The sequence below is a fragment of the Bacillus sp. AY3-1 genome (genome assembly GCF_008368785.1).
GTDB lineage: Bacteria > Bacillota > Bacilli > Bacillales > Bacillaceae_G > Bacillus_A > Bacillus_A wiedmannii.
This window is the reverse complement of sequence record NZ_QORZ01000007.1, coordinates 1-115,343: the sequence shown is the minus strand read 5'-3', so window position 1 is coordinate 115,343 and position 115,343 is coordinate 1. Positions and strand designations below refer to the sequence as shown.

The following is a 115,343-nucleotide window of genomic DNA, read 5'->3' as shown; positions in this document are numbered from 1 at the left end:
TCCGTAATTCACCATTTGACGCACATAACCAGGCGTATGAATGTTAGATAAATTTTGTTTCGTCGTTTGTAATCCCATTTGTGCCGCTAACAAACCCGATAACGGCGTATTATAATCAGATAGTCTCATAATGTTTCACTTCCCCTTTACAATAGTTCGTTCATAAAGATTTGTGAATTATTGTTTCGCTCTAAATTATATTCAGAAACGGAATCCACAATACTTTCTGTAGTTTTTAATAGTACGTTTAAGTAATATTGATTTTTCAAAAGAATCATTTTTACATTCTCTTCTAATTCAGCTACATTTTTTTGTAATTCTTCCATTTTTTCAATTTCTTCGTTAGAAAAATGCGAAAATAATGCACTTACACGAAATGATTCCACGCCCTTTTCTTTACAAAACTGAACAACCATTTCTTCAAATGAACTTGATAACTTTTTTAAACCATCAATGTACTGCAATTGCTCTACTTGCAATTTTTGAACTGCATTTACATTTTTATGTTTCAAATTCTCATATATTTGTTCTCCGAGCGTTTGAATATTTTCATACGCTTTTTGAATAATAACAAGCTTTTCATATAATTGTATGTACATATAGCTTCCTTCCTTTTACAAGACTAAATTTACAATTAAACCGTGGATCTCTCCAATTTGATTTAACATTTCTAAATGTCCCGTTTTCGTATTAATTAAATTCATAACATCTTCTAACTCATTTAATCCCATTTCCGCCTGTTTCACAATCGTCATTTTCTGTGAATATCCGTAACGCGGATGACGAGACATGACATCTTTATATTGCAATACATTATCTACGTAAAAATTCAAAAATGATTTTACTGTATTTTTGTATTCCATTACATTATCAAGCGTTAATTCCATTTCAATTTTCTCTTTAATTTCTCCAATGTTATCGACAAATGCTTCCATTTGTTCTAGCAATTTATCTTTTTTCGGATCTGCATGCAAATTATCCGAAAATGCAAGTCCTGTCCTGACATTTGCTTCTTTCGGCATTTGAGTAGCAGGCGGTATATGCGATAAAATTGGATTATGCGAGATCGAACGCAGCATATATATCACCTATTTATTTTTTTATTTCTTCCTAAACTTAATCGTAAAATCCAGTTATTTATAATTATACTCTGAACACTAATATTTTGCAGTTATTTTTTATAAAAGATATGTTACAATTTAGCATGAGGTGGCACAAATCTATGAATATTTTTCTTTGTGGTTCAAATCAATTAACAGCATTAGATCAAGAAGAAATAAAAAAATTTTTAACTGACTATGCTCACAAACATAAAATTTACATATTATGTTATAAATCTATCGAAAATGAGATTCTTCGTTTTTTCATCGAAAACGAAAGACTCGCTCAAAATTTATGCCTTTACACGCTACAGCCGTTACAAGCATTAACAGATGAATTTCAAGAGGTCGTTGATTACTTAAAAAAACACGGAGCCGAGTACGTCGCTTTTGATCATCCTTCCGACTCCATTTACCGATCCGATTATATGTTTTTTGTAAAACAAATAATCGAAGATACCGATTTAGTTCTCTGTTTTTATAATGGGGACAAGCATACATCTGTCATTCCCGTTGACGTTGCAAAAGAAGCAGGAATTGATGCTGTTATTTATGATTTACCAGGTTTACATGAAAAACAGATGAAAAAAAATTTTGAACAAAAAATCCGTATGATGTAAAGGGGGAGGCACAATATCGTTATTGTGCCTATTATAAATATGATAATTGAACAAGATTATGATCATTTTATCGCGAGTTTTAAACAACAATTCAATATGGATATCGCTTCATATAAACAAGATAGAATGCGTCGTAGAATCGATGCTTTTATTTCGAGAAAGGGCTTTGAGAACTACACTAGTTTTCTAAGCAATTTACGTACCGATCAAAATTTATTTTTAAGTTTTATTGACTATATTACAATTAACGTTTCAGAATTTTTCAGAAATAAAGAACGTTGGCAAACGTTAGAGACGAAAGCACTACCAAAATTACTTGAACAAAATAACGGAAAATTAAAAGTATGGAGTGCCGCTTGCGCTGCCGGTGAAGAACCATATACACTCTCTTTGATTTTATCGAAGCATTTAGCTCCATTTCGTTTTGAAATACAAGCAACAGATCTTGATTTTCACATTTTAGAAACTGCAAAACGCGGTCAATATACAGAACGTTCTTTAAAAGAATTACCTATCGATTTGAAAGAGCGTCATTTCACAAAAGAGAATGATATATATTCATTACATCAAAATATTAAGCAAAACGTCACGTTCAAACAACACGACCTGTTAATGCAGTCGTTCGATACAAATTACGATTTAATCATTTGTCGCAACGTAATGATATACTTTACTGAAGATGCAAGGGTAAAACTTTATGAAAAGTTTAGTCGTTCTTTACGAAAAGGCGGCGTACTATTTGTTGGTAGTACCGAACAAATTTTAACACCTGAACGTTATAATCTTCAGAGATTTGATACATTCTTCTACGAAAAAATATAAAAGAGGTCGTCACAATGTAAAGTGACGACCTTTTTATATAACTCGAATTAAAATAATAGCAACAATCCATACAAAGAGAAAAAGAAATGTCATAGACCATTTATGTTCTTGCATCGTGTGTTTCAGGGCCTGTGATAATTGTGTCATATTCATTTCTGCGAGCGCTCTCCATACACTTACATCCCGCTCTTTAGCAGTGCGATCTGTAACACTAATTAAAATAGTTTCGTTAGACAATTTCGTTATGTAAGCAGTAATAACCGTTACCATTAAATTTATATTTCCTTCTGAAGAATCACTTTCCACTCTAGAAATGAGTGCACTTACATCTAATAACGGAATATGTACCTTTCTACCAAATGATAGTTGTACTTCTGCGAAATCATACGTTCCATCTAACAAAGGAAGTTCTTTTATATGCGCCTGCTTAACAAGCCCTTGTAAACTTCTCATTACTTGTTCAAATACTTTTTCTGTTTGCTTCCCTTCTCCAGATAACGTATGCAACTTTTTAAAGAGTTGTAACACTGTATCCATCTCTTTAGAAAGCATTTCCTTCATAACCTTTCCATCACCTAAACTCGCAAGTAAAATTCCTATTTCATTATTTTTCGAAATAATCTTAGACTGTCCAGTAAACACTAGATTACTATGCTTTCGTTCTTTCTGGATTTCATGTTCCGAAATAGCTGCAGGCTGTTTTAATGGTTGTAGCGTCTTATTTTCAATTGTCGTACGTTTAATCTCCATCTAAGCGCCTCCACTACTATGAAATAATTAGCCCCATTCTTTATTACTTTTTAAAACTAAAAACAATACGAATAAACCTGACATGATAGCAAATACATTAGAAGCTTGTATTCCCTGTTCACTTTTAGCTTCTTTCTTATCTTCTGGCTCTTCTTGTTTCTCTTTCTTTTTCAAAATGACTTGATTGTTATTATCTTTATCTTTTTGAGCCTTCGCTTTATTTACTTCCTTGTTGTCTGTGAGAGGCTCTTTTATAATATAAGTAATTTCTTCTTTCTCTTTCAGCGGCTCTTTTATAAAATCGTTTATTTTCTCTTCTTGCTTCGGAATTTGAACAACTGGCGTTTTTTCTTCCAGAAGTGGAATTTCTACTTTCGAGTCTTCCTGCTTCTCAGTTTCTTTCTTGTCTTCTAATTTATCTTCATTCTCTCGTTCTTCTATCTTTTTATCATCTTCTGGTTTTTGCTCCAAAACAGAAACGATATATTCACTTTCTTCAACCAGTTTATTGCCGGCCGCATCTACTATCTCTACAAGTATTTCGTATGTCCCGATTGGCAACGCATCCGTTATTTCAAATACTTTTTGCCAATCCATGTCGCGCTTATTGTAATCTAATAAAAATGTAATCTCTTTATTTTCTTTCCCTTTTAATGTAACACGAACCTCTTTCACAACTGATTCTCCGTCTGTCGCCTTCACTCGCACACGTATAGAATCGCCTTGTTTCCGTTCAATTAGCTTCTCTTTCGCCTCGTCAACAGTAACTTTATGCAACTTCGGCAGTTCTTTATCTATTGTTGGCGTGTCATTATTTATACGAATAAATGGGACTTTCACTTCATTTTCTATAAGCTCTTCTTTCTCAGTTTCTTTAGAACTTTGAATGAGCTGAAGATTCCAATCACCTTGCAAATCAAAAGTTTCGACCTTGTAGTTAGCAATCCATCGCTTCGTTTCCTCTTCATACTTAAACGATAGCATTCTTTCTTGTTCATACTGATCGCCGTTTTTTGGCAAGCGCAAAATACCTTTTATACTTTGAACATTTTGCGCTTTCGGCTCTACAATAACTCGCACTTCTTCGCCAACTTTTAATTCCGACTTATTTACTGTAATAACCCCTTGATCCGTCTCTATCTTTTTTTCGACCTCTTGTTCATTTACTGCTACTTGTTGTTGCTCTTTACCTTGATTCACTTCCACTTGCTGCTCTTGAACTTCTTTGTTTTCTTCTTGTACATTCATTTCATTTAGTTTTTGATCTGGCTCAATTTGTTCTTCCGCCTGACTTTGCAGAGGGAAGAACAGACACACATTTATGAATAACCAGCTCATTAGAAAAAACTTTACGTTTTTCATCTACTAGCTCAAACTCCTATTTCAACGACTTATAGCGATTTCGTCACTTTTACTCCGAAAAATCCATCTACATTTACAAGTTCACCATACGCCACCAATACATCATTTACATAAATACGAATTGGCTCGTCAATATCCTCATCTAGTACAACCGCTTCATTTTCTTGTAAACTTAAAATATCTTGAATTGTTTTCACTGTGCTTCCAAATACAAATTTCACATTCATTTCTACATTTTGTAAGATGGATGTGTCCATGTATACTGGTTCCATTTGTTTTACTTCTTTAAATTCAATAGGTTGCACAACAGGTTCTACAATTTTTTCTTCTTCAATTTCTTCCGTAACAATCTCTTCTTCCTCTTCCACCATTGGATATAGAAGTCTTCTTACCATTTCTTTCGCTTCTGAAATCGGTAAAATTTGATACATTTTCGATTGAAGCAGGTCGCCAATTTCAAGGTTGAACGTAATTTGGACAAGTTCGTCCACTTTCATTGACTCTCCCAAATATTCCATTTCTTCTTTTAACGTTACGAATTTAACATTTGGTGGTGTCATGTCCATTTTTTCTTGAAACATTTCTGACATCGCCGTCGCAGCATGCCCCATCATTTGGTTCATGATTTCTTTAATACCACTCAGTTCTAATTCACTAAGCTCCTTCTCTGGATCAACTTCCCCTGTTCCCATCATCATTAAATCTACCATTGTTAAAGCGACATCTTTCGTAAATACGAATACATTCTCATTCTTTAGCCCTTCAACAAAATCAACATTTAAAATAACAAACGGGACTGGTACTCCGTCATAATGACGAACATTGATTGATTCTACATTGGGCGTACTAATTGTAACTGGCTGATTTAATAGCGTTGACAATACTGTTGAAGCTGAACCAATTGAAATATTTGCAATTTCACCAAGGACATCTTTCTCTTCTTGTGTTAAATGCTCTTTTTCAACTTGTTCTTCTACAATCTCAGTTTCCACTACTTCTGCTGGCTCATCTTTTTCTTCTACTCCACCAGATAATTGCATTAATTTATTTACCATTCGTTTCGCATGTTCAACTGAAACAATTTGCACAAGTTTAGAGTTTACAAGATTATCTATCTTTAAATCAAACGATACTTTAACAATCGTTTGATTCCCATCAATCTCAGAAATTTTCTCCATTTCTTCTGATAACTTTACAACTTTAATTGTCGGCGGAGACATATCTACTGTATCTTGAAAGAATTCTGACATAGATGTAGCTGCGAACCCCATCATTTGATTCATCGCTTCTTGTACAGCACTTAGCTCTAATTCACCAAGTTCTTTTCCGTCTTCCACTTCACCTGTTCCCATCATCATTAAATCAGCAATGGATAATGCAACATCTTGCTTAAGGACAAGAAGGTTTTCCATATCTAATCCTTTTGTAAAATGAATGTTTAATACAACGTGTGGAACTTCGACGTCGCTTGAATCATATAAATCTACCAATTCTATGCGAGGAGCAGTAATACTTACTTGCCTATTTAAGATTGTTGATAATACAGTCGAAGCTGAACCAAATGATATATTTGCAATTTCGCCAAGAATATCGCATTCTTGAGGCGTTAAATGCTCATTTTCTTTTTCTAGCACAATTGTGCTCGTATCCCCTTTTGTGTGTTGCTCAGGCATTTTCTCTGCCTCCTCATTTCTGTTTTTCTATCAAATGATATAAACTCTCATTTTATTTTAACAAACTTATTATATAAAACGTTAATATGTATTTATTCCCATTTTTAGATTAGTAACGATTAACCAAAAAGCTCCCCAATTGTATACAAGTGGGGAGCTTTCCTTCATTCCTATTATAAACCTTCTGGGTTTAAAATGAGGACCACTCGTCCATCACCGAGAATTGTCGCACCAGAGAAATAATTAGAACTCTCTGCAAAGAAGTCACCTAATGACTTTAGGACTATTTCTCTTTGACCGATAATTGTGTTTACAATAAGTCCATAGCTGCGATGTGTATTACGAACAATTAACACAGGAACCATTTGACCATCATATGACGCAAACGCCTCATCTACTGTTTTCTCACCAAATACAGTACTTAAATGCTTCACTTCAATAATTTGATTACGGTAATTTAACACATCTTTTCCTTGTAAGGATTGGATGTCTTCTCTCTTAATCCGAATTGCTTCAACAATATTACCAAGAGGGAAAGCATAACGTTTATCATTCGTTTGAACAAGCATAGATTGAATAATGGACAACGTTAATGGCAGTTCAATTCTAAATGTACTACCTTTTCCTTCTTCAGAATCAATAATTAAATGTCCACCTAAACTATGGATCGTATGTTTCACTACGTCTAATCCAACGCCACGACCAGAAAGGTCTGATACAACTTCAGCTGTACTAAATCCTGGTTGGAAGATCAAATCAAATACTTCACGATCCGTTAATTTATTTGCCTCAGATTCTGTTACAACACCATTTTTAATCGCTTTTTCTAATACTTTCCCTTTATGAATTCCATTTCCATCATCCGTAATTTGAATAACGACATGATTTCCACTATGGAACGCTTCTAATTTAATTGTACCTGTCTCATTTTTACCAGCATCACGACGTTGTTCAACAGTCTCAACACCGTGATCAATTGCATTACGAATTAAATGAACGAGTGGATCACCGATTTCATCAATAACAATTTTATCAACTTCTGTGTCTTCACCTGTAATTTGTAAATCAATTTTCTTCCCTAAATCTTTCGCTAACATACGTACCATACGTGGGAAACGATTAAAGACTGTTTCAATCGGCACCATACGCATATTTAGTAGTACATTTTGAATATCTTTTGAAATATCGCCTAATCGATTTAAATGCTCAATTAATTCCTTGTTTTGAATTGCTTGTGCCAATTCATCTATACGACCACGCTCAATTACACTTTCTTCAAACATGTTCATTAATCTTTCAATTTTTTCTAATTGAACGCGTATGGAACGATTTTCCACTTTACCATTTTTCGTTTTTGCAGCGCTTTTAGCAGGTGTAGCATTAGCTGATTGCTTCGATACTTCTTTAGTTGATTCCACATGCGTAGCCGCTTGTAAATCTTCCTGCACGGCTTCTTGTGTACCCAATTCTTTCGAGACTACTTCTTTTAATGTATGTCCTTGCTTCACTTCTACTTTCTCAATTTCAGAAACATGAAGCACTACTTGTTTTAATTCTTCTTCACTTTGATCAGTATCCATAAATACTGTGAACTCAAACCCGAAAGCATCCGCTTCAATTTCTTCAATACTTGGAACTGTTTTTTGTACATTACCTACATTTTGCAGTGCTTCAATACACATAATTGCACGTACTGCTTTTAAAATAGCATGTTGCTCAACAGTTATATGCACTTCATGCGAAACTGCATTATCATTATTTATAGATTCTTGCTCAATATATTCCGCAGGAGTTTCTACATTGCCATTCAATAATGCTTCTAATTTCTGCTTAGTTGTAATTACATCAATATTGCCCATTCCGCCTTGTTGCACATCTGCAACCATCTTCTCTAAATTATCAATGCACTCAAAAATCACATCAATAATCTCTGCATTTACAACTATATTTCCATGACGAATTTCATCTAAAACGTTTTCCATTTTATGCGTTAAATCCGCCATTTCCGTAAATTCCATACTCGCTGACATACCTTTAAATGTATGGGCTGAGCGGAATATTTCTCCCACAACATCCATATCAGTGGGATTTTGTTCTAAAGTTAGCACATTTTCATTTAGCGATTGTAAATGTTCTTCTGATTCTTCAAAAAATATATTTAATAGATCTGTTTGCATTTTCATCCCCTACCTGTCTAACAAACATTTCATTTATGTATAACAATTTAGTGTTTTATAGCAAGAAAAAAGGGGGCCACACGCATATCCGCTATCAATGTTTAGATTCCTTGTGGCACCCCTTCTATATTAGCTGTTTGCTACTTTTGTTAAAGCTTCAATTACTCGATCCGCTTGGAACGGCTTTACAATAAAGTCTTTTGCTCCACCCTTAATTGCATCTAATACCATACCTTGTTGTCCCATTGCAGAACAAATAACAACTTTTGCACTTGAATCAATTTTAATAATTTCTTTTAACGCTTCAAGTCCGTCCATTTCTGGCATAGTAATATCTAATGTTACAATATCCGGTTGAAGTTCTTTAAACTTCTGAATTGCTTCTACTCCATTCTCTGCTTCACCAATAATTTCAAATTCAGAATTACTTTTTAATAGGTTTTTAATCATCGTTCGCATGAACATCGCATCGTCTACAACTAAAATTTTATGTGCCATTCTTTTTAATTCTCTCCTTCTATGTATAAATATATCTTAATATTTCACCTTATCATTCTCACTCATTATACAAAATAAAATGATAAAATTTAATATTTTTTTAAAAGAATTTTCGTATTTTCATTATTTTATTATTAAAATGATAATATACTATTCTTTTATGTAAATGACAACGCGACGGTTTTTCTCCCAATTTTGCGGTGAATCATTTGGTACAACTGGCTTTGTGTCTGCATATCCTACCGCAGCTAGCCTTTTATCATCCACATTATACACTTCGATTAAGTGGTGAATCATATTTGCTGCTCTTGCTGAAGACAGCTCCCAGTTAGAAGGGAATTTGTCATTATGAATAGGTCTACTATCTGTATGCCCTTCAACAACAATCGGATTTGGTACTGATTGGAAAAACCCAACTAATTGACTTATTATCTCTTTCGCTTCTGGTTTAACGTTCGCGTCACCCGTATCAAATATTAAATTATCTACTATAACGACGCTTACTCCCGTATCCTCTCGATATACATTCACTTGACTAATACCGTTATTATCTACATATGCTTTTAACTTTTTATATAATTCGTCCATTCTCTTTTTAGAGACCATTTTTTCATCATTTTTTTCATGTGAAATATCTGGTATTGTATTTTCCATTACTTTTGCATCTACTTGCTCCACGTCACTAAACTTTTCAAGCATCTGTGACAATTTTACTGCATCCTGCTTTGATGTAGCAACTAGTAATACAAAGAAAGTTAATAATAACATCGTTAAATCTGTAAAAGTCGTCATCCAACGAGGCGATCCCTTTTGCGGTCGTTTCATCATAACCATACCACTCCTTGAAATATTAGGCTGCTCGTTTTACTTTTTTCATCTTTGTTTCGTATACATATGTATCGAGTTTCAACTTTAATTTAGAAGGAATTTGACCGCGATATAATTCTGAAATCGCTTCAATAACAAACTTCTTCTCTGTATATAAATCTTCAATACCACGATACACCTTTTCAGCAAGAGGGATTGCAATCATATTTGCAAGTACTGAACCATACAATGTCGTTAACATCGCAACTGCCATCCCTGTACCAATTTGCGATGTGTCTTGCAAGTTTTGAAGCATAATGATAAGACCGATTAAAGTCCCTATCATGCCCCAAGCTGGAGCGAAATCGCCAATTTTATCTAGTAATACTGCCCCTTTTCTTAACTCATACACTTCCGTTTCAACATCTTTCATTAACACTTCTTTTAATTCATCTTCATCGTAACCACTTAACATTAATCGAATTCCTTTTTGAATAAAAGGATTGTCTACTTGCTCTCCATCAACTTCTAAAGAAAGCAGGCCATGTTTTTTAGACTTTTTCGAAAAATCAACAAATAAATCCGTTAACTGTTCTAAATTTTCTTCTTTTCTATGTAAAACAGTAAAGATGCTTTTCGTATATTTTTTTATTTCTCCAAATCGATATGCCACAACAATTGTCGCAGTTGTTCCCCCTATTACAATTAAAATAGATGAAACATCTAAAAAGTTTTTAAAAGCTTTTACTCCGCCGCCGCCAATCATAATTGCCGCTATTACAATAGCAAAACCTACTATAATGCCAACTGGGCTAGAAATGTCAAACTTCCTTTTTCTTCTTTCTGGTCTTGCAAATCCTTGATTTTCGTCTCCCATATTCCTGCCCTTCCCTTTTCATTTTTATAAAACATTTTTTTATTTTAATAATGCGTTTTCACATATAATAAGTATTATACGCTCATCATCTATTTATCGCAATATACTCATAGAATTGACACATTTCATTTCCATATTAGAATTATAGTATGGAAATATGAGGAGGATCACGATGGAACATAACATTTTACAAGTCATTGCACTAGCAGAAAAACTAAAATATGAAATGCGACATAGTTGGCTTTCTAACGGACGTCAAGAAAGCGTTGCTGAACATACGTGGCGTATGTCTCTAATGGCCATTTTAGTCGAGCCTTATTTAGATCAAAAAGTAAATATTGAAAAATTACTTAAAATGGTTATTATTCACGACCTAGTCGAAGCTGAAGCTGGTGATATTCCTGCTTTTGATACAATGAATAGTCATGAATTACAATTACAAAAACAAAAAAATGAGCAAGAAGCCATTTTAAATATTAAACGAACACTAAAAGGTTCTCTCGGTGAGGAATTATATGATTTATGGATGGAGTTTGAAGCGAAAGAAACGTACGAAGCAAAAGTTGCCAACGCACTTGATAAGCTTGAGGTGAAAATTCAGCATAACGAAGCTGATATTGATACGTGGCTACCAATTGAGCATAAAATGACATTCCAAGTGGCAAAGCATACAAACTTTGATTCTTTCCTATCTAAATTACAAAAAATGATTGAACAAGATGGAGAAAAGAAATTACTAGCTGCCGGCATTGACGTGGAAGCTTGCAAACGATAATGAAAAGACACTCAAATTGAGTGTCTTATTTCATTATCGTTGATACAGCCTGCTTGTAAATCAGTTGTTGTTTTCCATCAACTAACATTAAAACGGTAAATTTGTCTATCGCAACAATTTCTCCTACTATTCTAACGCCACTCTTTAAAAAAACTGTAACAATACCTTTTTCTTCTTTTATTTGTTTATATAACTCTTCTTGTAAATGTTCCAAATAATTTTCTCTCCTTTTTCGCAAAATATCCTAATATAAAAAACTACAAATTATTTATGTAATTTATCTTTTACATTCATAAACTTATTAATAAGTATATCTAAATCTCGGCTAAATAACAAAACTTTATCATGATCCAATCCGTGTCTAGCAACAAGTTGGATTAGCTCTTTCTTTTTGTTTTCTATTTTATTGTGTAATTTTCCCATCTCCATCTCTTTACTAAAACTCCCTTTTCCCATAATATTACTTGTAAAATTATAGTACAAATCCTCTCATAAAAAAATATAAAAATGGTTTTTTTTACAATTTTTATATTTTTTTATGAACAAATCGCAAAATATATAACGATTTCTTCACATACCCCTAGCACAATATACAATCAAAATAACCATACAGGCGTTTGTCTAATTACAAAAGAGACTGGCTCCTTTTCCATACAAAAAACATACTGTATATAGTAGTCCATGAATTATATAGATTAACTTACTCAAAAGGAGGAAAACATATGAGCTATGGTGGAAGTTGCTCTGGTTTCGGCGGTGGATTTGCTTTGCTTATCGTACTATTCATCCTTCTAATCATCATCGGATGTAGCTGCTGGGGTGGCGGCGGATACGGATACTAATATATCCTATCCTTAACAAATGAACGAAAAACTATACGAAAACAGCTCATATTTGAGCTGTTTTTTCATACTTTCGTATGAAGTGATATCCCTCCTTTTTGTGATTTCAACTAATAAAAAAACGTTTACTATGAAATAAGAAATATTTTACTAAGGAGGATTACAATGATTAAAGGTCTTTACGAAGCACATTTACCTGTCAGTAACTTAGAGATATCAATATTTTTTTATGAATCACTTGGACTGAAATTATATAAAAGAGGAGATGATATTGCTTTCTTTTGGATTAAAGAAAACGAAAGTTGGCTCGGTCTTTGGGAAGGCACAGAATACAAAGTTAATTATCATCCCTCTTTACGACACATCGCCTTTCAAGTAAGCTTACATGATTTAGAAAATGCGATTCATTGGCTAAATCAAAAAGGCATTTCAGCACGAAAAGATTTTGGAATGGAACCAATTGAACCGATTGTTTTTCCAGAATTAGCGCATGCCGCCGTATACTTTAACGATCCTGACGGAAATAGTTTAGAATTAATTGCACAATTACCTGTTGGACTTCCTACAGAGGAGAAAGTGTATTTAAGTGAATGGAAGAAACAAGTTCAAGCATCATTATTACATAAGGATTAATCTTTTATGTCAATCTCTTATAGCACACTTTTGAAAACAAATAATACCTTCAAAAAACTATTTTATGGGCAAACATTAAGTGTACTTGGAGATTGGTTTCATACGGTAACTTTATTAACATTTGTCTACAGCATAACGGAATCGCCTTTTATGGTCGCCCTTACTTTGATAAGTAAAGGTTTACCACAGCTTCTTCTTAGCCCATTCATAGGCGGGATTGTAGATCGTTTTCCTAAAAAGAAGATTCTGATTTTTACTGATATTTCACGAGGCATAATCGTCCTCACTTACTTATTTGCACTATATAAAATTGAAATTATTTTCATTTCTAACATATGTTTATCCGTACTTTCTTGTTTATTTGAGCCGGCTAAACAAGCAACCTTAAAAAATATCGTACACCAAAATCATTTCGTAATTGCTAACTCTCTTTCTAGTACAATTAATGGTTTTATGTCTATTATGGGTGCTTCTTTAGGCGGAATCCTTGCACAATCTTTACATATTGAGTTCGCTTTTTTAGTAAATAGCCTATCATACTTTATTTCAGCCTATTTTATTTATAATATGAGTGTTCCTTCTCATGATACTTGTAGCAAGAAAAAAGCATTTTTTACTGATATAAAAGATGGTTATACATACATATTACAAACAAAAATCATTTTAACGTTAATTCTTGTCGGCATTTCATGGGGCATTATTGGAGGCGCTTATCAGCTACTTCTAACGATTTATGCCGAAAAAATTTTCCACACGAACATTGGGATTTTATATACGGTTCAAGGGGCTGGGCTTATGATAGGAAGCCTTCTCGTTAATCTTTATATATCCCATAATAAAGAAAAAATGAAAAAAGCATTTGGTTGGGCCTATTTCCTACAAGGAATTTTCTTCCTCGGATTCATTTTATCCGATCAACTTATTATCGGTATCATTGCATTATTGTGTATGCGCATAGCAGGAGGAATCATCGTTCCACTTGATACGACTTTACTTCAAACTTACACGCACGAAAATATGATTGGTAAAGTTTTTTCCTTTCATTACTCAATTTACGGTTCGCTTATACAGTTATCTATGTTCATTACAGGATGGCTATTAGAAATCCTTTCTCCTCAAATGATTGGTAGTTTACTAGCTATATGTTGTATTTTTGTTAGTTTTATATGGCTGTTTTTATTTTATAGCGGGGAATTAAATGAAGAATCTACCTCCAATTAATAGCATGTTTATGTACATGCTATTTTTATTTATGTCGAAATACAGAGGAAAAAGGCGATTTATTTTCCTTACGTTCTAATTTTTTAGAATGTACAATAAATTTAGATTATAAGAAAGGAGATGTCATAATGTTTGACGATAGACTTACTATTTCAGCTGAGCAGCAAAAGCTCATTTCCAACGCAACTCGCATTCAAATTCTTCACCTTTTAAAAGACGAAGCACTCACTGCAAAACAAGTAGCTACTAAACTAAATAAATCTGCTGGTAGCGTACATTATCACGTTCAAATTTTATATGATGGAGGATTACTTGAATTAGTAGACACGAAGGAAAAACGAGGAATTATCGAAAAATATTATAAAGCAAAAGCTGCTCATTTCTATATTGAAGAAAGCGGCACAGAAGGAACGAATACAGGGAGTCATATTGTATCGCATCTATTTTTAACTCCAGAAGAATTACAACAGCTTACTTGGGAAATTACTCAAGTTTTATTACGCTGGGAAAACAAAACCGCTCGTCAATCAAACTCAGAGGAGGAATACGCTATTTCCTGCAGGATTAAAAAACAATGAAAGAAAGGGCCATTTGTTTATGAAAAATAAATTATTATTATTGTCGGGAACAGGAATTTCTCGTTTAGGTGATTTTATGTATCTTATCGCTTTAAACTTAATGGTGTTAAATAGCACAAACTCCCCTGCTGCTGTAGCAGGATTATGGATTGTAGGTCCAATTGCCACCGTTGTTACAAAAATATGGTCTGGTAGCATAGTAGATCGATTAAATAAACGGTCCATTATGCTTATCACAGATATCATTCGAGCAGCTCTTATTGGCTGTATTCCACTATTTGATTCTATTTGGGCCATTTATATTTTTATCTTTTTAACTCGCATTGCTACATCATTTTTCGATCCAGCTTCATTTTCTTATAAAACAATGCTTATACCTGCCGAAGAACGCGCTCAATTCAACGCTTGGAATAGCTTTTGTACAAGCGGGGCTTTTATTATCGGTCCAGCTCTTGCTGGAATACTTCTCACCACGTACTCAGCAGCCTTTGTTATTTACTGCAACTCACTTTCATTTCTTCTTTCTACCATTCTCATTTACTTCTTGCCAAACATTACACTACAAACAAAGCAAAACGAAGAAGTTACAAATACTTTCGTACAAACATTACGAAGTGATTGGAAACAAGTTTTTTCGTTCGCTCGAACGGAAACTTACATTATTCTCATATTCGTTTTATTTCAAGCGACTATGCTTGTCGCTATGGCACTCGATTCACAAGAAGTTGTTTTCACAAATCAAGTACTGTTTTTATCCGATATAGAGTATAGCATGCTTGTTAGTATAACTGGAGCTGCTTACGTTTCCGGTTCATTTCTTGTTTCTCTCTTTGCCAAACGATTACCAATTCAACATTGTATCGGATTAGGGACAATTTTCACAGCAATAGGCTATGTAATTTTCGCCTTTTCAAATTCATTTATCGTCGCGGCAGGCGGTTTCATTTTACTTGGCATTTCTTCATCATTTGCTGGTACTGGCTTTATAACATTTTATCAAAATAACATCCCTGTACATATGATAGGACGTATCGATAGCGTGTTTGATTCCATAAAAAATTTCATCCAAATCTTTTTCGTTTTAGCTATTGGGGCATCTGCACAATTTCTTTCCGTTCAAATTACTGTAATAAGTAGCTCGTTACTCATTCTTTTCCTTTCCTGTTTATTAGCAATCCGGGTAATGACTCCTTCACGGGAAAAATATTTTAAAGCCACAGGGTCATCATTGGAATATTAATTGCAACATAAAAAGCGGCTATTTTGCCGCTTTTTTTCCGTATTAAAGGACAGTAAGCCCCACTGATTAAAGTATCACTTTATGTTAAAATATGTATTGGATCTAATTATGTAGGAGGGCTATTTTGGAGATTATATTCATTTTCATATGTATTATATTAGTAGCTTCTATTTTACAAACAAGTACAGGTTTTGGCTTTTCTATTATGGCAACGCCTTTCTTACTTATGTTATTTCTACCACAAGAAGCTATACAAATTAATATCATTTTATCATTAATTATTTCTATATCACTCATTTGGAAAATAAGAACGGACATTGATTTTATTCTACTGAAAAGATTAATTTTCGGAAGTATAGTTGGTGTTCCTTTTGGTATTTTCATTTTCATTTCCATTAACATCAACACGTTTAAATTAGCAATTAGCATCCTACTCTTACTATTAACGTTGATGCTAATATGCAACTTTAAGATTCAATCAACAAAATCTAGAGATTTCTTAGTAGGAGGATTATCCGGTCTTTTAACGACAAGTATCGGTATGCCGGGACCACCTCTATTACTGTACTTTACAGGAACTGATACGAAAAAAGAGAAACTGAGAGCAACTACTTTAGCTTTTTATCTATTTATATATTTCATTAGTCTACTAACTCAAATACTCTTTACTGGCACAAACAAAACAATTTGGGAATCAAGTTTTTACGCTATTCCAATCGTATTTCTAGGTTTATATATAGGTCAAATTATTTTCAAATGGCTTAATCAACGGTTTTTTAAAATATTTACGTACATCCTTTTAAGTTGCACGGGTATGTATCTTCTTATTGAAAGTTTACATTTATTATAAGTTAGTTTTTCAAGATAAAACGATTAAAGCTTGCTTCATATTTCTCCTCCAAAAAAAGGCAGACCTGCATGCAGGTCTGCCTTTTTACTCATTTCTTATTAAATCCTTTTTCACTTAAAAACTCTTTCATATGCATTCTTTTTTCTTTAGCCATAAACGAACTCATTGATTCCGTCCATGTTACGTTTTTCTTATCTGATGATCTTTCTTTGTAATAAGAGCTCATCGTTTCATCGTATTCGTTTAATAATTCATCATATTTCTTTTCATCATATCCATTTTCATGAAGGATTGCTGCTACTGGTAAACGTGGTTTCACTCCGTGATCTTCATCTGGTACGCCGACTGTCATTCCGAATACAGGATATACTTTATCAGGTAAATGAAGCAGTTCACTCACTTCTCTCGGATTATTACGAATACCACCAATATAACAAATACCGTATCCTAACGATTCTGCTGCTAACGCTAAGTTTTGCGCGAACAATGAAGCATCTACTGTCGCAACGATAAAGTCTTCTACTCCTTCATGCTTTATTTCTGTACCATGTTGTTCACACGCCATTTCAAGTCGTTTTAAATCTGCACAACAAACAAAGAATGCGGCACAGTCCTTCACGTGACGATTTCCGGATAACTCTGCTAGTTCAGCCTTTAGGTCTCGATCTGTTACATATATAACAGAATACGCCTGTACAAAATGCGAGGAAGCGGCATGCTGCGCAGCTTGCACCATTCTTTCCACTACATCTTTCGGAATTGATTCTTCTTTATATTTACGCACTGAAACGTGTTGCTCCATTTTATGTATGATCTCATTCATGAAAAACACTCCTTTTTTCTCTTCCTAATGAAAAATTAACATATCTTTTCCAATATTCACAACTTATAAGCACAAAAAGAGCAATTCTTTTTGAACTGCTCTTTTTAAAACGTCTATCAATACGGTACATGAAATTATATCGACGATTCCTTGCACTATATCAACGAATTTTCGAATATATCGACGATTCGACAAGCGATATCGACTTACCGACAAATAACGACAAATTCACTCCGAATTATTCCTTATCTTATTACGCTGTTTTCAAAACTTTAACACCTTTTACGATATTCCAAATGAAGTAATAAATCCCTACAAGAATGAACACCGCATATGTGATCATCATTCCAATTCCAGCACCATCAGATTGGTTGAAGCTTAAACCATATATGCCGGATACTGCTAATCCACCAAATAAAATTGCGTACGGGAATATATGTGACCAAAAAGCTTTTTTTGCATGGTATTTCACTTCATCTTCCGCGACGAAGTACACGATAATTGGTAGTAAAAATGGTGCAAAAAAGATGCTAAAGTAACATAACGAAGATAAAATATTATTTCCTTTCATCCGATTCACCTCTAAATAGTTTTTGTTATCTTCATTATGTCAGGAATCGGTTCTAGAAACTATCGCTTTACCTTTCATGAACGTGACATATTTGTAAGATTTTCATCAAAAATAATCCCAACTGGACTTCCAGATGGGATTACTTTTTCTATATTCGATTCATAAACCAATATTGCGTAATAGCTAAATACTCTCGTATATTCGATGGAATGACAATTCTCTTCGGTGTTTCGGCCGGAAGACCTTCTAATTGTAAACCTTGTTTTGCTGCTATTTTTTTCGCTCTAAACATATGGAAATCGTTTGTTACGATCATTCCTTTTTTCATATTGTCTGGAATTAACGGTTTTGAGAATTTAATATTCTCATCTGTACTCGTTGACTTGTCTTCCATTATAATGCGGTCTTCTGCAATTTTCAGTTTCATTAATTCATTTTTCATTGCTAATGCTTCTGAAATATCTTCACCTTTCCCTTGTCCTCCAGACACAATAGCAATTGTTTTCTCATGTGATTGTAAATATTCAGCTGCTTCCTCAATACGATATTGTAATGAGTAAGATGGTTTCGTCCCGTTTACTTTCGATCCTAATACAATTATATAATCAGCATCGTCAATTGCTTTCATATGCCCATGCTTATAAATGTTATATTGTAAAAATCCCGCATAAACGGCGCACATCATTATAATTGCTATAATATATTTAATTATTTTCTTCTTTCTCATATCCGTATACTCCTATGTTCTTTGCTTCTTTCATCATAATATCCGTTTATTTGTTTGTATACAGACAAATTCCAAATTACCCTAATTTATCCTTCAAAAAGTAATATTTATATTCCTTTCGGGAACAGTAAGTACAACTTTGCACGAAGGAGTGTCCCTATTGCTTCTCTTTTTATGTAACGTATCGTTCTTTTTTATCTTATTTTTACTATCACTTAAGATGCTCGGTAAATCTGCTTTAGCACAACTAACTCCTCATGATTTTGGTGCTATTATCTTTTTATCTTATTTAGCTTTTCAAGCCATACCAGTCTCTGGTGCTTTGCAAGCTTTTCTCGGTATGGTCGTTATTACCTGTTTGCATTTAATCCTTACAAAATTAAGCCTATTCAACAAACTAAATCGTTTTATTCTCGGGCACCCTATTATTTTAATTAAACATGGTGACATTATTTTTGAGAACTTACAAAAAAGTAGATATCCCATTGCTGAATTACTTTCTAACCTTCGCGTTGCAGGATACCCTAGCGTTCACGAAATTGAATATGCTATTTTAGAAGCAAATGGAGCCATTAGTATTTTGCCAAAGCGTGAACTTGTACCATTAACTCCAAAAGATTTGAACATAGATGTTAAATATGCTGGATTACCAATTGCCCTTATCGTTGATTCACAAATTCAATACGATAACTTAAAGTTAATTCATAAGGACAAACAGTGGTTATATAAAGAGTTAAAAGAAAAAGGAATTACAAATATTAAAAACGTTGCCTTTGCTTCTGTTCAAGAAATAGATGGATCTTTTGCAATTAGTTTAAAAGAATAGAAAATCCCCTTAATTGCTTAAGGGGATTTTCTTCATTATATTACTTCCTTCTCTCCCGCCATGTTTAATGGAACAGGATGTTTCATACGATTCATCGTAAATAGGATAATCGCTGTCAATACTTCAGCTACTGGCATAACGAGCCAAATCCCGTTTATCCCAAATAATTTTGGCATAATCCATAACAATGGAATAATAAATAGTAACCCTCGGCTCATTATAATAAGCGCGGATTTTTTCGTTTGTCGCACTGATTGGAAGTACTCTCCATACACAATGTTATAGCCTAAAAATACGTATTGGATAAAGAACAAACTAATACCTGTTAATGTTAGCTCCAATAATTCTGGAGATTGGACATCAAATAGATCAATAATATATTTCCCGAAGAATAATCCGACAATTATCGCAACGCCCCCAAGTACAACTGCAATTTTCACAGCAAACTGTAATCCTTCACGCAATCTTTCTGATAAATTTGCACCGTAATGGAAACTAGCAATTGGTTGCAATGCAGCACCTACACCGAAGAATAATAGTAATGTCATCGCATGAATGCTATTGACCATCGCATAGGAAGCTACTCCTACTTCTCCTGCATATTGGACGAATGCTATATTAAAACCAATCGTTACGATTGCCACCGTACTTTCTGTTATAAAGCTCGGAAAACCTATTATCATAATTTGTTTAATCGTATCCCATTCAAAATGGAATTTCGTCCATTTTAAAATACTACTTTTTCTAAAGAAGTGCGTTAATAATACAAGGAAGCCAATCGCTGCTGAAAGAATAGTCGCTGAAGCAGCACCTGTTACGCCCCATCCAAAGATGAAAATAAATATATAGTCAAACACTATATTTAATACAGCCGTTACAACTAGACCTGCCATTGCTAAGTTAGGATTTCCATCATTTCGTATAAATGTACTTAAAATATTTTCTAAAACGTATATCATCCCAAATGTTAATAACACTTGTAAATAGTCTAACGCATACGGTAAAATCACTTCATTCGCACCGAATAAGTATGCTAAATCTTCTATTCTCCATAAACAAATCGCTGCTAAAATACCTACGATAATTACTGCTACCGTCATAGATTGAGTAAAAATAGACCTTGCTCTTTCTATTTTGTTTTCACCTAGTGCAATAGAATATAGCGTTGCCCCACCCATTCCAATCCATAATGAAATAGAGAAAAAAATTGAAAACGCTGGAATAGCGACGTTTACTCCTGCTAAACCGTTTGCTCCAACTCCCCTACTAATCATAACCGCGTCAATTACAATATTAACTGACATTAATACCATCCCGAGAACAGCTGGTATTAAATAAGAAATAAATAAACTTTTAATTGGTTTTTCTCTTAATTTTTCTGTTACTTCCATACTAGTATGCTCCTTTTTTCAACGCTCTGTTCACAGTTTAAACCTTCAAGTAACTTGAAGGTCAAGAGAGAATTAAAAAATAGGTAACTGAATTATACCAATGAATGTAAAATTGTAATTAGTTCAAAGGTTTTCACCTTATTTTTTCACTACAGGAATTTGAATTTCTGTTACTTGCTCATCTGGATTTTCTGTTACAGACCAATCAATTAATGCAATCTCAATCGCATCTCCACTTACTTCATATCCTTCTTGATCAATGTACGCAAGTAATTCCTTGTACGTTGCATCTGTTTCTTCATAAGGTCCATGATGATAAGAACAAGCATATAAACCTTCCTTAATCTCATCTGAATTATGCACTTCATAAGGCATATAATCCAAAAGAATAAACACGCTACTATACGCTTGAAACTCCTTTTGCATTAATCCTTTTTTTGCAACGGTTACACCGATATCTCCAGAAAATAAGCTATCATCCATTTGCCTCATATTTTTTTGCAACGAATGAATATAGTACTCAAACATATCATCTGTCGTATTCGGGGCAACCGCAATTGCTGTAATTTTTCGCTGCGGGATCTCTTTAATTACCATTTGTTCAGCTTTTGCTTTTGTTGCTTCCTTAATTAAATGAATTCTATGCTCCATTTTCGCCAAAGCATACTCAATCTCTCTTTGTTTTTTTAACATCATTTCTTGTTGTTTTTCCAGTAAATTGAGTGCGTATGCTGGGTTTCTTTCATCAATATACTTCTTAATTTCCTTTAATGGAATATTTAATTGACGTAAAAATTTAATCGTATCTAATAGTGAGAACTGATCGATTGTATAATAGCGATAATTCGTTTGCGGGTCCACAATGGACGGATGAAAAATTCCTTTTTCATCATAATAACGTAAAGTAGATTCCGCTATATTATGCATTTTTGCCATTTCTCCAATTGTAAAGCGTTTATTTAATAACATCTTTTATTCCCTTCCAATTTCTATTTATTTCATTATATGTTCATTTTGTCTTCAAAACAAAAAAGAATTCCCCTATGAGAATTCTTTTTATTAACTCTTAAACCTCTATTATTATAGGAAGAATCATCGGCTTTCTTTTCGTATTAGTATATATAAACTTTCCTAAAGCTTCTCTTACTTCTCTTTTCAAAATACCCCAGCTATTCACATTCTCTTTCTTTAAATTATTAATTGTAATAACAGCTAATTTATTTAATTCCTTCAAAAATTCTTCTGAATCACGAACATAGACAAATCCACGAGATATAATATCAGGACCTGAAATAATTTCTCCATCCACTTTATTAAAAGTAATAACTATTACGAGCATTCCATCTTCTGAAAGTTGTTTTCGATCACGTAATAAGACATTTCCAACATCACCAATTCCTAATCCATCTACATATATATTTCCAGCCTGTATTTTTCTAGATTGAGTGGCCACTTCATTACTTATATCTACAACATCCCCATTACGAACGATAAAGATATTTTCTTTTTCAACACCAATTGATTCTGCTAACAAACTATGATGATGTAGCATTCTAAACTCTCCATGAATTGGGATAAAATACTTTGGCTTCATTAAAGTGAGCATCAATTTCAACTCTTCTTGATATGCATGACCGGATACATGGACTCCAGTAGAACTACCTGATCCATAAATTACTTTTGCTCCTAATGCAAATAAATTATCTATAATTCGTGAAACGTTACGCTCATTTCCTGGAATAGGAGTTGCGGCTACAATAACCGTATCTTCTGGTAAAACGTCCACTTGTCTATAGTTTCCACTAGCTAAGCGCGCTAAAGCTGCCATTGGTTCTCCTTGGCTTCCTGTACAAAGTATTGCGACCTGCTTTGGATCCAAACGATTTACCTCACTCGCTTCAATTAACATGCCGTCTGGAATATGTAAATACCCTTTCTCTAGAGCAACTTCTACTACATTTACCATACTTCTCCCGAGCAAAGCCAGTTTTCGATTTGTTTTTATGCAAGCTTCAACTATTTGCTGAACACGATTTACATTAGAAGCAAATGTAGAAATAATTACTTTTCTGCTAGCTTTCAAAAATAATTCTTCTATCCGTTCCCCTACCGATCTCTCTGATGGAGTAAAACCTGGTCGTTCTGCATTTGTACTTTCAGATAGTAAAGCTAGTACACCTTCACTACCTATTTTAGCCATTTTATGAATATCAGGATGTTGGTTATTTACTGGTGTTAAATCAAATTTAAAATCCCCGGTATGTACTACAGTACCTTCTGGTGTATGAAACACAATACCGAGACAATCTGGAATACTATGATTCGTTTTAAAAAATGTCGTCTTAATAGAACCGAGATCGATTTCTGATTCTGCGTGAATAACGATTAATTCTGTACCATTTTGAAGATTATGCTCCTTTAATTTAATTTCAATTAAACCTAACGTTAACTTCGTCGCATAGATTGGTACGTTTAGTTGTTTTAAAAAATATGGTATTCCACCAATATGGTCCTCATGTCCATGTGTCACGACTAACCCGCGAATTTTTTCTTTATTTTCTTGTAAGTATGTGATGTCTGGAATTATTAAATCAATTCCTAATAAACTTTCATCTGGAAATTTAGATCCACAATCAATAACGACAATATCATTTTCATGTTGAATAGCATACATATTTTTCCCTATTTCATTTACTCCACCTAGAGCAACGATAGACAAGTTGTTTTTTAATGACTTCAAATTATAAGTCCTCCCTTTCACAGTTATAATTCGTGAAATAGTATTTAGACTTTATTATTTGTAATGAAAAAAGACTTCATACTATTTTATACATATAAAATCCGCAAGCTTCTCTTATATGTATATCCCTAATAACACAACCTCTCTCTAAAAAAGCTCCTATTTTTTCATTGATTTTTTGTAAAATATATTATATATTAATTACAGGTTCAGATTACGAGTTCAAAAGAACTTGTAATCAGACCCTTTGTTTAATGGGTTTTACATATTTTCATTAGGCAAATTCCGAGAAATCGTATGATAAAAATAAAAATGATGAGGAGAGGATCCGATGGAATTCGAATTTTTCTTTCAAATTGCACTTATTTTATTAAGTACAAAGCTTGCCGGTGATCTTAGTGTTAGATTAGGTCAACCTTCTGTACTAGGTAAATTAATTGTCGGTATCGTTATCGGTCCAGCTTTATTAGGTTGGATTGAAAATTCAGAGCTTCTAACACAATTAAGTAATGTCGGTGTTATTCTTTTAATGTTTATGGCAGGACTTGAAACAGACTTAGAGGAATTAAATGCAAATCGTAATTCTTCTTTAGCTGTTGCACTTGGAGGTATCATTCTACCATTCGTAGGTGGTTACGTTTCTGGTCTTGTTATGGGAATGGAACAAGGAAATGCTGTATTTTTAGGATTACTTCTATGTGCGACAAGTGTTAGTATTTCCGTACAAACACTTCGTGATTTAGGAAAGATGAAAACACGTGAAAGTACAACGATGCTTGGCGCTGCTGTATTTGATGACATTCTTGTTGTTATTTTATTAGCATTTGCAATGAGCTTCTTAGGTACAGACGATGTTAACTTAACAATGGTTATCTTGAAGAAAGTTGTATTCTTCGCTTCTATTATTTTAATCGGATGGAAAGGTGTTCCTGCGATTATGCGCTGGTTATCACCACTACGCGTATCTGAGTCTATCGTGAGCGCGGCTCTTATCATCTGTTTCTCATTCGCATATTTCGGCGAACTATTAGGAATTGCTGGTATTATCGGTGCTTTCGCAGCTGGTATCGCTATTTCTCAAACGAACTACAAACATGAAGTAGAAAAGAAAGTAGAACCAATTGCTTACGCTATGTTCGTTCCCGTGTTCTTCGTAAGTATCGGTATGAATATTACATTTGACGGTATTGGCAATCAAATTTGGTTCATCCTAGCATTAACAATAATCGCTGTATTAACGAAACTAATTGGTTGTGGATTTGGTGCACGAATGACTGGATTTGACGCTAAGTCTTCTGCAATTATCGGTGCTGGAATGGTTTCTCGTGGTGAAGTTGCACTTATCATCGCAGGAACAGGACTTTCTTCAGGCCTATTAGCACAAGATTACTTTACAGCTATCGTTATTGTCGTTATTTTAACTACAATGATTACACCACCAATGTTAAAATACACTTTTGGTGCAAAAGATAAAGCGATGAAAGCAAGTAAATAAGTTTCATATAATAAAAGGAGATTGCTATCTTATAAGATAGCAATCTCCTTTTTCGTTTTATCTTTAAACAATTTTATTCGTTTTTAACCATTTTTCAAAAATAATTCGTGCTTCTTCATCATCAATATCATTACTAAATGAATACACCATAATGCCGTAATCATCTATATATTCACCTAGCTTCATTTTCTCCACTTTCTTGTAAAAATCGTCTACCTCATAGTGCGGAATATAAGCATCCCAAACTGGCTCATTTATTCTTTTGTACGCCGTCACTTCTAAATCGTATCCATCTTCATAATACCCGATGTGATAATGTTGACTAGGCTCATATTTCTTCATAAAAAAACCTCCTACTAAACAAAAGCGAGCTGTAATATACAGCTCGCTTCATTCATTAAATGCGTTCCATCGCTGTCTTCAACGTTCCAACAACAAAAGCAATTTCTTCACTTGAAATAACAAGCGGTGGTGCTAATGTTAAGACGTTATTATATCCTGCTGTTGTCATGCCGTTTCGTCCAATAATTAAACCTTTTTCTTTACAAGCATTTACAACACTTGCAATTTTGTCGTTATCAATTGGCTCTTTCGTCTCTTTATCATTTACTAGTTCGATTCCAACTAGTAAACCTTTCCCTCTAATATTCCCAACAAGTGGATGCTCTCCAATTTCTTCTTTTAATTGCTCTAATAAAAGCGAGCCCATTTGTGCAGATCGCTCAATTAAATTTTCATTTTCCATAATCTCCAAGTTTTTAAGCGCTAATGCACAAGCCGCAGGATTTCCACCAAATGTATTAATATGACGGAAGAATTCATATTCTCCCTTCCCTTTAAATGCTTCATATATTTCTTTTTTCACAGCTGTCGCTGATAACGGTAAATATGCACTCGTAATCCCTTTTGCCATCGTAATAATATCCGGCTGAACGTCATAATTCATAAATCCAAATGCTTTTCCTGTACGTCCGAAACCACAAATCACTTCATCACTAATGAGCAAGGCACCGTGTTTTTGACACGTTTCATGAACAGCTTTCATATAGTCTTGTGGCGGCATTAAAATGCCTCCGCCCGTAATAATTGGTTCCATAATAAAAGCTGCAATCGTTTCACTTAATTCCCATGTCATAACGCGATCTACTTCTTTTACACATTCTACATCATAAATGTTTTCTCTTTCTATTCCAGGCATACGATAACAATCTGGCGGTGTTACATGTAAAAATCCTGAAGCAAATGGCTCATATTGATATCTACGCTGTGCTTGTCCCGTCGCTGCCATCGTTGCCATTGTATTTCCATGATACCCCCGGTAACGCGACATAAATTTATAACGATGCGGTTCACCTTTTTGAGCATAGTATTGTCTTGCTATTTTAAAAGCTGTTTCGTTCGCTTCCGAGCCACTATTAGAGAAGAAAATAACATACTCTCCTCCAAGCCACTCATTTAATTTTTCTGCAAGCTTTATAGCTGGTTCATGCGATTGTGACATCGGAAAGTATGATAATGTTTGTAATTGCTTATATGCCGCCTCTGCGAGCTCTTTTCTGCCATATCCACTATTCACACACCAAAGACCACTCATACCATCTAAATATCTTTTCCCTTCTATATCTTCAACCCAGCACCCTTCTGCTTTTGCCCCTACCATTGTACTATTTGGACTAAAAGGACGCATTCCGTGCCAAACATATTGCTCATCTTTTGCTAATAATTCATCAGTCTGTTTCGTTTTCATCATTTCTTCCACCTTCCATAACAACTTATTTTTCACAAAAGCTGCGCTGGTGCCATGATGATTTAAATTTCTCCCTGCTTATTTTCATTCCACAAAATTAAGACAAAATCCTACTTACAATACAGTAATATTTACAAGAAAAAAAGAGCTTTTCTTATATATCGAAAAGCCCTTCTCTTTTTAATGTGACGATGCATCACTAACACCATGACCTGTATTAGATTTCACAAGAATCTCATCAAATTTCGCAGCATCTTCTTTCTTACTAGATAACACGGTTCCTAAATATGCTGCAAGGAATCCAAGCGGAATTGAAATAATTCCAGGTGTCGTATATGGGAATATCGCTTCCCCAACAAATATAGCTTTTCCAGCTACAGGGTTCCAAACATTTGGGCTTAAGGCTACGAGAACAATTGCTGATACAAGACCAACGACCATACCCGAAATGGCACCTGTTGTATTGAAGCGCTTCCAATATATTGTGAATAATATAACTGGTAGATTTGCACTCGCTGCAACTGCAAATGCTAATGAAACTAAAAATGCTACGTTCAACGTTTGAGCAAATAACGCTAGTATAATGGATAATACCGCTACCCCAATAGACGCATAGCGAGCCATTGACACTTGCTCTTTTTCCGTTGATTTCCCCTTGCGAATAATTTCATTATAAAAATCATGTGCAAATGCTGATGCTGCTGTTAATACAAGGCCTGCCACTACAGCTAAAATAGTTGCAAAGGCAATTGCTGAAACGAAAGCAAATAAGAAATCTCCACCTAACGCTTTAGCTAACAAAGGTGCTGCCATATTACCAGCAGGGTTTGCTTTCATAATTGCCTCATTCCCTACAAATGCTGCTGCCCCAAATCCTAAGAAGATTGTCATAATATAAAATGCGCCAATTAACCACGTAGCGTACACAACAGATTGCCGTGCCGTTTTTGCATCACGTACTGTAAAAAAGCGAACAAGAATATGTGGTAATCCGGCAGTACCAAGAACTAGTCCTAAATTTAAAGACAGTGTATCAAGACCATCCTTATACTTTACTCCTGGATTTAAAAACGAATCTTTTAATGGGGTAGCTGTTTTCATTTGAGCGAACATTTCAGTCACACTAAAATTAAATTTGGAGAAAACGATAACAGAAATAATAAATGTACCAGCCATAAGTAGTACAGCCTTAACAATTTGTACCCAACTCGTCGCAGTCATTCCACCAAAAATAACGTACACTGTCATTAATGTACCAACGATTAAAACTGATGTCGTATATTCGATCCCTAATAATAATTTAATAAGTGCACCAGCCCCAACTAATTGTGCAATCATATAAAAAATCGAAATCGTCATCGTATTAAGCGCTGCAACACCGCGAACTTTTTTCGCATCAAAACGTGCCGCAATCATATCCGCTAACGTGTACTTCCCTAAATTTCTAAGCGGTTCTGCAACAAGGTATAGAACAACTAAATAAGCAACTAAAAAGCCGATACTATAAAAGAACCCATCAAACCCAGTTAATGCGATCGCTCCGGCTATACCAAGAAAAGACGCAGCAGACATATAATCTCCCGCAATGGCCAGACCATTTTGCCAACCAGTTAATCCCCCTCCAGCTGTATAAAACTCACTCGCATTTTTCGTTTTCTTCGACGCAAAATAAGTTATGACGAGTGTACCAAGAACGATGATTAAAAATAATGCAAAAGCGGTTACATTCAAAGTTAGCCCCTCCCTTTTTGCATATCTTGTAGAATTTTTTGCGAGATTTTATCAAAGGATTCTGCTTTTTTGCTATAAATCATACATAATGACCACGTCATAATAAATTGCGCAAATGCAAACACCCATGCCCACGTAACATCCCCAAATGCTGGTGTATTGAGCACCTTTGAATACGATGTTAAAATAGGTAATGCAATAAAAAAGCTTAAAAAGAAAATACTCATCGGAACGATAAACTTCTTTTTCGTATTTAATAGTAATTGAAATTCTTCTGACTGAACAATCTCTGTATAATTCACTTCACTTTGTAACTTACGTGCTGACGTATCATCTCTTTTCATTCCCATTCCCCTCTCTTACTGAAAATACAATTCCCCCTTGTATACCTAAAGACTAAATTTTATAAATATTCAGAAACTTATTTCTATTTTAGACAATCCATACATTCCTGCAAAGATTTTTCGATAGACATTTTTCGCCAATTTCTCCTAAGTTTTTAATATACTTTTTCAACATAAAAATTACGTACTTCAATTCCTCACCAGTCAAGCTTTACAGGAAGTTATCTTCCATCTAACTTCCTCATATTTGCCGCATTTTGAGGCGGGAGTTTTACCGCCCGGCAAATTTCCAGATAAAAAAGTAGTGCTTATCGCACTACTTCTGTCTTTTTTTCTTTTTCTAAATTACGAGCTGTTTCGCTTAATTCAACGTCTTTCCCATCTTTAAGCGTTCCAAATATGAAATCGAATACTGGATTTGAAACACCAAACCAAAACTTTTCATTTTTATAATGATGTAATATGTGCTGTTTTTTTAGCCATCTTCCAAACTTAGTGAACGGACGAATCGGCTTATGTGCAATATAATGTTTCCATTCATAAACGAGAAGCATGATAATCATTCCAGTCCCGAATGAAAGTGTAATAGTAACACTTTTTGTTATACCATATGCTATAAGTAAATATATAGTAAAGCTAGGTATACTAAACCATACAGGCAAAAACAATAGTTTTAAATCATCTGGATATACATGATGATCATAATGTAATCTTCTTAACATTTTTAATAAAAATACGTTTTTAGGTGGCTTTAAATGGAATAAAAATCGATGTGTCATATATTCGTTAAGCGTATAAAAAACAATCCCAAACAAACACGTGAACATACCGATCCATGCGAAAAATTGCATTTTTAAAATAATGATGAAAATAAATAAAATACTATACATAATAACGATATCATGTTGTAAAAAGAACTCTTTCCCCACTCTCTTCATCTTCCTTCCCCCTTTTCCAAAAAAACAGCCGCAACATTTCGTTACGACTATTTCTTTTATTTTTTATTTTATTCTATTCACTTTACAAATTTGCCTGCTGCTCTATTGTCGAGAAAAAATTGTTCGATCCAAATATATTTTGCTTTGGAATAATATGTTCCACTGCAAATACTGTTACTTCTCCTCTTTGTACCTCTCCAATAATGAGCCCAAATATTTCATGATTCACTGCAAACGTTGGTTGCTTTGTTTGTAGTAATCTTGCTGCATTGTGAAATACCGCTTCATATAGTGGATTTCTATCAGTAATTTCTTTTCGGATTTTGGGTGCTAACGTAATAATAATTTCTTTTCCGTCAATAGTGGTTCGATACATAAAAATCTCCCCTTCAATCTTATGTGAACAACTGTAAAGCTTTGTATGCAAAATGGATAGAATATCCTACTAAAATAATACCGGCTCCGGCTGTTATATAGCCAAGTGCTTTTTGCTTTAATAAAGTTCTGCCAAAATGGACAGAAAAAGCAATATTTAAATTCCATAAAATAATGCCAACGATAATACAAAGACTGTACAAAAAGGCTTCTTGTTTCGTTACCTTCGTAAGCAATGAGCTAAGTGTACTTCCGTATATACCAAACCAAAAAACAAGATTTAATGGATTGGATATCGCAATTAAAAAACCTGCCATAAACGATTGTTTAAGACCACCTACCTCTTCCTTTTTATATTCCATATTCGAGTGGGAAATTCCTTGTTTTACACTTTGAAATCCTAAATAAAATAATAAGAAAAACCCTGTGCAATACATAAAAGCTTGTACATATGTATACATAAACACAGAAGATAAACCGAAATAAATGAGAAGCATAAACAAAATATCTGCAGTCATTCCACCAATTCCAACAACCCATGCATGCCAAAAACCTCGTTCAATTCCTCGTTTTAACATTTCAATATTAATCGGACCTACTGGCGCAGCTAATGAAATCCCTAATACAATTTGTTGTATAATCGCTCCAAACATCGCTCTATCCTTTCTACTTCCTTTACTATTAAGTAATGATGTAATGATTAAAAATAGACTAGCTTTCATCAAAATATTCACTACTAAAATACCCTTTTTTATCCAAAATATGCAAAAGAGCCATCTGGATGATGGCTCTTACTTTTCTAACTTATGAAGAAAAGGACATTTTCCTTTTATCGGCTCTACATCGTCTCCTATGAAGTATTGTTTCCATTCGCGATGATCTGGATCACCATAATGACTAATGTTAGGGTGTTTCGGCAGCTGATCCCACTTTTCAACTCGATCTCGGACCGTTTGTCTTGAATATGCTCCTTTAGGGCGATCCCCTTCTAATCCATCAAAGATGGTACGCGGTTGAAATCCAATAACGAGAGAATTTCCTAAATGCCTAGTTTTTCGTTGTTTATAAGCTGGCGCATTTCCAAATGCGAATATCGGTTCCCCGCCAAATGAAAATTCCCATAAGTAATGGTCTGGGTCTTCAGGAATTTGCTTCGGCCATGTTTGGTCATCGTTTTCATGTAAATATTGTAGTACTTTCCAAAAGTAATCACGATAATATTCCAGTGATTGTTCCTCACATTCCGGTTCCACAAAAAGAAAGAATCCTCTTCTTACAATTGGGCGCTCTTTCATTAACTCTAAAAAAGATAACATTGTATGTGGCAAATGACTCCAATCATTATGAGAGAGAAATGAATAACGAAGTTCATTCTTTTTCAAAGCTGTTAAGCCGAAATAACATGGGAAAGTTGGTTCTAGCACGACACTCGAAAAATTTTGAAATTCTTTTGTAACCCAATTTGGTATATCAGTTCTCGTTCTCATTCCTTCATTATCTAATAAATAAGACTCATTCATTCTTTCTTTCACCTCATTATGTATAGCATTCAATTAAGAATATTACATACTCGGCCTGTCCTATACCTATTTAAAAATTCGGCTGAAAAATTATTTAAAAATACAAAAAAATAAAATCGCTTACTTGACTAATTTCTACCAATTCGTGTATATTTAAATTAATCATTTAGCAGAATATTCAAGATTATAGCATTTTTAGTTTATATTATCTTTCAAATGAATTTCACTAAATGAAAAAAGCAAATGTTTTTAGGAGGAATTGTAACATGCAAGGAAAAGTAAAATGGTTTAACAACGAAAAAGGTTTTGGATTTATCGAAATGGAAGGCGCTGACGATGTATTCGTACATTTCTCTGCTATTCAAGGTGACGGCTACAAAGCTTTAGAAGAAGGTCAAGAAGTATCTTTCGATATCACTGAAGGAAACCGCGGACCTCAAGCTGCTAACGTAGTAAAACTTTAATCCAACATATAACAGGAGGTTACCTTACTTGGTAACCTCCTTTGTTATTCCTTTGTATATTTCCGTTTTACAGAGCAAAAACTATGTGAAATGCGCAATATACAAAGGAGGAAGTAATAATGGGATCAGAAGTAAATGATTTTGAAGAAGTGAAATTCCGTGTAGAAACAGCACAAAAAATGGTAGGATCAGCGACAATTTCAATGGATCCAGATACATTAGAGCATGCCACAACTGCTGTAGAAGCAGCTCGCTCTCAGCTTGAAATTATGAAATCTGTTGCGGTAGATTTAGATGAGCCGTTTCTAATGAATGAGGAAAAGAAATTAAGTAAATGCGAGCAGCAATTAAACGAAGCAAAGCACTAAAAAAACATCCAGAGAATGTTCTCTGGATGTTTTTTCATGACAACTGTTCCCCATACTTTTTCAATGTTTCTCCAACTGTACATTGCCTAATACAAAATGAATGAGCATAATATTTACTATTTGTCTTTCGATTATGTTCTCGCAAAAAACACCCTTCACAATACGTTTCTAATAAGTCATTTACCTCTGTAATGAGTTGCTTTTTATCCACGGTTGCACCTCTCTATTCGGTTATTTCTTTATGACTATCAATGACTGTTCCTTCTAATGCTTGCGTTGCTAATTGATGTGCTTCTTTATTTTGTTTTCTAGATATTGGCTCGCATACAAGTTTTAATTTCATTTGCTTCGCTTTTTGTTCAATTTGGTCTAAATAATGATTTAAATGCTCATCATAGCAAGGCCATTCTCCAGCCAATTGTTGCAATACCACTTGAGAATCCCCGCGAAGTGTAACTGCTTCATACTTAATCCCTAATTCCTCGAGTATATTCATACCGTATAATAATGACGCATATTCGGCTTCATTATTATCATATATACCTTCTATATATCCGTTGCGGCGAATTCGGTAGTTTTTGTTTGCTTTTTTATAGTATACACATATACCTACTCCAGCTTCTTTCGTCTGCACATCATAACCGCCATCAAAATAAACGAGTATTTCTTGGGGCTCTTCCTCCACTTGTTTACTCAGCTTTTTCATTTCCTTTAATGACCATTCTGCATCCATTTCATCATAAAATGATAGTTCTTTCACTCTTCCTGTTTTCTCGAAATCCTCTGCAAATTGCAGCACATCTTCTATGTTCATATAATCTGTCGTTAATCCCGTCTGCAAACCGCGCTTCGTTTTATACAACCAATGAATTTTATATTTCATACTAGATTCCCCTTATGTAAGACTTCTTATATGTATCCAGCTAATGAAAGCCTCACTTTATTTTATTATATTTTATCAAGAGTCTCTGAATTATATTCAATATTATCACATGCAAAAAGAGCTATCCCTTTAGGAATAGCTCTTTCATCTATTACATAAATCTTTCAAATTGTACTCGTTTATTAATCCAGTACATTACAGGCATACCAATCGCCATGACAACAAATTCACCGATTGCACATGTTAACCAAGTCAACATAAATGGTAAATCAAATGCAAGATGAAGTTCAATTGCAATCATAAACATTGTAATTGTAAAAATAACTGTATTAAAAATCATACGAGCCCAAACACCTTTAATAAATCGCATAGAAATAATCGTTGCAACTAATGCAAGAATAGATTGCCCTACTCCAAATACTAAATCGTAAGCGATCATAGGTGAGAAAAAGAGATTTGTTAAAAATACACCTAATACAATTCCGTAAATTGCTTTCTTATTAAATACAACAAGATGATTAAACATCTCTGAAATACGAAACTGTACATTCGTAAAGCCAAATGGCTGAATAAGCATAGAAACAGCAATATATAATGCCGCTAAAATACCATTACCGACTAATGTTCTTATATTCATGACAAAATCTCCTTAGTTTTTTTACGTGGGATGGTTTCGAACCACGTTATTCGTTTTTTAAGCAACAAGAATATATTCTACGCAATACACACTCTCTCGTCAATAGATTCCTATCATTAACTACCTTTTTTCTTTTAGACAACGTATAATAAAACATATGAAAGTTTTAGGAGGTTTCACTTCATGACAGCAACAATTCAAAATGAAAAAGTGGTCGTTTCCATTTCTGACAAAGGTGCAGAATTACAAAGCGTTCGCTTAAAAGAAGATAACACTGAATACTTATGGCAAGGCGATTCTACTTATTGGGGGCGCCGCGCACCAATTTTATTCCCAATTGTCGGCCGATTAGTAGATAATACATACTACGTAGATGGTAAACCATATTCTTTAACACAACACGGCTTTGCTCGTGATCTTACATTCTCTGTACAAGAACAAAGTGAAACGAAAATCACTTATATTGTAACTAGTAATGAAGAAACATTAAAAAAATACCCATACGAATTCGAATTACTCGTTTCTTATGAGCTAGACGGACAAATCGTTCATGTAACATATGAAGTAAATAACCCTGCTTCAAAAGAGATGTTCTTCTCAATCGGAGCACATCCTGGTTTCAACTTCCCCTTATTAGAGGGCGAATCATTTACTGATTATCATTTATCATTTAATGGTTCTGAACGCTTAGAAACAAGCGTATTAGAAGGACCTTATCTTTCAAGTAAAAAACAATTAATTGCTGAAAATACGAATGAATTACCACTTACATACGATTTATTCAAAAATGATGCGCTTATTTTTGAAAATATGAATACGGATGAAATCTCTATTCGTTCTCATAAACATAATAAATTTGTAAAAGTAGAATTTGACGGATTCCCATTTGTCGGCGTATGGACACCAGGCGAAAACGCACCTTTCTTATGTATTGAACCTTGGTACGGTATTGCTGATGAAGTAAATCCGGCAAAAGATTTCAAGGAAAAAAAAGGAATTCAATCTTTACAAGCGAATGAAACATTTACATGTCGTTATAGTATTACAATCGGCTAAAGTACTCTATCCCCTACTTCAAAGAAACATATAAGTAGGGGATCACCTTATAATTTGGAGGTTTCTCATTTTGATTGAAGTATATATTGATGGTGCATCAAAAGGAAATCCTGGTCCTTCTGGTGCTGGAGTGTTTATTAAAGGGGTGCAACCAGCTGTACAATTATCATTGCCCCTTGGGACAATGTCCAATCATGAAGCAGAATACCACGCCTTACTTGCGGCATTAAAATATTGCACGGAGCATAATTATAACATTGTCTCTTTTCGTACAGATTCGCAACTTGTCGAGCGAGCTGTCGAAAAAGAATACGCAAAAAATAAAATGTTTGCACCACTATTAGAAGAAGCATTACAGTACATAAAAAGTTTCGATCTCTTTTTTATTAAGTGGATTCCAAGTAGTCAAAATAAAGTTGCTGATGAATTAGCTAGAAAAGCTATCTTACAAAATTAACGGGGGTATGAGTGTGAAAAAAGATTGGGTTGCTCCTCTTGCTTTATTATTTGTCTCTTTTATTTGGGGAGCTACATTTGTTGTCGTTCAAAATGCTATGTCTTTCGTTGGTCCATTTACTTTTAATGGTATTCGCTTTTTATTCGCTGGAATTATTTTATTATTCGTTCAAATGATTTTCTCAAAAAAATCTTCAAAACAAGATATACAACAGAGTAGTCTCGCTGGATTAATCGTTGGATTTTTTTTATGTGTTGGCTATGTATTACAAACATTCGGCTTACTTTATACAACTTCTTCAAAAGCTGGTTTCTTAACAGGGCTTAGTATCGTTATGGTACCCATTTTGTCTTTTATCTTTTTAAAACAAAAAGCTACCATTTTTATCGTAATGGGCATTGCTGTAGCAACGGCTGGTTTATACTTATTAACGGCCGGTGATTCTTTTCAATTGAACATTGGAGATATACTCGTTCTCGGTTGTGCAGTTGCTTTCGCCGCCCATATTCTTGTTAACGGCTTCTTCTCTAAGAAAATATCACCTTTATTGTTAAGCACATCGCAAGTATTAGCTGTCGGTATGTTTTCTTCTATTTGCGCCTTTTTGTTTGAAGATTGGGAAAAATTATTTTCAGTGGCACTATGGACGAATTCTTCCTTTTTATTCGCTCTATTTCTAACTTCCCTATTTGCGACATCCATTGCTTTTTTTATTCAAACATCAGCACAAAAACATACGTCTCCAACGAGAGTAGCAATTATTTTCGCAATGGAGCCTGTTTTTGCTGCATTAACAGGCGTTCTCGTTGCAAACGAACAACTTTCTATTTCTGCTATTATCGGATGCCTATGTATTTTCCTAGGCATGGTTTTTGTTGAATTACCTTCCAAAACAAAAAAAGAAGCGCAGGCTGCGTGAAGTTACGCTTGTAACTTCCGCATAAAAGCCTTAGCGCTTTTTTTATCTGTAATTTCTTCTTCTTTCAAACGTTCTAATAACGCAACAAAATAACTCCCATCAAACTGTAATTGATGTTTAATTGTCGCTTCTATTGCTGCGTTCACAATTCCATCAGATGCACCAGTATATCCTTGTCCGAACATAATAAACCCTTGTGCTTCCTCTGATAGTTTAAATCCTTTCGTATGTAAGAATGAAAGATAATCTTCTACTGTTTGCATGATATTCCCACCTACTCAAAAATTCTCCACTTCTTATCATACATGTTTTTACACGCTATGAGAATGAAATTTATTTGACAACTTTGTAAATCAGTCTCTACTCCGCTTACAATAGAGGATTTCCTTATAATATGGAGGAATATGTACAGTGGAACTTATTTCATATTAAAGGGGAGACACGATGAAACAAGCACTATTAATCATTGATGCTCAGCAAGAATTAATGGATGGAAATGAAAAAGAAAATGAAGTTTTTCGTAAAAAAGATCTATTATCTACACTAAATACAGCCGTACAGAAAGCAATAGATGCAAATGCCCTTGTTGTTTTCGTAAGAGATATCGATGTTGCTTCTGGTAGCGGAGAAGGATTTGAAGTACATAATCAAATTCAAGTACCTCAGTCTGCAATCCTTATTAATAAAGCAGCAACAAACGCATTCTATGGCACTTCTCTACTTGAACTTTTAAAAGAAGAAAAAATTAATCATATCGTTATCGGTGGATGTAAAACAGAACATTGCATCGACACCGCAGTTAGAACAGCTACTGTACAAGGATTTGATGTTACATTAATTAAAAACGGTCATTCCACAACTGATTCTAATGTGTTGTCTGCAGAACAAATTATCGAGCACCATAATAAAGTTCTACACGGTCATTATAATGTGGATCATTTTTCTATGGTGAGAGATATCGAGGAAGACCTCTTCCAACCAACTCACGACCAATATCGTGATTAATAAAAAAGAATCCTTCATTTAGAAGGATTCTTTTTTATCCAAAAATTTGCGCTGCAATACTGTATAGTTCCCCATTTCTTTTCAAAAATTGATCACTATTTCTCATCATAATTGGCGGTGTATTAACCTTTTGAAAACCAGCAATCTCTAACTCTTTCAGAAAATCGTCCTTTCCTTTTGGTACATCCATTCTTAATCTCCCATCATGCCCTCTTGCTAAAGCATGTACTATTCTCATTGCCATTGCATCATTTTTAGCAACGATCGGTCCTATTATTTTATTTTCTGGCGTTTGTACACTTATACCGTATCCTACTACATTTTCTTTTGTATCCTTTATAACGACACACTGATCACTTTGCATAATTCTTTGTTTTAAAAACACGTTTCGACTTGTTCCAAATGCGCCTTCATCTATTTTTATTATTTCTTCTAAATCCCCCTCTTTATAATTCATCACATATTCTTCATTTCCTTGACAGTTATAATTCGTATTGTACGAGTTACATATGTATTTAGAAATATAGCTCACTGCCCTAAATCCTAACTTTTCGTATAAAGGCTTCCCCTCATCTGTAGCAATCAGCATAATTGAAGTTCGAGCTGATACGCTATTCATGCAAGAACTCGTTATCGCCTTTCCAATCCCTCTTTCCTTATAATCCGGATGGACAATTACCATTCCTATTGACGCTAACGCCTCTCCGTATAATATAATTGCAGCGCTTGCAATCAGTTCTTTTCTCTCATTCCATACGCCATATACAATACCTGAATTAAAAATCGTTTCAACTTCTTCTCTGTTATAATCCCAACCAATATAAGAAGATAATGCAACAATATCATTTATATTATCTTTTCTAAGACGCTCCACTCTTATTTTCAATCCAATCATTCTCCAACCCCTTATTTAGACATTTAAATCATTATTACTAAATCAACTTGTACATGTTTCCCTTTATTTGTCACACACATATCCTATTTTGACCAAGACTATATTGTAAATGAGGTGACAACATGCCCATTACGAATCGATTTTCTACCACCACAAACGGCGCACTCGCTATTACAGGAAATACTTTAGGCTTAAGTAAAATTAGTAATCAAAACCGTGCTGGTACAATCGGGGCAATTGGTGCATTCGCAACTACGAATACCGCTTTACAAGTACCTACTTTTCCTGCTGGTACAACGTTAAACTATACACAAAATAGTTCTACCGCTATTTTAAATATCCCTGCTGGTAGTACGATTCTTTACGCAGAACTCATTTGGGGTGGCAACTATTTATCTCGTGATCAAAACATTACGAATGTTTTAGGAAACCCTGTTTCTTTTACAACACCTGTTTCAACATACTCAATTACTCCTTCTGCTGTTACAGCTTCTAATCAAACATTCGTTTCCGGATCCGTCACATTTGGATTCTATACACGTTCTGCAGATGTAACATCTCTCGTTCAAGCTGGAGGATCTGGCTCTTATACAACCGGCTCTGTCCCTGGACTTGTGGACCCTATAGATGCTTCTAACGGAACAATTAATTCGGCTGGATGGACACTTATCGTCGCTTATCAAAACGGAACATTGCCTGCAAGAAACTTGACGATTTATGTAGCAGGTAACCGTGTTTCCGCAGAAACTGGTAGTGCCGATGTATCTGTCTCAGGATTTTTAACACCTTCAGGGGGACCTGTAAGCGGGAGATTATTTTTAAGTTCTACGGAAGGGGATGCTGATTTAACTGGGGATCAAGCTTTATTTGGACCAAATTTCAGTTCATTAAACGCTTTATCTGGGCCAAATAATGCGATAAATAATTTCTTCGGTTCTCAAGTTAATAATGCTGCTGGAAATTTAGATACAACTGGAACATTTGGCACACGAAACCAAAGCGCTTCTACAAGTACAAATATATCTGCAGGAAGACAAGGCTGGGACATTACTTCCATTGATATTTCTCCTTATTTAACAAACTCCCAAGTGTCTGCCGCAATCCGTTTAACAACTAACGGAGATGCATATATGTTAAATACAGTCGGCTTACAAATTAATATAAACTCACCAAATATACAAGCAACGAAAAGCGTAAATAAAAGTGTTGCAGCAATTGGAGATATTCTAACTTATACAGTTACTATCCCTAACACCGGGCTCCTTCCCGCCAATAATGCTATTTTTATAGATAGTCTCCCTAACGGTACTTCTTTTATACCCGGCAGTGTAACAGTAGATAACGTACCACAAACAAATGCAAATCCTACCGCCGGTATATCTCTTGGAACGATTAATAATAGTGCTTCTCGTACAGTAACTTTCCAAGCAACTGTCGTTTCTCTCCCAAATCAAAATCCAATTTCTAACACTGCTAATATTACATTTCAATATACACCAATCGCCGGAGGAACAACTTTTAATGGTCTTGCAACAAGCAACTCTGCTGGAACGCAAGTTAACCTCGCAGATATTAATGGTACAAAATCAGTTAACAAACTTTTTACCGATATTGGTGAAACGTTAACTTACAGTATTGCCTTAGCTAATATAGGAAATATCGCCGCAACTAACGTTATATATACGGATCCGATTCCTAGCGGGACTACTTTCATTCCAGGGAGTGTAACTGTTAACGGAGTTACTCAGGCTGGAGCAAATCCCGCTACTAGTATATCAATTGGATCTATTGCCGCAAATTCCACTACTACTATTTCATTTCAAGTATTCGTTCCGTCTATCCCCCAAACAAATCCAATATTAAATAGTGGAACAACAACATACCAATACATTCCTGTGCCAAATCAACCGGCAGTAAGTGGGACTGATACGACGAATATTGTCTCCACTCAAGTGAACAATGCTACTGTAACAATGACGAAAGCAGTAGATAAAAATTTTGCAGATATTGGTGATACATTAACTTACACCGTTTCCTTTACAGGTACAGGTAATACGAATGCGAACAACGTTATTTTTACAGATATCATTCCTACCGGAACAACTTTTGTCCTTAACAGTTTAACAATAGATGGCACGACACAAGTGGGCGCAAATCCCGCTAGCGGTGTGAACATTGGATCGATCCCAACTGGATCAACAAAAAACGTTTCATTTCAAGTAGTAGTAAACACAATACCCGCGTCAAATGTCGTATCTAATGGTTCAAGTGCTTCTTATCAATATACCGTCAATCCTAGCCAATCACCCGTTATGAAAAACATTTCTTCTAATCTCGTTTCCACCCAGATTAACAATGCGAATTTAACATTAACAAAATCAACAAATAAACAATTTGCTACAATTGGCGAAACAATCAGTTATACAATTCTTATTACAAACAGTGGAAATACAGCCGCAACTAACGTGCAACTAACAGATCCACTTCCAAATGGAACGATATTGACTCCTGGTACTGTAACACTAAATGGAGTTTTGCAAAATGTAAATTCTCTCGTCGCTTTACCTATCGGAACAATTCCTGGCGGAGCTACTTTTACTCTTTCTTTCCAAGTAACAGTCATTAATATTACCGCCCAAAATCCTATCATTAATAATGCTTTCGCTTCTTATCTATATACTGTTAATCCAGGTCTGCCACCAACTTCAAAAACAGCAAATTCTAATTCTGTTACATCAACAATTAGACTAGCAAACCTTCAAGCTACGAAGTCTGTAGATAAAACATTTGCGGAAGTTGGAGATGTATTAACTTATACCTTTGCTCTTACAAACGATGGAAATGTTACGGCGAACAATGTAGTACTATCCGATTCAATTGCGAATGGTACTGCCTTTGTACCAAACAGTGTTACAATTAACAATGTTGCTCAGCCAGGTGTTACACCAGCTAGCATCAATATTGGTAGCATCAATGCAAATACTACAATTACAGCTTCATTCCAAGTATTAATAACTAGTATTCCAAACCCAAATCCTATTTCGAATAGTGCCTCCATTTCCTATAATTTTATCGTTGATCCAAATGCATCTCCTGTAAGTAAGAACACAACTTCAACCACTACATTTACTCAAGTAAATGACGCAAATGTCATTTCAGCAAAAACAGTGGATCGAGCGTTCGCTACCGTTGGGGATGTATTAACTTATTCCATTCTTTTAACGAATGCAGGAAGCGTTACTGCTGATAGTCCAACTTTCGTAGATACAAATCCAGATGGCACTATCTTTATTCCAAACACTTTCCTTATTAATGGTGTGCTACAAAATAATGCAGATCCGAACATTGGTGTTCCGTTACCTCCCATTCCTGCTAACGGTGAAATTACTGTTTCTTATCAAGTAACCGTCACTGCTTTACCTACACAAAATCCAACAACAAATTCATCTAGTACACAGTATAGCTTTATTCTAAATCCAGGCGATCCACCAACTATAGAAACCTCTTTAAGTAACACTGTAAGCACACAAATTAATTTAGCAAATGTAGTTATTGTCAAACAGGTAGATTTAACTATTGCTGATGTTGGGCAACCAATCACATATACAATTGCCTTAGCGAACCCTGGGAATACTCCAGCGAATAATGTAGTTGTTACCGACATACTCCCTCCTGGTACGACTCTTGTACCAAATAGTATTTTTATAGGCGGCGCTTTACAGCTAGGTGCTGATCCAAGTGTTGGTCTTCAAGTTGGAACAATTCCCGCAGGTGGAATTACAACCATTGTTTTTCAAATTAGTGCAAATAGTTTACCTTCACCAAATCCAGTTCAAAATAGTGCTGCACTACAATATAGCTTTATCGCAGATCCAAATTTACCTGCTGTTGTTAGAAATGCCACTAGCAATATCGTAACGACACAAATTAACACCGCAAATCTTGTTGCTACAAAACTAACAAGTACAAATTTCGCTGATGTTGGCGATGTCATAATTTATGCAACAATTTTAACGAATAACGGCAATATCCCTGCCACTAATGTAACGTTTACAGATATCATTCCAGATGGTACCATCTTCCTTCCTAATACTGTAACGATTAACGGTGTCCCTATAGCAAATGCAAATCCTGCTAACGGCATTTTGATTGGTACGATAGGAGCGAATTCATCACGTACTGTTGCATTCCAGGTTTTTGTACCAACTATTCCTAGTGTAAATCCGATTACGAATCAATCGAGCACTACATTCCAATACACGTACGATCCATCTAAACCAGTTGTAATGCAGATGGTGGCCTCTAACACTGTACAGACAACTATTAATAATGCTACGATTACCTCTGTAAAATCTGCAGATAAACAGTTTGCGAACGTAAATGATATTATTACGTACACGACTACTTTAACGAATAACGGAAACACACTTGCATCAAATATAGTATTTACAGATGCTATTCCAAGCGGGACATCTTTTATTCCAAATAGTGTAACAGTAAACGGCACTACACTCTCTAATGCAAATCCAGCAAATGGCATAGCAATTGATCCGATAAATCCTAATACAAATACAATAATTTCATTTCAAGTAATAGTAAATTCAATCCCTAGTCCGAATCCAATATCGAACCAAAGTAACACAACATATCAATATGTCGTAAATCCTAACTTACCTCCAGTATCCTCTAATGTACTAAGTAACGTGATAACAACTCAAATTAATAACGCTACGATTATCGCTACGAAATCAGTGAACACACCGACCGCTGCAATTGGAGATATCGTTACTTATACGATTGCAGTTACGAACACAGGAAATATCCCTGCTAGTGCTACAGTTTTAACAGATGGACTTGGACCAGGCGCATCCTTCATCCCAAATTCCGTTACGATAAATAACGTTTCCCAACCTGGATTAGACCCGTCATTAGGTATTCATTTAAACGATATTTCACCAGGAGGCACTACTTTCATTACATTCCAAGTGAAAATCCTCGCTATTCCACCTAGTGGAACTTTAACGAATAATGCTCTTGTAAACTACGAATATGCAGTGAATCCAACTGAAACACCAGCTGTTGGTAGTACCGTAACAAACACGACAGTTACACCGATTGTTGATGCTACTTTAGTAATAAATAAAAATGCTAGTACAACTTTTGCTACAATCGGAGATACAATTACATTCACTTCATCTGTTATAAACACAGGAAATACTACTGCAAACAACATTATTTTTACAGATACAATTCCAAACGGTACTGCCTTTGTCCCAAATAGTTTTAAAATAAACGGTGTAACCGTCCCGAATGCAAATCCACAAAACGGTATCAATATTGGTAACTTGAATGCAAATGCATCGATTACACTCAGTTTTCAAGTAAACATTACAATACTTCCAAACCCTAATCCAATTCCGAACAAATCATCGCTTCAATATAGCTTTATTGTTGATATAAATGAACCGCCTGTTTCACGAACAGTTCAATCCAATAAAACTTTTACACAAGTAAATACTGCTTCCGTTATCGCAACAAAAACTGCGAGCAGTGCATTTGCTGCTGTTGGAGATACAATTACGTATACAACTACCCTCACTAATAGCGGAAATACTAACGCAAACACACCTGTTTTTATCGATATATTACCACCTGAACTTTCATTCGTTCCTGATAGCTTACAAATTAATACCATCCCACAACTTGGATTTAGACCAGATAGCGGGATTTCTTTAGACCCTATTCCAGTTGGAGGAACAACAACAATTAGCTTTCAAGCTATCGTTGGCTCAATACCAGCTACAAATCCAACATTGAACCAATCTAGCACAACATACTCTATCATTGTTGACCCTACCCAACCACCGGTGACAGAAACAGCTACAAGTAATCCAACTTTAGTTCAAATTAACGAAGCAATCATTCAAGCAACGAAAAGTGTGGACCGTATCTTTTCTGACGTCGCACCTGGAAATTCATTTTTAACGTATACTGTTTTATTAGAAAATATAGGGAACACAACTGCTACGAATATCATTTTTACAGATCCGATTCCAAATAATACAGTATTTATAGAGGATAGCGTTCGAGTAGGTGGGGTTTTATTACCTGGAGTAAATCCAGCGAACGGGATACCAATTGGGGATATTATTGCAGGAGATTTTATAAACGTTACCTTCCGTGTGCAAGTAGTTAGCATCCCAAATCCTATTTTTACAATCGGACCTGGAGGACCAAACTCACCAGTTGTAAACGGCGCTTCCATTGATTATCAATTTATGACAGGAACTAATTTACCACTTGTTTCAAGAAGTACGATATCTAATTCTGTTTCGACACAAATAAATTCTGGGGAAGTTGTGGCAATCAAATCTGTAGATAAAATTTTCGCAACGATTGGCGATACAATTTCCTATACAATTTCATTAAGCAACCCTGGAAATGTCACTTCACAAAATATACTTTTCACGGATATTTTGCCTGATGGAACGCCATTTATATCTGGTACTCTTGTAAATGATTCTGGTGCTCAGCAAATTGGAAACCCCGCTAACGGAATTCAAGTTGGAAATATAAATCCTGGCAGTACGATTGCTATTACGATAAACGTACTTGTAACAAACATTCCAAGTATAAATCCAATTTCAAATTTTAGTTCTGTACAGTATTCACATGTGGTCGATCCTAGCCAACCTGCCGTATCACAAACGAATATATCTAATACTGTTTCGACAACTATTAATAGTGCTATATTAACTACTACAAAAAGTGCTGATAAATCCATTCTTTCTGTCGGAGATACGATTACGTATACAACTACTATTACAAATACAGGAAATACTGCAGCAACGAATATTACTTTCACAAGCGCTATTCCAGCCAACACTACATTTATACCAAATTCGGTCACAATCAATGGTATGCAGCAACTTGGTGCACGGCCAGCACTTGGAGTCAATATACCCAATATCGCTCCTGGCGAAACAGTAACCGTTACTTTCCAAGTAACTGTTATTTCTATTCCCCCTTCAAGTTCAATTATGGATAACGATACAATTTTATACTCTTATACCGTTGATCCAAGCGCAGCTCCTGTTACTACTTCTACTTCAACGAACAGCGTTACAAACCCTGTACTAGATGCTATGATAACGATGATTAAATCAGTTGATCAAACACTTGTAACACTAGGTGATACTATTACCTATACGACACTTTTAACGAATAGTGGGAATACAAATGCTACGAATATTACGTTCACTGACCTTATTCCAGACGGTACAACGTTCGTTTTGGATAGTGTCACAATAAATGGCATCACACAAATTGGTCTTAATCCTAATACAGGTATTACAATTGGATCAATTGCTCCTAACAGCTCAATAGCAATAGCATTTCAAGTTACCGCTACTTCTACTCCTGTTCAAAATCCTATTGCCAATTCGGCTAGTGCTTCTTACACATTTATCACTGACCCTAATGCCCCTATTGTTTCAAGGAATGTTACTTCAAACACAGTGTTCACTACAATTAACACAGCTATCATTCTTTCATTAAAACAAGTCGATAAATCCTTTAGTCGTATTGGAGACACACTCACCTATACTGTTACTTTAACAAACAATGGAAACTCATCTGCACAAAATGTTATTTTCTCAGATACAATGCCGAGCGGAACTACATTTATTGCAAACTCATTTTCTATTAACGGGGTTTCTCAAAGTGGTGCGGACCCATCGAACGGAGTAAATATTGGGCCTATAACAGCTGGGTCTACAGTAACTGTTTCATTCCAAGTAAACGTGGCGTCATTACCAACCGAGAACCAAATTGTAAATTTCTCATCAACATCGTATCAATTAGTCTCACCGCCTGATCCAGAAACTTCAATTAGTAATCCCGTTTCAACGCAAATTAAAGAAGCTATATTATCCATGACGAAAAATGAAAGTGTCTCCTTTGCAGATATCGGGCAAACTGCTTTTTATACTACGTCTATTTCGAATATAGGAAATACGGATGCCACTAATATTGTATTTACAGATGCATTACCAAGTGGACTCACATTTGTTCCTAACACATTAACAGTCGATGGCGTTTTACAACCAAATGCGAATCCAAATACAGGTGTAGTACTTGCAACACTTCCACCAAATGAAATATATAGTATCGTATTTCAAGTTACGGTTAACAGCATCCCACCTATTAATCCTGCACCAAATACAGCAGTAACGACGTATGAGTTTACTGTTGATCCAGGGAATCCGCCAGTATCGAGTGCAGCTACCTCCAACACGACACTTCTTCAAATAAACAACGCAAATATTATTAGCACAAAAACAGCAGATCTTACTTTTGCGGATGTTGGTAATACAATAACATTTACACTTAACCTTCCTAATACTGGAAATGCGACTGCAACTGATGTTACCGTTATCGATATACTTGATAGCAATTTAAGTTTCGTTCCAAACAGTTTCACAGTTAATGGGCAAACCATTCCAAACGCTGATTTATCTACTGGTGTAAATATCGGTTCAATTAATGGTGGAAACACATCAATTGTCACATTCCAAGCCATCGTTTCAACCCTGCCAATCAACAATCCTATTTCTAATTCGGCTCTTACCACTTACCGTTATATTGTTGATTCAGATCAGCCGTTCATTTCGACTTCCAATCAATCTAATACAACGACAACACAAGTTAATAGCGCTATCCTTACTGCACAAAAAAATTCAAATGTGGAAACAGTAGATATTGGGCAAGATATTGTATACTCAGTTACGATTACAAATAGCGGCAATGTTAGTGCGACGAATGTTATTTTTACCGACCTAATTCCAGATGGAACTTCCTTTGAACCGAATAGTTTTACACTTAACGGAACTACCATCCCAAATACAGACATAATGACTGGCGTTCCAGTTGGAGATATCGCACCAAACCAGTTTGTCATCGTAGCATTTCATATTAATGCCAATGAAATTCCACCTATAAATCCAATTACCAATCAAGCTAGCATTAGCTTCCAGCATATCGTTAATCCAGCTAATCCTCCCGTTTCAAAAAATATTACTTCTACTACTGTTTCCACAAAAATCGAAAGTGCAATTTTAAACACAATTAAAATTGCAGATAAAGCTTTTGCAACGATCGGTGATACGATTACGTATACAACTACGATTACAAATACGGGAAATATTTCTGCTAACAATGTTATCTTCTCAGACCCTTTACCGACATGGACACAATTTGTTACAGGATCAGTTATTGTTGATGGCACTCCATTACCATCCGCTTCTATTATTAATGGCGTTGGTATAAATACAATCACTCCAAATCAAACTGTAACAATCATATTCCAAGTTCAAATCGTAAGCAATCCAACAACATTCACAACTGAACTCCAAAACTTAGGATTTGTAAACTTCCAATATAACGTAGGAAATGCATTACAAGCTCAGCCTGGCAATGTGGAAACGAACGTCTTCGTTACTTCTATTAATTCAGCAACACTTTCAGCTGTAAAAACTGCTAATACAGCCTTTGCGAATATCGGAGACACGATCACTTATACAGTTTTACTTCAAAATAGCGGCAATACAAACGCTACAAATGTAAATTTCTCAGATTCTATTCCAGTGGGAACGACTTTTGTTGAAAATAGTTTCACTGTAAATGGAAGTACCATCCCAGGTGCAAATCCAAATAACGGAGTGAATATCGGAACCGTGAATACTGGTAGTTCCTCAACCGTTACGTTCCAAGTCATAGTTACATCTACTCCACCTTCGAACCCAATTACAAACGTTGCATCTATTCAATACGAATTTATAGTTGATCCGACTGCTCCTCCTGTTACCGGCACAATAAATTCTAATAGTGCTTCCACACAAATTAATAACGCGACTGTTACAACTGTTTTAGAAGCAAATCGTACAATCGTATCTACCTTAGATATAATTACGTATACAGCAACATTAACGAATACTGGAAACTTCCCTGCAAATTCTGTATTACTCATTAACGGAGTTCCTGAAGGGGCATTATTTGTTCCAAATAGTGTCACGCTTAACGGGATTTCACTTCCAGATGCAAGTCCAACTCTCGGTATTCCAGTTGGTATTATCGCACCAGGTGATTCTGCTACTATTACGTTCCAATTTCTTGCAAGTTCTATTCCACCACAAGGAGCGATTATAAATCAAGCACTTACAAGTTACACTTATATTGTCGACCCAAGTCAACCTCCAGTTACAGCAACATCTTCATCTAATACGGTAAATACAGCTGTCGTTGATGCATCGCTATCTGTAATTAAAAATACAGATTCTCTCGTACAATCTACTGACGGTACAATCACTTACACGGTAGTCGTTCAAAATAACGGAAATACAACTGCAAATACAGTTACTTTAACAGATTTGGTCCCAGAAGGAACTGCATTTATTCCGAATAGCGTAACCATAAATGGTGTTTCAGCTCCGGGTGCTGATCCAAACGTAGGAATCTCCTTAAACGCCATTGCACCTTCAGAAATCGTCACCGTCACATTCCAAGTTATCGTTCAATCTATTCCAAGCGTGAATCCAATTTCTAATATAGCCCGTATTGACTATACTTTTATCGCCGATCCAACTGCTCCTATCATCTCTCGAACAATTACATCTAATCCAGCTTTCACACAAATTTCGGATGCGAATGTTCTTTCTTTAAAAGCTGTCAATGCACAACAAGCAACAACTGGTGACATTTTAACCTACACGATAACACTAGAAAATACCGGAAATATTCCTGCTAGTAATCTAATATTTTCAGATACGCTTCCAGAAGGGACTACATTCGTAGAAAATAGTTTTACACTTAACGGAACAGCTATACTTGGTGCAAATCCAAATGCAGGTGTTACTTTGCCTAACCTAGTAGCAAACGCTACTCACCTTATTTCGTTTCAAATTCTTATTAACGATTCATTCTCGCAACAATCGATTACAAATCAATCTAATACAACATATACAAGTCAACCAGACCCAGGACAACCGCCTATTACTGAAACATCTACAAGTAATATTGTCATTACAAATTTCGTGCAAGCACAATTGACAGTTACAAAAACGTCCAATCCAATAACTGTAGATATTGGTGGAACTATACTTTATATTTCTGAAGTGAAAAATATCGGTAATGTTGACGCAATAAATATTATTTTTACAGATTCTATTCCAGCTGGGACTACATTCGTTCCAGACAGTGTCACAATTAACGGTGTGCTTCAGCCTGGTGCAAATCCTGAAAATGGAATACCAATTGGAACGATTCCACCAAACAGTTCCAAAACAATACTATTTCAAGTACAAACAAATAATCCACCAACTGAAACCGAAATTGTAAATCAATCATCTGTAAACTACCAATATGTAAGTATCCCTACAGCTCCACCAGTGAATCGATCTGCAAATTCTAATATCGTTACAACATCACTTCAAAATGCAAATATTATTTCTGTTAAACAGGCGGATGTTACTTTCGTATCTATCGGGCAAAATATTACCTACACAAATACACTACAAAATATAGGAACTGTTCCAGCTAACAATACATTGTTCATTGACAACATTCCAGAAGGTACTATATTCATTGAAGATAGCTTATCAATAAACAATGTAATTCAGCCTGGTGCGAACCCTGAAAATGGAGTAACTCTCGGCACGATACAACCAGATGAAACAGTCACTATTTCCTTCCAAGTACAACTTACAAGTGTACCAGAGGGCAACACAGTCATTAACATTTCAGACACTTCGTATGAATACCAAATTGACCCTAGTTCTCCTATTATTCACCGTAGATCGTTATCAAATGCTGTAAATACTGAAGTGCGGACGGCAAATGTTAGTGCAATTAAATCCGCTAACAGGTCTATTACACGCATCGGTCAAATTATCACGTATACAGTCGCCGTTACAAACGCTGGGACAGTACCTATTACAAATACTCTCCTCATTGACGCAATTGCTGCTGGTACAATATTCGTTCCAAATAGCATCCTTGTAGATGGCGTACCAAGACCTAATGAAAATCCAGTTACCGGCATCAATCTTGATATAATTCTTCCAAACAATACGATTATTGTTACGTTCCAAGTAAATGTAGTCTCTATACCTTCTCAAAATAACATTAATAATATCGCTATCATTCACTATGAGTATCAACCAGCCCCAAGCTTACCACCAATTTCAGAAACGACCTCTTCCAATACTACAAATATACAATTTATTGATGTTATTCTTATCGCTACAAAATCCACTAATAAAGTATTAGCTAATATTGATGACACCATTGAATATACAGTATTCATTCAAAATAACGGATCTACTACAACTAACTCTATCTTTTTTACAGATATCATAGAAGATGGAACAGTATTTATTCCGGGAAGTGTAACAGTTAACAACACTGTACTTCCTGCAGCAGATCCAAATATCGGCTTTTCCATTCCTAATATTACGTCAGATCAAGTGACAACAATAACGTTCCAAGTGTCTGTTACGAATTTACCTGCTATAAACCCAACGCCTAATACTGCAAACATCGTCTACGACTTTATTTTCAATCCTGACTTTGCACCAATTCAAAAATCGACTACTTCCAACACTACTTTCGTTCAAATTAATGATGCTGATATCGTTTCACTGAAAACTGTTGATTTGAATTCTGTAACGATTGGTGATATTTTAACTTATACTACAACTTTAACGAATATAGGAAATGCAGATGCTACTGCTGTTGTATTTACAGACAATATTCCTGTTGGAACAACCTTTATAGACGGTAGCGTTTTAGTAAATAATATTCCTCAGCTTAACGCGAATCCAAGTACTGGTATACTTGTAGGAACGATTACTCCTAACGCTTCTATCCCTGTCACGTTTTCCGTTACTGTGGTATCTCTTCCAGCTAGCAGTCGTATCCAAAACCAATCAACTTCTCGTTATACGATAAACGGAGAAGAACAAATATCGACTAGTAACATTACCTTCACTGAAGTTATTTCTGCTAATGTAATTGCAACAAAAACAACACCTATCCAATATGCTGACCTACAAACGATTATCCCTTACACAATTTCCATCACAAACAATGGGAATATACAAGTAGAAAACATTATCGTTACAGATACCATCCCAGCAAATACGAGCTTTATAGAGAATAGTGTTATTGTGAATGGCACCGCTCGTCCAAATGACAATCCACTTAACGGGATACAACTTGATAACATTCCATCTAATACAACAGCAACTATTCTATTCCAAGTACGGGTTATTTCAATTCCGCAAACAAATCCAATCTCTAACACAAGTACAATTGAATACCAATACACGTTACCGAATCGACCACCTATTACTGAAACTATTATTTCATCAGCTGCCATAACAGAAATTCATCACGCAAATTTGAATAGTAATAAAGCTGTTGACCTTGCATTTGCAACAGTCGGTGACACGTTAACGTATACGATTACACTCAATCAAACTGGTAATATTGCGGCAAATGATGTAATCATTCAAGATATTATTCCTCAAGGTACTACGTTTATAGAAAATAGCGTTATTGTAAACGGAGAAACTCTTCCGGGAGTTAATCCAGTAAGTGGCATACCAATTGGCACTATAATTGTTAGTGGAGATGCTATCGCTTCATTCCAAGTTTCTGTAACTTCTATCCCAACATCAAATGAACTCAACAACAACGCAATTACTACCTTTAACTATATAGTCAATCCAAATAACGTACCTGTTACGAATACAACTACAACAAATACCGTCACAACAACTGTCCAAAATGATAATGTCTTTGCTATTAAGTCTGTTGATGTAACGAATGCCTTACCTGGTCAAACTGTAACGTATACAATCACAATTACAAATAGCGGTAATGTAACGATTGAAGATCTTCTTGTCATAGACACGGCACCAGTAGATACAACCTTCGTTACGGGCAGCGTTACGATTAACGGAATCAATCAACCTAATGCAAACCCTGAAAATGGTATTACATTAGGAAACCTTGCTCCTAATGAATCTACTATCATTACTTTCCAAGTAACAATATCTCCTTCGACTCTTCAATCTGCAATTAATAACGATGCTTCTGTTTCCTATACTGTTACCATTGATCCGAATGAACCGCCTATTACAATTACAAAGCAAACAAATACCGTTACAACAACAGTAGTTGACCCGTTAGTTAGCATTGAAAAAACAGCTGATAAATCTATCGTAGCAACAGGAGATACTATAGCTTTCACATTAGAATTAATAAATCATTCACCAATTCCTACAATCAGTACTTCCGCCCTAGATATAATTCCAGCTGGTACAACATTTATAGAAAACAGCGTAACAATTAATGGTACTCCGGTTCCAAATGTTCGTCCAGATACGGGTATTAATATCGGCGCTTTACCTGCAGATGGAGTAGCAACGATAACATTTAAAGTTCTGGTATCTTCTATTCCTTCAAACAGTACAATTATCAATTCCGCTTCCGTCACAGCCGCCTTCCAATTGACACCACAGGACCCAATTATTACTTTTATTGTTCATTCAAATACCGTTCGTATACCAGTTCAATTTATAACTACAACAGTCACGAAAAATGCTTCCGTCAGCTCGGCTTATTTAAAACAGTATTTTGATTATACGGTGCGTATTACAAATACTTCTGATATTTCACTTTCAAATGTTTCATTACAAGATACCATTCCACTAGGTTTACAATTTATGAACGGCACTGTCTTTATTAACGGCGAACGCTCTCCACTAGCGAATCCGAATATCGGTTTCCTAGTCGCTACTAATTTGGAACAAAACGAAACAATTATCGTATTATTCACAGTACAAGTGATAAGTCCACCTGTTAATAATGAATTTAAAAATACGGCGGATATTTCTTTACAACTTCAAGTCTCGCCTACCGATCCACCAATTACAGTAACCGTTACAAGCAACGAAAACATCGTCACTTTTATTCCAAAAAATCCTGATGAAACACTTCCAAATTTCAATTGTTTCTTTGACGGCGAACGTTTTATACGCATTACTCCTCGAAATATACGAAATTACTTTTGGACTTGGATTTGGTGGCGTTAATTTAAACAAAAAGAGATTGTAGTTTGGTTGAAACCAAATTACAATCTCTTTTTTATTCCCTTTATCGTAATACCTAATAACTCGTCCAAGCATTTACAACCAATCATCATCTCAAGTTATTTTAGTCGTAATAAGCTGACCAGCTTCATTAATCGTTACTTTCCATTTCGCTCCACTAGCAGTCTTCATAATGATACCTTTACTTGCTTCTATTTCAATATCTCCAAACATTCTTCCACCAGTTGTCGCTAACCAAGCATTCCCATTTTCCATCGAAGACCTTGCAAACATACGATTAATCCGAAAACGTTTATGGTCTTGAGAATAACCACTCAATGTAATTCTTACTTTATATAGTTGACTCGCCTTCATATTCGATATAATTGTATCGCCTACATTTAATGGAACATCCGATGCAACAACCCAATTTCCAGTTGCACTTAATGCATATTCAATTTTAATTTTCTTCGGGCTCTCTCCCCATCCAAAATACATTCCAAAACAATTTAACATTTTGATTGGATTTTTCGTAAAATCTAGCTCAATCACAACTGGATTACTATCTGGAACATCGATATAGTTTACACTTTGTTCATCTATTAAATTGAAGCAATTTGCAAGATTCCCCCCATAAGGTAATTTCCCACTAACTTGCTTAACAGTATACTTTTGCTGAGCGTTTACTAAAATATCATCTTGGTTCCCTATTAAATGTGGTTTATTTAACGTAATCGGTAACTGAATTCGAAGAGATTCTTCATAGGTAGACGTACAAACATTGTATTGCCCTTTATCTACAATAGTTGTGGAAAGTAAATTTGAAAAAAGGTAGTTACGATGTGAATTAGAAGAAAATTCAATGACAATCTGTTCACTACTCATCCGGTACGTATCCCAAATCATACAATCAAATGTATTATAGGCACCCGTACAACGAATGACTTTTTTCGTTTGCTGTCTACATTGCACTTGAATATCCTTAAACGTATTTCCTGAACTTTCATTTGGTAAATCACTGTTTCCATCAACTTCTATCCCATACTGACATCCATCAATAAATATAGATTGAAATACATTTGCGTTAATCCAGCAAGGTGTATTTATATCATCTATATATTCTGTCTTCAAATGTATTGCAGTTTGAAAGTTTTTAATTTGAATAAAGTTAACTTGAAAGAAACTAATATAATCCCATGCTTTTTGACAATAAAAGTGTATAGCCTTACCTTTATATGACGACGTTGCATTTATTATATTAATATTTGATATAAGAGAGTGATTAGGAACTTCTATTTGTTGTGAACCGGAAACATAAATGACAGCAGATTGAAACACTGGGTTTATAACTTGAACTGTACCACCTGTAATAGACGCATTTTGTTGCAGTTCAAACGCATTAAAATCTCCATCAATTTGCAACGTAACAGTAGGATCTAGCTCTAATCTTACATTTGATTTAATAACAATCGGTTTTACAATTTTGTACGTATTTATCCCTGTAATTCTAACCGTCGAAATTCGGTTCGCTACACAATAATTTATAGCTTGTTGAATTGCTAATGAGCTATCATTCCCTGAGTTCGGAACTGCACCAAAACAATCAATATGGACACTATTTTCTGGTGCACAATCTTCTTGGGAAGAAATATATTCTGACAAAATAAATTCACTCCTCATATTACCTTTTTCATATAATATGTGAGTTTTCTCTTAAAAGTTTCTCTAATAAAAAAAACAAACGACTTGCACGGTCATTTGTTTAATTCATATATACTTTTCGTTTCTTCTATCATTTTAGTTAATGAGAAATATCTCTCTGCTTTCTCTCGTGCTTTCAGTCTAATACCATTCACCTTTTCCTCATTTCCTTGTAGTTCCTCAAGCGCACTTGCAAACCCTAATTCACAATATTCAGATACCAAAACACCTGATTCTCCATCTATTACCGCTTCATTTATTCCGCCAACATCTATTGAAACAATCGGTGTTCCTGTAGCCATTGCTTCAATTACCACCATTGGAAACACTTCACGAAAAGATAATAAAAGTAGGGCATCCATATTTCCTATAAACCTATGCGGCTCTGAAATATTCCCTAACATCTTTACACTTTGCTGCAATCCATACTTTTCTATTTCTTTCATAATAGATTCTTTTTCTGGTCCATCACCAGCAATATAAAACAAAAAGTCATCTCTTTTTTTTAACACATTTGCAATTTTTACAAATAATTGATGGTTTTTCTCCTTGGATAGTCTTGCTAATATCCCTATTTTATAAATAGATTCTGTCTTTTTCTGCTGGAATAAAAACTTTTCAATATCCACACCGTTATAAATTGTCTTTATTTTCTCTTCTGCTACATGCATTGAAATTAAATTATTTTTTTCAAACTCACTTACTGTAATAATATTATTCACATATTTATTTATAAAATAACGAAAAAGAGTTGGTATTTTCTTTTCTAATATCGTTACATTATGTTTCGTATACACGACTTTTATCTTTTTTTTCATGAACTTTTGAATTGAAAAGGCATATAATACCATTCGCAAACTATTTGCATGAATAAGTTCTATCTTTCGTTTACAAATCTCACTTCGTAAGTAATGAATATTTCTCAAATGATTCCATCGACTAAGTAACATGAAATTTTCTTTTCTAGTAAGAGACTCATATAGTTCTCCATCACCTGCAGCTGTATAAACCGTAAATTTCTCATCACGCAAATTGCTTTCCAATTTACAGAAATAACTCTCGGCTCCTCCAGTTATCAATTTATCTGTCATCAACAATATATTCATAATTGCGTCTTCCCAACTACATTGATTTTATTTTTTCTATAGGCATGATAAGCATACTTACTAAAATAGTAAAGGATTTGCACAGCATTAAGTCGCTTTTGTTCCCTTAATAATTTCCAATAACGAAAAGCGGCTCTAATTTTATTTCTCGAAACAGAATTTGCTACAATTCTATACTTCGCTAACACTTGCTGTATCCCTTTCGCTTCATGTCCTTCATGTAATAAGTTCAGCCATAACGCTGTATCTTCCGGCTGTACACTAGGCATTTCAATATGCGGAATTTTTTCACGATCAATCATTACTGTTAAACAACCGATAATTGTATTTCCTGCCAAACAATGATAGTCAACAAATTTTGGTACATCCACTTCACGATTTAGTTCATTACTGTTTTCATCGATTAAACTATACGATGCATATGAAAAGGCCGCATTCATTTCTTCCATAAATAACAATTGCGTCTTCAATTTATGAGGCAACCATATATCATCGCTATCTAAAAAGGCAATATACCTTCCTCTCGCCTCTTCAATCGCTATATTCCGAGCTTTAGCAGCACCAACATTTTCTTTTAATGATAATAATCTAATACGTGAGTCTCCTTCTATTATCTCTTTAATTTTTGCAAGAGATTGGTCAGTTGAAGCGTCATCAACGATAATCATTTCCCAATCTTCATATGATTGATTCTGTACAGATAAAATCGTCTCACCTATAAATCGTATACTATTATAAGAAGGTGTTATTACAGAAACATGAGGCGCCTTATTATGTGCTGATAGACATTTTACCATCTACCTTTCCCCTTCCTTCATATATTGAAATGTACTTCACAACCATTGCTAAAAATAAAAAGAACGCTTCGTTAATAATAAGTGACAATGACATCATCTGAAATAAAAATGCAATTATAGTCAATAAAAGGTACGGTTTTTCACGAAACAAAGTATACTGCGTTAACTTGAACATTAATATGAATAAAAAAGCGCTATATAAAAGAAAACCAATTGTACCTGATTCAGATAAAATTTCTAAAAATGTATTGTGTACATATAACTTTTCATTGAATTGAAACTCATAATAATTCGAAAAATTAAACGCACCGATTCCGATATATGGATTGGATAAATAATATTTAAAAGCAGCTTCCCATAATGTAAATCTACCACTACCATTATCGTGCGAAAAATCAGAAATTCGTTTATTCAATATGTCATCCAATTGGCCACCCATTACACTATTTGATAAACTAAAAATCACTACACCAAATAATAGTAAACTTATCATTATTTTTATTTTTTTTGCAAAACTAGATGTACATATATATACAAAAACGACAAGCATAAGTGCTAATATCCCTCCTCTTGAAAAAGTTAATAAACTTGTCGTAACACATAAAATCAATCCTATAATGTTCGTCATATTATGTAGATTTGTCATATAATACATAAAAAATATTGTATTATAAAAAATAAAAATGTTAGGATCATCTAGCAAACCAATTAATCTTGGATACCCTCTATCAACTAATAGTCCAGCAAAAATTTCTCTCTCTTCTCCACCGTATAATCCAAAGTGCTGTAAACCGACTATATAAAGTATTAGGCTTACAACATTAAATACGAATCCTACATAGACGATAGATGATTCGAGTGTTGCTATTTCAACATTTCCTAATAAATTTCTCATTATAAAATAACACCCTAAAACAAGTAGCACACCAAGAATCATACGAATACTAGCGTTTAAATATATAGAAAGAATTCCACTCAAACAATAGATGAAATAAAATAGTAAAAATACAACTTCATGAAAATATAGCTTTTGAATATGAAAGTTTTTAATTGTTAAACAAAAATATATAACTAAAAAAATCATATATATCTTCAGCGAAAATCCAATATATATGTTGTATTTACTTAACATGACAAATAATATTAAGAGCATAATCCATTTCATCGATATCTTTATATTATTTTCCATAGGCTATATCCCCTGTTTCGTAATATAATCCTTTTTGCGTGTTTTTCTTATAAACGAAAGAAGAAGTTTTTTCAGCTCGTAATCATATAGGAATATACCAACTAATACGATTAACGTATTCAGAATGAGCGCAATGAAATGATATGTGTGCAATATATATTGCACTCCAATAAAAGTTACGCCAAAATAAATTGTATACGGTATTACAATTTGGAATACAATTTTTTTCTTCACTACACTTACCGCTATATACCCAACTAAAGCCACAATTTCAAATAAAACCATAGCGTAAGCCGCTCCTATCACTCCACCAATACTACTAAAGCTATAAAGCATAATCCCACCTATCACTAATGCTATACATTGCACCACCGTTCTTTTATTTTGACATCCACTCGTTGTTAAGCCGTCAGCTATAGCAATATTTAAACTTTGCAGCACAATGAGAAATGATAATATTTGGAGTGGCTCTACTGCATTTCTCCATTCCTCCTGAAAAAATATAGAAATAAAGTATGGCGCTAAATGATATAAACCTATCGTCATACATATTCCCACAATCGCCATTGATTTTATTTGAAGTAAGTTTAATTTCGTATGCTCTTCTAAATTATTCTGATTATAATGCTTAAAGAGTACTGGATAAAATGCACCTGCAATCACCCCTGGCACTTGATATAAAGCTGCTGGCATCCGATACGCCACTGCGAAAACACCTACCATACTTAATGGCAATGTATAGTTAAGTAAGATAGGTGCTAATTGTGGCGTACTCATTATTAAAAAACCACTAATAATAAAAGGTGTCAATTGCCAAAATAACGCTTTATGAATTACGACCTTCATATTCATACTCGTCTTTCTTTTCATTACATATATGCTGAATACACCACCAATCATATAACCAAATCCATATAAACGAGCAGTTATATAAACTGGTAACTCTCCGAAAATACAAAAACATGTAATGATAATGACAACTGCCGCTGATACAACTTTAATAAGCGCTATATACTTCATACGCTCCGTCAGCTGAAAGTAGGCAATCCCTATATTTTGCCAAGTTAATCCTATTAACATGAAAAACATTACGTTTATCATCATATAAATCAAATTTCTATCCGCATACATATAATGAATAGCAATATAGCCGATTATAGAAATAAAAATAAGTAGAATCATCCTTACTTTTATATACGACGATAAAATTGTCTCTAAGTCTACTCCATCTTTTGCCCCTTCTCGAAGAAATGTATTCGTAAGTCCTAAATCTGTAAAAAATAACATAACAAACGTCACTGCTATAGCAACACTAAACATCCCATAATTTTGTGCATTAAAAAAATTTGCTAAAGCAATTAAACTCACAGCTTGAAGAAGATTAGCTAAAATTGTGCTATAAAATAGATGGATAATATTATTTAAAATAGATCTACCCATACCGGCTCTCCTTTGCAAGCAACCTACTTACATATATTTATCTTGCACCATTACCGTTCAATACTATTAAAACGGTTTTACATAAAATCCGAATGTCCATCTTAATCGTTTTCATTTCAATATACTCCATATCCAATTTCAACTTTTCTTTCGGATCAAGATTATATCCTCCATTTATTTGTGCCCATCCTGTTAACCCTGGCTTCACTATTAAACGATCCTTGAATTCTGGAATATACGTATCAAATTGTTTATAAAAATACTCTCTCTCTGGTCTTGGTCCGACAAAAGACATATCACCTTTTAAAATATTTAAAAGTTGCGGTAACTCATCAATTCTCGTTTTCCTTATAAACGATCCAACTTTAGTAATTCTTGGATCATTTTCATTTGCCCATTGTGGTCCATTTATTTCAGCATCTTTTACCATCGATCTTAATTTAAATACATTAAACTTCCTTCCATTAATCCCTAAACGTTCTTGAAAATAAATTGGAGCTCCTGCTGTTTCGAAAGCAATCATAATACAAAAGAACAACATAATTGGTAGCGTTAATAGTAACAATATGAGTGAAAATATAATATCAAACAAGCGCTTTATACTTCGATTCAAAATACTGGTCTTTTCTTGAGCCGGAATCGTATACAACTTGGCTTGGTTTGTTTCACGAATCATAGATCGTTACCCCCACATTCAAGAATATAAAACTATACCTATTAATTCACATTCTTTCCTCTTTATATTTGCTATCACTTTTTGCACCTTACGTAGGGAATCGTTTCGCTTTTTGACTGCTAAGACCACTCCATCGCATTTCCCTGCAATCATGTGCGTAGCAGGAAGCTCAAATACTTCAGAAGAATACAAGAAAATATAATCAAAATCTTCTTTCCACTTCGCCATTACATGATCAAATTCATCCGTAGCAACTAAAGGCGTTCCGGTGTGTACTGTTTTTTGGGCAGGAATACAATATAAGTATTTAGATAAATTACTAGAAAAAGATTCATAACTACAAGGGGAATCGTTTATTATATCGTTCACTGTTTTCGTATAATTGCTTTGTAATAGTAGATGTAGTTTAGGATCAGAAAAATTCACGTCGATAAGTAACACCTTTTTTTTCATCTCTGCAAACACTACCCCTAGATTTACTATAAGCGACGCGATAACACCTCTATCCTTCGTTGAAGTAACTGTGAACACTTGTTTCCCCGATTTTTTCAACTCGTGATACACCGTATAAAACTGCTCTTTCATAAAAGCATCATGCGGATTAAATGGCAGCTTTTTCTTTGTTTTAAACATCGACATGTTCACCTCGATATATAGATGATTGCGCATCAACTTCTGTAGATTTCTTTTTTCTATTCGGTTTCATATTTATGTGACCAATAACAGATACTGTTGTTATTTTCTCTAAATCTTGTTCCACGTATATACGCTCATCAAAATAATCTCGAAATACAGCTAAACCTATCCCAACAAAAAAACTAACAATTAAAGAGATAGGAATGATAAGTTGAAATTTCGGAAACAACTTTTCAGCTTTTTCCTGTAACTCAGGGTCAGTTAATATTTTTATCCCCTGTACATTCGTATACTGTTGAAAGCTTTTTTGAGATTGTTCTGCCAATGACTTTACAATTTCTTTGACGATTGTAGGATCCGAATCTTTTACTGTGACAGTAACGATTTGTGAGTTGTCCATATTCACCACTGAAATTTTTTGTGCTAATTCATAAGTTGATTGCTCTAATTTCAAATTTTTTTTAACCGTTGAAATAATGAGTGGACTTTTTAATATATCAACATACGACGTTACAAGTTGCTTATTTTCCTGTGTTTTATTCACTGCATTTTCCTTATTAAACCCATCTAAATTCCCAACGAGAATTTGCGTTGAATATTGATACGAAGGCTTTAATATATACATAGAAATAAGAATTAAAGAAACTGTTACACAACACATCGTCAAAATAATTGTTACTACTCTTCTTTTCAATAGCTGCTGAAAATCCTTCATACTAATTTCTTGCTTCAATTATTTCACCGCCTTTGTTTGAATGACATCCTGCAACTCACTTTCTGCAGATAGTCTTTTCTTTTCTAAATTCGATTGCTTTGTTATATACTTTCCGATCCTGAATGCAAATTTTTCTACAAACAAATAAGAAATTATTGCTAGTATAAACGAAAGAATGAACGATAACATTAAAACAATAGGTAACGGAAATATTTCATGAAGCATATACACTAGGGAAAATAAAGATATGATGTGGTATAAATAAAGACTGTAAGAAATCTTCCCCAAATATAACAAGTATTTATTACGTAGCAAGGATGACAAAGTTGATACTGACAAACTTAATATGACAAATAAACATGCACTTATCGCTACTACGTAGTCTCGAAATATAAAATTATTAAGCAAATTAATTTCTCCAACAAGCCCTTCATACATATAAAGTAAAACCGCAAATAAAAACCATGCAATTTTCTCATTTTTAGTACGATTACTATAAAAAACTATTAAATTATTTTTATATTTCGCAACTAGTGCTCCTAGTAAAAACAGCACTGTGTAATGCAGAGTTAATGCATAACTAGTTAATGTTAAACTTGAGTGAAATAAAAATAAAATCACGACAGAACATATACTAAAACTAAACAATGACAATAATGAATACCTCAACGTTTTTCGTAAACAAACCATCAAAACTAACGGAAAAATTATCGATATTCGCATTTCATGAACAAGTGACCAAATTACGCCGTTATATGCATCTGTATTATATTTCCCAATTAATAAAATATGTTGCGCTATTAAGCTTAAAGAACTTTCAATCGTCCATGAGCGATTAAACCATTCACTTAAATTAGAAATACCATATTTACTCATTGTAGTCTGGCATAAAATAGCTATAATTATTGCTACGATATATGGAATATAGATTCTACATATACGCTTTAAAAGGAATGATCCATAGCTATCGTAGTTTTTTTGAATGGATCTATACAAAACAAATCCACTCAAAACAAAAAAGATAATAACAGATTCGTTACCACTACTAAAAATTAGACGAGCAGGTGTTTCTTTTAATAGATAAATAACAAATGGTTTATTATCTTCATAACTGTAATTTTGAAATACTGAAAAAATCATTAAATGATGGCCAATCATTACTATCAATGAAGAAATTCCTCGTATAGAATCCAGTTCTTCATACCTATCCATCGTTTTACATCAACTCCTACTGAAATGATAATAATCATTTCAAAGCGACACCATTATTCATATTCCTCTCCTTTCTTTTCATTCCAATTTTTCATATTAAAATGATTTTCTAGCGTAATTTTGAATGTATTGTAACATTTTTTGTAATATTATGAATAGTGAATCTCCAAAATTGATATATACCAATTACAACCTCGAAAAATGAATAATATTGACAGAAAAACACTATAAAAACATCTTGCATAGTTACAAAATTAAAGAGAGGAATAGAGTTTTTTCAATATAAAATAAAAAAGATAGCCTTTAAAGGCTATCTTTTTTATTTTATTTAATTATTGGCACCACTATATGCTACATGTCGTTTCTCAATTCTCTCTTCAATTTCTTTCATATTTTCTTTATTATTTAATAGTGATTGTTTATTTTCAATTAATAATTGTTTAAAAGATTTTCTCACTTTTTTTCTCATTTTCATTGTCCTCCTTGGGGGATGGTTTATATAAAAGATAAGGAATTATCTGTGTGCCCTTATAATAATTGATTGTTGTGAATTCCATTTGAACTTCATATGAAAATTTCATTTATTTTCTGACAACTTTGTGAACATACAAAAATGTGATCATCCTAAAACCATTTTGAAATTGCTTCATTTCATTATAAAAGTTGCTATTGTCATCAACTTCTATCAATATATTTTGTCGAAACATTTATATATTTAAAATTGAGTTCGATATAATTTTATTTACTACGATACTGTTCGTAAAAACTAAAAGAGGGGTGTTATATAAGTCAAAGTTTGACTTATATAACACCCCTTTTTTTACTACGATACTGTTCGTAAAAACTAAAAGAGGGGTGTTATATAAGTCAACTTATATAACACCCCTCTTTCAAAACTATTTATAGCATATTGATTAACATTTCAGGTCTTCCCCAATTCATTTCTTCACAAACGAATCTAAGTTTTTCTTCATCCATTGTGTGTAATCCTTCTTCTAGTAAACATGAAATTGGAACTTCACAATGAATTTGTGCCAATTGTAATGAAATATTTAAGTTCTCTAAATCACTTTCAATCTTTGTGCGCTGCGCTTTCGTTAATGATGCTACATTTTCTAGTACAGTTGCTACTGTTCCGTGCTCTTGAATCAATTTATACGCTGTTTTTTCCCCGATACCTTTTACACCTGGGTAATTATCGCTCGTATCTCCCATGAATGCTTTCGCATGCACGATTTGCCACGGCTCTACGCCTTTTTCTTCCATGATTTTCTCTGGTGTGTAATATTCGTAATTTCCAATTCCTTTGCGCAAGAGCATTACTGTAACGTTCTTATCAACAAGCTGAAGTAAATCCGTATCACCTGTTAAAATATACACTTCCGCTTCATTACAGTATTGTTTTGCAAGCGTGCCGATACAATCATCCGCTTCATACCCTTTCATACCGATAACTGGAATAGACAATTTCGCAGTCATTTCTTGAACTAAATCAAATTGCGGAATTAATTCTTCAGGCGGCGCTACACGATTCGCTTTATAATTCGAGAACGATTCTGTTCTAAATGTCGTACTACCCATATCCCAGCATGTTACGATATGTGTCGGTTCAATTGCTTGCATAGCTGTTAATAAATGTTTCATATAACCATGAATCCCATTTGTAGGGGTACCATCTTGTCGTTTCATAAATTGTCCGTAGACACTTGTTGCGTAAAAAGCACGAAATAATAGTGCCATACCATCAACTAATAATACTTTTTTCATAATCCCTCTCCTACCAAAAAAATAATAACCCCACGTCATCACGTAAGGTTATATAAATAGATTACCATTCTACGTTTTTTCAACTTTGTCTATTATACATTGTTTTTGTATATTTAGCATCATTTACACATTAAGACGTTCTACTACAACAAGTATGAAGAATTCCTGTATACGTATTTTTCCCAGTCGAAACAACTACAGCCTTTGCATTTCCGCCAACAATATGAGTCCCTTTGAAACATACGTTTTCAAGTTCAAGTGGATTATAGTCTTTCATTCGTTTTAAAGGAATAAATCGTTTACGCTCAAGGTGATAGCAACTTTCAAATTTCTCAATACTTGCATCTTTTCCTGTTAGCACGGATTCATTTACTAATAAATCATTCGCGTAAATGATACGTACATCTGCTGGTACTGTATCACCTTCTGAAAGAAAAATCATATCCCCAGGAACAAGCTCTTGTACTGGCACATTCATCATTTTTAATTCACCGTTTAAACCTGTTACACTAGAACATTCTACTCGAGACACAGTAATTTTCTCACATTGTAATCCATCACGCACATGTTGTTTTGAAAAACCTGGAATCATTCCACTTAGCTTCATCATTACTTCCGCAATACGCGCTCTTTTTGAAATTAATTCGTTTCGGCCGTATACTTGAATGCGTTTTTGTGCCTCTTTCATAGATAATCCGTCTCTTGTTGTTTTAAAATACGCAAATACAGATTTTACATCTCTCGTTGCGATTTCAATTAATAAATCTTTATTTTTTTGAAGCATTGTTTGTTCTTTCATTGATTTTTTACTTAATTTATATGACGTGTTACCCACAGTTTTGTTTGCATATAACATATTATCGTCTCCTCCTGTACAACATAGGAAGAAACGCTTTGTTTCTCAATTTATCCACTTTACCGTAACAGTGTTTAGCGCTTGAACATGCATATAAACGCTACATTATGATAAATATAGAGGGAGGAACAAGTCGTTTCCTGCCTACATCATATATTTTTGATTTGAAGTATATGGGTAACGGAACCGAGTCAGAATTTGACATGCTCCTCACCTCCTCGTTTAATTTTATAGTTTATACTATGAAGTTACTCATAGATTTGTAACAAAAAGACCCTTACTCCGAAAAGAGTAAAGGTCATGGCATACACAAATAAACGATTCCTAAACAATTAGAAATCTACGGACCTCTCCCTCGCCGAGTTTTAGCACTGTATAGCATAGGTACATTACCAGCTACGTTAAGAAAAACCTTAATTCGATCATTCCTGTTGACCCATTGGCGTCTCTCGACATTTTTGGGCAGTAGCATTTCTCTATACAGGAGCCTCACCTAACAGAGACTTATTTTTATTACATAGAAAATGTTACTCTTATTTAAAATAGATGTCAACAGTAGCCTACAATTTTTTCGAAAAGTATGGCGAACTAACATATATAAAATAAAAACCTTTACGTCTAAACGTAAAGGTTTTAATAAGTTATACAACCAGCAATTACAATCCCAATGGAAAGCGATAAAAACATAAGAAAAAGACCGACTGCTTGATTATCTTCTTCAAGACTTTTGTTTATATTAAAGCGTGGTGTAAGCCACTCAGCTAAATAAAAGACGATAATTTGAGCCAAAATCCCAACGGCTCCCCACGAAACCATATCAAGAAGTGAAATGGAATTAGCTGCTGTCGAATATAAAACAATAGCTAACCCAAGTAATCGTCCTCCAAGTACATAGCTTACCGCCTTATTTCCTTGGGCCATTAACTTAAATTCTTTTACTTTCGTTGTCACTTCCATGAGGAACAGACCAATGCATAAAAGGCCCAGTGTTACTGCTAAATATAATAAAAAATTAATCATATACTTTCCTCCTTTTTTATACCTACCGGTAAATAGTACGATTCATTCCCCGTAATTTTTTCCCCAGCGCGAATACCGATACTACTCGCTTTTCCAGCAATTAAAAACGAACCAAACACATACGACAGTTTCTCCATCCCTTTCTCTGTTTCCAAAGATACGACTGGAAGTTCTGTATACTTTTGAAATATCGGCAGTGACGCTTTATACGTTTGGTGTGCATTTTGAATCATAATATTTTCGTCCTTATCGCGAACGGTAATTGTGTCTCCTTCTCTACCAAATGAAGGTTTTTGAACGAAAGAGCCTTTTCCTAAAAATAAATCTGGTTCTAAATATGTAGGTAACATATATTCTTTAATCCACTGTTGTTCCTCATTTGTATAAAAGGCCTTTTCTTCTGCTAACCCCCAAATAAGACACTGAATTGATTTTGGCTGAAGCAAAAATGCTGACAAAGGATTTATTATAAAAAGCTTTCCGGCTTTTACAAGTTGCAGCAGTTCCACACCTACGAAGTCTCCTGTTTCAGGATCTTGATCCTCGATTAAATCTTCTATCGGATATGTTTGGCGATATAAAATATCAATCTGTACTCCATCCCTATCCACTAAAGCATCTTTTGTAATTCTAAGTTCTGACATTGGCACTACTTTATTTTCAACATGGCATAACTGACTCAAATACATAGTCGTATTCCAATCCTCAATATGTTCATGATGTGCTGTAAAAACAACATTTGGGTTATCTATTCCCTTTGTCGCTTCCATTACGGCCTTTGTAACACCAGAAGATAGTAATCGTTCTTGACCCAAGTTTGGATCATCATAGCCTAGTTTCCCACAAATTTTTCCATTCATTTGAAAGCATTCCATAATAAAAGTTGGTGTATCACTATTAAACTCAAGCATTTTAATTTGGTTATCACTTGTTAAAACGAAATCAAATCGTGAAATAACAGATTCAGGATATAATCCTTTCATTCTAATGAAAGATAAGCTTGCAGGAGGATACCCAAGTTCAAGAAGCTGTTCGTCACTTAAATTCCGCAAAAGTTTAGCAGTCTTAAAAAATATTTTCCCCATTCGTTCAGTTGCTAATTGCAATTGTTTCATAGTCTGATTTGTTATAGAGAAAATATGAAACAAACTATACTCACATTCATATAAATCCGACCAAAAATTCGGATATTTCGAATAAAACTCTTTTCGATCCCTTATGTATTGCGACATATGTTAGCCCCCAAATCCTCCCTTTGAACCGCTTCCAATTCCACCTTTAAATTCCGCAGACGATTGATAAGATTTAAACGCCGATGAATTTTTAAAAGTGGATTTATTTTGATAGTAACTCCCACCATAAAAATAATGCCCACGATAACCTGACCTACTATCATCACACTGCCATACCCCAAGTTCATCATCCCAATCCCAATCTGAACAACTATTATCATTCGGTTTTGGGGGAAGATCTTGTGCGCAGCCAAATAAGGTGCCAGTCATTAAAGACGTTACAACACCACCTACTAGCCATTTCGTTTTTGTCACCTTCGCACTCCCCTTTTTAAATTCTATTCCTATTATATAAGATAGCATGATAAAGTAGAAGAAAAAGGAAGAAGAGGGATAAAATGCGCTTAGAATATCGACTTAATGATGAAACGAAAAGGTATCCTGCTTTATGGAACTACGCAAATATTTCTAATTCTGAAATCATCGCGCGCATGACGTGTGAATATTTTATAAAAGATAACAAGACATATGTTGTTACTGCTACTTCAGTAGATCCAGATGGAACAGCAGTTATATATATTCAAAAAGAAGAGTTTGCAAATGACCCTTCAGATCCTACATACTCTCACATCGGTTTTGAGGTTAGAGAACTAAGTGAAACGAGTTCAAGCATAATAGATCGGAAAGATGTATGGAACTATGAAGAAATTTTGCCATCTCTTCATTCAGACCTTATATATATTCAGCGCGACGGCATGCATATGGAGTTCGCTTTAGATTCAAGAGAGATTGATGAAGATAGAAAGTGCTATATTTATTATGGAAACTTCACAGGTGAATCCAGATAAAATAGATATATTTATGCAACAAAAAAACCTTACGTATAAAACGTAAGGTTTTTATATAGCCCCACATATGCCGTTCTCTCTAGATGTCCATAAACCTGCTCTCACAGGTGGATGCTCTCACAAATGTTTGTAACTTCCTTCTTAAAAAGATGGCATGTTAGCTACATTTAAATATTGAACTTCCATATTAAACTTATTGGTTTAAGACATGCATAAGCTACGTACACCGTAGGAATTTTATATAATGTTAGTTGAAATAAGCCCCCCGCACGTGCCGCTCCTCGTAAATGTCCAAAAACCCGCTACTCGCAGGTGGATGCCCTCACAGTTACCGTACATCTTCCTCCACAAGGAAGGCTTGATGATGGCCGCTAAATATTGAGCTTCCGTATAACTAACATCGGTTTTAGACATAAATAAGTTACGTACACCGCAGGATGTATTATTTACTTGTCGTTATATTATCACATTGTTTCCAATGTGTAAAATACAAAGTTTTTCGAGCAATTTCTTGCTTGTGACCTTATTTTAATACAAATTATTTTTGCATGCAAGTGATTAATCTTCTTCTTTTGCAATTTGATTTTCTGGATAAGAAATCCAATCACTCCAGCTACCTGCATACAATTTAACATTTTGGAATCCAGCTAATTTCAATGCAAGGATATTTGGACAGGCTGTAACACCAGAACCACAATATACAATTGTTTCCTTATCTTTCGAAAGATTTCGGAATCGTTCTTGTTGCCCAGCTTCATTCTTAAATTGCCCTGATTGTACAATTCCATCCTTCCAAAAATAGTTTACTGCTGTCGGAATATGTCCTGCTTTTGAATCAACTAGTTCCTCTACACCAGCATAACGTTTTGGCTCTCTAGAATCAATTAACGTAACATCTGCACCTGCATGAATATTCTCTCTCACCGTTTCCATCGTTACAAGCATATGATCTTGTACATTTGCTTTGAATGTTTTTCGTATAGCAACAGGAATTTCCGTTGTTATCGGTAGTCCATTCTCTTTCCAAGCTGGAAATCCACCATCTAATATATATACTTTCTCATGTCCTACATAGTTTAATAACCACCAGAGACGAGAAGCATTTGCACCCGCTTGACTGTCATATGCAATTACTGTCGTATGTTCATCAATACCAGCTTGTGAAAGCTTGTCTGCAAACTCCTCAATATTCGGCAATGGATGGCGACCACCATGTTCTGTTACAGGACTTGATAAATCTAAATTCAAATCAAAATATAATGCATGAAGAATATGTTCTTCCTCATACTTTTCTCTACCCCAATTAGGATTCGCTAAATCAAAACGACAATCGATTATACGGACATTCTCATCTTCTATATGCTCACGTAACCATTCGACTGTAACTATCATCTTTAACGACCTTCTTTCTCTTGCAAACGACTTACATACTCCATAACCATTTCTTCTGTAACATATTTACGCTCTAGTGTAACACCATTTTTTGCAAGATCATTAATTTGCTTTGTTACAACATTAATGACATCAACCGAGAATTCTTTCCCATTTGACGCAAGAGATACGGCTGCTTCAATAGCTGCTTCACGCTGCGCATCTAATTGTAAACATGCTTTTACACTTTCATTTTGTTTACGAGAATGTGCTGTAATTGCTTTATGTACTTCCATCTTCTCTTCCCCCTAAATAAGTTATACGTTCTCATTCAATTCCATTGCAAGCCGAATCATATCACGGCATACAATCCCATTTTCAATAATCTCTTCTTCATAATGCTTCGAAAAGTAATCAAAATCAATAGAAAAAATACGAAATCCACATTTTTGATATAAAGCAAGTTGTGAAACACTAGAATTGCCTGTACCAACTTCAAGTTTTGACATACCATATCCTTTAGCGGTTTCTATGGCATGACTTAATAGCTTCTTTCCAATCCCTTTTCCTTGCAAATGCTCTACAACCGCAATATTCATAATTTCCATCGTCTTCGGCCTTGTTTCCAAAAGAACATATACACCGATAACTCTCCCCTCTTGCTTAGCTACATATGTTTTCCCTCTTTGTACATATGTATCAATTTGCCCCTCACTTGGATCAGCAAGCAATAATAAAGGTTTCGGTATATCTTTTTTCGAAATATACTCTATTACTACACACATAAAAAACTCCCCTTTCTCTATTGTTCTAAACCCTCCTTGTCTACCATAAATAATAGAAAGGAGGGATTCACCATGGACAACAATGAGAAAAAGTGCAACGTCATCTCTATTGATGGAAAGAAGAAGAAAAGCGACACGTATTCCTACCCAAAATTAGTAGTAGAAAACAAAACATATGAATTTTCTTCATTCGTCTTATGCGGTGAAACACCAGACGGCAGACGCCTCGTTCTTACTCATATGATTTCTACCGATGAATTTGCTGGGTTTGTCAAATCTTTAGATACAGTATTGCAAAAGAAAATTGAACGAATCTTTTTCTCATAACGACTATATCACATAAATTTCTTTTTCAATCTCTACTAACTGCTTTTGCAATTGTTCTTTACTTTGTTCATATAGTGATACATCAATTGTTTCAGCCAATGCAAATAATACACTTTCATAATAATTCATCACATCTTGCTGCATCACTTTTTGGAATAAGTTCCATTTCAAATCCCACTCTTGCTTATAATGATGAACAAATAAATCTTTTTCATCAGCTACATAGTTTGATACGAAAGGCTCTAATACAACTTTAGCCTCTTCTTGCATGAAAGCTTTATCATTTTTTTCAAAAAAGCTTTTTTCATTTTTAAAATGCGCCAGTGCTTTTTTGAAATCTTTTATTTCAACTGAAGGGAACGGTTCTTTATGTGCAATATCTTTATATTCATAATCCACTGTTCCACTCATAGAAATTGATTCATTTTCTACTTTACAGTTCACCACAATTTCATTCTTTGCACGATTCATCGCTTCATCTATCCATTTCTCAAGGCGTAATGATGTCGCACGCATTTCTTGTAGTAAATCATGCTGAATAAATGCTACTAATTCCATAACGCACTGTTGCAACTGCACTTTCACATTCCCATCCGTTCGCAGCGATGCTGGATTAATAAATTCAGTAAACACATCGTTATAGCGTAGGAATAGACGCTGTTGCACGTAATAAAGCAATTCTTTCACTTCATTTTGCATCGCCTGCTCTTCAGCAAGCACACTATATGATGAAATAATATGAAGTAGCTGATCACGCTCTGCTTCATATTTTTTCGTTTGCTTCTCTTTCTCTTCATTCCCCTGCTTTGCACCGTTTATCATATTTACTAAAAGCTGATCTGCTCCTTGCAATGTACCATATAAAGCATGAACAGATACGAGCATTAAATCTCTCATCATAAAGGATGTAAATGATTCCTCGAACTTAGCAATCCCAGAGTTTTGTAAAATACCGTACTTCTCTTTTTCAATATTCTTTCCTTGCTTCTCTTCAAGTGCACATAAACTTGAAATTGCAAATAAACGCGGATTTCTAATACCGTATTGCAGTAGCTGGTCTGCGATATAACCTTTTACCATTTCAAGTTCTTCTTCAGACTCTGCTAAATCGGCCGCATTAATTAAGAAGAACATTTTATCAAGTGCAAAAGTATCCTTTACACGACCAAGCTGGATTAAGAATTCACGGTCAGCACGAGAGAACACATGATTATAATACGTTACAAATAAAATAGCATCTGCGTTTTTAATATACTGGAACGCAACGTCCGTATGGCGGGCGTTAATAGAATCCGCTCCAGGTGTGTCTACAAGCGCTACTCCTTGCCTTGTTAAAGCACAATCATAATAAAGCTCCATGTACTCAACAAAACATGATTTTTCTTCATTCGCTACATAATCAGAAAACTCTTCTAATGTAACTTGTACTTGCTCCCCTAAATGAGCAGAAACCGTATCATACCCTTTTTGTACCGCTCTTAAAAAGCTAAATGTTGTTTTTTGCTTCCCAGTTGGTGAAGGATATTTCATAACTTTATCAATTTGTGCTAACGCTTCATCTAACGTAGTAATCTCATAATGAAACAACTTATAAACAGCTTTCATATCTTCTAATAGAGATTGCTTTGATTTGAATTGAACCATTACTGTTCCGTGTGGTTTTTCCTCTGTAACCGGCAAAATTTGATTAATCGTTGCCGTCGTCGGATTTGGTGATACAGGAAGTACATTCCCACCAAGCAATGCATTGGCAAATGATGATTTCCCAGCACTAAAAGCTCCGAATAACGCTACTGTAAATTGTTTCGTTTCCACACGACGCCTTTTTTCTATTACCTCTTGCTGTACATGTTTCAGCGCTGGCAATGGCTCTAATATCGTTTCAGCTTTCTTCACTTTCTCTAATATACGCTGAATATTTAAAGCTGCTGTTCCTTTTATCTCTTCCTCACAAGCCATTACGTTATCGTTTACGCTTTCCTGCTCTTGTAGTGTGAATTTCTCACTAACAATTTGTATTTTACTTTGCAATATCTCCTCTATTTGCAATCCTTCTGGTGTAGCGACACGCTCGTGCCAAACATTTTGCAAATAACTTTCATATGTCTCTAAATTGTTACTGTATTGCAATTGCGTTTCTTTTGCCGTTTGCAACATCGTATATTTTTCAATCTCTTCTTCAATGCGTGCAACTGCTTCCTTCACCTTTTGCTTTAAAACGACTGCACTTTTATCAAAAATTTGCTGCGCTTTTGTAAAATAACGTTTCTTCAGTTCATTCGCTACATCCGCTGTATAAAGAAGTAAGTAATCACCTGTGAAACCTGCACCTTGTTTAATGACTTCAGCTAACATTTCTGGTCCAAAAGCAATTTCTAAAGCATATATGTCTTTCCCAATTTGCTCTGTGAACAATCCTTCTTCTTTTAAGAAGGCAACAATAAATTCTTTCACATGAAAATCGAGTTGCGTTTCAACAGTCTTTTGCAAAGCAGAATAAAAAGCATCTAAACGTCTCTGTTTTTCTTGCTCCGTCTTTCCTTTCGCAAACAGCAAACCGACCTTAAATTTAGTTAATTTCGTTTCTAAATACGCATTTGCCAATTCTCTCATTTCAAATGGCATTAAATACGCGTTATCTAATATAGCTTGTAAGCCTTTTATAAATTCGTTTCTCACATGAGATTCTTTACTAGCCTCGCGTTGTTTAGTTTCCGTTAGCTCTTCTTTCTTTTCAACTATCTCTGAAATAGAAAGCGGCGATGCTAGCTCTTCCTCATATTTCAAAAGAGCTTTTTCATTTTCTGAAAGAATAAATGAAAAATGTTCCCCCATTAAATATTCTGTTTCTCGCTCCATTCCATCTCTTACATACTGCACTTTTTCTTTCATAATAGAAGTAATTAATGTTTCTAAGCTCCCAATTTCATTATGTGTATGGTTCATCATTCGTAATGAAGTATAATACACTCCATCTACTTCAATATCCCAGTTAGAGAACGATTGTTTTACACTATCTTTATAATCCTCAAACGATAATTCATTTTCTTTATGTTTATCTATTTGATTTACAACGAGATAAACCGTTTTATTACGTTGTTTCAATTCTTTAACAAATTGTAAATTCACTTCCGATTGGACGTGATTATAATCCATCATATAAAAAATTACGTCTGCTAGATGCAGCGTTGATTCTGTCGCTAATTGATGGGCATCATCTGTTGAATCAATACCTGGTGTATCAACTAACATAACACCCTCAGGAATTGGCGCATCATACCGATAAATATGAACACCAATTACCTCATCACCGTCTTTACAAATTTGTTTTAATTCTTCAGCTGAATATGCACCATCATATTCGTACTGTTCTCCAGATTTAACTGTTACAACAACACGATCCATTCCTTTTTCAATTTTGACAACGTTAGCGCTTGTCGGAATTGGACTTGTTGGTAACAACTGCGCTTTATATAGATGATTCATCATCGTTGATTTCCCTGCAGAGAAGTGACCGCAGAACGCTATCATAAGCTGCTCTTGTTTATATTTTTGAATCACCTCAAACAACTTTACACTATTCTCTGCATCGCCGTGTTTTTGCCACTCTTCATAAAAACAAACAAGTTTTTTCATACCGTTTGTCTGTACTATGTTTGTCATCCCCTTGTTCCCCTTTATCCAAGATGTATATACTTTTTCCCGCTATTTGCGAGCTCATAATCATCAGGAAATACATCCCCTCATCGATTACAGTTTCACTTTACTATCATACTAAATTTTCAGCATATTCTCATTAAAAATAAAAAATCCCTTTCATTCTTTTTACAAATGAAAGGGATTTTATGTCATATCACTCATTTTGCTGTTCCTACTCCATTTAAAACATACTTTGCAATAACTGCATATACAGCGACTGTACCTGCTACTAATGCATATACCATACTCATGCACCAACCTTTTTTGATAATGATTATCACTTTTGAATACATTTTATCATTAAAGAGAATCATTATCAATACTTTTCATAAAGAAAGCCCCTTATAGAAAGGAGCTTTACTGCCTGTTTTGAAGAAGGTTAAAACTTGTTGTGCACTCTTATTATATCTCATAATACATATCTTAACAGTTTTAAAAATTGGAAATTACCTATATACCCTCCTCTTTACATTTTGTATAATAAAAGGGAATTACTTAACAAGGAGGAAAATAATGACACAAAATATTTCACAAGGCGAGAGGATACATTCCATCGATATTATTAGAGGAATAGCTGTACTAGGTATTTTTCTTGTTAACTGGCCAATTATCGCCGGGGTTGACTCACGTGATATTACAGGAATTTACGAAGGGATAGACAGCTATATTCGCCTATTTTACGATATGTTTATTCAAACGAAATTTTATACAATTTTTTCGTTTTTATTCGGATTAGGTTTTTATATTTTTATGAATCGTGCTGAGGCGAAAACCGATCGTCCAAAAACTTTGTTTGTTCGCCGCTTACTTATTTTATTATTATTTGGTTTCTTACACTACGTTCTTTTATGGGACGGGGACATTTTACATACTTATGCAATTACCGGATTTTTCTTATTTTTATTTTACAAGAGAAAGCCACGTACTATTTTAATATGGTCAATTGTACTATTAAGTTTCATGCAATTGTTCACATTAGTAGGTTCTCTTCTCATGTTATTAGTGCCGGTAGATGAACTAGGCCTTTCCATAGCCATTATGCCGTTAGAAAACTGGGGCTTACAAATTACAGACAGATTCCATTCTTTCTATTCTGAAGCAATAAGTAACAGTCTTATTATGCTTCCTGAAACACTAGGATTGTTTTTACTAGGATTATATGCCGGTAAAAAAGACATTTTCCGCCGTGCTAAAGAATTAGATCTAAAACTTAAAAAATGGCAAATCATTATGTTCATTTTAACATTACCGATGTGGTTTATTATGGTTTACTTCTTTATGAACAATCAACCATACACACCATTTTCACTTATGGGTATTACGATGATAAGCGGAAAGACATTGTTCATCTTCTACATTGTCACGTTAATGCGTTTATTACAAAAAGAAAGATGGCAAACATTATTACGTCCGTTCCAGTATGTTGGTCGAATGGCGTTAACAAACTACATTTCACATACAATTGTTACATTACTTGTATTCGGACTATTGTTCAAAAATGATTATCTTGCTCCATTATGGGTAGGTCCTCTATTTTGCATTAGTTTCTATACGTTACAAATCATTATTAGCCGCTGGTGGCTGTCACGTTATCAATACGGGCCACTTGAGTACATTTGGCGTCTTGGTACGTATGGGAAAATGATGCCACTTAAAAAGAAAAGCAAGGTCTCATAATGAGACCTTGCTTTTTTACGCTTCTCTTACTGCACTTTGCATAGACACTGGCTCTTCTTTTACTTTCACTTTACGCTGCGGCACCATATTAAATACGATATTTAATAGTACTGCTGACGCACTTCCAAGTACAATTCCGTTATCTGTTAAAATACGAATGTTTTCAGGAAGTTGTGAGAATAATGTCGGAACAACTGTAACCCCAAGCCCAATTCCAACAGAACATGCAACGATTAATAAGTTTTCTTGTTTACCAAAATCAACGCTACTTAACATTTTAATACCATATGCCATTACCATACCGAACATTGCTAACATTGCACCGCCAAGTACTGATTTCGGGATAATAGTTGTAATAGCTGCGATTTTTGGAATGAACCCAAGAACGATTAACATACCACCACAAGTATAAATAATAACGCGATTTCTTACTCCAGTTAATTGAACAAGTCCTACGTTTTGAGAGTATGTTGTATATGGGAACGCGTTAAAAATACCACCTAACACCATCGCTAATCCTTCTGCTCGATAGCCTTTTGTTAATTCTTTTTCACCGATCTTTTTATTGCAAATATCAGATAATGCGAAATATACACCTGTTGCTTCTACAATCCCTACGCAAGCAACTAAAATCATCGTAATAATTGGCGTTAATTCAAATGTTGGTGTACCGAAGTAAAATGGCTGAATACCGTGGAACCAATCCGCTTCTCCAACCGCTTGCAAACTTACTTTCCCCATAAACGCTGCAACAATTGTACCGAACAATAGACCTAGTAAAATAGAGATTGAACGAATAAACCCGTCAAAGAAACGATACATAATGATGATAAATAATAATACACCAAATGCTAACGCTAAATTCTCAAGACTACCGAAATCCTTACTTCCTACTCCCCCAGCCATATCATTAATCGCTGCTGGAACAAGTGTAACTCCAATTACGGTAACGACAGATCCTGTTACAACAGGTGGAAACAGTTTTACAAGCTTTCCAAATAATTTCGCAAAAATAACAACGAATAACCCGGCAGCAATAATCGCTCCATAAATAGAAGACACACCGTATTGTTTCCCGATTGCAATCATCGGCCCAACCGCTGTAAATGTGCAACCAAGTACAACGGGAAGTCCAATACCGAAAAAGCGATTTGATAATGCTTGTAAAATCGTCGCAACGCCGCACATTAATAAATCAATCGAGACTAAATATGTTAACTCTTTTTGATTTAAACCAAGTCCGCCGCCCACAATAAGCGGAACGATAATTGCGCCAGCATACATCGCAAGCATATGCTGCATACCAAGCGATGCGATTTTAAATGGATGTTGCTTCATCGTTTATTTCACCTCCGCAGTTTCTTGCTGTACAAATGTAACTGTGCCGTTACCAAGTGATGCAATTTCTGCTAGTGACTCAACACGAACTCCTTGTCCACGAAGCTTCTTTCCTCCATCTTGAAATGCTTTTTCAATAACAATACCAATTCCTGCAATACTTGCTCCTGCTTGCTCTACTAAACTCATTAAACCTAAAGCAGCCTGACCATTTGCTAAAAAGTCATCGATAATTAAAACACGATCATTTTCATCGATATGATTTCGAGATAATGAAATTTCATTCGTTTCTTGTTTCGTAAATGAATATACGTTTGCAACGTACATATTATCTTGTAACGTTAACGATTTACGTTTTCTTGCAAAGATTACTTTTACACCAAGCTCTAATGCAGCCATAACTGCTGGTGCAATGCCTGAAGATTCAATCGTCACGATTTTTGTAATGTTCTCTTCTTTAAAACGTTTAGCAAATTCTTTTCCGATCTCTTGCATAAGTACTGGGTCAATTTGATGATTTAAAAATGCATCTACCTTTAATACGTCACCAGATAAAACCTTTCCTTCGTTCAAAATCTTTTCTTGTAATACTTTCATGTTTGTTCCCCCTCTTATGCAATAAAAAACTCCAAAAGCCGCCACCACTCGTTACAAGTGAGAGACGCGCTTTTGGAGTTTCGCAAAAAAGAATGCTAAACAAGCAAATATATTCGTCCTCACTCATAGTCAAAGTATTTACGGTACTTCGGTAGAAACTTGCAGGCCATATCCCCGCGATTATATGAGTGTAGCTAACTATTTATTTTATAGATGGATTATAACGCACTTTTTATACTTTTAAAAGCATTTCTTAATAAAACACGTACAAATTTTATAAAAACATCATTTTTGTTCGATTTTTGTAAACTCTTACATATTATTTCAAAGTGTCGTTAAAATAATCGGCCCATCTTTTGTAATCGCAATTGTATGCTCATATTGCGCTGATAATTTCCCGTCCATCGTTCTTGCAGCCCATCCATTTAAATCTACTTTCGAATATCGCATACCTACATTGACAATAGGCTCAATTGTAATTACCATTCCTTCTTGTAGTTCAGGCCCTTGTCCTTGTTTCCCAAAATGAAAAATTGCTGGTTCTTCATGAATCTCTTTACCAATCCCGTGCCCCGTAAAGTCTCTTGCAACCGAAAAACCTTCAGTAGCTACATAACTTTCAATTGCATAGCCAATGTCTCCTACATGATTACCGATTACCGCCTGATCAATCCCTTTATATAAAGCATTCTCAGCTACTAACAATAACCTTTCTGCTTCATCAGAAACATTTCCAATTCTATACGTCCAAGCAGAATCTGAAAGACCACCATTTAAGTTTACTACCATGTCAATTGTTACAATATCCCCCTCAATTAAAGGAACATTGGCGGGAAACCCATGGCACATTTCAGCATTTACAGATGCACATATCGCATATGGATACCCGTTGTACCCTTTCTGTTCAGATGTTGCACCATGCTTTTCTAAATATGCTTCAACAAACGTATTAATTTCTTTTGTCGTAATACCTGGTTTCATCATTTTGGCAATTTCCCTATGACATGAAGCAAGTAATTTCCCAGATTCATGCATCAAATCTATTTCATTTTTCGTTTTAATTGTATTCATTCTACCTCTCCTTGCTAAACCTGCTATTTGCTACTAAAGTTCAATCATACACATCCTCTGTCAAAATTTCAAAACTCCCAATTACAACAAGTACAAAAATATGTATCCTATACTTCTAAATCAAAATAAAGAAACAGAAGATCCCCTCTGTTTCTTAATCATTTTTACATATATAATTCATTTTCAAAAACTCAAAACAACTACCATTTGTTTTCTGTATAAACGTTCCAACAGCTTCAAATCCTGCTCTTTTATACACTTTAATCGCTCTCTCATTACATGTCGCTACTGATAGCGTTATATAATTACAACCATATTTTTCTTTACTAAAAGCTAGTCCAGCGTTTACGAACTGTAAACCAAATCCATTTCCAGTTATATCAGGTCTCATTCCAAGACCTATATCAACCGTTCCATCATTTATTTTACAAACAGTAAAAAAACCAATGAGAGTGCCGTTTTCCTTCACAGAAAATGTATGATTTCCTCTACTCTCATCATGTAAAAACTCAGCTAAATCTTCTTCATCTGCACCTATATCGTAAAAGGAATACCTCCCTTCATAATGCCAGTTATATGCAATTTCTTCTGCTTCTTCTTGCGTCATTACTGTATATGTATAATCCATTCTTCTATCCCCCTTGAAAAAAAGAGCTGCAATTAAGCAGCTCTTTTTTATAACTCATAGATTTCTTTATACTTCGCTTCTAAATAATCTGCTAAGTAGTTTGCATTTAATCCTTCACCTGTCACATCTTCTAAAATTTCAAGTGGCTTTTTCGTTTTACCGTATTGGTGAATATTTTCTGTTAACCATTCACGAATTGGTGTTACGTTTCCTTCTTCTAATAATGCATCAAAGTTCGGAATGTCTTTTAACATTCTTTGCTTAAATTGCGCTGCATACATATAACCAAGCGCATAAGATGGGAAGTATCCAAATGAACCACCAGCCCAGTGAACATCTTGCAATACACCTTGTGCATCGCTTTCCGGACGAATTCCTAAATATGCTTCCATCTTATCATTCCAAGCCGCTGGCAAATCCTTCACTTGTAATGTACCATCAAATAATTCTTTCTCAAGTTCATAACGAACCATGACGTGAAGCGGATATGTAAGCTCATCTGCTTCTATACGAATGAACGATGGCTTCGATTCGTTAATCGCATCATAAAACTCATCTACTGATATATCATTGAATTGACCATCGCTATACTCTTTTAATAAATCATAATTTTTCTTCCAGAATGATTTATTACGACCGATAAAGTTCTCAAAGAATAATGATTGTGACTCATGAATACCCATAGAAGTTCCACTACATAGCGGTGTACCTTCGAATTTCTCTGCAATATTTTGTTCATATACAGCATGGCCACATTCATGAATTGTTCCAAACACTGCCATACGGAAATCTTTTTCATCATAGCGTGTTGTAATGCGAACGTCCCCTCTATTTAATGTAATCTCAAATGGATGTACCGTTTCATCAAGACGACCTGCTTCAAAGTCATAATTCAATTGCTTTAATAACTCTAATGTAAAGTTCTTTTGTTTTTCTTTTGAAAAATGTTCTGATAAAGCACTTGTCTTTAATCTCTTTTGTGACTCCGATATTTCTTTTACGAGCGGAACGATACGCTCACGAAGTTGACCAAATACGTGATCTAACACTTCTACTGTAATACCTGGCTCATACATATCTAATAATGTATTATATTTATATGTTTCGTAACCCCAATATGTAATGAATTTCTTTTTAAATTCAACTATTTGTTCTAAATACGGACGGAACATTTCGAAATCAGATTTTTCCCGAGCTTCTTCCCACACACTTTCCGCTTTCGCTTCTAATTTCACATACGCCTCGTATTCCGCTTGTGGAATTTTCTTATTTCTATCATATTCTTTACGACACTCTTCAACCATTTTCTTCGTCGTTTCAGAAAGTTTATTTTCACTTATTAAAGCTTCAAGCTCTGTTAAATAATTTCCCATCTCATCTGAAGTCGACATGACAAACACTTCTGATGAAAGCATACCAATTACTTCTGAACGCTGGTCTACACCTTTTTTAGGCGCACCTGTTCTTAAGTCCCAAAACATTAAGCTTAATGCTTCACCGTAATTTTGTATCTTCTTCACATATGTTAAAAATTGTTTTTCTACTTCATATGTAGCTACTGTCATCGTATAAAACCTCCCTTTTCTACCTCAAACTTAATTCGACATGGAAACCTAAATTCCTTTTATAATAGAAAAAAAGCTTGGCAAGCGCCAAGCTTTCTCCTTATAATTCTTTACCTTCTACTGGTAGTACGTTTTTCACCGCTTCTATCACTTTCTCATCTTCTGTATCAGATAAGAAGATTGATATAGCCCCTTTATCGTCGCTCGTACGAATTAAACGTCCAATCCCTTGACGAAGACGTAAAATCATATACGGTACATCTACATCCCAGAATGGATCATTTACATGTTTACGCTTCGCTTCAAACACAGGATCGTTTGGAGGGAATGGTAATGACCAAATAATAACATGCGATAATGATGAACCAGGAATATCTAAACCTTCCCATAAATGAACAGCACAAAGTACAGTCTCTTCTTCATTTTGGAAACGAGAAACGAGCTGACTAATTTCTTGATCCCCTTCATATAGGAACGGAACGGACATTTGTTCTTTACTTACATATTCTTTAAACGCTGCAAGTTCTTGTGTTGTACGGAATAATACAAGTGTACGTCCATTTGTTTTCTGTATATTTTCAAGTGTATATTGACACTTTCTTTCCCATTCATTTTCTTTCGTATGCGATAGTAAGTTTACTGCCATTTGCTCTGCATAATCAAACGGTGAGGCAACTGAGAATGATAAGTAATCTTTTACCCCTAGGCTATTTGCTGTAAATGCGAATGAATCGTTGTTAGATAATGTAGCAGAAGAGAAAATATACGGGATTTTCTTCGAGAATACTTTCTCTTGTAATACTTCTTCAACTGCACGTGGCATAATCACTAACGTGAAGGCTCCATCACCTTCTTCACCCCATGTAATTACATTTTTCTCATGCATGAACAGACGAAGTGAATGTTCTAATACATCTAAATGTTCATCAACGATATTTAAATCATACGTGTTTACTGTATGCATTTCACTTTCAAATACTAATGCATCACCGACTTCACCAATTTTCGCATAAAGTCTATTCGCTTCAGCTGTTACTTTTTCTGTCACAGTAATTTCTAAACGATCAGAACCGGCGATTTCCTTTTTATTTTCTTGTAACACATCAAAGAATCGCTCTGTTTGCCAAATTGTTTCTTCTACTAAATGTGCAAACTCTTCACGAATATCATTTTGCAACAATCTTGTTAAAAGTTGCTCCATCATCGTTTGCTTTAAACGATATGTTAAAGCTTTTTGAGCTGCATATTCTACAAGATGTCCTTCATCGAATACAACGCAGCTACTTTCAGGTAATAACGGAATTTGCCCTTCACGCTTACGAGCATCGTACGTCCAAATATGATCCATGTAGAAATCTTGAGAACAAATAATTAAATCTGCCGCTTTACGATAATGTTCACGAGAAAGAGTTTGACCACAACGATGACGAGAATCACAAGTGAAGCAATCTTGGAAGTAATCCCAATTTACTTTTGACCATTCCTCATCATTTAAAAGTGGAAATTCTTTTCTGTCGCCGTAGTGAGTAAAGTTTTGCATCGTACCATGATCGAATACAAACTGTGGTAATTCGTAGTATACATCTTCAATTACTTCTGGAGCTCGTCCACTCATAACATCTTCAAGTTTACGTAAACATAAATAATTATCCATTGATTTCGCAAGTCTAACATCAACAGATAGTCCTAATGCTTCAGATAACTTAGCAATGTCTCCTTCTTCTTTCACAAGCTGCTCAATTAACGTTTCATCAGCACAAGCGATAATAGCTGGTTTTCCAGTATAACGCGCATAGCAAATTGCATATAGAAGATATACAATTGTTTTCCCTGTTCCTACACCCGCTTCTGCGAACATTACTTTCTTTTCTTGGAAAGCACGCTCTAATTGAAACGCCATAAAAATTTGTTCATCACGCTCTTCAAAGCCTTTTTCCGGAAGGATATCGTAAAACACATCTCCAATCCATTCATTCAACTTATCATAAAAATTATCTTGTTTTCCTACTTCAAATGGTAATCTCTTCTCAGTAAACATCCTTAGCCTCCAACCAAAAAGTTTTTCTATAAAAAGATATAGCAACTGCTACTCATATGTGTGCAGCCACTTTCCCCTGTTGCCATACATAGAAATACACGAAAAAAAATTTTCCTTTCGAAAAAGGAAAATTTTTTTCTATATTAATGACTTTAAATACCGTTTATCAATCGCTGTTTCGTGTGAAAGAGCTGACAAATATTCTTCTTGTGCTTTTTGTATTTCCTCTACAATCGCACCTTGGCTATCCACTTCTTTCCCGATCTCATCATACGTACGATGAATAGCTTTTTGAATCATAGATAATTGGAAACTATCCATATCACGTCCTCCTTTACGCATTACATAATAGCCAGTATATGCGCGCTGGAGGAGTTTTATACTATGAATTACGCGGTGGACGTTTTCCGAAGTATTGGTAGTAATCTGTACGGATAAATCCATTAAACAGTTTACGTTTCTTCGATGCATCTTTTCCATAACACTTTTCAAATGCTTCGTAGCTTGTTAATACGTACGCTGACCATGTATCTAATGGGCGGAATACTTGTCCCATTTCTTTGTACAATTGTTCAACGAGTGCTTTTTCACTTAAACGTTCTCCGTATGGAGGATTCGTTACAACATAGCCATAATCCTCTTTTGTCGTGAAATCTTTTACTTGCATTTGTTTAAATGTAATTAAATCACTTAAGCCCACTTCTTCTGCATTATCTTGAGCAACTCGGATCATACGATGATCAATATCTGATCCAATGATTTGTAGTGGTTGATTATAATTCGCTAAATCTTCAGCTTCTTGACGAGCTTCACGCCAGTTTTGTTTACCAACCCAGCCCCACTCATCTGATGCGAAGCCACGGTTAAATCCTGGTGCAATATTTTGTCCAATTAATGCTGCTTCAATCGGAATTGTACCTGATCCACAGAAAGGATCTACGAAAGGACGATCCGGCTTCCAGTTTGTTAACTTAATTAAAGACGCAGCCAATGTTTCTTTTAATGGGGCTTCCCCTTGATCCATACGGTATCCACGTTTATGAAGTCCAACACCACTTGCATCAATTGTTAATGTTGCAATATCCTTGAGCATTGCGATCTCGATACGGAATAACGGACCATCTTCTTCAAACCAAGTTGTACGTTTATATGTTGTTTTTAATTTTTCAACGACAGCTTTTTTAACGATACGTTGGCAATCTGAAACACTGAACAACTCAGATTTTAACGATTTACCAATTACAGGGAACTCTCCATTCTCTGGAATATAATCTCCCCAGTTTAATGCTTTCGTTTTTTCAAACAGCTCATCAAATGTTGTCGCTTTGAATTCGCCAACTTTAATTTTCACACGGTCCGCAGTACGTAACCATAAGTTCGTGCGGCAAATCGCCTTTTCATCTGCTTCAAATGTTACTTTGCTGTTTTCCACTTGGCATTCATAACCAAGATCACGAACTTCTCGGGCAACTAACGCTTCAATACCCATTGCCGCTGTTGCAATTAAAGTAACTTTTCCCATTTGCATTCACCTCTTATGTATATTTAAACAATAATTAATAACAATTTGTCCTATTAATCATTACATTTTACGAAGAATTTTCTCATTAACCATTTTAACTCATAATTTATAACTTCATACAAATAAAAAGCCCTCCTCTAACAAAGGAGAGCTGAGTTATTTCATAGTTGGTTCATAACGTTCTGTAAGCCATGTTCTGTTCCTTTGTACTGCAAACGGCCCACGCCTCGTACTCCGGTGGCAATCATCTATCTACAGGTTATATAACCTGTCCTTTCCCATCGTTCATTTCCTTGGAAAAGATTCCCCTACCATTATTTGGGTTTCTCGCTCGTGGGGTTTACCTCGTTCCACTCCTATCATTTCTTCAAGGACTTCGTCACTGTGGCACTTTAAAGGTAGTCAAACCATATCCGAAAGGACTTAGGTTTTTTCCCTGCCGTTAAACCAGCCTTACAGCCAGAATACCCTAGCTTATGAATTGGCTAGGCACGAACACTACAGCCATCTCAGGCCGTGCGAGCATGGACTTTCCTCTACAACGTTGGCGTTGCAGCGATTACCCAAACGTTATGACATCCATTAGTATAGTGGAAACAAAAAGATTTTGCAATGTTTTTTTCTATGTAAAATGCTTTAACCTTTTTACCACTAGAAATTATTCGTATAACTTACTTCCAAATACAGCTTTTTCTAAATTAGATAGACGTTTTAAAATGTCCGTATTCGTGTTGTTATATACAGGTTGTGCAACTGGTGTTTGTACAACTGGTTGTTGTGGCACTTGCGTTGCTACTAATTTTTGTTCCTCTAATTCACGCTTTAAACGAGCATTTTGTTGCTTTAATTGATCAAACTCCTTGTGGAAAGCTTCATAGTCTTTAATGATCATATCAAGAAACTTGTCTACTTCTTCTTGTTGATAGCCTCTCATGCCTGTTTTAAATTCTTTTTCTAAAATATCTTTCGCCGTTAATTTAATTTTATCCGAAATCATTTTCTTCACCTCAAATTTTTGCCAAAACTTTCATTACCTAAATTTTTTCAGAAACAATGCCTTTTGTCAATCATATATACGAGTACTATATTACATATTACTCAGCATTATTCCACTGTTCCTCTTCTATTATATCTTGTAAATCAGAAAAAAGAATAAAATAACTGTGATAATTTTCTATTTCTCCTTTTTTCTTTGCTGCTTCTACAATATATTTGGGACTCCCTGGTTTTTCTTCATCATATACAGCTAAAAGTGCATCACTTTTTTCAATAAAAAATTGATTTTTTAATTTAAATTGTTCCGGGCTTTCGTACTTCCGTTTCGTAATACTATCAATATGGTCTGCTTGAGAGAGAATACATTCGTAATATTCACGGTTATCTTCCTTCCAGCTTTCTTCTTGTTCTAAAAACGGAGTAAATACCGCTAATTTTAGATCTGGATATTCTACTTGAATTTCAAAAACAACTTCAGCAGCCCATAATTCGACTCCTAACTGCCCACTTATTATCACCCATTCCAAACCTTCTTCTACAAAAGTAGTTAATTTTCGATGCAATACTTTTTTTATACATTCCACCCCTGGATGATCATTTTTAAATATACCAAGTTCAAATGGCTTATATCCCGTTACAGCAATAACTTTCATATCAACACTCCAATTACAAAAAAAGAACTAGCATTTCGCTAGTTCTAACATATCATTTACTTTTTAAATATTCCACCAACGTTTGGTCCAATATTCGGACCTACTGGTGATACATTGTTTGGTAAAAATGGTGATACGTTTGGTCCGAATGGTGATACATTTGGTCCTGGTCCAAATGGTGATACGTGATGTCCATGATGTCCATGACCACATGGTCCACATCCGCCGCCGAACCCTGGGTCGATCGGGTCTACAACATTTACATTCGAGTTTGTTTGTGGGAAGAAGTTTTGGTTTTTAATTTGTTGATGATGAACATGTGTTGTATGCGTTGGGAAAATGTGTGGCACCACCGTTGTTGAAAAAGAATGTGTTACACACTGTTTCGTCGGATGAATGACAGGAGCAGTTGTACAGATAGGTCCTACAGGCTTATGCCCTCCAAAACAAGGATGACAATGATGCATAGTTTTTTCTCTCCTCTCTCGTTAAAAAAATCTGACTACACTTTACAATATGAGAAAAGAGAGAAAGCCGTTTGTTATATATACCCATTTATTACAAGGAAATTTGTCTAGCCTTCTGCTTTATACGTAATGCTTTTTATAGACAACCCCCAAGATTACTTACCAAAAAAACCTCCAACTTGCTTTACAATACCTGTCACTTGGTTCATCGCATTCATCATTTGTCCAGCTGTATTCATCATTTTATTTACATCATAGTTACCATCTGAGTTTTTAAATTGGGAAACAAAACTAGAAAATTGACTCGGTTGCTGTTGTTGTTTTTGTTTATTCTGCGTCGGGTACGGTTGTTTTGGTGGATAAAACATCGCTTGTTGATTTCCATAGGGAGATGGTGGTGGCATATAGTATTGTGAATTCATATAAGGTTGCTGTTGTTGATCCATATAAGGCTGCTGTTGTTGATTCGTATAGGGTTGCTGCTGTTGATCCATATAGGGCTGCTGCTGTTGTTGTGGTTGATTCATAAACGACACTTCAAATGGCTGGTAATAATTTTGATTTCCATAATTAGGCTCGAAAGGATACATATTATACCGTAAATATGTATCCGTATTATATTGGTACATATTTTGCTGTGCATATGGATTAGATTGCTGATATACGTTAGATTGTTGAAACATGCATTCTCTCCTCCTTCACATAAGTTTCTACATATATAATATGTACTTGTAAAATAATTTGTGTGGCGGAGTCTCTGTCTATTTTTGTCGGAAGTTTAAATTTTTAAAAAATTAAAAAAGAAAACCCTTCCATGCTATGATAGTGAAGAAGAAGATTCTCATGGGGGAGGAATCAACATGGTATTAGGGGATTTAAAACAAGCGTTTTCTCAAAAAAAGGGGTATTACACAGAGAATGTAAATGAATTGTTAGACTTTGCGAGACATTGGTATCTCGAAGGAAAAATATGCATTTCAGATTACCGAACATTAATAAAAGAATTAGAAATAAACGGTGCAACAAAGCCTACAACAATGACAGAAGCATAAAAAAACAAGAGGGTTTCCCCTCTTGTTACTTACATTGCTCAATTATATTTTGCAAAGTATACGAAATGGCTTGATGTGTTTCAAAGAATCGCTTACCTTTACCTTTATTTACAAAACATTGCAAAACATTTGTCTGTAAATTATCGTACACTTGATCAATTTGCTGAACATGTATATACTTCGGTTTTTCTTCCTTAATCCATTTATAAGCTAATTCTTTCCACACTTTTAATTCCTCATCTACCATATCTACAAATGGTTTCATATCGTTATAAAAATCGTACTCAATCATTTCTCTTTTTTTCACATTCGCTTCATTATTATACTGCATGAGTTTTTCTGAAGATTGTATTAATGCTTCATACTTCATTTTATTCCCACCTTATTATGCACTCACTACGACGTTTTGAAATGCCTTCACCCAATTCCCTTTTTCTTCGTGATGCACTAATTTATTTTCCATATGCTCAATATGCATTTCTGTTATTTCTATTTTATTGCATATTTTTTCACTCGTATCCTTCAATGCATGATTCATTCTAATCCCTATATTCATTTCCAGCAAATCGAGAGAACTTAACATTTGATCCATTGTTTTCATTACATCTTCCTTCTGAACCATCGCCATATACAAAACGCCCCCTTCTTTGCTTTTCCTTTGTCATGTAATTTCGCCGAATGACTCCTCACTCCTGCTCACATGACAAAACTAGTTGTTATTCGTCAAAGAAATCATTTTGTATGTCATTTATAGAAATGGTAACAATACAAAAAGGAGGTGTATGAAAATGCCAAAGAACAAAAACGAAAAAAAGAAAAAACAAAACAAACAAAATAAACCCGAGACTGGCAACCCTAAGTTAGATGGTCCAAACTTCCCTGCTACATAAAGTGAAACTTTAATCAGCGGGGTTTTTGTTCATCCCACTGATTATTAGCCTTCTCAATCGGGCTTTTACGGGCAGTTGATCCACACCTAAATTCTTTGCTTTCACTGAATTTTGAGACGTGGGTCTTACTGCCCGGCAAGTAGCGGGATAAAGTGAGACTTTAGCGCTTTTACAAAAAGCTAATTTCTGAAGCATCCTTAATCTCTTATATTCATTACGTTTTGAGATTAAATTCTTAGCATACACGGCAGGATTACTTCACATTAAGAAGTCCCGTCTTCATTTATGAAGACGGGACTTCTTTTTTATTATATCACGAACTCATCCATCCTTTTAACAAAACGATTTACGATAGAAGCAACATAGATTTGCTCCCTCTTTCTTTTATACCATTCTGTTATATCAACTTCACCCTTATACTCTTCCAGTAGAAACAACTCATTTATTTCCTTATCTCTACAAAACCAATCTCTCATACTTATTTCCTTATGTGCAACGACAGGATAAACCTCTCTAAGGGCTGGCGTACAAGATTTTCTAGCTTCTCTTACATAATATTCATAATCTGCTCTTGATCCTGTGTGTATAGTTTGCAATGCAAACCTATGGAATAAACTTTTATAATTCGGATGAAACAGTAACTCCGCTAATTTCTGCCCTAGTTCTATACGCTTTTGTAACGTTTCAAATTGATAAACTGAAAAACCATACATCCTCCCTTCAACAGTCGGAAAAATAACAGCACTAATATGAAGCATTTCTTGCAATTTAAAAAGTGCAGTATGGAATACATGTTTTTTAAAATATGCATTCTCAATAACTGGTTTTTGAATTTTATTTTGCTCATTTATAATAAGCGCTGTCATGAGCCTATTTATATCTTTTTTTTCCCAAAAATAAATCCATTCTTTTTCCATAAAAATTGATACGTTAAAATATTGTAACAAATAGAATAGTGGTACCTGCCTCCTCTTACTTTCTTCGTATAACAATAGCTGAGGAAATGCATCTAAAAAAATAATCCAATTCGCTTCTTCATAAGTCAGAAACAAATGTTTTTTTACTGTTTGAGGTAAAACAGTAGCATAATATCTCCCTTTTAAATCAGTCATATTCCATCCCGCATTTCTCGAGACCATACTTGCTAAAAAGGCCCACCTAATTTCACTGTTCCTTACATAATATTCTTGATAAGACTGTGTTCGAGAAATGTTGTCCATATTAGCCATTTCTATTTTCCTCTTAATGTTATAAACGATTGTTTTTTCTTCGTCTGTACAAACCATATTTTTACGATATTGTTTAATTTTCTCATAATCATTCCATGTAAACATAAATAAGTCATCATACCTTTCTTCAAAAAGGTCACATCTTTTTTCATTTTTTGTTATAATCACCTTTGTAAGTAATTCTTAGCAAGTTGGGAGTGGACACACTATGACCATTCGTTACCCAAACGGAAAACGGTACAATCAAGCTTCACAACCTCATAAAACACCAATTAAAAAACATACTTATAGTAATAGAGGTATGTCCCTTGAAGAGGAATTGAATGAAACAAATGAATATTACTTAACCCATAATATTGCATGTGTACATAAAAAACCTACACCTCTTCAAATTGTAAAAGTAGATTACCCCGCTCGAAGTGCTGCAGTGGTAAAAGAAGCGTATTTTAAACAACCTTCTACAACAGATTACAACGGTGTATACAAAGGGAAATACATCGATTTTGAAGCGAAAGAAACAAAAAATAAAACCAGCTTTCCACTTCAAAACTTCCACCTTCATCAAATTGAACATATGAAGCGAGTAATCGTTCATGATGGAATTGCATTTGTTATTATTAAATTTACACTTTTTGATGAACTTTATTTACTAGATGCAAAACATATTATTGCATTTTGGAATCGTCAAAATACTGGTGGACGGAAATCGATTACGAAAGAAGAAATAGAAGAGCATGGATCTTTATTATCATGCGGTTATCACCCTCGGATTGATTATATCCGTGTACTAGACACGGTTTATTTTTCGTGATAGAGTCATCACTAAGGCTCTTTTTTCGACTTTTGGGGGAGAGAATGAAAGGTAGGAGAAAGTATAATGTCAGATAATTATCGTTCTCGTACAGAACGAAATCATGTAAAAAATCAAAAGCAAGAAACAAATAAAGAAGAAAAACCAAAGAAAAAAGGCTCCTTTTTTAAAAAATTCCTTATAGGTTGTCTACTTCTTGGTATCGTTGGTCTTGTAGCTAGCGTTTCCGCTTTCTTTGTTATGGTAAAGGACGCTCCAAAACTAGACAAATCAAAACTTGTCAATCCTTTATCAACAAAGTTTCTTGATAAGAATGGGAACTTTTTCTATGAATACGGTGCTGAAAAACGAACCCACGTTACGTATGATCAAATTCCAAAGGTAGTTGAAAGTGCATTCCTCGCAACTGAGGATTCACGTTTCTATGATCATAATGGAATTGATTTTAAACGAACTACAAAAGCAGTTATGGAAAATGTCACTGGAGGGTTCGGATCTCAAGGTGGTAGTACGATTACACAACAAGTAGTCAAAAACTATTTTTTAACGATGGACAAAACTGCGAAGAGAAAAGTACAAGAATGGTACCTTTCTTACAAATTAGAGCAGCAATACTCTAAACATGAGATCTTAGAAATGTACTTAAATAAGATTAACTTAGGTAACCGTTCGTACGGTATTGCAACAGCAGCCAAAAAATATTATAACAAAGATTTAAAAGACTTGCAGTTACATGAAGCTGCGATGCTCGCTGGTTTACCCCAAGGTCCTAATATTTATGATCCAACAAAAAAAGAAAACGTTGAACGAGCTACACAACGTCGTAACGTCGTATTATCATTAATGAATCGACATGGTTATATAACAAAAGATGAAATGAATAACGCAATGAAAATCTCTGTAACTGAGGGTCTTCAACCGGCTTCAGAAGTAACTGAGATGAAGTATCAAGCATTTTTAGATGCTGTTGTAAAAGAAGTTGAAAAAGAATATCCCGATATAAATATCGGTTCAGATGGTTTAACGATTCATACAACACTTGACCAAGATGCTCAAGATTATGCTGAAAAAATTATGGATGGCAATCTTATTAAGTATCCGAACGATCAATTCCAAGGATCATTCGTATTTATGGATACACAATCTGGAGAAGTTCGAGCAATTGGAGCTGGGCGTAAAGAAAGTAAGTCTACTTTCAAAGGTCATAATATGGCCACTGATTTAAAACGCCAAGTTGGTTCAACAATGAAACCAATTTTCGACTACGGTCCAGCAATTGAGAATTTACAATGGTCTACATATCATCAATTAAATGACTCAGAGTATACGTATTCCACTGGTAAAAAAATACGAAATGCAACAAATAGTTACAAAGGTGACGTTTCACTACGTGAAGCTTTGAAAAAGTCATTAAACATTCCAGCTTTAAAGACAGCTCAAGCGGTTGGTCTTCCTAAGTCACAAGCGTTTGCTGAAGGTTTAGGTATGACATTTAAAGACGGCAAAACATATGAATCAACAGCAATTGGTAGTAACGATAGTTCTCCATTACAATTAGCGGGGTCATATGCAGCCTTTGGTAACGGTGGGAACTACAATAAACCGCACTTCGTAAAAGAAGTTATCTTCCCAGATGGGAAAAAGAAAAGTTTTAAACCGAAAGAACAACGTGCGATGCAAGACTACACAGCTTACATGGTGACTGACGTTCTTCGTGACGTAGTAAAACCTGGTGCTGGCGGTACTGGTCCAACAGCATACGTTTCAGGTGTTGATGTTGCCGGTAAAACAGGAACACAAAACTTTGATGAAGACGTTCTTAAAAAATATGGTATTCCAGCTGATGCAAACAGAGATAGCTGGTTCGCTGGATATACACCGCAATATACAATGGCAGTATGGACTGGTTACGAAAAAAATGGCCCAGAAAACTACATTAGTGATCGTTATACTAGAATTGCACAACAAATGTTCCAAGTAATGATGAGCAAATTCGCTACAGATAAATCCCGTTTCGAGCGTCCTTCTTCTGTACAAGAAATAAACGGAGAGTTATACGTAAAAGGTGCGAAAAAAGATGCAATTAAACAAATTAAAGTAGATGCACCTAGTGGTCTTAATGTCACTTTCGATGGCGCTAGTACTGTTACACTAAACTGGTCTGGACCAACAGAAGTTGATGCGTATGCAGCAAGCTATAAAGCGACTGACGGTTCAAGTGGTAGCCTATCAATAAGTGGTACGACAGCTTCTCTTGGTGGTATTAAACCTGGCGTTACTTACAGCTTCTCTGTAGTAGCGAAAAAAGGTACTGGAACAAGCCCTGCAATTGGTGCATCCTTCACTGCACCTGGCGGAACTCCAGATGCGAAGAAAGCTGAAGAAGAGGCTGCCAAAAAGAAAGCCGAAGAAGAAGCTAAGAAAAAAGTTGATGAGGAAGTACAGAAAAAAGCTAATGAAGATAAACAAAAACAAGAAGAAGCTCAGAAAAAAGCTGCTGAAGAGCAGCGTAAACAACAGCAACAGCAACAACAAGAACAACAACGTAAACAACAAGAAGAAGCTCAGAAAAAGGCTGCTGAAGAAGAAGCTGCTAGAAAGAAAGCCGAAGAAGAAGCTGCTAGAAAGAAAGCTGAAGAAGAGGCTGCTAGAAAAAAAGCTGAAGAAGAACAACACAAGCAACAAGAACAACAACAAAATACCGGAGGAGATACCCCTCACGCAGACGGAAATGTTGTCACAACAGAGTCTTAATACAAAAAAAGAAGTCCTTTCTCTTAACGAGAAAAGGACTTCTTTTTTGTTATCATTTTCTTAACATATAGCTTTTCTATTTCAATATACAACTGCGCTAACTGAATATAGGAATGATAATTATTCGGTTTCTTTATAATGAACGAATATCGCTCCATAAAATTAACTGGTTGTACTTCCAATTTACTCGTATAAGCTTCCATTTCATTCAAACTATGAACAGGTTGCTCATTTAGCCAATATATAATCGATAACAAATGTGCCGCAAAAAGAATCATTGGACCTTCAGCTTCTTGCTTATTTCTGTTTCGAAATAGTGTAGCAATGTCTTCATGCTTACTTTTCCATACATTCAACAGTACAGGAATACTATTTTCAATTTCATTCCACGGCTCATATTGTCTTTCAATATCAAATATAAAGTAAGTATTTTGTATTATTTCTTCAAAAGACTGATCTGTATGATACATAATCGAAGTTACGCTTTCTGTAAAAAATGGTAAGCACCGAAATTCTTTCGGTATTTCTATAACTCGCTCCATCCTTTATTTCCCCTTCATTCGCTTCTTTCCTTCACGACACACTTCTAGTAATCGGCACTCTTCACATTGTGGTCGCTGTGCTTTACAGTGGTAACGCCCAAAGAAAATCATACGATGATGTGTAACGCCCCATTCATCCATCGGAACTTTCTTCATTAATGTCTTTTCTACTTCTAACACCGAATCTTTCCACCTACAAATCGCTAACCGTTTACTCACTCTCTCTACATGCGTATCAACAGCAATCGCTGGAATTCCAAATGCAACCGAAACAACTACATTCGCTGTCTTTCTTCCTACTCCTGGTAATTTCGTCAGCTCGTCACGGTCTTCTGGAACTTTCCCGTTATAATCAACTAGCAACATCTGGCACAATTTTTGAATATTTTTCGCCTTATTTCTAAACAATCCAATGGAACGTATATCTTGTTGTAATTCTTCTAAAGACACGCTTAAATAATCTTCTGGTGTTTTATATTTTTGAAATAAATTTTTCGTCACTTTATTTACAAGTGCATCTGTACATTGTGCAGATAACGCCACCGCGATTACTAATTCAAATGGATTATCATGAATTAATTCACAATGTGCTTCTGGATACATATCCGCCATTGTGTCTAAACAATAGCGAATTTGCGTTTTATTTAACATATACTTCCTCCTACATTACTGCTCCAACCAATTATAAAAAGGCACTTTCCCAGTAAATTTCGTCTCTTGTTTTGTCGTTTGCTGCGTTCGTTGTTGATTTGCTCTAAATTTCCGTCCTTGGTTTTGGGCTTGATCTACTGTTTTAATACCATTCTTTTTCCACTCAAATAAAATACGATCAATATATCGGAAATTAAGCTTACCGCTCATTACAGCTTCCCTGAGGGCCGCTTGAATTAAATTCGGATGATGTTGATCTTGATCTTCCCACATACCCAACGTTTCACATTCAAACGGAGAAAGTGGTCTTCCAAATTCTTTTTCAAATACTGTATATAAATTTACTTGCAGTTGTTTTATTTCTTTTTGTTCTTCCTCTATTGATTCGTTCATTAAGAAATGCAATATTTTTTCCCATAGCGGTTGTAAAGAATAACTTTCACACATCATCGCTTCTGATTTTTGTCCACCTTCTAGTGATAAAAAACCTTTTTGAATCAATGTCTGAATTACTTCCATACATTTCATTTCAGTAATCGTCATCCGTTCTGAAATCTCTGACGGAGTCGGAAACGAATTGCCCGATTCTAAAAATGTGTGTACATGAAGTACAACCATAAATTCCGTTTCATTTAACCCTAATTTTTTATAATGCATCATAAGTAATTTTGGAATTGCAATGCTTCCCTGCTCAAACCACTGTAACATCATTTTCTTTTTCATCACCAAACACCTCGCTCTCTAGTATAACACACCTTTCGCTATTTCTTTTTGCCACAATTCGTCAAAAAAACCTTCCTATTATGTAGGAAGGTTTTTTTGTATTGCGTTAATAAAATATACAATTAAGCTTGCACTTTACTTTTCATAAACGTATGAATGCGTTCTAATGCTTTCTCTACTTGTTCAAGAGATGTCGCATATGATAAACGAACGTTATTTGGAGCACCAAATCCTGTACCTGGTACAAGAGCCACTTTTTCCTCTTCTAATAGAGCTTTTGCCCAATCATCCACAGTTTCGTATCCTGATAAAGCTACAGCTTCTTTTACATTAGGGAATAAGTAAAATGCACCTTGTGGTTTAATGCAAGTAAAGCCAGGGATTTGAATTAATTTATCATAAATAATGTTTAATCTTTCTTCAAATGCTTGACGCATTGTTTCTACAGGTTCTTGTGAGCCTGCATATGCTGCAATTGCGCCGTATTGAGCGATTGAAGTAGGGTTTGACGTACTATGACTCGCTAAGTTCGTCATCGCTTTAATAAGCTGCTTATTTCCTGCTGCATATCCAATACGCCATCCTGTCATAGAATGAGATTTAGATACACCATTAATAATAAGTGTTTGTTCTTTTAATGCATTAGAAAGCTGGGCAATCGAAGTATATTCTGCTCCACCATAAATTAATTTTTCATAAATTTCATCTGAAACGATTAAAATATCGTGTTCTAAACATACTTCTCCAAGCTGTTGTAATTCCTCTTTGCTATAAATCATTCCTGTTGGATTGCTCGGTGAATTAATAATAACTGCTTTCGTCTTCTCTGTAATTGCCTCACGCAGCTGCTTCGCTGTAATTTTGTACTCATTGTCTTCCAGGCCTTCTACGTAAACTGGCTTACCTCCAGCAAGCTTTACTTGCTCAGGATAACTTACCCAATAAGGAGTTGGGATGATAACTTCATCTCCTTCATCAAGTAACACTTGGAATAATGTATATAATGCATGCTTTGCACCGTTACATACAATAATTTCAGATGGATCATACGCAATTCCTTGATCACGTGTAAACTTCTTCACAATTTCTTGTTTTAACGCTTGTAATCCACCTGTTGGTGTATACTTCGTATGTCCTTCTAACATCGCTTTATGTGCAGCATCCATAATATGTTCTGGCGTATTAAAGTCAGGTTCTCCTGCCCCTAATCCAATTACATCATGACCTTCTGCTTTTAATGCTTGTGCCTTTGCTGTAATTTCTAAAGTTGCAGATGGTGTTAAAGCAGCTACTCGCTTTGCTAATTTCATTTGTAGTTCCCCCTACATCTATTTTTCAATGCTGTAGTGACCAGCATAAGCCCCATTTTGAAACTCTAAATAATAATACGTATAACGATCTTCCTGATCAATATATGTAATTTCCCACAACGGAATATCGTTTTGAGCACCTAATTTTACTTTTATAATTTCTTTTGGCTTTGGCTTTGGCTCATCACCTTTTCCTGTAGCTTGTTCAGCCAACTTTTGCAAAGCTTCTTTTTCAGGAATACCTTCACTCTTTTTCTTCACAAGGACATTCCCTTTTTTATTAGGCACCCAAACAATAATTTGTTCTCCTTTTTCGTCTACACCTTGTACGACTGTATATGAAGAATTTCCATTATAATAATCAACAGATTTTACTTTTGTAAGCTTTGCCTTTTCTTTTGCAATTTCTACAGATTTTGCCTCTTTATGGATTTTCTTTTCCATTGCTTTATTGTAAACATACGCCCCATATATTCCGCTAGCAACGATTACGATAACGATTGCAAAGATCCACTTTTTCATTGTATCACTACGTTCTGTAAATCGTAAATACAGCTATTTCTTTATCTTTTTCGTCTAATGCTAATCCGAACATGAGGTCCTGTTCTTTTAACGTACGATTCAAACTATCAACAATTTTATACAAGTCAGACGAATATTTAATACGCGTCGTTGATAGGACTTCGATTTTCTTATCCATGAAAAAACTCCTCCGTTACACAAAAATTTCTAATTATAGAAGAACGCAATACGGTTACAATAAGAGTACATTCTTTACAACCCCTGCTTCATCACCCATCTATTATAGCAGGACATGTACTGCAAAAAAAGGTTTCAAGTCGAAAACCAATACATTTTGTATACAAGAAGTAAGAAAAATAAAATTCCTCCTACCCACATTTTTTACGCCTGAAGCTTAAATGTACTTCAGGCGTATTTTTCTTCCAATTTTATTTATTTGGCCATGCCTTTAATTGTTCTAATAATTCTTCTAGAGGGCCTTCATAAAGCGGAACAGTTGGGATTGATTGTAAAAAACGTTTTCCATAAGAAGCGCTTATCAAACGACGGTCTAATACAAATACTGTTCCGGTATCTGTACTTGTTCTAATCAGACGACCAAATCCTTGTTTGAAACGCAAGATTGCTTGCGGGAGTGCTAACTTAGCGAATACGTCCTCTCCTTGATTTTTTAAACACTCTCCTTTTGCTTCCATCATCGGTTGATGAGGAGGCGTAAAGGGAAGCCGTACAATAACAAGACAACTAAGGGCATCTCCAGGTATATCTATCCCTTCCCAAAAACTACTTGTTCCTAACAAAATCGATTTGTCGAACTCTTGAAATTTACGAATGAGACGACTTCGGCTCTTATTATTTACACTTTGCGTTAATAATAAATACCCCTCTAATTCTTCATCATTTTTCAAATTCGTATACGCTTCTTTCAACATTTCATACGAAGTGAATAAAACAAGCATTCTACCTTTTGTAGCTTTCGCTATTTTTGCAATATGTGCCGACACAGATTCAATATATTCTTCATTACTTGCTTGCTTAATAAAAGGCACATCTGTTGAAACCATTAATTTCATCTGTTCTTCAAAACGGAATGGTGATGGAACCTGTAATGTATTGGGAGCAAAATCATGTAAACCTAGCTCCTCTTTTATATAGTCAAATGAATCGTTTACTGTTAACGTTGCTGATGTGAAAATAACACTCTTTTTCTGTGTTAAAAATTCATCCGCAAGCCTTTCACCAATATGAACAGGCTGTGCATATAAAACGGTTGAATGAATTGTTCCCTTCGTTTCAGTCTCCATCCATGTCACGTATGAATTTTTTTCTAAAATGAGTAATTGTAAAGATTGTTCCATCTTTCTCAACAACTCAATTAAATGCATAAATTCACCTGTAACAACATGCATCTCCCATTCTAATTTACTTTGCAATATATCAACTTGCTTCTCAAGTGTAGTCAATAATTTTCTTACATCGTATACAAAACGATTTGTTAACTCGGTAATGCTATCCCATAACTTACCTTTCTCTACTTCCGTGTTATATCGATAAATGAGTGGCATATTGCTTATCCCTTGTTCCTGCTTTGTTTGTTTAAAGATGAAAGCACGTAACATTTGGAATAGCTCATCCGCATCAAATTTCAATTCCTTCAAACTATGACTCACCATACGGAAAGTCGAACGAGAGGCTTGCTCTGATTTTTTCATCATTTTATATACTTTAGAAAGTACATCATCTGTTTCTAGCGTACCAAAACGAGATAAAACTAATTGAAAATACATACAGGAGAACTGTTCACCTAATGTTCTACTCGCCGCTTCCTCGATATGATGAGCTTCATCAAAAATAATATGTTCACATGAAGCAAATAGTGGTTCTTCACTTGAAAAATCTTGAAATAATAACGCATGATTTGTAATAACGATATCTGCAAATAATGCTTTATTCTTTGCTCGTTGATAAAAACAACGGCTATACCAGTTGCTTTGCATCCCGCCTGGACTATGTACATCACTACAAATGCGGTTCCAAAGTAACTTTCCGCCCTCAGGAATATTTAATTCATCACGATCGCCAGTTTCTGTTTGCAATAACCACACTAAAATTTTTGCCTTTGTGAGCGCCATATCATAATTTTTCTCTTCCTCTTGCAAAGCATATTCAAATTTATGTAGACAAAGATAATGCTTTCTTCCTTTCAAAAGAGCTACTTCAAATGAAAATGGCATTATTTTCTGTAATAATGGAATTTCTTTTTCTAATATTTGTTGTTGCAGTTGTACTGTTTGGGTACTTATGATGACAGGTTCTTCTTTTTTCGTTGCAAAATAAATACTTGGAAGTAAATATGCAAGAGTCTTCCCTGTTCCTGTTCCTGCTTCAATTAGTGAAAACCTAGAATCTCTTAGTGCTGTATATATTTCCTTCATCATAATCTGTTGGCTTTCTCTTTTTTCAAACTTTGGCATATTCAATTCCAGGTTATCGATTGCCTTATGCAAGAAAGCATCAAATTTAGATGAACATGTTTCACTGAGATTTAAAGCATAATTCCGTTTTCGAAGCGCAATATTTCGATACACTTCATACCCCTCTGCCGCTTTTCTACCATGCATCATTTTCTTTAAAATATTTTCAGAAAGTACATCCGCTATATCACTTTGAAAAACATCGCTCAATTCATAGAGCGATTGCAAGGTGACAAGTGGTAACTTTTCAATTTCATTTAAAAATTGTAAAAATAATTCCGCTGTTGCAAGAGCATCACTATCCGCACGATGCGGTTGATCGTGCTCTAATTCATGTTGTTTAGCTAAATCACGTAATTTATAACTATCAGCCGTCGGCAAAAGAATTTGCGCCAACTCAACTGTATCAACTTTCGGACAATGTACTTCTGTATATCCAGCCTGCCTTAATTCTTCCGTTAAAAAATTCCAATCAAAGTGAACGTTATGTGCAACGAAAGCTGCACCTTGCAATAGCTCAACAACCATCGGGGCTACATCTTGAAATAACGGGGCTTGCTTAACCATACTCTCATCAATCCCTGTTAATTCTGTAATAAATGGCGGAATCTCTCTCTTCGGATTAATAAAAGATGAAAAAATCTCTAATATCTCTCCATCTTCCACTACAACAGCTGCGATTTGGGTAATTTTATCCTTCCCGTCCTTCCAGGAGTTCCCTGTCGTCTCTAAATCCACAACGACATAACGCTTACTCATATATGTAACACCTCAATTTCTTACCTATCAAACGCAAAATTATATAATGTTACTATACCACGTTTTATCTCATCTTAATGAAAAGATGCACAAAAAAGCTACCTCCGTAATAGAGATAGCCTTCTTACTTATAATATTGTACCCGCTTTTTCAGCGCCTAACATTTGGATAATTTGATTATCATCGTCTAATACTGCAATTTTCGGCTCTTGGTTATGAATATTTTCTTCTGCCACTAAACCGTAGCAAATAATAATAACTTTATCCCCTGGCTGTACAAGCCTTGCAGCTGCACCATTTAAACAAACAACACCGCTACCGCGTTCTCCTTTAATAACATATGTCTCTAAGCGAGCACCATTATTGTTATTTACAATTTGTACTTTTTCATTTTCTACAATATTTACTGCATCCATTAAATCTTCATCAATTGTAATACTACCTACATAATTTAAATTTGCTTCTGTTACCGTAGCGCGATGTAACTTCGCTCTCATCATTGTGCGAAACATAGATGCTCCCCCTTATTTAACCGTTAATGTTATATTGTCAATTAATCGTACATTCTCAAATTTAACTGCAATTGCTAAAATGATTCGTCCTTCAATTTTATCTATTACTTGTAGTGAAGGATAGGCATATAAATCAGCATAATCTACAGTGCCTTTCGTATACGTCTCAATATACTCTTTCACAAGAGTTGTAATGATTTCTGCATTACGTTCGCCTGCTTCAATTCTTTCTTTCGCTATACATAGACTGCGGTATAAATGAGGAGCCGCTTCACGCCCTTCTTGTGATAAATACACGTTACGAGAACTTTTCGCTAATCCATCTATTTCCCTTACAATATCCACTGGTACGATCGTAACCGGAATATTAAAATCAGCGACAAATCCTTCAATGACAGCAACTTGCTGTGCATCTTTCATACCGAAATAAGCACGCGTTGGCAATGTAATATTAAATAGTTTCATTAGTACAGTCGCAACACCAGCGAAATGACCAGGTCTTTGTTTGCCACATAATACATCGGTACGTTTCACAACTGCTACTGTTGTCGTTTGTTCTGCTGGATACATTTCTTCTACGCCCGGATAAAATAAATAATCTACACCGTTTTCTTTTGCTACATTTTCATCTCTATCAATATCACGAGGGTATCGATCTAAATCTTCATTTGGCCCAAACTGTAGTGGATTGACAAACACGCTTAAAACTACAATTTCATTTTCTGCTCTTGCCTTACGTAATAAAGTCGCATGACCTTCATGTAAATAACCCATCGTTGGAACAAAACCAATACTTTTTCCACTTATACGAAGTTCGTTTGTAATTTGCTGCATCTCTTGCACTGTAGTTACGATTTTCATTATTGTTTTCCTCCGTATAACGCTAAGCATTCTTTCTCTTTCATTGTGAATGAATGTTTTTCTTCTGGAAATTGTCCTGTCTTTACTTCAGTAACGTATTGTGAAATCCCTCGCACAATCTCCTCTTGAACAGACGTATATTGCTTCACAAATTTCGGAACACGATTTACGCCGTATGAGATAAGATCATGATAGACAAGTACTTGCCCATCTACTTTTTTCCCTGCTCCAATTCCAATCGTCGGAATTGTTAGTTGCTTCGAAATTAATTCCGCTAACTGCATTGGCACACATTCTAACACAAGCGCTATCGCACCAGCTTCCTCACATCTCTTCGCATCTTCTATTAATTTTTTTGCACTTTCAGCATCTTTTCCTTGTACTTTATACCCACCTAGTACTCCTACAGATTGAGGAGTTAAGCCTAAGTGTGCCACGACAGGAATTCCCGCATTCGTCAAGTAATGAATTGTTGATACCACTTCCCCTGCACCTTCTACCTTCAGTGCATGAGCACCACTCTCTTGAACAATGCGGCGTGCATTCACCATCGTATCTTGAGGCGACACATGATACGACATAAATGGCATATCAGTTACAATAAACGTCTCTTTCGCTCCTCGGCGTACAGCTTTCGTATGATGAATCATATCCTCTACTGTTACAGGTACTGTTGAATCGTAGCCGAGCACAACCATCCCAAGGGAATCTCCAACTAGAATCATATCAACTTCAGCTTCTTCTGCTAACTTAGCAGATGGATAATCATACGCCGTTAGCATCGTAATCGGCTCACCTTGCTCTTTCATCTTCAAAAAATCTGTTTTTGTTTTCAAAAACTACTCCTCCTTTATACAGGAGAGAGGAGATGGCCGAAATCATATAAAAAACCCCTCTGGCCATAAAAGGGCAGAAGGGTTGTGTGTTAGTCGGCATTATTCATCCCTCTGTCCCAGTCCGTTATTGGATCAAGGCAGAATCCAAGTTATTATTTTTCGTATTGCTTCGAATCATGGTGCAGTTCGCTCTGATACTGCCCACATTCGAACTAATTATAGCAAACTACAAAAAGGAATTACTACATTTTTTTGAAAAAATAATTTTCATTCTTATTACGGTATGTGAAATTTTCGTGAATAACTCAATTATAGAAAGATAAACAGCTTTGTTTACATGCATAGTATAACTCTTAAAATAATGATGCAGGTTAATTAAGGAAACATACTTACAAAAGGAGAATTGCGAATGTCTATGATTAAATGGTTATTTTGGTTCATCGTTTTTCTTATGATGCTTATGGGGGTTACAACTTTAAATTCCCCCAATGTATTTGCCTCAATGAACGTCGTAACACAACCTATTGAGTCAGCGAAAGTGATGGAAGTCGAGCTAAACGATGATTACTTTCGTCCAAACGTCATCACGATTCCAATTGAAGAATCAACAACATTGCTATTGAAAAATAAAGGTAAAAGCGAGCACACCTTTACAGTAAAAAAACTTGGAATTGACGTCGTTGTCGAGCCAGGAAAAGAAAAAAACATTACTGTGAAACCTAAAAATACTGGTACATATGAATTAATATGTCGGTACCATCTCCTTAAAGGAATGGAGGGCAAAGTAATCGTCAAATAAGTAGCAAGCCCCGACGGACGATATTTTGAAATGAAATTTAAATATTAAATGAATGGATTATCATGTTACATAGTCAATCCCAAATACGGAAATAAAAAAGAAGTTCCAAAAAGGAACTTCTTTTACTTAATTTCGATATCCGCAGAATGAATGTGATGTACTTTCCCTTCATGATCCTCCAGAAGCAATACACCATCCTCTGTAATTCCTTTTGCTACCCCTATAATTGTCTCTCTCATCGTTCGAGCGGTAATTTCTTTCCCGATGCTCACAGCGTAACTTTCCCAAAGAATTTTAATAACAGAGAAACCATTTTGTAAATACTCTTCATATAATTTTTCTAGTTGTAAAAAGATTTGTTGCATAAGCTCTGCACGAACAATTGGCTTACCAGATTCAATCGCTAAAGAAGTAGCAATATGCTGAATTTCCTCATCAAAATGTTCTTGCTTTTGATTCGCATTAATACCAATACCCATAATGACAGCATTAATTTTATCAGGATCCGCCTGCATTTCTGTTAATATACCTACAGCCTTTTTACCTTGAATTAAAATATCATTTGGCCATTTTATTCCTACATTTACACCCATGCACTTTTCAATTGCTTGTGCAACGCTAACAGCCGCTAACAAAGTAAGTTGTGGTGCATGATGAACCGGGATTGATGGACGTAAAATAATACTCATCCAAATTCCTGTTCCTTTTGGTGAATACCATTTCCTGCTTAAACGACCTCTGCCTGATGTTTGTTCTTCTGCAACAACAATCGTTCCTTCTTCTGCACCTTCATAAGCAAGTTTTGCTGCAATATGCTGCGTGGATTCAACAGTTTCTTCAAAATATACCGTTCTACCAATATGTTTCGTTTGTAACCCTAACTGAATTTCATTAGCAGTCACTTTGTCTGGCTTCCCCGCAATGCGATAACCTAATCGACGCACAGCTTCAAGTTCATATCCCTCATTCCGAAGGTCCTCCATATGTTTCCACACAGCGGTTCTTGAACAACCAAGTTTATCACTAATCGTTTGGCCAGATACAAACGCGCCATCCGCTTCCGAAAAAACTTGCAATAACTGCTTTCTTATAGTAGATTGCATTCTTGCAGCCACTCCCTTATACACTCTTTCTCATTAACTACGTTTCCTTGTACGATTGCTTCCTCAATTTTTTGAATCATTTCAGCCACCCACGGACCGGGCTTTTTATTTGCCCAGTTTAATAAATCATTCCCAGTCACATTCATTTCTTGGCGACTCTTGATTGGCAATGCTTCAAACAACGTTTGTACTCGTTTAACAGATGTATGATCATAGCTTTCAATCATCGCTTCATATACTCTTTCTGCCATTTCAGCGATATGAATTCCCGTTTTATAAAGAAGAACTGTATCCCAATCCTTCTCCTTTCTCGTACGGATTGTTAATAAAACTGCAACGATATCTTTTATTTTTTTATTCGAAAACTTCCATTGACGTAAAAAGACAGATGGATGCTCTTCTCCAATACAATATAAGAAAAATGCCCATGCCTCAATGTCCGTTTCAAAAGAATCCCAGTTATACTGCGTAGCTTTTAACAATCTCTCTTCTGACATTTGTAAATATGGTAGATGAGAAAATAGCTTCGTTTCTACTAATTCTTGCAAGCCCTTCACGCAATATGTACCAGTTAACAGTTTCTCAAACTCCACTGTAATTCGCTCAATTGCAATATGTTCCAGCAAATGTCCATATGTTTCAATTGCTTGTTTCGTTTTCATTTCTAAAGAAAAACCTAACGTACTTACGAAACGAATACCACGCATCATTCGCAGGGCGTCTTCTTGAAAACGATCCGCAGCATTGCCAACTGTCACAATTTCTCTCTTTTGAATCGCTTGTTGTCCAGCAAATAAATCAACCATTTCGCCTTCTTCTGTCATCGCAATTGCATTCATTGTGAAATCACGACGTTTTAAATCCTCTTCTAATGAACGAACAAATTGAACGCTACTAGGTCTTCGAAAATCTTCATATTCGCTCTCTGTTCGAAAAGTGGTTACCTCATAAGGTTCACCATTTTCTACCACAATTACAGTTCCATGCTCAAGACCAACAGGAACATGTCTTGGAAATATAGCCATCACTTCTTCTGGTAAAGCAGATGTCGCAATATCAATATCTCCAATCGGCCTATCGATAATAAGATCTCGTACGCTTCCGCCGACAAAGTAGGCCTCATGTCCTTGTTGCTTTAAAGTCTCAATAATAGAACTAGCTTTTTTAAATCTTTCCATTTTTGTCATCCCTTAGTACATCATAGTAAATCGTTTCATATTGTGAGACGATTTTTTCAGAGCGGAACTGCTCGTAAACACTTGCTCTTGCTCGCTCTCCCATATTACGGTGAAGTTCTTCATCCTTTAATAGCTGAATGGCTTGATTTGCCACTCCTGCTGGATTGCCAACTTCACATAAATATCCTGTTTCACCATGTTGAATGACTTCTGGAATACCTCCAACCCTTGTTCCGATACAAGGCACACCACACGCCATCGCTTCTAATAAAACAAGACCAAAACTCTCCTTCTCTGATAGAAGCAACATTAAATCACTCATTGCAAGTAGCTCTGCAACATTATCTTGCTTCCCTAAGAATAAGACGCGATCTTCAATATGTAAATTTTTCACTAGCTGTAAAATCGTGCAAAATTCTGGTCCATCTCCAACAAGAAGCAACTTCGCATCTACTTCTGTAACAACTTTAGCAAATGCCTGAACAACATCTTGCACGCGTTTCACTTTACGGAAATTTGAAATGTGAATGAGTATCTTTTCACTCTCACTTATACCGTATTCTTTCTTTAATTGAGACATATCACGCTTGAAATATACACGCTCGTCTATAAAGTTATATACCGTTTGAATGTTTTTATTTGGTTTTACAAGCTCATGCGTTTCGCTAATCAATGAATGCGAGACAGCCGTCACAACATCAGATTGCTCAATACCAAAACGAATTAAATTATTTAGCGAAGGGTCGGAACCTAACACAGTAATATCTGTTCCATGCAAGGTTGTAACAATTTTAATACGCTCCCCAATCATTTGTTTTGCTAAATAAGCACAAATGGCATGTGGTATTGCGTAATGCACATGTAAAATATCTAGGTTCTCTCTTTGTGCAACCTCTGCCATTTTACTCGCTAACGCTAAATCGTATGGTGGATATTGAAATACAGAGTATTGACTTACCGTCACTTCATGAAAATAAATGTTTGGATACACTTTATTTAATCGGAATGGTAAACCCGATGTAATAAAGTGAATTTCATGCCCGCGTTCCGCTAATTGCTTTCCTAATTCTGTTCCAACAACTCCAGAACCACCTACAGAAGGATAACATGTAATACCTATTTTTAATTTCATTTACATCCCCCTACTAAATCAGCATGTAATAAAACCGGTTTCTTACTCTTAAATCCCTCGGCATATAAGACTCCAACTTCTTTTCCAAACATTTTCTCTCGAGCGACCACAGTTTCAACGTAACCTTCTGTTAACGGCGTTTTCACACCATCACTACCTGTTAAAAACTGACTTTCATACGCTTCTAATGCTTCCACTTTTATAGAAAGGTACTCACTTATATCTATACAAAAATTCGGTTTATGAAAACCATTAATCATATAATAATAAAAAGACTCCACGCGATGTGGCGAAACCTCTGGCATATATTTACGAATTCCCGCTGAAAAAATAGCTTCTTCCACAAGTTTTGCACAATTTGCATGATCTGGATGACGATCTTCATAATACGGCGCAAAAACTAGTTTTGGTTTATATGTACGAATCACCTTTACAATTTCACGTATATACTCTTCTTTCATATACAAACCACGGTCTGGCATCGCTAAATTCAGTCTCGTTTTTACTCCCATTATACGAGCTGCCGCCTTTGCTTCTTCTTTTCTCAATTCTATCGTTCCATTAGAAGAAAGGTCAGCTTCTGTTAAATCACAAATACCTACTTCATACCCTTGCTTCGTATATTTAGCAATGGTACCAGCCATGCCGATTTCAACATCATCGGCATGAGCACCAAACGCTAATATATGTAATCCACTCATAATTGTTCCCCTCATTTTCTAAACTTGCGGTAATCTAAATCTCCTCGCTCTAATGCGTGCATTAACATTTCAGCACTTGCCATATTCGTTGCAAGTGGAATCGCATATACATCACATAAACGAAGCAATGCATTTACATCTGGTTCATGCGGCTGAGCAGTTAGTGGATCTCGGAAAAAAATCACCATATCCATATCGTTTTTTGCAATCATGGCACCAATTTCTTGATCGCCACCAAGAGGACCCGACTGAAATCTTGTTACAACTAAACCAGTTGCCTCCATAATACGAAGTCCTGTCGTCCCTGTTGCAAATAATTCATGTTGTTCAAAAATTGGTTTATATGCGTATGCAAACGAAACCATGTCATCTTTCTTTTTGTCATGTGCGATTAAGGCAATTTTCATCCGTTGTCTCCCCTTTAGTCGATAATATTTTCTAAACCGTACACAAGATGATCTAGATTCATTACTGTATCAATTGATAGTTTTACACCCGACATAAATGATGCACGATTGAATGAATCATGACGAACCGTTAACATTTGTCCATCTCCACCAAACATTACTTCTTGGTGTGCAATAAGTCCTGGTAAACGTACACTATGAATGTGAATGCCGTCTACATTTGCACCACGAGCACCTTCTAGTTGTTCTACTTCATTCGGATGACCTTGCTGCTTTGATTCACGGTTTTGACGAATTAATTCTACTGTTTTTACTGCTGTACCAGATGGTGCATCTAATTTTTGATCATGATGCAATTCAATTACTTCAACATCTTGGAAGTACTTCGCTGCCATTTGTGAGAATTTCATCATAAGAACTGCACCAATTGCAAAGTTTGGAGCGATAATTGTTCCCACTGCTTTTTCTTTCGCATTCTCTGTTAATTGTTTTAGTTCTTCTTCTGTAAATCCAGTTGTACCAATAACAGAACGAAGTCCACGCTCAACTGCTAGTGTAACGTGTTGTTTCCCAACTTCTGGTGTTGTTAAATCTAACAACACATCTGCTTCTACTTCCTCTAAACAAGTATGTAAATCGGTGTAAATAGGTGCATCTAGCGCAGGCATGCCCGGTAAATCAGAGATTTTCTCTCCTCCATGCTTATAATCCACTGCCGCTACTAAATTAAAATGTTCCGTTCTTTCCATAAGAAGGACTGCTTCATGCCCCATTCGCCCTCTTGGTCCAGCGATAATTACTTTAATTTCTTTCATTATTCTTTCTCTCCCTCATCAATACGTGTCCAGCGATCTTTATCACGTGTATTAAATTTATTCATTACAATGTTATGTGCTGTTTCTAAATCAATATTTAAACTATTTGCCATACAAATCATAACAAATAATACATCTCCAAGCTCTTCTTCAATACTACGTTCTGTTTCAGTTGTTTTCTTCGGTTTCTCTCCATAATAATGATTTACCTCTCTTGCAAGCTCCCCCATTTCTTCCGTTAAACGAGCCATCATTGCAAGTGGACTGAAATAACCTTCTTTAAACTGACCAATATATGCATCTACTTCTTTCTGCATATCCTTCATCGTTTTTGCTTCCATACAATTCACCTCTAATCCTTCCTCTTTCATGTTAGCCAATTCATCGCGATTTGACAAATATTATTCCCTGCAAAACACCTATTTGCGCCCCCTTTTTAGATAGAGTATAATAAAGTGAAACTTTCTTTTGCGGTTTTTGCAAAAGATTAGTTGAACCAATCGGGCTCTTATGGCTGGTTTGATCTCACTTCACTGCTTTACCCTCTACCAGCCGTTAGAGCGGGGTAAAGTGAAACTTTCTTTTGCGGTTTTTTATAGCCTTCACTATTTTTACTAAAAGCTAGAAATTACTTATCATTATGTTTTACCGTATCAGCGGAGCAATGCCATTTACATAATTAGGAGGATTTCTATATGACATCAAATTTGAAGATTCGAAATATCATTTTCATTTTAATCGGTTCCGCTATTTTTTCTTTCGGTATTGTGAATATCAATATTGAAAATCACCTTGCAGAAGGTGGATTTACCGGTATTACACTATTATTGTATTTTCTATTTAAGTTTGATCCTTCTTATTCAAACTTAATTTTAAATATCCCTATATTTTTTATTGGTTGGAAGTTACTTGGAAGAACGACATTTATCTATACACTAATCGGCACCTTCAGCGTATCTTTATTTCTATGGATTTTTCAACGTTACGAAGTTCTCAACTTACATTTAAACTTACAAAATGATATGACACTCGCGGCTTTATTCGCCGGGGCATTTATCGGTGTCGGTCTTGGAATCATATTTAAATATGGCGGGACTACTGGCGGTGTAGATATTATCGCAAGACTCGCTCATAAATATGTTGGCTGGAGTATGGGGAAAACGATGTTTATGTTTGATGCTATCGTCATTATCGTCTCTATTCTTACCTATTTATCATACCGCGAGGGCATGTATACGTTAGTTGCTGTTTTTATCGGGGCGAAAGTCATTGATTTTATGCAAGAAGGAGCCTATGCGGCAAAAGGAGCAACTATTATCTCAGATAAAAACGATGAAATTGCTGCCAAAATTTTATCTGAGATGGAACGCGGAGCTACTTTTTTAAAAGCTGTTGGATCGTATACAAAAGTGGAACGGAACGTATTATATTGCGTTGTTGCTAAAAATGAAATCGTGAAATTAAAAAATATTATTACTTCTGTAGATCCTCATGCCTTTGTTGCTGTAAGTGATGTACATGATGTAATTGGTGAAGGTTTTACGTTAGATGAAAATAAAAATCCTTTACATACATAAACGCAACTAGAAAAGCTCTCTAGCTTTTCTAGTTTTTTATTACATATTTTTTAAGTTTCTCTAAATCCTCATAAATAAACTCCAATAAACTCCTATTATAAAAAATGGAAGCAGGATGAAAAGTCGGGAAAATATGATATTCTTTCTCTGACCATGTAAACTCTGCACTTTGCATATCCTTTAATTTTTGAATGGGCTGTATTAATAATTGTCCGTGCACATCTGTAATTTTTTTATTTTTCCCCGTTAAACGTTGAAGGCCGATATTTCCAAGCGTGACGATAAGCTTCGGGTTTATTTTCTCTAATTCATAATCTAACAAAGGGGCATGGGCAAGTATTTCTCCTTGATTTGGCGTTCTATTATACTTTTTCTGTATGATTTCACCATTTCGTTCTTTTTTCTCTCGCCACTTATATGGTCTACTTCGAACAGCGCTCGTGATATATACTTCTTCCCTTTTAACTTGAATACGCTCTAAAAAATCCATTAGTTGTTTTCCCGCCCTCCCGCTAAACGGAATCCCATTATGAATTTCTGTTTCACCAGGCGCTTCTCCTAACAACATAAATTTCGGATTTTCAGGACCTTGTCCACTTAAGAAACCTTCTAGCTGATAAGGAGCACTTTGTTCTTTCACTTGTTTTACTAAATGGCTTGGATATTTCATTTTCCCCACCGCCTTTCCGTATTACTTCTATTATTTCTATTTGCAATACATTATATAATTCAATCCACAAAACAAAAAAGACTATCAAAATTGATAGTCTTTAGTCGTCGCTACGCTGCATACCAGTATACATTAATACGAGACGTAATAATTCAAATACTGCTACAGCTGCAGCCGCTACATATGTTAATGCTGCCGCATTTAATACTTTACGAGCTTGGCCATATTCATCTGTTGATACGATACCTAACGCTTCAATTTGTTGCATTGCACGCTTTGATGCATCAAACTCAACTGGTAATGTAACGAGTTGGAACACAACACCTGCTGCCATTAAAATAATTCCTAATAACAATAGTTTTGACATTGTCGCAAATATACCAATCATAATAAATACCCATGATATATTCGATCCAAAATTCGCCACAGGCACTAACGAATGACGAATACGCATAAAGTTATAGTCTTTTGCATCTTGAATTGCGTGTCCTACTTCGTGTGCTGCTACTGCTGTACCAGCAACTGAATGACCGTAATAGTTATCTGTTGATAATCGAACTGTTTTGGCAGTTGGATCATAATGGTCTGATAAATGACCTGGTGTTTCTTCTACTGCTACGTTGTATAATCCATTTTCATCTAAAATCTTTCGAGCCACTTCCGCTCCTGTCATACCTGATGTTGAATAAACTTGTGAATACTTGCTATAGGCACTACGTACTTTTGACTGTGCATACAACGGTATGATCATTATGATCGCGAAGTAAATTAAATAAAACATCATGAACCTTTGAACCTCCATTGAAGTTTTAATTATAGTACTTCTCATTCTATTTTCTTCTGACATCATTGTCAATGAATAAACCTTACAATTCATATCTTTATTTATTGCATTATCTATTTTTAGAGTGTACATTACTTTTTCTTTTTTCTCTCTCTCCTTTATACTTTCTCCATCCAACATAAGTTAATGTGAATAAAATAAGACCTCCAGTAATTGTCATAAACCAAATGAGAGAGGGTGCAATTTCATCTTTTTTTACTGTGTGAAATATTTTTTGCAAATCCCCTTTAATGATTCCTAATTGCATTTGCCCACCTTTCGTTTTTAACATAACGTTACGAAATTCATCCAAATAAGATAAATGGGCATTTACACGCTGCACTTCGTTTTCTGGCAAAGCAATCATTAAGCTTGGATAAATAATATTAAATTCATGTAAAAATGTGTTTAACGTTTGTTGAAACTGTCCCGTATCTTCTTTTTTCATCGCTTTTTCCATTTGAGAAAAGGCACCCATTACTTTTTTTTCTCTTTCCATCCAAAGTGGTTGATATTTCGACACTTTCGCATCAACAGCGAGCTGTAGGGCTAACACATTATCAATTTTAACTTGTTTACCTAAATCTGTTTCCGCGAGTGATTGTTTCGCCTTGTCGTAAGCTAAAGAAATAACTCTAACTTGATCTGGCGTTACTTCTTGCTTCTTTTCATTCCCCTTTATGACAAACTGCTCCGAGAAATGTTGTAATACTTGTACTGCTTTTTCATCTTCATTACGCTTCACTAATTGTAATGAGTCGTCTAACAACCCTGTTAGTTCACTCCACTCTTCAGCATATATACGTAACGGAAACATTATAATTAGAAATGCTATCAATCCAATTAATGTTCTCTTCATCACGGTCCCCCCTATAACTACTAGTACAAAATATGTTAATTGGGACAAGAATAGAACAGAACTGGACCGAAAAATATATTATCGTTTTACAAACAAAAAAATTCTCTTTAAACAGAGAATTTTTCCTTTGAAATCCTTTTCTTTTTTACGAAATATCTATACAAGCTGTAACAAAGTATGCTGCCACATAAAATAAATAATAAAATTGCACACGCAGCATGCATAAAGAATTCTTCTGGTAACATTAATATAATTGGATCCGTTTCAATATCAAACATCCAATAATCATTACTGAATAACAGCTTATGGAATAATACAAAACTCTTTTCAAAATTAATAGCGATCGGTAACATGAGCGCGATCGGTAAGATAATTGTTAAAATTGATCCGTGCAGTAAAAACTTTTCATTTTTCTTTTTTAATAAATAAATCCCGCCTATTATTGCAATCATAATTGTCGCATACATTACATATTGAATCTTTACTAAAATATTTTTAACATCTACAAAATGAATACGGCCATTTGTAGACATATCTAATGTTGGCAGCTGCAATGCTCCATCATAAAACGGCGATAAATATGTAATAAGCACATCATAATTTCTTTTAATATCATCCTTCGTCATATCCGCTAAATCTGGAATGTTTAAAAAATCAATTTCAAAATAATATAGCCATTTTCCGTATACAACCGCCGTTGTTGCGAGTGCAAATATAGAAAATGCTATACTATATGAAACAACTATAGTAATCAATCGATCCAATATTTTTGTACCACTCTTATTTTTCTTCATTTTCTCCCCCTACATGTTCTAACTATCATAAAGAAAACTGTTTTCGGTTCTCACGCAAGCAATAATAATACGTAAGACATAGTGTGACGATGCTTAGCCAAAACGTAAAGTAACCAATTTCTTCTACAAACAAATGCATAATTCCATATCTCGGCATTTGCCAAAATAAATAATCAATTGCATCATTATGTAATGTCCATATAGCTGCTACCGCAAAATGCCATTTTTTTATACGGTAAAACGGTGCATATAACAATCCTTGTACTGCCATCGCAAAGTGCGAAAGCATTAACATATACCCCATAAGACCAATAGGACCTTTTACATAGATCATAATTGCATTTACAACAACAGCCCATATACCATATTTCATTAAAGTAACAATCGCTAGCGCCTCTATTAATCCCCAATTTCTCTTTCTTAAAAAAGCAATTAAAACAAAGACAAAAAAGAGACTCGCCATCGGGCTATCGGGTACAAACGGCCAAAATATAGGTGAGGTTTCTTTTAATTGATTTCCATACCATATAAATCCGTATATTGTACCTAATATGTTAACAACTAATAAAAATAATAATATAGAGCGTTGTCTTAACATTGCATACAAATAAACCAAGCTGTATGTCCAACACCTTTCAAACAAAGTCATTCTTTCCTCAAACTCTACTCTATTATATAGTAAACTTTCTTTCATCAAAATAAAAAGCTGACTACAAATTTTTGAAGTGAACCCCGAAAACG

The 115,343-nt window shown here is 35.1% G+C and carries 114 protein-coding genes, 3 other RNA genes and 3 riboswitches (1 of these 120 running past the window's edge); of the genes, 27 read left to right on the top strand and 90 right to left on the bottom strand.

From position 1 onward, the window contains the following. The 3 genes in view from flgK to DN389_RS04245 are tightly spaced (at most 17 nt apart) and all read right to left on the bottom strand, a layout consistent with a single transcriptional unit that may run on beyond the window. Positions 1 to 129 carry the beginning of a flagellar hook-associated protein FlgK gene (gene flgK, locus DN389_RS04255; protein WP_088092765.1) on the bottom strand. The gene continues 1,170 nt to the left of window position 1, outside the view, so 129 of the gene's 1,299 nt are visible here — the first part of the coding sequence; its start codon is at positions 127 to 129; the stop codon falls past the left edge of the window. Between the two features lie 17 nt (positions 130 to 146). Further along, the gene (locus tag DN389_RS04250; RefSeq protein ID WP_002135377.1) at positions 147 to 599 is read right to left on the bottom strand and encodes a hypothetical protein; all 453 of its coding nucleotides are present in this window, start codon (positions 597 to 599) and stop codon (positions 147 to 149) included. 15 nt (positions 600 to 614) lie between these two features. Then, the gene (locus DN389_RS04245) at positions 615 to 1,079 is read right to left on the bottom strand and encodes a YaaR family protein (RefSeq protein ID WP_000946323.1); all 465 of its coding nucleotides are present in this window, start codon (positions 1,077 to 1,079) and stop codon (positions 615 to 617) included. A gap of 143 nt (positions 1,080 to 1,222) precedes the next feature. Here DN389_RS04245 and DN389_RS04240 point away from each other — a divergent pair, with 143 nt between their 5' ends. Both DN389_RS04240 and cheR read left to right on the top strand, forming a co-directional pair. After that, positions 1,223 to 1,720 carry a hypothetical protein gene (locus tag DN389_RS04240; protein WP_001020094.1) on the top strand — a complete coding sequence of 166 codons (498 nt, stop codon included), beginning with the start codon at positions 1,223 to 1,225 and terminating at the stop codon, positions 1,718 to 1,720. Between the two features lie 39 nt (positions 1,721 to 1,759). Beyond that, entirely contained in the window at positions 1,760 to 2,542 is a 783-nt protein-coding gene (cheR, locus tag DN389_RS04235) for a protein-glutamate O-methyltransferase CheR (RefSeq protein WP_141555630.1), read from the top strand. A gap of 33 nt (positions 2,543 to 2,575) precedes the next feature. Here the strand turns inward: cheR and DN389_RS04230 are convergent, their stop codons facing one another. From DN389_RS04230 to DN389_RS04200, 7 genes are all read right to left on the bottom strand, one after another. Then, a complete protein-coding gene (locus DN389_RS04230) occupies positions 2,576 to 3,292 on the bottom strand; it encodes a hypothetical protein (protein WP_098110576.1) in 717 nt (238 codons plus the stop codon). Positions 3,293 to 3,319: 27 nt separating this feature from the next. Beyond that, positions 3,320 to 4,654, bottom strand: a complete 1,335-nt coding sequence (locus DN389_RS04225) for a transglycosylase (protein WP_149236840.1) — start codon at positions 4,652 to 4,654, stop codon at positions 3,320 to 3,322. Between the two features lie 29 nt (positions 4,655 to 4,683). Beyond that, positions 4,684 to 6,327 carry a flagellar motor switch protein gene (locus DN389_RS04220; RefSeq protein WP_016088543.1) on the bottom strand — a complete coding sequence of 548 codons (1,644 nt, stop codon included), beginning with the start codon at positions 6,325 to 6,327 and terminating at the stop codon, positions 4,684 to 4,686. Between the two features lie 173 nt (positions 6,328 to 6,500). Beyond that, the gene (locus tag DN389_RS04215; RefSeq protein ID WP_088121759.1) at positions 6,501 to 8,504 is read right to left on the bottom strand and encodes a chemotaxis protein CheA; all 2,004 of its coding nucleotides are present in this window, start codon (positions 8,502 to 8,504) and stop codon (positions 6,501 to 6,503) included. 129 nt (positions 8,505 to 8,633) lie between these two features. Next, the gene (locus tag DN389_RS04210) at positions 8,634 to 9,002 is read right to left on the bottom strand and encodes a response regulator (RefSeq protein ID WP_000940570.1); all 369 of its coding nucleotides are present in this window, start codon (positions 9,000 to 9,002) and stop codon (positions 8,634 to 8,636) included. A 150-nt stretch (positions 9,003 to 9,152) separates the two neighbouring features. Next, positions 9,153 to 9,830: an OmpA family protein gene (locus tag DN389_RS04205; protein ID WP_000977945.1), complete on the bottom strand. Its 678-nt coding sequence runs from the start codon at positions 9,828 to 9,830 to the stop codon at positions 9,153 to 9,155. A 22-nt stretch (positions 9,831 to 9,852) separates the two neighbouring features. Beyond that, the gene (locus DN389_RS04200) at positions 9,853 to 10,686 is read right to left on the bottom strand and encodes a flagellar motor protein MotP (RefSeq protein WP_098802019.1); all 834 of its coding nucleotides are present in this window, start codon (positions 10,684 to 10,686) and stop codon (positions 9,853 to 9,855) included. 172 nt (positions 10,687 to 10,858) lie between these two features. On the opposite strand from DN389_RS04200, the gene DN389_RS04195 reads away from it, so the two are divergent. Beyond that, entirely contained in the window at positions 10,859 to 11,461 is a 603-nt protein-coding gene (locus DN389_RS04195; protein ID WP_000400774.1) for an HD domain-containing protein, read from the top strand. A 25-nt stretch (positions 11,462 to 11,486) separates the two neighbouring features. On the opposite strand, the gene hfq is transcribed toward DN389_RS04195, so the two are convergent. Together hfq and DN389_RS04185 are read right to left on the bottom strand one after the other, a co-directional pair. Continuing rightward, positions 11,487 to 11,675 (bottom strand): RNA chaperone Hfq, encoded by a 189-nt coding sequence (gene hfq / locus DN389_RS04190; RefSeq protein ID WP_000400662.1) that lies wholly within the window; start codon positions 11,673 to 11,675, stop codon positions 11,487 to 11,489. Positions 11,676 to 11,725: 50 nt separating this feature from the next. Further along, complete coding sequence (locus tag DN389_RS04185; protein WP_002108625.1) at positions 11,726 to 11,944, bottom strand: aspartyl-phosphate phosphatase Spo0E family protein; 219 nt, start codon at positions 11,942 to 11,944, stop codon at positions 11,726 to 11,728. A gap of 239 nt (positions 11,945 to 12,183) precedes the next feature. Between DN389_RS04185 and DN389_RS04180 the strand changes: the two genes are divergently transcribed. The 6 genes from DN389_RS04180 to DN389_RS04155 all read left to right on the top strand — a co-directional run bounded on the left by DN389_RS04180 (position 12,184) and on the right by DN389_RS04155 (position 16,825). Next, complete coding sequence (locus DN389_RS04180; protein ID WP_000120183.1) at positions 12,184 to 12,303, top strand: YjcZ family sporulation protein; 120 nt, start codon at positions 12,184 to 12,186, stop codon at positions 12,301 to 12,303. 165 nt (positions 12,304 to 12,468) lie between these two features. After that, the gene (locus tag DN389_RS04175) at positions 12,469 to 12,936 is read left to right on the top strand and encodes a VOC family protein (RefSeq protein WP_149236839.1); all 468 of its coding nucleotides are present in this window, start codon (positions 12,469 to 12,471) and stop codon (positions 12,934 to 12,936) included. Positions 12,937 to 12,942: 6 nt separating this feature from the next. After that, positions 12,943 to 14,157, top strand: coding sequence for an MFS transporter (locus DN389_RS04170; RefSeq protein WP_098802018.1), 1,215 nt, complete (start codon positions 12,943 to 12,945; stop codon positions 14,155 to 14,157). A gap of 128 nt (positions 14,158 to 14,285) precedes the next feature. Further along, entirely contained in the window at positions 14,286 to 14,735 is a 450-nt protein-coding gene (locus tag DN389_RS04165) for an ArsR/SmtB family transcription factor (protein WP_060489705.1), read from the top strand. Between the two features lie 19 nt (positions 14,736 to 14,754). Further along, complete coding sequence (locus tag DN389_RS04160; protein ID WP_060489703.1) at positions 14,755 to 15,975, top strand: MFS transporter; 1,221 nt, start codon at positions 14,755 to 14,757, stop codon at positions 15,973 to 15,975. Between the two features lie 124 nt (positions 15,976 to 16,099). Continuing rightward, entirely contained in the window at positions 16,100 to 16,825 is a 726-nt protein-coding gene (locus tag DN389_RS04155) for a sulfite exporter TauE/SafE family protein (RefSeq protein WP_000402533.1), read from the top strand. 88 nt (positions 16,826 to 16,913) lie between these two features. On the opposite strand, the gene nfsA is transcribed toward DN389_RS04155, so the two are convergent. The 3 genes from nfsA to DN389_RS04140 all read right to left on the bottom strand — a co-directional run bounded on the left by nfsA (position 16,914) and on the right by DN389_RS04140 (position 18,946). Next, positions 16,914 to 17,648 carry an oxygen-insensitive NADPH nitroreductase gene (nfsA, locus tag DN389_RS04150; RefSeq protein ID WP_149236838.1) on the bottom strand — a complete coding sequence of 245 codons (735 nt, stop codon included), beginning with the start codon at positions 17,646 to 17,648 and terminating at the stop codon, positions 16,914 to 16,916. Positions 17,649 to 17,901: 253 nt separating this feature from the next. Then, a complete protein-coding gene (locus DN389_RS04145) occupies positions 17,902 to 18,219 on the bottom strand; it encodes a magnetosome magnetite crystal formation protein family (RefSeq protein WP_070168618.1) in 318 nt (105 codons plus the stop codon). A 148-nt stretch (positions 18,220 to 18,367) separates the two neighbouring features. Then, positions 18,368 to 18,946, bottom strand: a complete 579-nt coding sequence (locus DN389_RS04140; RefSeq protein ID WP_001227659.1) for a YdcF family protein — start codon at positions 18,944 to 18,946, stop codon at positions 18,368 to 18,370. A gap of 160 nt (positions 18,947 to 19,106) precedes the next feature. Here DN389_RS04140 and DN389_RS04135 point away from each other — a divergent pair, with 160 nt between their 5' ends. After that, positions 19,107 to 19,772, top strand: a complete 666-nt coding sequence (locus DN389_RS04135) for a DUF421 domain-containing protein (protein ID WP_063224094.1) — start codon at positions 19,107 to 19,109, stop codon at positions 19,770 to 19,772. 35 nt (positions 19,773 to 19,807) lie between these two features. On the opposite strand, the gene DN389_RS04130 is transcribed toward DN389_RS04135, so the two are convergent. The 3 genes from DN389_RS04130 to DN389_RS04120 form a co-directional block, all read right to left on the bottom strand. Then, positions 19,808 to 21,163 (bottom strand): MATE family efflux transporter, encoded by a 1,356-nt coding sequence (locus DN389_RS04130; RefSeq protein ID WP_149236837.1) that lies wholly within the window; start codon positions 21,161 to 21,163, stop codon positions 19,808 to 19,810. 138 nt (positions 21,164 to 21,301) lie between these two features. After that, positions 21,302 to 22,132, bottom strand: coding sequence for a MerR family transcriptional regulator (locus DN389_RS04125; RefSeq protein WP_088121757.1), 831 nt, complete (start codon positions 22,130 to 22,132; stop codon positions 21,302 to 21,304). Between the two features lie 97 nt (positions 22,133 to 22,229). Further along, a complete protein-coding gene (locus DN389_RS04120) occupies positions 22,230 to 23,903 on the bottom strand; it encodes a ribonuclease J (protein ID WP_149236836.1) in 1,674 nt (557 codons plus the stop codon). Positions 23,904 to 24,234: 331 nt separating this feature from the next. On the opposite strand from DN389_RS04120, the gene DN389_RS04115 reads away from it, so the two are divergent. After that, complete coding sequence (locus tag DN389_RS04115; protein WP_000393879.1) at positions 24,235 to 25,398, top strand: cation:proton antiporter; 1,164 nt, start codon at positions 24,235 to 24,237, stop codon at positions 25,396 to 25,398. A gap of 63 nt (positions 25,399 to 25,461) precedes the next feature. Here DN389_RS04115 and DN389_RS04110 read toward each other — a convergent pair whose 3' ends face one another. From DN389_RS04110 to DN389_RS04075, 8 genes are all read right to left on the bottom strand, one after another. After that, entirely contained in the window at positions 25,462 to 25,740 is a 279-nt protein-coding gene (locus tag DN389_RS04110) for a DUF3986 family protein (protein WP_000759748.1), read from the bottom strand. 55 nt (positions 25,741 to 25,795) lie between these two features. After that, on the bottom strand, positions 25,796 to 27,145 hold the full coding sequence (locus DN389_RS04105) for an aspartate aminotransferase family protein (protein ID WP_000850952.1): 1,350 nt from the start codon (positions 27,143 to 27,145) through the stop codon (positions 25,796 to 25,798). Between the two features lie 180 nt (positions 27,146 to 27,325). Continuing rightward, positions 27,326 to 28,876, bottom strand: coding sequence for a solute symporter family protein (locus tag DN389_RS04100; RefSeq protein WP_001103252.1), 1,551 nt, complete (start codon positions 28,874 to 28,876; stop codon positions 27,326 to 27,328). A 2-nt stretch (positions 28,877 to 28,878) separates the two neighbouring features. Then, on the bottom strand, positions 28,879 to 29,220 hold the full coding sequence (locus DN389_RS04095) for a DUF485 domain-containing protein (protein ID WP_088122975.1): 342 nt from the start codon (positions 29,218 to 29,220) through the stop codon (positions 28,879 to 28,881). A gap of 308 nt (positions 29,221 to 29,528) precedes the next feature. After that, positions 29,529 to 30,158 carry a sterol desaturase family protein gene (locus tag DN389_RS04090; RefSeq protein WP_149236835.1) on the bottom strand — a complete coding sequence of 210 codons (630 nt, stop codon included), beginning with the start codon at positions 30,156 to 30,158 and terminating at the stop codon, positions 29,529 to 29,531. Positions 30,159 to 30,240: 82 nt separating this feature from the next. Then, a complete protein-coding gene (locus DN389_RS04085; RefSeq protein ID WP_000286363.1) occupies positions 30,241 to 30,534 on the bottom strand; it encodes a hypothetical protein in 294 nt (97 codons plus the stop codon). A 19-nt stretch (positions 30,535 to 30,553) separates the two neighbouring features. Further along, positions 30,554 to 31,186, bottom strand: coding sequence for a LysE family transporter (locus DN389_RS04080; RefSeq protein ID WP_000466560.1), 633 nt, complete (start codon positions 31,184 to 31,186; stop codon positions 30,554 to 30,556). A gap of 138 nt (positions 31,187 to 31,324) precedes the next feature. Next, complete coding sequence (locus DN389_RS04075) at positions 31,325 to 32,053, bottom strand: YqcI/YcgG family protein (protein WP_001005945.1); 729 nt, start codon at positions 32,051 to 32,053, stop codon at positions 31,325 to 31,327. A 266-nt stretch (positions 32,054 to 32,319) separates the two neighbouring features. Between DN389_RS04075 and cspB the strand changes: the two genes are divergently transcribed. Both cspB and DN389_RS04065 read left to right on the top strand, forming a co-directional pair. Continuing rightward, positions 32,320 to 32,517 carry a cold shock-like protein CspB gene (cspB, locus tag DN389_RS04070; protein ID WP_001161731.1) on the top strand — a complete coding sequence of 66 codons (198 nt, stop codon included), beginning with the start codon at positions 32,320 to 32,322 and terminating at the stop codon, positions 32,515 to 32,517. 119 nt (positions 32,518 to 32,636) lie between these two features. Further along, positions 32,637 to 32,885 (top strand): DUF2564 family protein, encoded by a 249-nt coding sequence (locus DN389_RS04065; protein ID WP_000534400.1) that lies wholly within the window; start codon positions 32,637 to 32,639, stop codon positions 32,883 to 32,885. Between the two features lie 34 nt (positions 32,886 to 32,919). Here the strand turns inward: DN389_RS04065 and DN389_RS04060 are convergent, their stop codons facing one another. From DN389_RS04060 to DN389_RS04050, 3 genes are all read right to left on the bottom strand, one after another. Then, entirely contained in the window at positions 32,920 to 33,096 is a 177-nt protein-coding gene (locus DN389_RS04060) for a zinc-finger domain-containing protein (protein ID WP_000358801.1), read from the bottom strand. A gap of 12 nt (positions 33,097 to 33,108) precedes the next feature. Further along, positions 33,109 to 33,768, bottom strand: a complete 660-nt coding sequence (locus DN389_RS04055) for a ribonuclease H family protein (protein WP_046955186.1) — start codon at positions 33,766 to 33,768, stop codon at positions 33,109 to 33,111. A gap of 151 nt (positions 33,769 to 33,919) precedes the next feature. Next, positions 33,920 to 34,405 carry a QueT transporter family protein gene (locus DN389_RS04050; RefSeq protein WP_001026467.1) on the bottom strand — a complete coding sequence of 162 codons (486 nt, stop codon included), beginning with the start codon at positions 34,403 to 34,405 and terminating at the stop codon, positions 33,920 to 33,922. Between the two features lie 6 nt (positions 34,406 to 34,411). After that, positions 34,412 to 34,456: riboswitch (PreQ1 riboswitch) on the bottom strand. 132 nt (positions 34,457 to 34,588) lie between these two features. Here DN389_RS04050 and DN389_RS04045 point away from each other — a divergent pair. From DN389_RS04045 to DN389_RS04035, 3 genes are all read left to right on the top strand, one after another. Further along, positions 34,589 to 35,461 carry an aldose 1-epimerase family protein gene (locus tag DN389_RS04045; protein ID WP_046955187.1) on the top strand — a complete coding sequence of 291 codons (873 nt, stop codon included), beginning with the start codon at positions 34,589 to 34,591 and terminating at the stop codon, positions 35,459 to 35,461. Positions 35,462 to 35,531: 70 nt separating this feature from the next. Then, positions 35,532 to 35,918, top strand: a complete 387-nt coding sequence (locus DN389_RS04040; protein ID WP_000573873.1) for a reverse transcriptase-like protein — start codon at positions 35,532 to 35,534, stop codon at positions 35,916 to 35,918. A gap of 13 nt (positions 35,919 to 35,931) precedes the next feature. Continuing rightward, entirely contained in the window at positions 35,932 to 36,837 is a 906-nt protein-coding gene (locus DN389_RS04035) for a DMT family transporter (protein ID WP_142343508.1), read from the top strand. Between the two features lie 2 nt (positions 36,838 to 36,839). Here the strand turns inward: DN389_RS04035 and DN389_RS04030 are convergent, their stop codons facing one another. Further along, positions 36,840 to 37,100, bottom strand: coding sequence for a DUF6123 family protein (locus DN389_RS04030; RefSeq protein WP_001195212.1), 261 nt, complete (start codon positions 37,098 to 37,100; stop codon positions 36,840 to 36,842). Between the two features lie 181 nt (positions 37,101 to 37,281). Here DN389_RS04030 and DN389_RS04025 point away from each other — a divergent pair, with 181 nt between their 5' ends. Beyond that, a complete protein-coding gene (locus DN389_RS04025) occupies positions 37,282 to 37,842 on the top strand; it encodes a cysteine hydrolase family protein (protein WP_098191016.1) in 561 nt (186 codons plus the stop codon). Positions 37,843 to 37,876: 34 nt separating this feature from the next. Here DN389_RS04025 and DN389_RS04020 read toward each other — a convergent pair whose 3' ends face one another. Beyond that, positions 37,877 to 38,737, bottom strand: coding sequence for a GNAT family N-acetyltransferase (locus tag DN389_RS04020; protein WP_098191015.1), 861 nt, complete (start codon positions 38,735 to 38,737; stop codon positions 37,877 to 37,879). A 122-nt stretch (positions 38,738 to 38,859) separates the two neighbouring features. On the opposite strand from DN389_RS04020, the gene DN389_RS04015 reads away from it, so the two are divergent. Next, positions 38,860 to 53,892, top strand: coding sequence for a DUF7507 domain-containing protein (locus DN389_RS04015; protein WP_149236834.1), 15,033 nt, complete (start codon positions 38,860 to 38,862; stop codon positions 53,890 to 53,892). A 111-nt stretch (positions 53,893 to 54,003) separates the two neighbouring features. Here DN389_RS04015 and DN389_RS04010 read toward each other — a convergent pair whose 3' ends face one another. The 15 genes from DN389_RS04010 to DN389_RS03940 form a co-directional block, all read right to left on the bottom strand. Next, a complete protein-coding gene (locus DN389_RS04010; RefSeq protein ID WP_060489679.1) occupies positions 54,004 to 55,551 on the bottom strand; it encodes a glycoside hydrolase family protein in 1,548 nt (515 codons plus the stop codon). A 92-nt stretch (positions 55,552 to 55,643) separates the two neighbouring features. Further along, complete coding sequence (locus DN389_RS04005; protein ID WP_060489677.1) at positions 55,644 to 56,696, bottom strand: glycosyltransferase family 4 protein; 1,053 nt, start codon at positions 56,694 to 56,696, stop codon at positions 55,644 to 55,646. Beyond that, a complete protein-coding gene (locus DN389_RS04000; protein ID WP_087985579.1) occupies positions 56,693 to 57,493 on the bottom strand; it encodes a glycosyltransferase family 2 protein in 801 nt (266 codons plus the stop codon). Before DN389_RS04000 ends, DN389_RS04005 begins: the two co-directional genes overlap by 4 nt. Then, positions 57,468 to 58,682, bottom strand: a complete 1,215-nt coding sequence (locus tag DN389_RS03995; protein ID WP_088062742.1) for an O-antigen ligase family protein — start codon at positions 58,680 to 58,682, stop codon at positions 57,468 to 57,470. Before DN389_RS03995 ends, DN389_RS04000 begins: the two co-directional genes overlap by 26 nt. Before the next feature lie 3 nt (positions 58,683 to 58,685). Further along, the gene (locus DN389_RS03990) at positions 58,686 to 60,122 is read right to left on the bottom strand and encodes an oligosaccharide flippase family protein (protein ID WP_141555023.1); all 1,437 of its coding nucleotides are present in this window, start codon (positions 60,120 to 60,122) and stop codon (positions 58,686 to 58,688) included. Positions 60,123 to 60,159: 37 nt separating this feature from the next. Continuing rightward, positions 60,160 to 60,798 carry a sugar transferase gene (locus tag DN389_RS03985; RefSeq protein ID WP_000617656.1) on the bottom strand — a complete coding sequence of 213 codons (639 nt, stop codon included), beginning with the start codon at positions 60,796 to 60,798 and terminating at the stop codon, positions 60,160 to 60,162. A gap of 18 nt (positions 60,799 to 60,816) precedes the next feature. Then, positions 60,817 to 61,437, bottom strand: coding sequence for a CpsD/CapB family tyrosine-protein kinase (locus DN389_RS03980; RefSeq protein WP_141555024.1), 621 nt, complete (start codon positions 61,435 to 61,437; stop codon positions 60,817 to 60,819). Further along, positions 61,424 to 62,167: a YveK family protein gene (locus DN389_RS03975; protein ID WP_098146514.1), complete on the bottom strand. Its 744-nt coding sequence runs from the start codon at positions 62,165 to 62,167 to the stop codon at positions 61,424 to 61,426. Before DN389_RS03975 ends, DN389_RS03980 begins: the two co-directional genes overlap by 14 nt. Then, entirely contained in the window at positions 62,168 to 63,361 is a 1,194-nt protein-coding gene (locus DN389_RS03970; protein WP_098802011.1) for an acyltransferase family protein, read from the bottom strand. It abuts the gene before it with no gap. 328 nt (positions 63,362 to 63,689) lie between these two features. Next, complete coding sequence (locus DN389_RS03965; RefSeq protein ID WP_046955196.1) at positions 63,690 to 63,830, bottom strand: FbpB family small basic protein; 141 nt, start codon at positions 63,828 to 63,830, stop codon at positions 63,690 to 63,692. A gap of 431 nt (positions 63,831 to 64,261) precedes the next feature. Further along, entirely contained in the window at positions 64,262 to 65,128 is an 867-nt protein-coding gene (locus tag DN389_RS03960; protein ID WP_149236833.1) for a 5'-3' exonuclease, read from the bottom strand. Between the two features lie 130 nt (positions 65,129 to 65,258). Beyond that, complete coding sequence (locus DN389_RS03955; RefSeq protein ID WP_000964966.1) at positions 65,259 to 65,984, bottom strand: P-type ATPase actuator domain-containing protein; 726 nt, start codon at positions 65,982 to 65,984, stop codon at positions 65,259 to 65,261. Positions 65,985 to 66,326: 342 nt separating this feature from the next. Next, positions 66,327 to 66,492: riboswitch (M-box (ykoK) riboswitch) on the bottom strand. Between the two features lie 125 nt (positions 66,493 to 66,617). After that, a complete protein-coding gene (locus tag DN389_RS03950; protein ID WP_000606860.1) occupies positions 66,618 to 67,004 on the bottom strand; it encodes a DUF350 domain-containing protein in 387 nt (128 codons plus the stop codon). Beyond that, entirely contained in the window at positions 67,001 to 68,236 is a 1,236-nt protein-coding gene (locus tag DN389_RS03945; RefSeq protein ID WP_064056755.1) for a glutathionylspermidine synthase family protein, read from the bottom strand. The genes DN389_RS03950 and DN389_RS03945 overlap by 4 nt, the downstream gene beginning before the upstream one ends. Before the next feature lie 3 nt (positions 68,237 to 68,239). Continuing rightward, positions 68,240 to 68,551, bottom strand: coding sequence for a hypothetical protein (locus DN389_RS03940; protein ID WP_000169026.1), 312 nt, complete (start codon positions 68,549 to 68,551; stop codon positions 68,240 to 68,242). Positions 68,552 to 68,634: 83 nt separating this feature from the next. Between DN389_RS03940 and DN389_RS03935 the strand changes: the two genes are divergently transcribed. After that, positions 68,635 to 69,084 carry a hypothetical protein gene (locus tag DN389_RS03935; RefSeq protein ID WP_001235541.1) on the top strand — a complete coding sequence of 150 codons (450 nt, stop codon included), beginning with the start codon at positions 68,635 to 68,637 and terminating at the stop codon, positions 69,082 to 69,084. A 54-nt stretch (positions 69,085 to 69,138) separates the two neighbouring features. Here the strand turns inward: DN389_RS03935 and ssrS (DN389_RS03930) are convergent. The 5 genes from ssrS (DN389_RS03930) to DN389_RS03910 form a co-directional block, all read right to left on the bottom strand. Beyond that, positions 69,139 to 69,322: non-coding RNA, 6S RNA (gene ssrS, locus DN389_RS03930), on the bottom strand. A 20-nt stretch (positions 69,323 to 69,342) separates the two neighbouring features. After that, positions 69,343 to 69,526, bottom strand: a non-coding RNA gene (ssrS, locus tag DN389_RS03925) — 6S RNA. A 116-nt stretch (positions 69,527 to 69,642) separates the two neighbouring features. Continuing rightward, on the bottom strand, positions 69,643 to 70,476 hold the full coding sequence (locus DN389_RS03920) for a sulfurtransferase (RefSeq protein ID WP_098191009.1): 834 nt from the start codon (positions 70,474 to 70,476) through the stop codon (positions 69,643 to 69,645). 2 nt (positions 70,477 to 70,478) lie between these two features. Next, entirely contained in the window at positions 70,479 to 70,751 is a 273-nt protein-coding gene (locus DN389_RS03915) for a YpbS family protein (protein ID WP_000451816.1), read from the bottom strand. A gap of 21 nt (positions 70,752 to 70,772) precedes the next feature. Then, a complete protein-coding gene (locus DN389_RS03910) occupies positions 70,773 to 71,240 on the bottom strand; it encodes a GNAT family N-acetyltransferase (RefSeq protein WP_098191008.1) in 468 nt (155 codons plus the stop codon). Between the two features lie 72 nt (positions 71,241 to 71,312). Between DN389_RS03910 and DN389_RS03905 the strand changes: the two genes are divergently transcribed. Beyond that, a complete protein-coding gene (locus DN389_RS03905) occupies positions 71,313 to 71,567 on the top strand; it encodes a DUF3931 domain-containing protein (RefSeq protein ID WP_000369740.1) in 255 nt (84 codons plus the stop codon). Positions 71,568 to 71,570: 3 nt separating this feature from the next. Here DN389_RS03905 and DN389_RS03900 read toward each other — a convergent pair whose 3' ends face one another. Further along, complete coding sequence (locus tag DN389_RS03900) at positions 71,571 to 75,230, bottom strand: dynamin family protein (RefSeq protein ID WP_149236832.1); 3,660 nt, start codon at positions 75,228 to 75,230, stop codon at positions 71,571 to 71,573. Positions 75,231 to 75,779: 549 nt separating this feature from the next. Here DN389_RS03900 and DN389_RS03895 point away from each other — a divergent pair. Further along, the gene (locus tag DN389_RS03895) at positions 75,780 to 76,943 is read left to right on the top strand and encodes a DUF418 domain-containing protein (RefSeq protein WP_098802009.1); all 1,164 of its coding nucleotides are present in this window, start codon (positions 75,780 to 75,782) and stop codon (positions 76,941 to 76,943) included. 15 nt (positions 76,944 to 76,958) lie between these two features. On the opposite strand, the gene pbuX is transcribed toward DN389_RS03895, so the two are convergent. The 13 genes from pbuX to DN389_RS03825 form a co-directional block, all read right to left on the bottom strand. After that, a complete protein-coding gene (pbuX, locus tag DN389_RS03890) occupies positions 76,959 to 78,281 on the bottom strand; it encodes a xanthine permease PbuX (protein ID WP_000809222.1) in 1,323 nt (440 codons plus the stop codon). Positions 78,282 to 78,284: 3 nt separating this feature from the next. Beyond that, positions 78,285 to 78,878 (bottom strand): xanthine phosphoribosyltransferase, encoded by a 594-nt coding sequence (locus DN389_RS03885; RefSeq protein ID WP_098802008.1) that lies wholly within the window; start codon positions 78,876 to 78,878, stop codon positions 78,285 to 78,287. A 106-nt stretch (positions 78,879 to 78,984) separates the two neighbouring features. Beyond that, positions 78,985 to 79,086: riboswitch (purine riboswitch) on the bottom strand. A 116-nt stretch (positions 79,087 to 79,202) separates the two neighbouring features. Continuing rightward, positions 79,203 to 79,949, bottom strand: a complete 747-nt coding sequence (locus DN389_RS03875) for a type I methionyl aminopeptidase (protein WP_149236831.1) — start codon at positions 79,947 to 79,949, stop codon at positions 79,203 to 79,205. A 154-nt stretch (positions 79,950 to 80,103) separates the two neighbouring features. Continuing rightward, positions 80,104 to 80,577 carry a GNAT family N-acetyltransferase gene (locus DN389_RS03870; protein WP_088121745.1) on the bottom strand — a complete coding sequence of 158 codons (474 nt, stop codon included), beginning with the start codon at positions 80,575 to 80,577 and terminating at the stop codon, positions 80,104 to 80,106. 47 nt (positions 80,578 to 80,624) lie between these two features. Further along, positions 80,625 to 82,142, bottom strand: a complete 1,518-nt coding sequence (gene ypwA / locus DN389_RS03865) for a carboxypeptidase (protein WP_000215108.1) — start codon at positions 82,140 to 82,142, stop codon at positions 80,625 to 80,627. Positions 82,143 to 82,242: 100 nt separating this feature from the next. Further along, positions 82,243 to 84,180 (bottom strand): ATP-dependent DNA helicase, encoded by a 1,938-nt coding sequence (locus tag DN389_RS03860; protein ID WP_046958936.1) that lies wholly within the window; start codon positions 84,178 to 84,180, stop codon positions 82,243 to 82,245. Between the two features lie 138 nt (positions 84,181 to 84,318). Next, positions 84,319 to 84,501, bottom strand: a complete 183-nt coding sequence (locus DN389_RS03855) for a DUF3921 family protein (protein WP_000376888.1) — start codon at positions 84,499 to 84,501, stop codon at positions 84,319 to 84,321. Between the two features lie 61 nt (positions 84,502 to 84,562). Then, on the bottom strand, positions 84,563 to 85,702 hold the full coding sequence (locus DN389_RS03850; RefSeq protein WP_000521230.1) for a THUMP domain-containing class I SAM-dependent RNA methyltransferase: 1,140 nt from the start codon (positions 85,700 to 85,702) through the stop codon (positions 84,563 to 84,565). Positions 85,703 to 85,882: 180 nt separating this feature from the next. Then, an RNA gene (gene rnpB, locus DN389_RS03845) (RNase P RNA component class B) lies at positions 85,883 to 86,273 on the bottom strand. A gap of 87 nt (positions 86,274 to 86,360) precedes the next feature. Next, positions 86,361 to 86,699 carry a cell division regulator GpsB gene (gpsB, locus tag DN389_RS03840; RefSeq protein ID WP_000622425.1) on the bottom strand — a complete coding sequence of 113 codons (339 nt, stop codon included), beginning with the start codon at positions 86,697 to 86,699 and terminating at the stop codon, positions 86,361 to 86,363. 97 nt (positions 86,700 to 86,796) lie between these two features. After that, positions 86,797 to 87,351 (bottom strand): SLOG family protein, encoded by a 555-nt coding sequence (locus DN389_RS03835; protein ID WP_149236830.1) that lies wholly within the window; start codon positions 87,349 to 87,351, stop codon positions 86,797 to 86,799. A 56-nt stretch (positions 87,352 to 87,407) separates the two neighbouring features. Continuing rightward, the gene (locus DN389_RS03830) at positions 87,408 to 87,818 is read right to left on the bottom strand and encodes a CotD family spore coat protein (RefSeq protein WP_046955205.1); all 411 of its coding nucleotides are present in this window, start codon (positions 87,816 to 87,818) and stop codon (positions 87,408 to 87,410) included. 155 nt (positions 87,819 to 87,973) lie between these two features. Then, positions 87,974 to 88,501 (bottom strand): YppG family protein, encoded by a 528-nt coding sequence (locus DN389_RS03825; protein ID WP_097914893.1) that lies wholly within the window; start codon positions 88,499 to 88,501, stop codon positions 87,974 to 87,976. 177 nt (positions 88,502 to 88,678) lie between these two features. Here DN389_RS03825 and DN389_RS03820 point away from each other — a divergent pair, with 177 nt between their 5' ends. Then, positions 88,679 to 88,870 (top strand): YppF family protein, encoded by a 192-nt coding sequence (locus tag DN389_RS03820; protein WP_000242661.1) that lies wholly within the window; start codon positions 88,679 to 88,681, stop codon positions 88,868 to 88,870. 25 nt (positions 88,871 to 88,895) lie between these two features. Here the strand turns inward: DN389_RS03820 and DN389_RS03815 are convergent, their stop codons facing one another. Both DN389_RS03815 and DN389_RS03810 read right to left on the bottom strand, forming a co-directional pair. Continuing rightward, a complete protein-coding gene (locus tag DN389_RS03815; protein WP_149236829.1) occupies positions 88,896 to 89,240 on the bottom strand; it encodes a YppE family protein in 345 nt (114 codons plus the stop codon). A 15-nt stretch (positions 89,241 to 89,255) separates the two neighbouring features. After that, positions 89,256 to 89,498, bottom strand: a complete 243-nt coding sequence (locus DN389_RS03810) for a hypothetical protein (protein WP_001252042.1) — start codon at positions 89,496 to 89,498, stop codon at positions 89,256 to 89,258. A gap of 85 nt (positions 89,499 to 89,583) precedes the next feature. On the opposite strand from DN389_RS03810, the gene DN389_RS28355 reads away from it, so the two are divergent. Further along, complete coding sequence (locus DN389_RS28355) at positions 89,584 to 89,760, top strand: phage portal protein (protein ID WP_080345072.1); 177 nt, start codon at positions 89,584 to 89,586, stop codon at positions 89,758 to 89,760. Between the two features lie 308 nt (positions 89,761 to 90,068). Here DN389_RS28355 and DN389_RS03805 read toward each other — a convergent pair whose 3' ends face one another. Then, positions 90,069 to 91,094, bottom strand: coding sequence for a DUF2515 domain-containing protein (locus DN389_RS03805; RefSeq protein ID WP_002108635.1), 1,026 nt, complete (start codon positions 91,092 to 91,094; stop codon positions 90,069 to 90,071). A 103-nt stretch (positions 91,095 to 91,197) separates the two neighbouring features. Between DN389_RS03805 and recU the strand changes: the two genes are divergently transcribed. After that, a complete protein-coding gene (gene recU / locus DN389_RS03800; RefSeq protein ID WP_060489634.1) occupies positions 91,198 to 91,800 on the top strand; it encodes a Holliday junction resolvase RecU in 603 nt (200 codons plus the stop codon). 66 nt (positions 91,801 to 91,866) lie between these two features. Continuing rightward, positions 91,867 to 94,554, top strand: a complete 2,688-nt coding sequence (locus DN389_RS03795) for a PBP1A family penicillin-binding protein (RefSeq protein WP_149236828.1) — start codon at positions 91,867 to 91,869, stop codon at positions 94,552 to 94,554. A gap of 23 nt (positions 94,555 to 94,577) precedes the next feature. Here DN389_RS03795 and DN389_RS03790 read toward each other — a convergent pair whose 3' ends face one another. The 10 genes from DN389_RS03790 to panB all read right to left on the bottom strand — a co-directional run bounded on the left by DN389_RS03790 (position 94,578) and on the right by panB (position 103,744). Continuing rightward, positions 94,578 to 95,096, bottom strand: a complete 519-nt coding sequence (locus tag DN389_RS03790; RefSeq protein ID WP_060489629.1) for a YpoC family protein — start codon at positions 95,094 to 95,096, stop codon at positions 94,578 to 94,580. Positions 95,097 to 95,099: 3 nt separating this feature from the next. Then, on the bottom strand, positions 95,100 to 95,747 hold the full coding sequence (gene nth, locus DN389_RS03785; RefSeq protein WP_149236827.1) for an endonuclease III: 648 nt from the start codon (positions 95,745 to 95,747) through the stop codon (positions 95,100 to 95,102). Between the two features lie 15 nt (positions 95,748 to 95,762). Next, a complete protein-coding gene (dnaD, locus tag DN389_RS03780) occupies positions 95,763 to 96,470 on the bottom strand; it encodes a DNA replication protein DnaD (RefSeq protein WP_000728549.1) in 708 nt (235 codons plus the stop codon). Between the two features lie 122 nt (positions 96,471 to 96,592). Next, positions 96,593 to 97,780, bottom strand: a complete 1,188-nt coding sequence (gene aspB / locus DN389_RS03775; protein WP_000761545.1) for an aspartate transaminase AspB — start codon at positions 97,778 to 97,780, stop codon at positions 96,593 to 96,595. Between the two features lie 18 nt (positions 97,781 to 97,798). After that, on the bottom strand, positions 97,799 to 98,302 hold the full coding sequence (locus DN389_RS03770) for a cell wall elongation regulator TseB-like domain-containing protein (protein ID WP_046955209.1): 504 nt from the start codon (positions 98,300 to 98,302) through the stop codon (positions 97,799 to 97,801). A gap of 7 nt (positions 98,303 to 98,309) precedes the next feature. Continuing rightward, positions 98,310 to 98,480 carry a YpmA family protein gene (locus DN389_RS03765; protein WP_000358351.1) on the bottom strand — a complete coding sequence of 57 codons (171 nt, stop codon included), beginning with the start codon at positions 98,478 to 98,480 and terminating at the stop codon, positions 98,310 to 98,312. Between the two features lie 250 nt (positions 98,481 to 98,730). Then, positions 98,731 to 101,535 carry an ATP-dependent DNA helicase DinG gene (gene dinG, locus DN389_RS03760; protein WP_149236826.1) on the bottom strand — a complete coding sequence of 935 codons (2,805 nt, stop codon included), beginning with the start codon at positions 101,533 to 101,535 and terminating at the stop codon, positions 98,731 to 98,733. Between the two features lie 128 nt (positions 101,536 to 101,663). Then, a complete protein-coding gene (panD, locus tag DN389_RS03755) occupies positions 101,664 to 102,047 on the bottom strand; it encodes an aspartate 1-decarboxylase (RefSeq protein ID WP_000490178.1) in 384 nt (127 codons plus the stop codon). Positions 102,048 to 102,059: 12 nt separating this feature from the next. After that, positions 102,060 to 102,908: a pantoate--beta-alanine ligase gene (gene panC / locus DN389_RS03750; RefSeq protein ID WP_098191000.1), complete on the bottom strand. Its 849-nt coding sequence runs from the start codon at positions 102,906 to 102,908 to the stop codon at positions 102,060 to 102,062. Continuing rightward, positions 102,908 to 103,744: a 3-methyl-2-oxobutanoate hydroxymethyltransferase gene (panB, locus tag DN389_RS03745; RefSeq protein WP_098190999.1), complete on the bottom strand. Its 837-nt coding sequence runs from the start codon at positions 103,742 to 103,744 to the stop codon at positions 102,908 to 102,910. Before panB ends, panC begins: the two co-directional genes overlap by 1 nt. A 409-nt stretch (positions 103,745 to 104,153) precedes the next feature. On the opposite strand from panB, the gene DN389_RS03740 reads away from it, so the two are divergent. Further along, on the top strand, positions 104,154 to 104,543 hold the full coding sequence (locus DN389_RS03740) for a cupredoxin domain-containing protein (protein ID WP_098190998.1): 390 nt from the start codon (positions 104,154 to 104,156) through the stop codon (positions 104,541 to 104,543). Positions 104,544 to 104,665: 122 nt separating this feature from the next. Here the strand turns inward: DN389_RS03740 and DN389_RS03735 are convergent, their stop codons facing one another. Genes DN389_RS03735 through DN389_RS03705 form a run of 7 tightly spaced genes read right to left on the bottom strand, consistent with a single transcriptional unit; the run spans position 104,666 to position 110,220 of the window. Continuing rightward, the gene (locus DN389_RS03735) at positions 104,666 to 105,646 is read right to left on the bottom strand and encodes a biotin--[acetyl-CoA-carboxylase] ligase (protein ID WP_060489622.1); all 981 of its coding nucleotides are present in this window, start codon (positions 105,644 to 105,646) and stop codon (positions 104,666 to 104,668) included. Beyond that, positions 105,631 to 106,824 carry a CCA tRNA nucleotidyltransferase gene (locus DN389_RS03730; RefSeq protein ID WP_060489620.1) on the bottom strand — a complete coding sequence of 398 codons (1,194 nt, stop codon included), beginning with the start codon at positions 106,822 to 106,824 and terminating at the stop codon, positions 105,631 to 105,633. Before DN389_RS03730 ends, DN389_RS03735 begins: the two co-directional genes overlap by 16 nt. Then, entirely contained in the window at positions 106,811 to 107,956 is a 1,146-nt protein-coding gene (bshA, locus tag DN389_RS03725; RefSeq protein WP_046955215.1) for an N-acetyl-alpha-D-glucosaminyl L-malate synthase BshA, read from the bottom strand. Before bshA ends, DN389_RS03730 begins: the two co-directional genes overlap by 14 nt. After that, the gene (gene bshB1, locus DN389_RS03720) at positions 107,953 to 108,657 is read right to left on the bottom strand and encodes a bacillithiol biosynthesis deacetylase BshB1 (RefSeq protein ID WP_000015668.1); all 705 of its coding nucleotides are present in this window, start codon (positions 108,655 to 108,657) and stop codon (positions 107,953 to 107,955) included. Before bshB1 ends, bshA begins: the two co-directional genes overlap by 4 nt. 11 nt (positions 108,658 to 108,668) lie before the next feature. Further along, entirely contained in the window at positions 108,669 to 109,064 is a 396-nt protein-coding gene (mgsA, locus tag DN389_RS03715) for a methylglyoxal synthase (RefSeq protein WP_046955216.1), read from the bottom strand. A 14-nt stretch (positions 109,065 to 109,078) separates the two neighbouring features. Further along, the gene (gene dapB / locus DN389_RS03710; RefSeq protein ID WP_088121739.1) at positions 109,079 to 109,879 is read right to left on the bottom strand and encodes a dihydrodipicolinate reductase; all 801 of its coding nucleotides are present in this window, start codon (positions 109,877 to 109,879) and stop codon (positions 109,079 to 109,081) included. Then, positions 109,879 to 110,220 (bottom strand): nucleotide pyrophosphohydrolase, encoded by a 342-nt coding sequence (locus tag DN389_RS03705; protein ID WP_001992677.1) that lies wholly within the window; start codon positions 110,218 to 110,220, stop codon positions 109,879 to 109,881. The genes dapB and DN389_RS03705 overlap by 1 nt, the downstream gene beginning before the upstream one ends. Positions 110,221 to 110,574: 354 nt before the next feature. On the opposite strand from DN389_RS03705, the gene DN389_RS03700 reads away from it, so the two are divergent. After that, the gene (locus DN389_RS03700) at positions 110,575 to 111,456 is read left to right on the top strand and encodes a YitT family protein (RefSeq protein ID WP_098189738.1); all 882 of its coding nucleotides are present in this window, start codon (positions 110,575 to 110,577) and stop codon (positions 111,454 to 111,456) included. A gap of 28 nt (positions 111,457 to 111,484) precedes the next feature. Here the strand turns inward: DN389_RS03700 and DN389_RS03695 are convergent, their stop codons facing one another. The 5 genes from DN389_RS03695 to lhaT form a co-directional block, all read right to left on the bottom strand. Next, positions 111,485 to 112,126: a uracil-DNA glycosylase gene (locus DN389_RS03695; protein ID WP_046955218.1), complete on the bottom strand. Its 642-nt coding sequence runs from the start codon at positions 112,124 to 112,126 to the stop codon at positions 111,485 to 111,487. A 100-nt stretch (positions 112,127 to 112,226) separates the two neighbouring features. Next, positions 112,227 to 112,910: a zinc metallopeptidase gene (locus tag DN389_RS03690; RefSeq protein ID WP_075308939.1), complete on the bottom strand. Its 684-nt coding sequence runs from the start codon at positions 112,908 to 112,910 to the stop codon at positions 112,227 to 112,229. 109 nt (positions 112,911 to 113,019) lie between these two features. After that, positions 113,020 to 113,808, bottom strand: a complete 789-nt coding sequence (gene ypjB / locus DN389_RS03685; RefSeq protein ID WP_000831596.1) for a sporulation protein YpjB — start codon at positions 113,806 to 113,808, stop codon at positions 113,020 to 113,022. A 107-nt stretch (positions 113,809 to 113,915) separates the two neighbouring features. Beyond that, complete coding sequence (lit, locus tag DN389_RS03680; RefSeq protein ID WP_000739736.1) at positions 113,916 to 114,602, bottom strand: lipoprotein intramolecular transacylase Lit; 687 nt, start codon at positions 114,600 to 114,602, stop codon at positions 113,916 to 113,918. A gap of 25 nt (positions 114,603 to 114,627) precedes the next feature. Continuing rightward, positions 114,628 to 115,218 (bottom strand): lipoprotein heptaprenylglyceryl N-acetyltransferase LhaT, encoded by a 591-nt coding sequence (lhaT, locus tag DN389_RS03675; protein WP_000262813.1) that lies wholly within the window; start codon positions 115,216 to 115,218, stop codon positions 114,628 to 114,630. Between the last annotated feature and the right edge of the window lie 125 nt (positions 115,219 to 115,343).

What these genes read in the sequence shown, in the direction of transcription:
- dnaD (WP_000728549.1), bottom strand. Translation starts at nt 96,470, where the DNA reads ATGAAAAAGAAAATGATGTTACAGTGGTTTGAGCAGGGAAGCATTGCA.
- DN389_RS03695 (WP_046955218.1), bottom strand. Translation starts at nt 112,126, where the DNA reads ATGAAATATCCAAGCCATTTAGTAAAACAAGTGAAAGAACAAAGTGCT.
- DN389_RS03905 (WP_000369740.1), top strand. Translation starts at nt 71,313, where the DNA reads ATGGACAACAATGAGAAAAAGTGCAACGTCATCTCTATTGATGGAAAG.
- DN389_RS04250 (WP_002135377.1), bottom strand. Translation starts at nt 599, where the DNA reads ATGTACATACAATTATATGAAAAGCTTGTTATTATTCAAAAAGCGTAT.
- DN389_RS03935 (WP_001235541.1), top strand. Translation starts at nt 68,635, where the DNA reads ATGCGCTTAGAATATCGACTTAATGATGAAACGAAAAGGTATCCTGCT.
- DN389_RS04200 (WP_098802019.1), bottom strand. Translation starts at nt 10,686, where the DNA reads ATGGGAGACGAAAATCAAGGATTTGCAAGACCAGAAAGAAGAAAAAGG.
- nth (WP_149236827.1), bottom strand. Translation starts at nt 95,747, where the DNA reads ATGTTAAATAAAACGCAAATTCGCTATTGTTTAGACACAATGGCGGAT.
- lit (WP_000739736.1), bottom strand. Translation starts at nt 114,602, where the DNA reads ATGAAGAAAAATAAGAGTGGTACAAAAATATTGGATCGATTGATTACT.
- DN389_RS04030 (WP_001195212.1), bottom strand. Translation starts at nt 37,100, where the DNA reads ATGCAAACAGTAGAAGATTATCTTTCATTCTTACATACGAAAGGATTT.
- DN389_RS03910 (WP_098191008.1), bottom strand. Translation starts at nt 71,240, where the DNA reads ATGTGTGTAGTAATAGAGTATATTTCGAAAAAAGATATACCGAAACCT.
- DN389_RS03920 (WP_098191009.1), bottom strand. Translation starts at nt 70,476, where the DNA reads ATGATAGTTACAGTCGAATGGTTACGTGAGCATATAGAAGATGAGAAT.
- DN389_RS03970 (WP_098802011.1), bottom strand. Translation starts at nt 63,361, where the DNA reads ATGGATAGGTATGAAGAACTGGATTCTATACGAGGAATTTCTTCATTG.
- ypwA (WP_000215108.1), bottom strand. Translation starts at nt 82,142, where the DNA reads ATGACAGTAGCTACATATGAAGTAGAAAAACAATTTTTAACATATGTG.
- DN389_RS04160 (WP_060489703.1), top strand. Translation starts at nt 14,755, where the DNA reads ATGAAAAATAAATTATTATTATTGTCGGGAACAGGAATTTCTCGTTTA.
- DN389_RS04210 (WP_000940570.1), bottom strand. Translation starts at nt 9,002, where the DNA reads ATGGCACATAAAATTTTAGTTGTAGACGATGCGATGTTCATGCGAACG.
- DN389_RS03950 (WP_000606860.1), bottom strand. Translation starts at nt 67,004, where the DNA reads ATGATTAATTTTTTATTATATTTAGCAGTAACACTGGGCCTTTTATGC.
- DN389_RS04025 (WP_098191016.1), top strand. Translation starts at nt 37,282, where the DNA reads ATGAAACAAGCACTATTAATCATTGATGCTCAGCAAGAATTAATGGAT.
- DN389_RS03965 (WP_046955196.1), bottom strand. Translation starts at nt 63,830, where the DNA reads ATGAGAAAAAAAGTGAGAAAATCTTTTAAACAATTATTAATTGAAAAT.
- DN389_RS04110 (WP_000759748.1), bottom strand. Translation starts at nt 25,740, where the DNA reads ATGAAGAAATATGAGCCTAGTCAACATTATCACATCGGGTATTATGAA.
- DN389_RS03860 (WP_046958936.1), bottom strand. Translation starts at nt 84,180, where the DNA reads ATGTTTACTGAGAAGAGATTACCATTTGAAGTAGGAAAACAAGATAAT.
- DN389_RS04140 (WP_001227659.1), bottom strand. Translation starts at nt 18,946, where the DNA reads ATGAGAAAGAAGAAAATAATTAAATATATTATAGCAATTATAATGATG.
- DN389_RS03985 (WP_000617656.1), bottom strand. Translation starts at nt 60,798, where the DNA reads ATGATTCGTGAAACAAACCAAGCCAAGTTGTATACGATTCCGGCTCAA.
- DN389_RS03980 (WP_141555024.1), bottom strand. Translation starts at nt 61,437, where the DNA reads ATGTCGATGTTTAAAACAAAGAAAAAGCTGCCATTTAATCCGCATGAT.
- DN389_RS03945 (WP_064056755.1), bottom strand. Translation starts at nt 68,236, where the DNA reads ATGTCGCAATACATAAGGGATCGAAAAGAGTTTTATTCGAAATATCCG.
- pbuX (WP_000809222.1), bottom strand. Translation starts at nt 78,281, where the DNA reads ATGAAGCAACATCCATTTAAAATCGCATCGCTTGGTATGCAGCATATG.
- DN389_RS04095 (WP_088122975.1), bottom strand. Translation starts at nt 29,220, where the DNA reads ATGAAAAGAGATGATACGTCAGCACGTAAGTTACAAAGTGAAGTGAAT.
- DN389_RS04085 (WP_000286363.1), bottom strand. Translation starts at nt 30,534, where the DNA reads ATGTATCGAACCACTATTGACGGAAAAGAAATTATTATTACGTTAGCA.
- DN389_RS03690 (WP_075308939.1), bottom strand. Translation starts at nt 112,910, where the DNA reads ATGATGTTTTATTTAATTTACTTCGCGATCATAATGATCATACCGTTG.
- DN389_RS03705 (WP_001992677.1), bottom strand. Translation starts at nt 110,220, where the DNA reads ATGGAAGCAAAAACGATGAAGGATATGCAGAAAGAAGTAGATGCATAT.
- DN389_RS04180 (WP_000120183.1), top strand. Translation starts at nt 12,184, where the DNA reads ATGAGCTATGGTGGAAGTTGCTCTGGTTTCGGCGGTGGATTTGCTTTG.
- DN389_RS03810 (WP_001252042.1), bottom strand. Translation starts at nt 89,498, where the DNA reads ATGGCGATGGTTCAGAAGGAAGATGTAATGAAAACAATGGATCAAATG.
- DN389_RS04230 (WP_098110576.1), bottom strand. Translation starts at nt 3,292, where the DNA reads ATGGAGATTAAACGTACGACAATTGAAAATAAGACGCTACAACCATTA.
- DN389_RS03850 (WP_000521230.1), bottom strand. Translation starts at nt 85,702, where the DNA reads ATGGGAAAAGTTACTTTAATTGCAACAGCGGCAATGGGTATTGAAGCG.
- DN389_RS04240 (WP_001020094.1), top strand. Translation starts at nt 1,223, where the DNA reads ATGAATATTTTTCTTTGTGGTTCAAATCAATTAACAGCATTAGATCAA.
- DN389_RS04020 (WP_098191015.1), bottom strand. Translation starts at nt 38,737, where the DNA reads ATGATTGGATTGAAAATAAGAGTGGAGCGTCTTAGAAAAGATAATATA.
- DN389_RS03790 (WP_060489629.1), bottom strand. Translation starts at nt 95,096, where the DNA reads ATGGAGCGAGTTATAGAAATACCGAAAGAATTTCGGTGCTTACCATTT.
- panC (WP_098191000.1), bottom strand. Translation starts at nt 102,908, where the DNA reads ATGAAAATCGTAACTACAGTGCAAGAGATGCAGCAAATTACAAACGAA.
- panD (WP_000490178.1), bottom strand. Translation starts at nt 102,047, where the DNA reads ATGTTTCGCACAATGATGAGAGCGAAGTTACATCGCGCTACGGTAACA.
- DN389_RS04000 (WP_087985579.1), bottom strand. Translation starts at nt 57,493, where the DNA reads ATGGTAAAATGTCTATCAGCACATAATAAGGCGCCTCATGTTTCTGTA.
- mgsA (WP_046955216.1), bottom strand. Translation starts at nt 109,064, where the DNA reads ATGAAAATTGCCTTAATCGCACATGACAAAAAGAAAGATGACATGGTT.
- DN389_RS03995 (WP_088062742.1), bottom strand. Translation starts at nt 58,682, where the DNA reads ATGGAAAATAATATAAAGATATCGATGAAATGGATTATGCTCTTAATA.
- DN389_RS04065 (WP_000534400.1), top strand. Translation starts at nt 32,637, where the DNA reads ATGGGATCAGAAGTAAATGATTTTGAAGAAGTGAAATTCCGTGTAGAA.
- DN389_RS03825 (WP_097914893.1), bottom strand. Translation starts at nt 88,501, where the DNA reads ATGTTTCAACAATCTAACGTATATCAGCAATCTAATCCATATGCACAG.
- DN389_RS04125 (WP_088121757.1), bottom strand. Translation starts at nt 22,132, where the DNA reads ATGTTATTAAATAAACGCTTTACAATTGGAGAAATGGCAAAAATGCAT.
- dapB (WP_088121739.1), bottom strand. Translation starts at nt 109,879, where the DNA reads ATGAAAGAAATTAAAGTAATTATCGCTGGACCAAGAGGGCGAATGGGG.
- DN389_RS03855 (WP_000376888.1), bottom strand. Translation starts at nt 84,501, where the DNA reads ATGGATAGTTTCCAATTATCTATGATTCAAAAAGCTATTCATCGTACG.
- DN389_RS03735 (WP_060489622.1), bottom strand. Translation starts at nt 105,646, where the DNA reads ATGCAATCTACTATAAGAAAGCAGTTATTGCAAGTTTTTTCGGAAGCG.
- DN389_RS03765 (WP_000358351.1), bottom strand. Translation starts at nt 98,480, where the DNA reads ATGGATAAGAAAATCGAAGTCCTATCAACGACGCGTATTAAATATTCG.
- DN389_RS04015 (WP_149236834.1), top strand. Translation starts at nt 38,860, where the DNA reads ATGCCCATTACGAATCGATTTTCTACCACCACAAACGGCGCACTCGCT.
- DN389_RS04220 (WP_016088543.1), bottom strand. Translation starts at nt 6,327, where the DNA reads ATGCCTGAGCAACACACAAAAGGGGATACGAGCACAATTGTGCTAGAA.
- DN389_RS03915 (WP_000451816.1), bottom strand. Translation starts at nt 70,751, where the DNA reads ATGGAAGTACATAAAGCAATTACAGCACATTCTCGTAAACAAAATGAA.
- recU (WP_060489634.1), top strand. Translation starts at nt 91,198, where the DNA reads ATGACCATTCGTTACCCAAACGGAAAACGGTACAATCAAGCTTCACAA.
- DN389_RS04165 (WP_060489705.1), top strand. Translation starts at nt 14,286, where the DNA reads ATGTTTGACGATAGACTTACTATTTCAGCTGAGCAGCAAAAGCTCATT.
- DN389_RS03870 (WP_088121745.1), bottom strand. Translation starts at nt 80,577, where the DNA reads ATGGATTATACATATACAGTAATGACGCAAGAAGAAGCAGAAGAAATT.
- DN389_RS03740 (WP_098190998.1), top strand. Translation starts at nt 104,154, where the DNA reads ATGTCTATGATTAAATGGTTATTTTGGTTCATCGTTTTTCTTATGATG.
- aspB (WP_000761545.1), bottom strand. Translation starts at nt 97,780, where the DNA reads ATGAAATTAGCAAAGCGAGTAGCTGCTTTAACACCATCTGCAACTTTA.
- DN389_RS04205 (WP_000977945.1), bottom strand. Translation starts at nt 9,830, where the DNA reads ATGATGAAACGACCGCAAAAGGGATCGCCTCGTTGGATGACGACTTTT.
- DN389_RS03835 (WP_149236830.1), bottom strand. Translation starts at nt 87,351, where the DNA reads ATGAAAGTTATTGCTGTAACGGGATATAAGCCATTTGAACTTGGTATA.
- DN389_RS03955 (WP_000964966.1), bottom strand. Translation starts at nt 65,984, where the DNA reads ATGTTATATGCAAACAAAACTGTGGGTAACACGTCATATAAATTAAGT.
- DN389_RS03900 (WP_149236832.1), bottom strand. Translation starts at nt 75,230, where the DNA reads ATGACAAACATAGTACAGACAAACGGTATGAAAAAACTTGTTTGTTTT.
- DN389_RS03770 (WP_046955209.1), bottom strand. Translation starts at nt 98,302, where the DNA reads ATGAAAAAGTGGATCTTTGCAATCGTTATCGTAATCGTTGCTAGCGGA.
- DN389_RS04105 (WP_000850952.1), bottom strand. Translation starts at nt 27,145, where the DNA reads ATGAAAACGAAACAGACTGATGAATTATTAGCAAAAGATGAGCAATAT.
- DN389_RS04075 (WP_001005945.1), bottom strand. Translation starts at nt 32,053, where the DNA reads ATGAATGAGTCTTATTTATTAGATAATGAAGGAATGAGAACGAGAACT.
- bshA (WP_046955215.1), bottom strand. Translation starts at nt 107,956, where the DNA reads ATGAAATTAAAAATAGGTATTACATGTTATCCTTCTGTAGGTGGTTCT.
- DN389_RS03815 (WP_149236829.1), bottom strand. Translation starts at nt 89,240, where the DNA reads ATGAAGTATGAAGCATTAATACAATCTTCAGAAAAACTCATGCAGTAT.
- DN389_RS03700 (WP_098189738.1), top strand. Translation starts at nt 110,575, where the DNA reads ATGACATCAAATTTGAAGATTCGAAATATCATTTTCATTTTAATCGGT.
- DN389_RS04045 (WP_046955187.1), top strand. Translation starts at nt 34,589, where the DNA reads ATGACAGCAACAATTCAAAATGAAAAAGTGGTCGTTTCCATTTCTGAC.
- DN389_RS04215 (WP_088121759.1), bottom strand. Translation starts at nt 8,504, where the DNA reads ATGCAAACAGATCTATTAAATATATTTTTTGAAGAATCAGAAGAACAT.
- DN389_RS03805 (WP_002108635.1), bottom strand. Translation starts at nt 91,094, where the DNA reads ATGTTTACATGGAATGATTATGAGAAAATTAAACAATATCGTAAAAAT.
- DN389_RS04115 (WP_000393879.1), top strand. Translation starts at nt 24,235, where the DNA reads ATGGAATTCGAATTTTTCTTTCAAATTGCACTTATTTTATTAAGTACA.
- DN389_RS04175 (WP_149236839.1), top strand. Translation starts at nt 12,469, where the DNA reads ATGATTAAAGGTCTTTACGAAGCACATTTACCTGTCAGTAACTTAGAG.
- DN389_RS03795 (WP_149236828.1), top strand. Translation starts at nt 91,867, where the DNA reads ATGTCAGATAATTATCGTTCTCGTACAGAACGAAATCATGTAAAAAAT.
- DN389_RS04195 (WP_000400774.1), top strand. Translation starts at nt 10,859, where the DNA reads ATGGAACATAACATTTTACAAGTCATTGCACTAGCAGAAAAACTAAAA.
- DN389_RS04145 (WP_070168618.1), bottom strand. Translation starts at nt 18,219, where the DNA reads ATGAAAGGAAATAATATTTTATCTTCGTTATGTTACTTTAGCATCTTT.
- DN389_RS04245 (WP_000946323.1), bottom strand. Translation starts at nt 1,079, where the DNA reads ATGCTGCGTTCGATCTCGCATAATCCAATTTTATCGCATATACCGCCT.
- DN389_RS03990 (WP_141555023.1), bottom strand. Translation starts at nt 60,122, where the DNA reads ATGGGTAGATCTATTTTAAATAATATTATCCATCTATTTTATAGCACA.
- DN389_RS04055 (WP_046955186.1), bottom strand. Translation starts at nt 33,768, where the DNA reads ATGAAATATAAAATTCATTGGTTGTATAAAACGAAGCGCGGTTTGCAG.
- DN389_RS04130 (WP_149236837.1), bottom strand. Translation starts at nt 21,163, where the DNA reads ATGGAAGTAACAGAAAAATTAAGAGAAAAACCAATTAAAAGTTTATTT.
- gpsB (WP_000622425.1), bottom strand. Translation starts at nt 86,699, where the DNA reads ATGATTTCGGATAAAATTAAATTAACGGCGAAAGATATTTTAGAAAAA.
- DN389_RS03830 (WP_046955205.1), bottom strand. Translation starts at nt 87,818, where the DNA reads ATGCATCATTGTCATCCTTGTTTTGGAGGGCATAAGCCTGTAGGACCT.
- DN389_RS03895 (WP_098802009.1), top strand. Translation starts at nt 75,780, where the DNA reads ATGACACAAAATATTTCACAAGGCGAGAGGATACATTCCATCGATATT.
- ypjB (WP_000831596.1), bottom strand. Translation starts at nt 113,808, where the DNA reads ATGAAGAGAACATTAATTGGATTGATAGCATTTCTAATTATAATGTTT.
- DN389_RS03730 (WP_060489620.1), bottom strand. Translation starts at nt 106,824, where the DNA reads ATGGAAAGATTTAAAAAAGCTAGTTCTATTATTGAGACTTTAAAGCAA.
- DN389_RS04170 (WP_098802018.1), top strand. Translation starts at nt 12,943, where the DNA reads ATGTCAATCTCTTATAGCACACTTTTGAAAACAAATAATACCTTCAAA.
- DN389_RS04090 (WP_149236835.1), bottom strand. Translation starts at nt 30,158, where the DNA reads ATGAAGAGAGTGGGGAAAGAGTTCTTTTTACAACATGATATCGTTATT.
- DN389_RS03820 (WP_000242661.1), top strand. Translation starts at nt 88,679, where the DNA reads ATGGTATTAGGGGATTTAAAACAAGCGTTTTCTCAAAAAAAGGGGTAT.
- dinG (WP_149236826.1), bottom strand. Translation starts at nt 101,535, where the DNA reads ATGAGTAAGCGTTATGTCGTTGTGGATTTAGAGACGACAGGGAACTCC.
- DN389_RS04225 (WP_149236840.1), bottom strand. Translation starts at nt 4,654, where the DNA reads ATGAAAAACGTAAAGTTTTTTCTAATGAGCTGGTTATTCATAAATGTG.
- DN389_RS03960 (WP_149236833.1), bottom strand. Translation starts at nt 65,128, where the DNA reads ATGAAAAAAGTATTATTAGTTGATGGTATGGCACTATTATTTCGTGCT.
- DN389_RS04080 (WP_000466560.1), bottom strand. Translation starts at nt 31,186, where the DNA reads ATGTTTGGAGCGATTATACAACAAATTGTATTAGGGATTTCATTAGCT.
- DN389_RS03875 (WP_149236831.1), bottom strand. Translation starts at nt 79,949, where the DNA reads ATGAATACAATTAAAACGAAAAATGAAATAGATTTGATGCATGAATCT.
- DN389_RS03885 (WP_098802008.1), bottom strand. Translation starts at nt 78,878, where the DNA reads ATGAAAGTATTACAAGAAAAGATTTTGAACGAAGGAAAGGTTTTATCT.
- cheR (WP_141555630.1), top strand. Translation starts at nt 1,760, where the DNA reads ATGATAATTGAACAAGATTATGATCATTTTATCGCGAGTTTTAAACAA.
- nfsA (WP_149236838.1), bottom strand. Translation starts at nt 17,648, where the DNA reads ATGAATGAGATCATACATAAAATGGAGCAACACGTTTCAGTGCGTAAA.
- cspB (WP_001161731.1), top strand. Translation starts at nt 32,320, where the DNA reads ATGCAAGGAAAAGTAAAATGGTTTAACAACGAAAAAGGTTTTGGATTT.
- bshB1 (WP_000015668.1), bottom strand. Translation starts at nt 108,657, where the DNA reads ATGAGTGGATTACATATATTAGCGTTTGGTGCTCATGCCGATGATGTT.
- DN389_RS04005 (WP_060489677.1), bottom strand. Translation starts at nt 56,696, where the DNA reads ATGAATATATTGTTGATGACAGATAAATTGATAACTGGAGGAGCCGAG.
- DN389_RS04050 (WP_001026467.1), bottom strand. Translation starts at nt 34,405, where the DNA reads ATGAATATAAGAACATTAGTCGGTAATGGTATTTTAGCGGCATTATAT.